This is a genomic window from Alphaproteobacteria bacterium (genome assembly GCA_039980135.1).
Lineage (GTDB): Bacteria > Pseudomonadota > Alphaproteobacteria > UBA6615 > UBA6615 > UBA8079.
Window position 1 is genome coordinate 56,845 of sequence record JBDXCV010000003.1, and the last position, 114,920, is coordinate 171,764.

112 protein-coding genes and 2 tRNA genes (2 of these 114 only partly in view) are annotated in these 114,920 nt (G+C 63.9%); 49 read left to right on the forward strand and 65 right to left on the reverse strand.

All coding sequences use genetic code 11. The annotated features are described in order from the left end of the window. The 11 genes from ABJ363_02170 to ABJ363_02220 form a co-directional block, all read right to left on the reverse strand. Positions 1-414 carry the 5' portion of an ABC transporter permease subunit gene (locus ABJ363_02170; GenBank protein MEP4377779.1) on the reverse strand. Its footprint begins 1,218 nt before the window's first position, so 414 of the gene's 1,632 nt are visible here — the first part of the coding sequence; the start codon lies at positions 412-414; the stop codon falls past the left edge of the window. Between the two features lie 83 nt (positions 415-497). Continuing rightward, positions 498-1,283 carry a class I SAM-dependent methyltransferase gene (locus ABJ363_02175; protein ID MEP4377780.1) on the reverse strand — a complete coding sequence of 262 codons (786 nt, stop codon included), beginning with the start codon at positions 1,281-1,283 and terminating at the stop codon, positions 498-500. A gap of 70 nt (positions 1,284-1,353) precedes the next feature. Continuing rightward, entirely contained in the window at positions 1,354-2,544 is a 1,191-nt protein-coding gene (locus tag ABJ363_02180; protein MEP4377781.1) for an ABC transporter substrate-binding protein, read from the reverse strand. A gap of 21 nt (positions 2,545-2,565) precedes the next feature. Next, the gene (locus tag ABJ363_02185; GenBank protein ID MEP4377782.1) at positions 2,566-3,648 is read right to left on the reverse strand and encodes a phosphotransferase; all 1,083 of its coding nucleotides are present in this window, start codon (positions 3,646-3,648) and stop codon (positions 2,566-2,568) included. Next, positions 3,645-4,685 (reverse strand): radical SAM/SPASM domain-containing protein, encoded by a 1,041-nt coding sequence (locus tag ABJ363_02190; GenBank protein MEP4377783.1) that lies wholly within the window; start codon positions 4,683-4,685, stop codon positions 3,645-3,647. The genes ABJ363_02185 and ABJ363_02190 overlap by 4 nt, the downstream gene beginning before the upstream one ends. 91 nt (positions 4,686-4,776) lie before the next feature. Next, on the reverse strand, positions 4,777-5,385 hold the full coding sequence (locus ABJ363_02195; GenBank protein ID MEP4377784.1) for a TIGR04282 family arsenosugar biosynthesis glycosyltransferase: 609 nt from the start codon (positions 5,383-5,385) through the stop codon (positions 4,777-4,779). After that, a complete protein-coding gene (locus ABJ363_02200) occupies positions 5,382-6,062 on the reverse strand; it encodes a TIGR04283 family arsenosugar biosynthesis glycosyltransferase (GenBank protein MEP4377785.1) in 681 nt (226 codons plus the stop codon). The genes ABJ363_02195 and ABJ363_02200 overlap by 4 nt, the downstream gene beginning before the upstream one ends. Further along, entirely contained in the window at positions 6,052-7,218 is a 1,167-nt protein-coding gene (locus ABJ363_02205; protein MEP4377786.1) for an MFS transporter, read from the reverse strand. The genes ABJ363_02200 and ABJ363_02205 overlap by 11 nt, the downstream gene beginning before the upstream one ends. A 23-nt stretch (positions 7,219-7,241) precedes the next feature. Next, the gene (locus ABJ363_02210; GenBank protein MEP4377787.1) at positions 7,242-8,609 is read right to left on the reverse strand and encodes an amidohydrolase family protein; all 1,368 of its coding nucleotides are present in this window, start codon (positions 8,607-8,609) and stop codon (positions 7,242-7,244) included. A gap of 150 nt (positions 8,610-8,759) precedes the next feature. Further along, on the reverse strand, positions 8,760-9,152 hold the full coding sequence (locus ABJ363_02215) for a VOC family protein (GenBank protein MEP4377788.1): 393 nt from the start codon (positions 9,150-9,152) through the stop codon (positions 8,760-8,762). A gap of 58 nt (positions 9,153-9,210) precedes the next feature. After that, on the reverse strand, positions 9,211-9,735 hold the full coding sequence (locus ABJ363_02220) for a cupin domain-containing protein (GenBank protein ID MEP4377789.1): 525 nt from the start codon (positions 9,733-9,735) through the stop codon (positions 9,211-9,213). 165 nt (positions 9,736-9,900) lie between these two features. On the opposite strand from ABJ363_02220, the gene ABJ363_02225 reads away from it, so the two are divergent. The 4 genes from ABJ363_02225 to ABJ363_02240 all read left to right on the forward strand — a co-directional run bounded on the left by ABJ363_02225 (position 9,901) and on the right by ABJ363_02240 (position 13,787). Beyond that, positions 9,901-10,608: a YciI family protein gene (locus tag ABJ363_02225; protein MEP4377790.1), complete on the forward strand. Its 708-nt coding sequence runs from the start codon at positions 9,901-9,903 to the stop codon at positions 10,606-10,608. A 244-nt stretch (positions 10,609-10,852) separates the two neighbouring features. Next, a complete protein-coding gene (locus ABJ363_02230) occupies positions 10,853-12,295 on the forward strand; it encodes a radical SAM protein (protein MEP4377791.1) in 1,443 nt (480 codons plus the stop codon). Continuing rightward, entirely contained in the window at positions 12,270-13,028 is a 759-nt protein-coding gene (locus tag ABJ363_02235; protein ID MEP4377792.1) for a DUF547 domain-containing protein, read from the forward strand. The genes ABJ363_02230 and ABJ363_02235 overlap by 26 nt, the downstream gene beginning before the upstream one ends. 93 nt (positions 13,029-13,121) lie before the next feature. Then, on the forward strand, positions 13,122-13,787 hold the full coding sequence (locus tag ABJ363_02240) for a response regulator transcription factor (protein ID MEP4377793.1): 666 nt from the start codon (positions 13,122-13,124) through the stop codon (positions 13,785-13,787). Between the two features lie 22 nt (positions 13,788-13,809). Here the strand turns inward: ABJ363_02240 and ABJ363_02245 are convergent, their stop codons facing one another. After that, the gene (locus ABJ363_02245) at positions 13,810-17,367 is read right to left on the reverse strand and encodes a PAS domain-containing hybrid sensor histidine kinase/response regulator (GenBank protein ID MEP4377794.1); all 3,558 of its coding nucleotides are present in this window, start codon (positions 17,365-17,367) and stop codon (positions 13,810-13,812) included. Between the two features lie 290 nt (positions 17,368-17,657). Beyond that, complete coding sequence (locus tag ABJ363_02250) at positions 17,658-18,455, reverse strand: cyclase family protein (GenBank protein ID MEP4377795.1); 798 nt, start codon at positions 18,453-18,455, stop codon at positions 17,658-17,660. Positions 18,456-18,619: 164 nt separating this feature from the next. On the opposite strand from ABJ363_02250, the gene ABJ363_02255 reads away from it, so the two are divergent. Both ABJ363_02255 and ABJ363_02260 read left to right on the forward strand, forming a co-directional pair. Further along, positions 18,620-19,672, forward strand: a complete 1,053-nt coding sequence (locus tag ABJ363_02255) for an acyltransferase (GenBank protein MEP4377796.1) — start codon at positions 18,620-18,622, stop codon at positions 19,670-19,672. Then, positions 19,669-20,865, forward strand: coding sequence for a hypothetical protein (locus ABJ363_02260; protein ID MEP4377797.1), 1,197 nt, complete (start codon positions 19,669-19,671; stop codon positions 20,863-20,865). The genes ABJ363_02255 and ABJ363_02260 overlap by 4 nt, the downstream gene beginning before the upstream one ends. Positions 20,866-20,982: 117 nt before the next feature. On the opposite strand, the gene ABJ363_02265 is transcribed toward ABJ363_02260, so the two are convergent. The 7 genes from ABJ363_02265 to ABJ363_02295 form a co-directional block, all read right to left on the reverse strand. Then, complete coding sequence (locus ABJ363_02265) at positions 20,983-21,357, reverse strand: VOC family protein (GenBank protein ID MEP4377798.1); 375 nt, start codon at positions 21,355-21,357, stop codon at positions 20,983-20,985. A gap of 126 nt (positions 21,358-21,483) precedes the next feature. After that, entirely contained in the window at positions 21,484-21,873 is a 390-nt protein-coding gene (locus ABJ363_02270) for a Rid family hydrolase (protein ID MEP4377799.1), read from the reverse strand. A gap of 86 nt (positions 21,874-21,959) precedes the next feature. Next, positions 21,960-22,358 (reverse strand): lipocalin-like domain-containing protein, encoded by a 399-nt coding sequence (locus tag ABJ363_02275; protein ID MEP4377800.1) that lies wholly within the window; start codon positions 22,356-22,358, stop codon positions 21,960-21,962. Positions 22,359-22,562: 204 nt separating this feature from the next. Continuing rightward, positions 22,563-23,225, reverse strand: a complete 663-nt coding sequence (locus tag ABJ363_02280) for a 3-oxoacid CoA-transferase subunit B (GenBank protein ID MEP4377801.1) — start codon at positions 23,223-23,225, stop codon at positions 22,563-22,565. Then, positions 23,225-23,878: a 3-oxoacid CoA-transferase subunit A gene (locus ABJ363_02285; protein MEP4377802.1), complete on the reverse strand. Its 654-nt coding sequence runs from the start codon at positions 23,876-23,878 to the stop codon at positions 23,225-23,227. Before ABJ363_02285 ends, ABJ363_02280 begins: the two co-directional genes overlap by 1 nt. A gap of 257 nt (positions 23,879-24,135) precedes the next feature. Further along, positions 24,136-24,211 (reverse strand) — tRNA-Ala (locus ABJ363_02290). A gap of 91 nt (positions 24,212-24,302) precedes the next feature. Beyond that, a complete protein-coding gene (locus ABJ363_02295; GenBank protein MEP4377803.1) occupies positions 24,303-24,662 on the reverse strand; it encodes a TIGR02300 family protein in 360 nt (119 codons plus the stop codon). Positions 24,663-24,852: 190 nt separating this feature from the next. Here ABJ363_02295 and aroA point away from each other — a divergent pair, with 190 nt between their 5' ends. From aroA to ABJ363_02370, 15 genes are all read left to right on the forward strand, one after another. Continuing rightward, complete coding sequence (gene aroA, locus ABJ363_02300; protein ID MEP4377804.1) at positions 24,853-26,235, forward strand: 3-phosphoshikimate 1-carboxyvinyltransferase; 1,383 nt, start codon at positions 24,853-24,855, stop codon at positions 26,233-26,235. Further along, complete coding sequence (cmk, locus tag ABJ363_02305) at positions 26,232-26,864, forward strand: (d)CMP kinase (protein ID MEP4377805.1); 633 nt, start codon at positions 26,232-26,234, stop codon at positions 26,862-26,864. The genes aroA and cmk overlap by 4 nt, the downstream gene beginning before the upstream one ends. Positions 26,865-26,996: 132 nt before the next feature. Beyond that, positions 26,997-28,856, forward strand: coding sequence for a 30S ribosomal protein S1 (gene rpsA, locus ABJ363_02310; GenBank protein MEP4377806.1), 1,860 nt, complete (start codon positions 26,997-26,999; stop codon positions 28,854-28,856). A gap of 24 nt (positions 28,857-28,880) precedes the next feature. Next, positions 28,881-29,792 carry a signal peptide peptidase SppA gene (gene sppA / locus ABJ363_02315; GenBank protein ID MEP4377807.1) on the forward strand — a complete coding sequence of 304 codons (912 nt, stop codon included), beginning with the start codon at positions 28,881-28,883 and terminating at the stop codon, positions 29,790-29,792. Positions 29,793-29,865: 73 nt separating this feature from the next. Continuing rightward, complete coding sequence (gene ihfB, locus ABJ363_02320; protein ID MEP4377808.1) at positions 29,866-30,147, forward strand: integration host factor subunit beta; 282 nt, start codon at positions 29,866-29,868, stop codon at positions 30,145-30,147. A 164-nt stretch (positions 30,148-30,311) separates the two neighbouring features. Then, positions 30,312-30,632 carry a lipopolysaccharide assembly protein LapA domain-containing protein gene (locus ABJ363_02325; protein MEP4377809.1) on the forward strand — a complete coding sequence of 107 codons (321 nt, stop codon included), beginning with the start codon at positions 30,312-30,314 and terminating at the stop codon, positions 30,630-30,632. A gap of 7 nt (positions 30,633-30,639) precedes the next feature. Continuing rightward, on the forward strand, positions 30,640-31,602 hold the full coding sequence (locus ABJ363_02330; protein ID MEP4377810.1) for an ornithine cyclodeaminase family protein: 963 nt from the start codon (positions 30,640-30,642) through the stop codon (positions 31,600-31,602). Next, positions 31,599-32,798, forward strand: a complete 1,200-nt coding sequence (locus ABJ363_02335) for an AGE family epimerase/isomerase (protein ID MEP4377811.1) — start codon at positions 31,599-31,601, stop codon at positions 32,796-32,798. The genes ABJ363_02330 and ABJ363_02335 overlap by 4 nt, the downstream gene beginning before the upstream one ends. Positions 32,799-32,811: 13 nt before the next feature. After that, positions 32,812-33,537 carry an orotidine-5'-phosphate decarboxylase gene (gene pyrF / locus ABJ363_02340; protein ID MEP4377812.1) on the forward strand — a complete coding sequence of 242 codons (726 nt, stop codon included), beginning with the start codon at positions 32,812-32,814 and terminating at the stop codon, positions 33,535-33,537. Beyond that, on the forward strand, positions 33,534-34,181 hold the full coding sequence (locus tag ABJ363_02345) for a phosphoribosylanthranilate isomerase (protein ID MEP4377813.1): 648 nt from the start codon (positions 33,534-33,536) through the stop codon (positions 34,179-34,181). The genes pyrF and ABJ363_02345 overlap by 4 nt, the downstream gene beginning before the upstream one ends. A 46-nt stretch (positions 34,182-34,227) precedes the next feature. After that, a complete protein-coding gene (trpB, locus tag ABJ363_02350; GenBank protein MEP4377814.1) occupies positions 34,228-35,442 on the forward strand; it encodes a tryptophan synthase subunit beta in 1,215 nt (404 codons plus the stop codon). After that, complete coding sequence (gene trpA, locus ABJ363_02355; GenBank protein MEP4377815.1) at positions 35,439-36,302, forward strand: tryptophan synthase subunit alpha; 864 nt, start codon at positions 35,439-35,441, stop codon at positions 36,300-36,302. Before trpB ends, trpA begins: the two co-directional genes overlap by 4 nt. 19 nt (positions 36,303-36,321) lie before the next feature. Next, complete coding sequence (gene accD, locus ABJ363_02360) at positions 36,322-37,278, forward strand: acetyl-CoA carboxylase, carboxyltransferase subunit beta (protein MEP4377816.1); 957 nt, start codon at positions 36,322-36,324, stop codon at positions 37,276-37,278. Then, positions 37,271-38,596: a folylpolyglutamate synthase/dihydrofolate synthase family protein gene (locus ABJ363_02365; GenBank protein ID MEP4377817.1), complete on the forward strand. Its 1,326-nt coding sequence runs from the start codon at positions 37,271-37,273 to the stop codon at positions 38,594-38,596. The genes accD and ABJ363_02365 overlap by 8 nt, the downstream gene beginning before the upstream one ends. A 95-nt stretch (positions 38,597-38,691) precedes the next feature. Then, positions 38,692-39,768: a 2OG-Fe(II) oxygenase gene (locus ABJ363_02370; protein ID MEP4377818.1), complete on the forward strand. Its 1,077-nt coding sequence runs from the start codon at positions 38,692-38,694 to the stop codon at positions 39,766-39,768. Between the two features lie 81 nt (positions 39,769-39,849). On the opposite strand, the gene trxA is transcribed toward ABJ363_02370, so the two are convergent. The 6 genes from trxA to ahcY all read right to left on the reverse strand — a co-directional run bounded on the left by trxA (position 39,850) and on the right by ahcY (position 51,314). Then, entirely contained in the window at positions 39,850-40,170 is a 321-nt protein-coding gene (trxA, locus tag ABJ363_02375; protein ID MEP4377819.1) for a thioredoxin TrxA, read from the reverse strand. A 113-nt stretch (positions 40,171-40,283) separates the two neighbouring features. Further along, the gene (addA, locus tag ABJ363_02380; protein ID MEP4377820.1) at positions 40,284-43,775 is read right to left on the reverse strand and encodes a double-strand break repair helicase AddA; all 3,492 of its coding nucleotides are present in this window, start codon (positions 43,773-43,775) and stop codon (positions 40,284-40,286) included. Continuing rightward, positions 43,772-46,876 carry a double-strand break repair protein AddB gene (addB, locus tag ABJ363_02385; GenBank protein ID MEP4377821.1) on the reverse strand — a complete coding sequence of 1,035 codons (3,105 nt, stop codon included), beginning with the start codon at positions 46,874-46,876 and terminating at the stop codon, positions 43,772-43,774. Before addB ends, addA begins: the two co-directional genes overlap by 4 nt. Beyond that, entirely contained in the window at positions 46,873-47,382 is a 510-nt protein-coding gene (gene tsaE / locus ABJ363_02390) for a tRNA (adenosine(37)-N6)-threonylcarbamoyltransferase complex ATPase subunit type 1 TsaE (protein MEP4377822.1), read from the reverse strand. The genes addB and tsaE overlap by 4 nt, the downstream gene beginning before the upstream one ends. Further along, complete coding sequence (locus tag ABJ363_02395) at positions 47,379-49,733, reverse strand: ATP-binding protein (protein MEP4377823.1); 2,355 nt, start codon at positions 49,731-49,733, stop codon at positions 47,379-47,381. The genes tsaE and ABJ363_02395 overlap by 4 nt, the downstream gene beginning before the upstream one ends. A gap of 153 nt (positions 49,734-49,886) precedes the next feature. Next, on the reverse strand, positions 49,887-51,314 hold the full coding sequence (ahcY, locus tag ABJ363_02400; GenBank protein ID MEP4377824.1) for an adenosylhomocysteinase: 1,428 nt from the start codon (positions 51,312-51,314) through the stop codon (positions 49,887-49,889). A 336-nt stretch (positions 51,315-51,650) separates the two neighbouring features. Here ahcY and ABJ363_02405 point away from each other — a divergent pair, with 336 nt between their 5' ends. Continuing rightward, positions 51,651-52,787 carry a porin gene (locus ABJ363_02405; GenBank protein MEP4377825.1) on the forward strand — a complete coding sequence of 379 codons (1,137 nt, stop codon included), beginning with the start codon at positions 51,651-51,653 and terminating at the stop codon, positions 52,785-52,787. 392 nt (positions 52,788-53,179) lie between these two features. After that, positions 53,180-54,316, forward strand: a complete 1,137-nt coding sequence (locus ABJ363_02410; protein ID MEP4377826.1) for a porin — start codon at positions 53,180-53,182, stop codon at positions 54,314-54,316. Between the two features lie 55 nt (positions 54,317-54,371). Here the strand turns inward: ABJ363_02410 and ABJ363_02415 are convergent, their stop codons facing one another. Genes ABJ363_02415 through ABJ363_02430 form a run of 4 tightly spaced genes read right to left on the reverse strand, consistent with a single transcriptional unit; the run spans position 54,372 to position 56,495 of the window. Beyond that, positions 54,372-54,650, reverse strand: a complete 279-nt coding sequence (locus ABJ363_02415; GenBank protein MEP4377827.1) for an HPr family phosphocarrier protein — start codon at positions 54,648-54,650, stop codon at positions 54,372-54,374. A 5-nt stretch (positions 54,651-54,655) separates the two neighbouring features. Next, on the reverse strand, positions 54,656-55,075 hold the full coding sequence (locus tag ABJ363_02420; protein ID MEP4377828.1) for a PTS sugar transporter subunit IIA: 420 nt from the start codon (positions 55,073-55,075) through the stop codon (positions 54,656-54,658). After that, positions 55,072-56,016 carry an RNase adapter RapZ gene (gene rapZ, locus ABJ363_02425; GenBank protein MEP4377829.1) on the reverse strand — a complete coding sequence of 315 codons (945 nt, stop codon included), beginning with the start codon at positions 56,014-56,016 and terminating at the stop codon, positions 55,072-55,074. Before rapZ ends, ABJ363_02420 begins: the two co-directional genes overlap by 4 nt. A gap of 14 nt (positions 56,017-56,030) precedes the next feature. Continuing rightward, positions 56,031-56,495, reverse strand: coding sequence for an HPr kinase/phosphatase C-terminal domain-containing protein (locus ABJ363_02430; protein MEP4377830.1), 465 nt, complete (start codon positions 56,493-56,495; stop codon positions 56,031-56,033). Positions 56,496-56,692: 197 nt separating this feature from the next. On the opposite strand from ABJ363_02430, the gene ABJ363_02435 reads away from it, so the two are divergent. The 4 genes from ABJ363_02435 (at position 56,693) to ABJ363_02450 (ending at position 60,097) form a co-directional block, all read left to right on the forward strand. Further along, the gene (locus ABJ363_02435; GenBank protein ID MEP4377831.1) at positions 56,693-57,814 is read left to right on the forward strand and encodes a Gfo/Idh/MocA family oxidoreductase; all 1,122 of its coding nucleotides are present in this window, start codon (positions 56,693-56,695) and stop codon (positions 57,812-57,814) included. 42 nt (positions 57,815-57,856) lie between these two features. Continuing rightward, the gene (locus ABJ363_02440) at positions 57,857-58,252 is read left to right on the forward strand and encodes a YciI family protein (protein MEP4377832.1); all 396 of its coding nucleotides are present in this window, start codon (positions 57,857-57,859) and stop codon (positions 58,250-58,252) included. A gap of 132 nt (positions 58,253-58,384) precedes the next feature. Beyond that, on the forward strand, positions 58,385-59,176 hold the full coding sequence (locus ABJ363_02445; protein ID MEP4377833.1) for a GntR family transcriptional regulator: 792 nt from the start codon (positions 58,385-58,387) through the stop codon (positions 59,174-59,176). Positions 59,177-59,209: 33 nt separating this feature from the next. Further along, complete coding sequence (locus ABJ363_02450) at positions 59,210-60,097, forward strand: NAD(P)-dependent oxidoreductase (protein MEP4377834.1); 888 nt, start codon at positions 59,210-59,212, stop codon at positions 60,095-60,097. 22 nt (positions 60,098-60,119) lie between these two features. Here the strand turns inward: ABJ363_02450 and ABJ363_02455 are convergent, their stop codons facing one another. The 10 genes from ABJ363_02455 to ABJ363_02500 form a co-directional block, all read right to left on the reverse strand. After that, the gene (locus ABJ363_02455; GenBank protein MEP4377835.1) at positions 60,120-61,043 is read right to left on the reverse strand and encodes a TRAP transporter substrate-binding protein; all 924 of its coding nucleotides are present in this window, start codon (positions 61,041-61,043) and stop codon (positions 60,120-60,122) included. A gap of 5 nt (positions 61,044-61,048) precedes the next feature. Beyond that, positions 61,049-61,807, reverse strand: coding sequence for a hypothetical protein (locus ABJ363_02460; GenBank protein MEP4377836.1), 759 nt, complete (start codon positions 61,805-61,807; stop codon positions 61,049-61,051). A 14-nt stretch (positions 61,808-61,821) separates the two neighbouring features. After that, positions 61,822-62,643 (reverse strand): MBL fold metallo-hydrolase, encoded by an 822-nt coding sequence (locus tag ABJ363_02465; GenBank protein ID MEP4377837.1) that lies wholly within the window; start codon positions 62,641-62,643, stop codon positions 61,822-61,824. 11 nt (positions 62,644-62,654) lie between these two features. Beyond that, entirely contained in the window at positions 62,655-63,527 is an 873-nt protein-coding gene (locus ABJ363_02470) for a hypothetical protein (protein ID MEP4377838.1), read from the reverse strand. 169 nt (positions 63,528-63,696) lie between these two features. Next, positions 63,697-64,656 carry a tripartite tricarboxylate transporter substrate binding protein gene (locus tag ABJ363_02475; protein MEP4377839.1) on the reverse strand — a complete coding sequence of 320 codons (960 nt, stop codon included), beginning with the start codon at positions 64,654-64,656 and terminating at the stop codon, positions 63,697-63,699. 154 nt (positions 64,657-64,810) lie between these two features. Beyond that, on the reverse strand, positions 64,811-66,346 hold the full coding sequence (locus ABJ363_02480; protein MEP4377840.1) for a tripartite tricarboxylate transporter permease: 1,536 nt from the start codon (positions 66,344-66,346) through the stop codon (positions 64,811-64,813). A 44-nt stretch (positions 66,347-66,390) separates the two neighbouring features. Further along, complete coding sequence (locus ABJ363_02485; protein MEP4377841.1) at positions 66,391-66,915, reverse strand: tripartite tricarboxylate transporter TctB family protein; 525 nt, start codon at positions 66,913-66,915, stop codon at positions 66,391-66,393. Positions 66,916-67,028: 113 nt separating this feature from the next. Continuing rightward, a complete protein-coding gene (locus tag ABJ363_02490) occupies positions 67,029-68,087 on the reverse strand; it encodes a Gfo/Idh/MocA family oxidoreductase (protein MEP4377842.1) in 1,059 nt (352 codons plus the stop codon). A gap of 151 nt (positions 68,088-68,238) precedes the next feature. Continuing rightward, entirely contained in the window at positions 68,239-69,990 is a 1,752-nt protein-coding gene (locus ABJ363_02495; protein MEP4377843.1) for a stimulus-sensing domain-containing protein, read from the reverse strand. A gap of 103 nt (positions 69,991-70,093) precedes the next feature. Beyond that, positions 70,094-70,789 carry a response regulator transcription factor gene (locus tag ABJ363_02500; GenBank protein MEP4377844.1) on the reverse strand — a complete coding sequence of 232 codons (696 nt, stop codon included), beginning with the start codon at positions 70,787-70,789 and terminating at the stop codon, positions 70,094-70,096. Between the two features lie 239 nt (positions 70,790-71,028). On the opposite strand from ABJ363_02500, the gene ABJ363_02505 reads away from it, so the two are divergent. The 4 genes from ABJ363_02505 (at position 71,029) to ABJ363_02520 (ending at position 73,689) form a co-directional block, all read left to right on the forward strand. Continuing rightward, positions 71,029-71,652, forward strand: coding sequence for an SCO family protein (locus ABJ363_02505; protein ID MEP4377845.1), 624 nt, complete (start codon positions 71,029-71,031; stop codon positions 71,650-71,652). A 24-nt stretch (positions 71,653-71,676) separates the two neighbouring features. Continuing rightward, positions 71,677-72,246, forward strand: a complete 570-nt coding sequence (locus tag ABJ363_02510) for a copper chaperone PCu(A)C (GenBank protein MEP4377846.1) — start codon at positions 71,677-71,679, stop codon at positions 72,244-72,246. Positions 72,247-72,296: 50 nt separating this feature from the next. Continuing rightward, positions 72,297-73,019 carry a DUF2470 domain-containing protein gene (locus ABJ363_02515; protein ID MEP4377847.1) on the forward strand — a complete coding sequence of 241 codons (723 nt, stop codon included), beginning with the start codon at positions 72,297-72,299 and terminating at the stop codon, positions 73,017-73,019. A gap of 124 nt (positions 73,020-73,143) precedes the next feature. After that, on the forward strand, positions 73,144-73,689 hold the full coding sequence (locus tag ABJ363_02520; protein ID MEP4377848.1) for a hypothetical protein: 546 nt from the start codon (positions 73,144-73,146) through the stop codon (positions 73,687-73,689). A gap of 6 nt (positions 73,690-73,695) precedes the next feature. Here the strand turns inward: ABJ363_02520 and ABJ363_02525 are convergent, their stop codons facing one another. Further along, positions 73,696-74,223 carry a cold shock domain-containing protein gene (locus tag ABJ363_02525; protein MEP4377849.1) on the reverse strand — a complete coding sequence of 176 codons (528 nt, stop codon included), beginning with the start codon at positions 74,221-74,223 and terminating at the stop codon, positions 73,696-73,698. 408 nt (positions 74,224-74,631) lie between these two features. On the opposite strand from ABJ363_02525, the gene ABJ363_02530 reads away from it, so the two are divergent. Next, entirely contained in the window at positions 74,632-76,341 is a 1,710-nt protein-coding gene (locus tag ABJ363_02530) for a PAS domain-containing sensor histidine kinase (GenBank protein MEP4377850.1), read from the forward strand. 42 nt (positions 76,342-76,383) lie between these two features. Here the strand turns inward: ABJ363_02530 and ABJ363_02535 are convergent, their stop codons facing one another. The 3 genes from ABJ363_02535 to ABJ363_02545 form a co-directional block, all read right to left on the reverse strand. Next, a complete protein-coding gene (locus ABJ363_02535; protein ID MEP4377851.1) occupies positions 76,384-76,923 on the reverse strand; it encodes a hypothetical protein in 540 nt (179 codons plus the stop codon). Between the two features lie 228 nt (positions 76,924-77,151). Then, a complete protein-coding gene (locus ABJ363_02540; GenBank protein ID MEP4377852.1) occupies positions 77,152-77,841 on the reverse strand; it encodes a carboxymuconolactone decarboxylase family protein in 690 nt (229 codons plus the stop codon). Positions 77,842-77,964: 123 nt separating this feature from the next. Then, a complete protein-coding gene (locus ABJ363_02545; protein ID MEP4377853.1) occupies positions 77,965-78,831 on the reverse strand; it encodes an MBL fold metallo-hydrolase in 867 nt (288 codons plus the stop codon). A gap of 236 nt (positions 78,832-79,067) precedes the next feature. Here ABJ363_02545 and ABJ363_02550 point away from each other — a divergent pair, with 236 nt between their 5' ends. From ABJ363_02550 to ABJ363_02575, 6 genes are read left to right on the forward strand one after another with little or no spacing between them, the layout of a single operon-like run. After that, on the forward strand, positions 79,068-79,364 hold the full coding sequence (locus ABJ363_02550) for a hypothetical protein (protein ID MEP4377854.1): 297 nt from the start codon (positions 79,068-79,070) through the stop codon (positions 79,362-79,364). A gap of 24 nt (positions 79,365-79,388) precedes the next feature. Further along, positions 79,389-80,096 (forward strand): SDR family oxidoreductase, encoded by a 708-nt coding sequence (locus ABJ363_02555; GenBank protein ID MEP4377855.1) that lies wholly within the window; start codon positions 79,389-79,391, stop codon positions 80,094-80,096. Further along, the gene (locus ABJ363_02560) at positions 80,093-80,746 is read left to right on the forward strand and encodes an MBL fold metallo-hydrolase (GenBank protein MEP4377856.1); all 654 of its coding nucleotides are present in this window, start codon (positions 80,093-80,095) and stop codon (positions 80,744-80,746) included. Before ABJ363_02555 ends, ABJ363_02560 begins: the two co-directional genes overlap by 4 nt. Beyond that, on the forward strand, positions 80,743-81,759 hold the full coding sequence (locus ABJ363_02565) for a ketoacyl-ACP synthase III (protein ID MEP4377857.1): 1,017 nt from the start codon (positions 80,743-80,745) through the stop codon (positions 81,757-81,759). Before ABJ363_02560 ends, ABJ363_02565 begins: the two co-directional genes overlap by 4 nt. Before the next feature lie 10 nt (positions 81,760-81,769). Then, positions 81,770-83,143, forward strand: a complete 1,374-nt coding sequence (locus tag ABJ363_02570) for a long-chain fatty acid--CoA ligase (GenBank protein MEP4377858.1) — start codon at positions 81,770-81,772, stop codon at positions 83,141-83,143. A gap of 60 nt (positions 83,144-83,203) precedes the next feature. After that, positions 83,204-84,325 carry a hypothetical protein gene (locus ABJ363_02575; GenBank protein MEP4377859.1) on the forward strand — a complete coding sequence of 374 codons (1,122 nt, stop codon included), beginning with the start codon at positions 83,204-83,206 and terminating at the stop codon, positions 84,323-84,325. A 19-nt stretch (positions 84,326-84,344) separates the two neighbouring features. Here the strand turns inward: ABJ363_02575 and ABJ363_02580 are convergent, their stop codons facing one another. From ABJ363_02580 to ABJ363_02600, 5 genes are all read right to left on the reverse strand, one after another. Then, on the reverse strand, positions 84,345-84,647 hold the full coding sequence (locus ABJ363_02580; GenBank protein MEP4377860.1) for a type II toxin-antitoxin system RelE/ParE family toxin: 303 nt from the start codon (positions 84,645-84,647) through the stop codon (positions 84,345-84,347). Further along, complete coding sequence (locus tag ABJ363_02585) at positions 84,628-84,885, reverse strand: type II toxin-antitoxin system ParD family antitoxin (GenBank protein MEP4377861.1); 258 nt, start codon at positions 84,883-84,885, stop codon at positions 84,628-84,630. The genes ABJ363_02580 and ABJ363_02585 overlap by 20 nt, the downstream gene beginning before the upstream one ends. Before the next feature lie 101 nt (positions 84,886-84,986). Next, on the reverse strand, positions 84,987-87,920 hold the full coding sequence (gene polA / locus ABJ363_02590) for a DNA polymerase I (protein ID MEP4377862.1): 2,934 nt from the start codon (positions 87,918-87,920) through the stop codon (positions 84,987-84,989). 89 nt (positions 87,921-88,009) lie between these two features. Further along, on the reverse strand, positions 88,010-88,453 hold the full coding sequence (locus ABJ363_02595) for a hypothetical protein (protein MEP4377863.1): 444 nt from the start codon (positions 88,451-88,453) through the stop codon (positions 88,010-88,012). An 85-nt stretch (positions 88,454-88,538) separates the two neighbouring features. Continuing rightward, positions 88,539-89,171 (reverse strand): glutathione S-transferase family protein, encoded by a 633-nt coding sequence (locus ABJ363_02600; protein MEP4377864.1) that lies wholly within the window; start codon positions 89,169-89,171, stop codon positions 88,539-88,541. A gap of 93 nt (positions 89,172-89,264) precedes the next feature. Between ABJ363_02600 and ABJ363_02605 the strand changes: the two genes are divergently transcribed. Beyond that, positions 89,265-89,702 (forward strand): VOC family protein, encoded by a 438-nt coding sequence (locus ABJ363_02605; protein MEP4377865.1) that lies wholly within the window; start codon positions 89,265-89,267, stop codon positions 89,700-89,702. Positions 89,703-89,720: 18 nt separating this feature from the next. On the opposite strand, the gene ABJ363_02610 is transcribed toward ABJ363_02605, so the two are convergent. Then, positions 89,721-90,233, reverse strand: coding sequence for a GNAT family N-acetyltransferase (locus tag ABJ363_02610; protein MEP4377866.1), 513 nt, complete (start codon positions 90,231-90,233; stop codon positions 89,721-89,723). A 44-nt stretch (positions 90,234-90,277) separates the two neighbouring features. Then, positions 90,278-90,457, reverse strand: a complete 180-nt coding sequence (locus ABJ363_02615) for a zinc-finger domain-containing protein (GenBank protein MEP4377867.1) — start codon at positions 90,455-90,457, stop codon at positions 90,278-90,280. Between the two features lie 150 nt (positions 90,458-90,607). On the opposite strand from ABJ363_02615, the gene ABJ363_02620 reads away from it, so the two are divergent. Together ABJ363_02620 and ABJ363_02625 are read left to right on the forward strand one after the other, a co-directional pair. Further along, positions 90,608-91,603 carry an ABC transporter ATP-binding protein gene (locus tag ABJ363_02620; GenBank protein ID MEP4377868.1) on the forward strand — a complete coding sequence of 332 codons (996 nt, stop codon included), beginning with the start codon at positions 90,608-90,610 and terminating at the stop codon, positions 91,601-91,603. Positions 91,604-91,695: 92 nt separating this feature from the next. Further along, a complete protein-coding gene (locus ABJ363_02625; protein MEP4377869.1) occupies positions 91,696-92,598 on the forward strand; it encodes an alpha/beta fold hydrolase in 903 nt (300 codons plus the stop codon). On the opposite strand, the gene msrB is transcribed toward ABJ363_02625, so the two are convergent. Next, positions 92,595-93,014 carry a peptide-methionine (R)-S-oxide reductase MsrB gene (msrB, locus tag ABJ363_02630; protein ID MEP4377870.1) on the reverse strand — a complete coding sequence of 140 codons (420 nt, stop codon included), beginning with the start codon at positions 93,012-93,014 and terminating at the stop codon, positions 92,595-92,597. The two genes, ABJ363_02625 and msrB, sit on opposite strands and share 4 nt — an antisense overlap. Positions 93,015-93,155: 141 nt before the next feature. On the opposite strand from msrB, the gene ABJ363_02635 reads away from it, so the two are divergent. The 4 genes from ABJ363_02635 to ABJ363_02650 all read left to right on the forward strand — a co-directional run bounded on the left by ABJ363_02635 (position 93,156) and on the right by ABJ363_02650 (position 95,497). Continuing rightward, positions 93,156-93,232: transfer RNA gene (locus ABJ363_02635), tRNA-Arg, on the forward strand. A 197-nt stretch (positions 93,233-93,429) separates the two neighbouring features. Then, entirely contained in the window at positions 93,430-93,822 is a 393-nt protein-coding gene (locus ABJ363_02640) for a hypothetical protein (GenBank protein ID MEP4377871.1), read from the forward strand. Positions 93,823-94,148: 326 nt separating this feature from the next. After that, positions 94,149-94,643 carry a polymer-forming cytoskeletal protein gene (locus ABJ363_02645; GenBank protein ID MEP4377872.1) on the forward strand — a complete coding sequence of 165 codons (495 nt, stop codon included), beginning with the start codon at positions 94,149-94,151 and terminating at the stop codon, positions 94,641-94,643. Positions 94,644-94,939: 296 nt separating this feature from the next. After that, a complete protein-coding gene (locus tag ABJ363_02650) occupies positions 94,940-95,497 on the forward strand; it encodes a DJ-1/PfpI family protein (GenBank protein MEP4377873.1) in 558 nt (185 codons plus the stop codon). 89 nt (positions 95,498-95,586) lie between these two features. Here ABJ363_02650 and ABJ363_02655 read toward each other — a convergent pair whose 3' ends face one another. Beyond that, positions 95,587-96,666: a methyltransferase domain-containing protein gene (locus ABJ363_02655; protein ID MEP4377874.1), complete on the reverse strand. Its 1,080-nt coding sequence runs from the start codon at positions 96,664-96,666 to the stop codon at positions 95,587-95,589. Positions 96,667-97,038: 372 nt separating this feature from the next. On the opposite strand from ABJ363_02655, the gene ABJ363_02660 reads away from it, so the two are divergent. Next, complete coding sequence (locus ABJ363_02660) at positions 97,039-97,500, forward strand: MmcB family DNA repair protein (protein ID MEP4377875.1); 462 nt, start codon at positions 97,039-97,041, stop codon at positions 97,498-97,500. A 21-nt stretch (positions 97,501-97,521) separates the two neighbouring features. Here ABJ363_02660 and rfaE1 read toward each other — a convergent pair whose 3' ends face one another. The 6 genes from rfaE1 to ABJ363_02690 form a co-directional block, all read right to left on the reverse strand. Next, positions 97,522-98,982, reverse strand: a complete 1,461-nt coding sequence (rfaE1, locus tag ABJ363_02665) for a D-glycero-beta-D-manno-heptose-7-phosphate kinase (protein ID MEP4377876.1) — start codon at positions 98,980-98,982, stop codon at positions 97,522-97,524. A gap of 59 nt (positions 98,983-99,041) precedes the next feature. Then, positions 99,042-99,776 (reverse strand): FkbM family methyltransferase, encoded by a 735-nt coding sequence (locus tag ABJ363_02670; GenBank protein MEP4377877.1) that lies wholly within the window; start codon positions 99,774-99,776, stop codon positions 99,042-99,044. Continuing rightward, positions 99,773-101,044, reverse strand: a complete 1,272-nt coding sequence (locus tag ABJ363_02675) for a WcaI family glycosyltransferase (protein ID MEP4377878.1) — start codon at positions 101,042-101,044, stop codon at positions 99,773-99,775. The genes ABJ363_02670 and ABJ363_02675 overlap by 4 nt, the downstream gene beginning before the upstream one ends. Before the next feature lie 34 nt (positions 101,045-101,078). Then, positions 101,079-101,972: a glycosyltransferase family 2 protein gene (locus ABJ363_02680; protein ID MEP4377879.1), complete on the reverse strand. Its 894-nt coding sequence runs from the start codon at positions 101,970-101,972 to the stop codon at positions 101,079-101,081. Then, complete coding sequence (locus ABJ363_02685) at positions 101,956-103,116, reverse strand: glycosyltransferase (protein ID MEP4377880.1); 1,161 nt, start codon at positions 103,114-103,116, stop codon at positions 101,956-101,958. Before ABJ363_02685 ends, ABJ363_02680 begins: the two co-directional genes overlap by 17 nt. An 81-nt stretch (positions 103,117-103,197) precedes the next feature. Beyond that, entirely contained in the window at positions 103,198-103,998 is an 801-nt protein-coding gene (locus ABJ363_02690; GenBank protein ID MEP4377881.1) for a ChbG/HpnK family deacetylase, read from the reverse strand. A 209-nt stretch (positions 103,999-104,207) separates the two neighbouring features. Here ABJ363_02690 and asnB point away from each other — a divergent pair, with 209 nt between their 5' ends. Then, entirely contained in the window at positions 104,208-106,028 is a 1,821-nt protein-coding gene (gene asnB, locus ABJ363_02695; GenBank protein MEP4377882.1) for an asparagine synthase (glutamine-hydrolyzing), read from the forward strand. On the opposite strand, the gene ABJ363_02700 is transcribed toward asnB, so the two are convergent. Then, entirely contained in the window at positions 106,025-107,230 is a 1,206-nt protein-coding gene (locus ABJ363_02700; GenBank protein MEP4377883.1) for a glycosyltransferase family 4 protein, read from the reverse strand. The two genes, asnB and ABJ363_02700, sit on opposite strands and share 4 nt — an antisense overlap. Next, a complete protein-coding gene (locus tag ABJ363_02705; GenBank protein MEP4377884.1) occupies positions 107,220-108,515 on the reverse strand; it encodes a hypothetical protein in 1,296 nt (431 codons plus the stop codon). The genes ABJ363_02700 and ABJ363_02705 overlap by 11 nt, the downstream gene beginning before the upstream one ends. 170 nt (positions 108,516-108,685) lie before the next feature. Here ABJ363_02705 and ABJ363_02710 point away from each other — a divergent pair, with 170 nt between their 5' ends. Then, positions 108,686-109,270, forward strand: a complete 585-nt coding sequence (locus tag ABJ363_02710) for a methyltransferase domain-containing protein (protein ID MEP4377885.1) — start codon at positions 108,686-108,688, stop codon at positions 109,268-109,270. A 31-nt stretch (positions 109,271-109,301) separates the two neighbouring features. Here ABJ363_02710 and ABJ363_02715 read toward each other — a convergent pair whose 3' ends face one another. From ABJ363_02715 to ABJ363_02730, 4 genes are all read right to left on the reverse strand, one after another. Further along, positions 109,302-110,114: a glycosyltransferase family 2 protein gene (locus tag ABJ363_02715; GenBank protein MEP4377886.1), complete on the reverse strand. Its 813-nt coding sequence runs from the start codon at positions 110,112-110,114 to the stop codon at positions 109,302-109,304. Next, positions 110,111-111,637, reverse strand: coding sequence for a hypothetical protein (locus ABJ363_02720; protein MEP4377887.1), 1,527 nt, complete (start codon positions 111,635-111,637; stop codon positions 110,111-110,113). The genes ABJ363_02715 and ABJ363_02720 overlap by 4 nt, the downstream gene beginning before the upstream one ends. 68 nt (positions 111,638-111,705) lie before the next feature. Further along, entirely contained in the window at positions 111,706-112,974 is a 1,269-nt protein-coding gene (locus ABJ363_02725) for a glycosyltransferase family 4 protein (protein ID MEP4377888.1), read from the reverse strand. Between the two features lie 8 nt (positions 112,975-112,982). After that, positions 112,983-114,347: a hypothetical protein gene (locus ABJ363_02730; protein MEP4377889.1), complete on the reverse strand. Its 1,365-nt coding sequence runs from the start codon at positions 114,345-114,347 to the stop codon at positions 112,983-112,985. A 168-nt stretch (positions 114,348-114,515) separates the two neighbouring features. On the opposite strand from ABJ363_02730, the gene ABJ363_02735 reads away from it, so the two are divergent. Then, positions 114,516-114,920, forward strand: the 5' portion of a protein-coding gene (locus ABJ363_02735) for an FkbM family methyltransferase (protein MEP4377890.1). 318 nt of this gene lie beyond the right edge of the window; 405 of the gene's 723 nt are visible here — the first part of the coding sequence; its start codon is at positions 114,516-114,518; the stop codon falls past the right edge of the window.

Consider the following 114,920-nt stretch of genomic DNA (forward strand, 5'->3'; position numbering starts at 1 on the left):
CACGACAAGCCCGGCGATCAGCGCCAGCCCGTCCGGGTCCTGCACAATGATCAAATCCGGCGGGCGGTCATAGCCTGTCAGCCAGGGCGACGTCAGGCGGAAGATCCAGCCCGATGGGGCCAGCAGAAACGCCAGCCCGAACGCCACCGTCACATGGGGCACGGACAAAAGCGGCGACAGCAGCTTCTGGACCCGTGCGAACGACTTTGTGCCGTGCCAGCCGGCGACGAACAGGATCACCACGGTGAACGAGACGACCGTCACCGCCATCCCGGTCACGAAGGACAGCCGGATCGATTCCGAAACGCCCGGAGATGCAAACAGCGCCTGCCAGGGCTCGAGGCTGAACGTCGCGCGGCCCAATGCCGGGAGGTACCCGAAGGCAGGCAGAACCGTTCCAATCAGTCCGGCCAAGACCGGCCCCAGCAGCAACAACAGGGTCGCCGCCGGAACCCAGCGGAGGGGCGACGCGAAAAATGACACCCGCCCCCGCAAGCTCAACCCATCTCTGCGGACGGCGTCCGCTCGAAAATCAGCATCTGCTGCTCTGCATCCTGCAGCCAGGGACCGACATCCCGCACCCGCCAGGGCAGGTGACGAACGACATACTCCATATCCTCGAAACTGTAGTGAAACGGATCATGATGGGAGTAGGTAACCCGTTCGCAATGCGGATCGGAGAATGGGATTTCCGGGTCGGCGGGCGCTTCGAAATATGTCGCCAGGAACTTGCCACCGGGCTGCATGCGCGGTGCAAGCCGGGACAGGCAACGGCGCACCATATTCAGATTGATATGGGTGAACACGGAGAAGGCCATCGCGTAGTCGAACTGCTGGTCTATCCGTGCGAGATCAAAGTCCTCAATCTGAACAAGCTGGGACCGCGGCCGGCGTACATCGAGGCCGGCAGGCACCAGTTCGCGCTCCCAGCCCGCATCCAGCAAATGCCGGCTTGTATCGACACCCCAATAGTTCCCGGGTTCGAGATACGGGATGAGATGCAATCCGCCACGCAGCGTGCCGCAACCGATATCGAGGAGGTGGTGATCCGGCAACAGCCCGTGGCTCCGCAAACATTCAAGCTGCGCAGCGCCGACATGCTCCCATCCGCCACCGACAATCCGGCGATGATCGCCGGCTAGGATCGCGGCTTGGACAAACGCCTCGGTGCCATAGACGTTATCGACGCCCAGCGCGGCGCGCAGTGAATCCCGTTCATCGATCAAACGCCGGATCGGCGGCAGTTTCCTGACCAAAGTCTTGAAGATGAAATTCCCTGGCACGTTGCCGGCTCCGAAGATGACCGCCTGAGCGTCGTCAACAATCTAGCGTTCAAATTCCATTGGTGTGCAACTATCGGCCACTCGCATAGCGTTTGGCCCACTCGGCCTCGAGCGCCGCGACCCAGGAAGGGTGCGGCTCCAGCTGGGTGATGCCGAGCTCTCCCGGCGACAGGGTGGCGACACCCAGCTTAAGTTCCTGGAACGTCACCCTGGAATCCTCGGGCAGGCGCCCAACATCGAGCACCGTGAAGCTGCCCCAGACTTCCGGATTCTGTTTGTGGGCCTGGGCTTCCGGCGACATCAGGAAGTTCGCCAGCACCATCGCGCCTTCCTTTGCATTCGCGTTGAAGGGGATGGCGACGAAGTTGGTATTGCCGATGGTGCCGTTGTCGAGCACGAAGGTGCGGATCGTGTCGGGCAACTTGCCCTGGGCGATCAGGCCCGACGCCTCGGCGGGTTCGAACGACAGGGCAATCGACACCTCACCATCATCGAGGAGGCGCAGGAGCGCCGGACCGTTCTGCGGATACACCTCGCCGCGCCGCCACATCAGCGGATGCAGCGCATCGAGATAGGCCCACAGCGGCGCGGTGTGTTCCTGAAAATCCGCCGCCGACGCCTGGAGCACCGCCGGACTGACGACGAGTTCGATCAACGCCTGCTTGAGGAACGTGGTGCCGAGGAAATTCGGCGGCTGGGGATAGGTAAACCGGCCGGGGTTGGCTTTGGCCCATTCCAGAAGCCCCTGAACCGATCCCGGCGGGGTCTCCACACGTTCGGTGTCATGCATGAAGACGAACTGGGCCATGCCCCAGGGGGCTTCCAGATGATCGACAGGCACGGTGAAATCCACCGTCGTGGTCTTCTTGTTCTCCGTATCCACATAGCGGTAATTCGGCGCGTCGGCCGTCCACGGGCCGAACAGCAGATTGTTCCGCTTCATCGCCGCAAAATTCTCGCCGTTGATCCAGATAAGATCGACCGACCCGCCGTCACTGCGGCCTGCCGCCTTCTCCGCCACAACACGGGCCACCGCATCTGCCGTATCCGCCAACTTTACATGCTGCACGGTCACCCCGTAGCGCGCCTGCACCTGGTCGCCCGCCCAGGCGATGTAGGCATTGATGCGCTCATCGCCGCCCCAGGCGTTCCAGAACACAAGCTGCCCGCGCGCCTTGTCGACGACATTGTCCCAGCTCTGGGCCATCGCCCCCGTGGATATCGATAGGAGCACCGCAAGCGCGGCAATCAGGGTTCGCATTTCCGTTCCTCTTTCGGTTGTTCAGCTGGTAGCGGCGGCGGGTGCCGGGCTCAGAATCGACAGGTCCCAATCGGCGCGGACGCGGGTAATGGTTTCCGGGTCGAGATAGTCGGCCACCCGGCCGGCAACATGGGCGACGAGCGCCTCGGCGCTCAGCTCCGCGGACCAGTTTTCGGTCGATGTCTTGCTCGCGGCGCCCATCTCTGCGGCCTGCCGGGATTCGACCCGCCACTTGGCGCACCATGTCACGGACCAGAGCCACATCATGCGCCGTAGCGGCTGCAGCCAGGGTTCGGTCGCGGCGGCCAGGTCTTCGGGCACGGCGTCGAGCCAGGCCGCATGAAAAGCACCCACCTGATCGCGGTCCAGCACCGCATGACTGTCCACGTCCCAGGTGGTCGATGTGTAGAGGGTCGCGTGCGCGAGGTCGAAGGCCGCAGCTCCGTAGCGCGCCTTTTCCAGATCCACCAGCATTGCGCGACCATCCGGCGTCATCAGGTAATTTCCCGGATGGGCATCGAACGCAATGAGAGTCCGGGGTGGCCGCGCGTCACGGGCCAGGGTCGCGCCCGCCGCCTGAAGCTCCTCGCGAATCTGGGATTCGGCGTCGGGGTGCAGATCCGCCGTCGCGATATAGGCCGCCTGGGTCATGATCTCCATGAAGGTGTCGGCCATCGGGTCGACCGGGTCCTTAAGTGGCGCGCGTTGCTCGGGCAGTGGCAACGGCAGCGCGTGGATCGCCGCCAGGCATTCCGCCATCGCCGCCAGATCACCCGGCAGGGACAGCGGACGGCCGTTAACCAGATCGACGATCAACGCACCCATTGTCAGCTTGTCATCCGGCGATAGTTTGTCGTGCAGATGGGGTGCGTGCCCGCTGGCCGACGCGCGCACAAAACACGCGGCCTGATAGTCGAGATTTTCCGCCGCCGCGAGGCCCAGCTGGCTCTGCTTGGGCACCCGCGCAAGCATTCCCGAATCACCGATACATACATGGTCATGGGCGAGGCCCGTATCGGGCAACGGATGCAAGTCCGCGACCGGCGCGCCGAGACGCGCGGCCAGCGCGGCGCAGACAGCGCCCACCCGCGTGTCCGCACTCATGCGGCCGTACGTCCGTGCAGGCGTTCCTGCCGCAGACCCTCGATGATCGGCCCCAGCACCTGTTCGTGGAACCGGTCGCAGCCGATGCAAAGGTTGCGGTAGGTCTCACCCGACGGGGTTTTGGTTTCGCTGTTCCGCCGGAAGGTCTCCTCGTCCCAACCGAACGCCGCGCCCATCCGTTCGGGCGCGCCGTCGTTCAGCGCCTCGAACGCCGGATGCCCGGCCAGGCTGTCGAGGATGTCGGAGAGCTTCTCCTCGGTCAGGTTGCCCAGCGGTGCCTTGGTCTTCAGACAGCAGGGATAGACATTGCCATTGGGCTCGATCGAAACCTCCGAGCCCAGCTTGCCGTGGTTCATGAAATTGAGCCCGCCCGACCAGCGGTTGCAGAAATTGTCGTCGAGGGTCGCGCTGGAAAGCTCATTGTCCCAGGCCCGCCCGCGCGGCCAGATCGGGCCTATCCATTCTTCCGGGTTGGCCCCCATGAAAGAAAAGACCGGTGTCTCGGTGCCCCTGGCGTCAGTACCGTCATGGCGGCGCCCGGTCGGCGCCAGTCCCGCGGCCTCGAACATATCGGTCAGCTGTTCGATCAGGGGCAGGCGTTTCTCGCCCTCATGGCCGACGTGGAAATCGTCCATGCCGGTGATCGAGATTTGCCAGAGGCCGCGTGCCAGGAGTTCGTCGAGAATCTTTTCGGTCACCAGGTCGCCGGTCGTCTGGACCACGATCCGCACCCCGCCTGCATCGGCGTATTTCGCGCGCAGCATATCCATCACCGGATACAGCACCGGCTCGCGGATCGGATCGAGCAGCACCTCACCGCCGGACAGGATCACCCGCCCGGGCTTCTCCGGACCGCCGTCACTTTCGCGATAGGTCATGCGGTCGGGCAAATTGGCCACGACCTTCGCATGGCTCGTCACCGCCTCATTGACCACCGCGTCGCGTTCGTCGCGCACATATGGCCGGAAACGCGTGTCGTAGCAATGCGCGCAGCGCCGGTGGCATAGCCACGAAATGACGTAGTAGATCGATTCCATATTTCCCCGCTTGGCGACGCGATTGTAGCGGTCACCATGTCGGAAGGAACAGGTTCCGTGTCACGTCACGGTTTGTTGACAGGTGCTCTATTCATGAACGCCGGCGTTTACGCAATGCGGCCCAGGCTGCACCGTCATCGACATCATCGAGTTTGCCCAGCATCGTCACACGGGCGCGCTGCGGCAAACCAGCAAGCGTATCCGCCAACGCATGCTCGGTGCTCCAGCGCACGCCGCGGAACAATCCCTTTGGCACGTTCGGACGCCGCCGCGAACCGACCAGCCAGTAGCCGCCATCGACGGCGGGACCAAACACGAAATCATGGCTGCCGAGTGCGGCGAACCCGTCGGCGATGTGGCCCGCCGTAATGTCGGGAATATCCGTCCCCACGATGATCACCGGGCCCGGCGGGAGTTCCCGCATCGGCCGGGCCATGCGCGCGCCCAGATCTCCGCTGCCCTGGGGGATAAGCCGCACGCCCGGAACGGCCGGCCACTGCTCGGGCCGCGTCGCGGCCGTATCGGGTGTCACGGCCAGCCAGGTGCGCCAGCGGGGATCGCCGCCGAGCCGGCGCGTCACGTCATGCAGGGTCTGTCGATAAAAGGCGAGCGCGGGGCCGTCCCCGATATCGGCGGCGAGGCGCCGTTTGACTGCGCCGCGCCGGGGGGCGCGGGCGAATATGACGAGATGGGGCTTCATCGGTAGATCCTTGCAATCATCCGTGCCGGTACACCCATGAGATACAGAAACAGGCAGATTAAATTTCGCGACGGGCGCCGCCAGTAACCGCCATAGCGATACCGCACGGCAGACGTCATAGCGACGGTTTCAAGCCCCACCAATCTGCTTCGGCCCAGCCGCCGCGCGAGGTACACATCCTCCATCAGGGGCTGGTCCGGGTAGCCCCCGAACGCCGTGTATAGATCGCGTGCGATCGCCAGTCCCTGGTCCCCGTAGGGCAGACCCAGCACCCGGCAGCGCCACGCCGCCATGCGCTCGACCCGGCGCGCACCGGGCGCATCGTCATTCAGCACAAGCCGGAAATACGCAGCTCGGTCACGATGGTTGGCCATGAAACCCGCCAGTTCATCTGCCCAGCCCGCGTCGAGAACCGTGTCGGCATGAACGAACAACAGCCAGTCACCCCGCACGGCCTCGACCCCTGCCGCCAGTTGTGTGCCCCGACCCTTCGCAGCGGCCATGACCCGCGCGCCAAGTCCTTCAGCGACCGCGACCGTGTCATCGTCGGAACCCCCGTCCACGACAACGACATCAAGATCGAAGACGTCCTGTGTGAGCGCCTCAAGCGTGCGCGCGAGCCCGGCCCCGGCGTTCAGGGTCGGGATGACGACACCGAGCGTCGGTCTACCCGGCATGGGCCTCTCGTCGCTGCATGAATCGCAACATCCCGAGGACGAATATGGCGAGGAATACCATCGCGCTGCCGAAGAACATGGCGGACGCCGGGTTGCCGGTTTGATCGACGATCCAGCCTGCAAGAGCCGGACCGACGAACAGGCCCGCATGGTTCCAGGTGTGATAGAGGCCCGTCCCGGTGTTGCGATGTTCGGCCCGCACCGTCTCGACGGTCAGCGCCATCACATTGCCCGTCGGGATGCCGATGAAGATCGCGGCAAGAACGAACAGGAACAGCGGTGCTTCGACAAAGGGTATCAGGAGGATCACCACCGCGCTCATGGCAAAACACGTCACCATAACCAGGTTCGGGCGGGCGATTCTTTCCGACAGCCAGCCCCCCAGCGGGATCGAGAACATGTAAACGAAAGTGGCGTTGGCGATCAGCAAGCCGGCTGCCGTGACATCGAGGCCGCGCATCACCAGCATGGCCGGCCCGAAGGACAGCACCATCAGATAGCCGGCGTTGTAGAAGACCCAGATGATCCCGGCGAGGGAGACCTTCGCCGCCTCCACCTTCGTGATGGCGAGACGTTGCATCGGTGCCGGGGCAATTCGCGCGCCCGGTCGATACAGCATGGCGACCAACAGCATGCCGACAAAGGAACCGATACCCGCCGTCAGGAACACCGCCTGCCAGCCCCAGGCCTCGGCCATGGCGCCTTGTGTGTAAAGGCCGGCAGCAATGCCGACGGGCCAGCTGTTCATCAGAATCGCCATGGCGGTGACGACTTCCTTGCCCTCGAACAGATCACCCACGATCTTGACCATCAGAACGGTGATCACCACGCCGCCCGTGCCGGCGATGATCCGACCGACACTGATGACGGCAAAGTCATCGCCGAGCCACATCACGAAGCCGCCCAATCCCATCAACCCGAGGCCGAACAGACAACCCCGGCGTTCGCCGATGCGCTGACCCAGAAAACCTGCCGGGAGCGCCGTGACAACGCCGAGCAGGCTGAAGAACCCGATCAACGTGCCGATCCTGGTGAAGTCGATGCCCAGGTCCGCGACCAGCAGCGGTGAGACCGACGCCACGGACACGAAGTGAAAGCCGAGTGCGGAACGCGCCACGAACAATGCGCCGAGGACGACCCATCTGTTGGCGGTCATGATGCCGCGACCCTTATCGCACCCTACTCCGCGGCCTTGAACACCCCGGCGGCATCCAGGATACGGCGGCCGGATTCGGTCAGCTTGCCGAGGGTCTCGCGCAGCGCGGCCTCGGGATAGACCAGCTTGCCGTCACGTTTCTTCGTCTCGCCGTTGACGAGGACCGTGTCCACGTTGAACGGCGTCGCCATGAACACCAGCGTCTGGACCGGGTCATGCACCGGGCAGGTGTTGAGATCGTCGCCACGGGTCAGGATCACATCGGCCTGCTTGCCCGGCGTGAGGGAGCCGATTTTGTCGTCCATGCCCAGCGCGCGGGCGTTGCCGATGGTCGCCCATTCGAGCGCCACGCGGGTCTTGAGATGCTCGGGCATGGTCTTGGTCGGCCGCGGCCGCGCATCGGTGTACATGCCGCGTTCAAGTTGCAATGAGAAGCGCACCACGGAAAACATATCGCCGGAGATGTTCGATTCCAGATCGATGCCGAAGGACGGCGTCCCGCCCAGCTCCAGTACGCGCCCGGTAACCGGATTGCCATGTCCGAAGTTACACTCGCATTCGGGCGCGACCGTGATCGAGCCGCCCCGGTCGATGATCAGCTTGATTTCGTCGTCGGTGAAGTTGGTCGCATGGACGAAATCCGCCTCGGGGCCGAGCAGACCGAGTTCATCCAGTCGGACAATGGCGTTCTCGGCAAACAGGGGAATGCCCAGCGCGCCCGTATGGTTCGACCAGCGCAGCCCCATATCCTTGGCCAGCCGCACATCATGCTCGATGCAATCCCAGACCGAGAAGCCCGGCCCCTGGATGCACATGGCCATGGTGATCAACGCGTCGTCCGAGGCAAGGCGTCCCTTGCGCAACCGCTCGACCCGTTCGCGCGAATGGGGGACCTCGGAAAACGGCGGCTCGCCCGGCTTCGGCGCCAGCTTGGTCTGGCCATGGCCATAGACGGCGCGGATGCCCGCCTCTTCCAGGCTGTCGATCGCCGCATCGCTGTGGTCGGTCGTCGCGTTACAATGGTGCCAGTCGAACAGGGTGGTGGTGCCACAGTTGAGCTGGTTCAGCGCCCCGCAGAGATTGGCCAGCCGGATGTCGTCGGGGGTGAAATGCGCCACCGCCGTCGCGTGCATCAGCTGGGAATATTCGAACATCGTCCAGTCGGCGACCACCCCGCGCACGCCGGTCTGCCAGGTGTGCTCGTGCATGTTGATCATGCCCGGGCTGACGATCATGTTCGACGCGTCGATCACCTGCGCGTCGCCGCCATCGATACTCCGGTCCACCTCGACGATCTTGTCATCCTCGATCAGGACATCGCCGCCGCGAATATCCCCGATCGCATCGTCCATCGACACGACCCAGCCGCCCTTTATCAATGTGCGCGCCATGATGTTCTCTCCCCGGAGCCGGATTTGTTACCAGGCGGAAGACTAGCGCGCCGGGCTCATGCAGGGAAACGCCAGGATCATTCGCACCGTTCGTTGGGCGAACCGGTTTCAGCCCGGCCGCGCGCATCGTACGCAGCACCGGCGCGAGGACTACTCCTCCGTCTTCCAGCCGCCCTCATTGACGTCGAAGATCACCCCGTCCGGGTCGCGGTACTTGATCTCGTAGAACGCGCCTGCGTCCTTCGCCTCGCCCATCAGCCAGTTGCCGCCGGCCGCCTCGATCTCGCCCTGCACGGCCTCCACGTCATCGACGATGAAGCCGAAATGATGCACACCAAACTTGTCCGGGTCGCCGCCCGCGGCCTCTTCGGTCTTGTAGCGCAGCAGTGCGAGATTGACCGTGCCGTCGGTGAGATACACCGCCGTGGCACCGGCATGATCGTTCTCGCCGACGCGGGTCATGCCCAGCGCGGATTCATAAAACGCCGCGGCCTTCTGCGGGTCGGGCACGGACAGGGCAAAATGCCTGAGTTTTGCGGTCATGTTCCGACTTTCCTTGTTAGCATTATGGCCGGATCAAGCCCGGGCATCACGAAGTTTACTACGTACGAGGCTTTGCGCCGACCAGCACGAAGGCGATCGCCGCATTCTTGCCCGAACGGTTCGACCAGGCGTGATTGGTGCCGCGCTGGACCAGCACGTCACCGGCCTTGAGCAGGGTCTCGCCCTCCTCCATGACCGCCCACATCTCGCCCTCGATCACGATGGCGAAGTCGGTCGTCTGGGTCTCATGCATGCCCGCGGTCTCGGCGTCATCGTCATGGGCCGCCCCGCTGCCCATCTCGTCGAAGGCCGCGCCGACATCGGCGCCCTTCCAGACTTCATCGGGCGGGAAATCGACCACCCGGAAGATCGTGCCGTTCGGGTCATGGGGCTCGATGGAGTTCTCGCGGATCGCGGTGTCCGTATCACCGGTGTTGTCGGCAGGCGCGGTCGTCTCCCAGTATTCGTGGAGGAACAGGCCCGGCAGCGGCTCGATCGTCTGGGGGGCGGCCCCGTCCTTCCAGATGATGGATTTTCCGGCGGCGTTGTGGCCGGTGACCACGCGGCGGAATGTGCGTGCCATGATGATGTCCTCCTCCGATTACGTTGGCGAATAGCTTAGCCGGGAACGCCAACGGGCGGAACCATTCCACCAGCGCACACCTGACCGCCGGCAAGGAGGGTTGCACCCGGACGCCCGGGCGGCGACGATACGCCCAACAACATTCATTCAGGGGGAACCAACACCATGTCCGATCCCAACAATCCGTCCGGCGCGCTGCCCGGCGACCCGCGTTACGGCCTGTCCGAAGCCGAACTCGACGAATATTACCGGACCAAGAGCCCGAGCTGGATCTGCAAGGGCTACTTCAAGGCCGATGGCGGCCTCGCTCTCCGTGAATCGGCGATGGACGCCCACCAGGCCTATCTCCGGGCCCACCAGAACCAGATTCGTTTTTCCGGCCCGCTGCTGGCCGACGACGGCAAGACACCGGCCGGCGCGATGGCGCTGATCGATGCGCCCGACAAGGCGGCGGCTCAGGCATGGATGGACAATGAGGGCTACACACAGGCGGGTGCCTTCGGCGAAATCACGATCACCCGCTGGTCGTCGTCGATGGAACTGCGCTGGAACGACTATCCGCGCACCGAAGGCTGGGAACAGTTCGTGATCACCGCCATCGATGGCCCCGACGCCGACGACAAACGCGCCGCCGTCGCCGAGGCCCATCACAAGTTTCAGGCCTCGGTGATGGATCGCTATGTGGCCCGCGGCCCCATGTTCAACGATGACGGCAGCCAGATGATCGGCTCGATGATGATCATGGAATATCCCGACCGCGCGGCCTGCGAAGAATTCTGGAAAGGCGAGCCACTGAACTATGGCGGCGTTTTCGGGGATGTGACCATCGAGCGCTGGCGCTACGGAATTACCTTGCCGGGGCCGTCTGCCTGAGGACACTGCGTGTGGGCAGGTTTGAAGCCCGCGCCTCCGTCCCAGTTCGTCATGCCCGGACTTGATCCGGGCATCTCGGCACATTCGGAGACAAGATACGCGGGTCAAGCCCGCGCATGACGGATGTTTGGCAGTTCCGCCGCCATCACACGATAAGTTGAGTCCCCGCCGTCGCGGGCGGTCGCTACATAGGCCCATTCAAAGACCCGCTACAGGGCTTGTGAACGGGCGAGCGATCAACGCGATGAGTTTCCTCGGGACAACTTCCACGCACCGACGACCGGTCGGAGTCGCGCGCCTCTGGCGGCTCGTGCGCACACCTGTCTCCCCCGAGACACGCGCCAGCCTGGATGCCGCCTGGACGCGGCTCGACCCGCGCTTCCGGACCGCGAACCAGATGTATGGCCGCCATGAAGAAGGCTGCGGCGCGACCATCGGCGTGATGCCGAAATGCGACTTCGCGTGCCGTGGCTGTTACCTGGGTGCCGACGCCAACCGCACGCCGGCCCTGTCCGTTGAGGACGTGAAGGCGCAGCTCGATCTGCTGCGCGCCGAGCTCGGCCCCTGGGGCAATGTGCAGCTGACCGATGGCGAGGTCGCCCTGCGTCCGGTCGAAGAGGTGATCGAGATCCTGCGCCACGCCCGCAACATCGAGCTGATTCCCATGCTGATGAGCCATGGCGACGGGTTCCTGCGCGACCCGGACCTGCTCAAGCATCTGATGATCGAGGGCGGGCTGGAAGAGCTGAGCCTGCACATCGATACCACCCAGCGCGGACGCCGCGACCGGGATTTCCGCCACGCCACCCGCGAGGCCGAGTTGATGGCCCTGCGCAAGGAATTCGCGGCGATGATCCGCCGGGTCCGTCGCGAGACCGGGCGCACGTTGCGGGTCGCGAGTACCGTGACCGTCACCCGAGACAATCTGCCCGAGGTCGGCGATATCGTGCGCTTCGCCCAGGCCAACGCGGACGTGTTCCGCATGGTCGCGCTCCTGCCCGTCGCCCAGGTGGGCCGCACGGAAGACGGAATCGGCCGCATCACCGCCGACGCCCTGTGGGCCGAGATCGCGCGCGGGCTTTCGATCGAAGAGACCAACCGCAGCCAGATCACGGCGAACCAGTGGTTCATGGCGCACCCCGATTGCAGCCGTTTCGTGATCGGCATGACCGCCGCCCTGGGCAGCGGCGACGGCGGCCAACGTTTCGTGCCATTGAGCCCCGAGAGCAGTGCGCGCGACCGGTATTTTCTGGACCGGTTGTTCGCAAACTTCGCCGGCGCCACATTTCGCGCCGACCGGCCGGCGGAGGCCGCCGCACGATTGTTTGGCATGTTCATCCGCGCGCCGCGTTTTTTCCTGTGGGACATGCCCGTGACGGCCTGGGGCTGGGCCCGGCGATTCGACCCGGAACGGCCGATACGCTTTGCGCTGCGCGTCCTGACCGGCCGGATTCGGCTGCATCGCTTTTCCGTCGTCGCCCACCATTTCATGAGCGCCGACGAACTCGACACACCCAACGGACGCGCGCGCATCGACCAATGTGCGTTCCAGGTACCGATCGACGGGGAACTGCGGTCCATGTGCGAGGTCAACGGTGCGGGCCTGCGCGATCAATTCTATGCCGGCCTGGCCCGGAAACACGCCACCCGACCGTCCGACGATGATGCCCTCGATCCCGCCGCCTGACACCTGGCGCTGGCTGCTGCGCCTGTTCGGCCCGCCCCGGATCACGATGCGCGAATTCTATGGCGATCGTTCCGGCAAAGACACGTTCGATCACGGCGCGCTGGACGATCTTCTCCGGCGCTGCGTGGATGACGGGGGGTTCGTCGACTATGCGGGCCTTGCCCGCTACGCGGGCCTGCTCGACGGCTACCTGTCGCGCATTGCCATTGTCGATTTTGACAGCCTTTCGCGCGACGAAAAACTCGCGCTCCTGATCAACACCTACAACGCCGCCACGTTGCGTCTGATTCTCGACCACATGCCGATCGCCTCGATCCAGGACATTCCGGCCAAGGCGCGCTGGAAGGCCCGGCGCTGGACCGTGGGCGGGCGGACTCTGAGTCTGGCCGACATCGAGAACCAGGAACTCCGCGCAAGGTTCGACGAACCACGCATTCACTTCGCGATCAACTGCGCCAGCGTCGGCTGCCCCAGGTTGCGCAACGGCGCGTTCACCGGCGCGGCAATCGATGCCGAGCTCGCCGCGCACACGCGCATTATCCATGCCGACGCACGCTGGTTGCACAGAACGCCCGACGGATTCCACCTGACCAGAATCTATCGCTGGTACGAAGGAGATTTCATTCAATCCGCCGGTACCGCGGAGAAATACGCCGCCCGGTTCGCACCCGAGATCAGAAAAATACCCTGCCGGGGCTGGCTCCCCTATGACTGGTCGCTCAACGCCGCGTGATCGTCCACCAACGCGCGCTGGACGCCATCCGCCCGCCAAGACTAAGGTAGCCGAAAGCGTATCCGGACAACGTTCCGGAATGGGGGAGCCCCAATGTCAGATTGTGTGATCGTCATAGCGGACGACCATCCGCTGGTGCGTGATGCACTCAAGCAAACCATCGCGCAGGATATGTCCGATGCCCGTTTCCATGAGGCCGCGAGCCTGGCGGAAGCGGCGGAGACGATCCGCCGCGAGGGCGCGCCCGATCTTCTTTTGCTCGACCTGCACATGCCGGGAATGCGTGGATTCACCGGACTTGTCTATCTGCGTTCCGAGTTTCCGGAAGTGCCCATCGCGATGATTTCGGCCAGCACGGATCCGCGCATCATGCGCCAGGCGGTTGATTATGGCGCCGCCGGCTTCATTCCCAAATCCGCGCCCATGGACGCGATCCGCGGCGCGGTACGCGATATCATCGCCGGCAACAGCTGGTTGCCGTCGGGGATAAACGACCTGCCCGACACGTCGGATGAGGACGCGCAACTCGCCACCCGCCTCGCGGCGCTCACGCCCCAACAGCTGCGCGTGCTGGGAATGCTGTCGGACGGCAAGCTGAACAAGCAGATCGCATTCGACCTCGAAATTTCGGAAGCGACGGTCAAGTCGCATGTCTCGGCCATCCTCCAGAAGCTGGACGTCAATAGCCGCACCCAGGCCGTCATTCTTGCCGGTCGCCTCAATGTCGAAGACCCCGCCCGCGACGTACCCGCCGGCTAAGACATTCGCGCCAATCGGAAAATCAGGAGGCCTGACGGCGTACGGTAGCGCGCTGCGCCAGCATACGCGTCATCAGGGCCCGCAGCGCCGCCGGCTTGACCGGCTTGCCCAGCACCACCTGCCCACGGCGCCCGGCTTCCTCGCGCAGCTCTTCCGACGGGTCGGCGGTGATGATGATCGCGGGGATCACGCGCTCGAACACGCCGCAGACCTCGGTGATCACGTCGGGACCCTTTTCCTCCTCAGCGAGGTGATAGTCCGCCACGATCAGGTCGGGCGCGTCGCCACCCAGGACATGTCGCCATTCGCTGCCCGCCGCGGCGGTGCGTACATCGCAGTCCCAGCCGCCCAGCAACGCCGCCATCCCATCGCGTACATCGGCATTGTCGTCGATACACAACACCACGGCACCCGCCAGTTCTCCGGCACGGACCACCGGGCGCGACGCCGCGGCATCGGCGTCCGTCGATGCCGTGCCGCGCGGCACCGTCACCGAAAAGACCGAGCCGTTGTCGCGCCTGCTGCGCAGCTCGATCGTGTGACCCAGAATGCGCGCGATCCGCTCAACGATGGCAAGCCCCAGCCCCAGGCCCTTATCGTCGGTCTCGCCATGAGGCAGACGCTGGAACTCCTGGAACACCGCGTCGCGCATGTCCTCGGGGATCCCCGGCCCGGTGTCCCAGACCTCCAGCTTCACCCGCTCGCCTGCGCTCCGGCAGCCAATCAGCACGCGCCCGCCCGTCGGGGTGTAGCGGATCGCATTGGACAGGAGGTTCTGCAGGATGCGCCGCAACTGGCGCCGGTCGCTCCGCACTATCCGCTTCGACGCAACGACCCGCAGATTGATGTCCCGCTCCTCGGCGAAGGGGGCGAACTCTGTCCCCAGTGCCCGAAGCAGTTCATCGACGTTGAAATCCTCGATCAGCGGCGCCACACCACCCGCATCGAGCTTGGAAATATCCAGCAGGCCGGAGAGCAAATCCTCGACCGAACGCAGGGACGTATCGACGCGCGCCACCAGCTCGGCATTCTCATGCTCGATCGGCTTTTCAGCCAGTGACGACAGGAACAGACGGGCGGCATTCAGCGGCTGCAGCAGGTCATGGCTGGCCGCCGCCAGAAACCGCGTTTTGCCGAGGTTGGCCTGCTGCGCGGCATCCGAGGCGCGGCGCAATTGCTCGTTCAGATCCATCAGGTCGCGGGTGCGTTCGTCGACGCGTTGCTCCAGGTCACGCTTGGCGTCTTCCAGTTCGGCCGCGGCCTGCACGCGATCGGTCAGGTCCATCAGGCTCACCGCAACGCCGCCGGCCGGCATCGGGCTGGTGCGCACTTCGAGAACGGTCCCGTCGTGGAGACGGCGCTCGTAGGTCGCGGGCTCGCGCTGGTGGTACTGCGCCAGCAAATCGTTGACGATCGTCTCGACCTCACCGGGCCCATACTCGCCCTGTTCCGCGGAGTATCGAATGATGGCCTCGACCGGCACGCCGACCCGGCCGTATTTTTCCGGCAAGCCGAGATAATCCCGGAACCGTTCATTGAGCCATGCGAGACGCAGATCCTCATCGAACACGGCGATGCCCTGGCGCATATTCTCCATGGTCATCTGTAGCAATTCGCGATTGTACTGGATGGCGGCCGACGCATCGTCGAGCAACGACATGGCGCTTTCCATGTCGATATCCTCGCGCTCGAGCGACAACGCGATCACCAGTCGCGCAGACGACGCGCCGATCGCGCTGGCGAGCAACCGCTCGGAGAATCGCAACACGCCCGCATCGACCGGATCGTCGAGCGACAGTGCCGGCTGACGTTCGGCGAGATACTGGGTAAAGGCTCGCCCCGACACGGCCGTCCCGAGATAGCGGCCGGTGATGTCTTCCAGGTCGCGATTCGTCAACGCCCCCTTATACGCCCGCGGCCGGGCGGTGCGTTCCGCCCCCATGACCTCGACAAACGCACGCGCCTGACCACGCTCGACCACACTCGGTCGGCTGGCCAGAGAAAGAATGACGAAAAGCGCGATGTTGGCCGCCAGGCTCCAGAACACGCCGTGGGACAGCGGGTCCCCGAACTCGCCGCCGAACAATGCCTGCGGTCGCAACGCGGCAACACCTGCCGGGCCGGCCGTGAGCAGCGTTTCAGGGAACCATGAACTGCCCGCGAATGTCGGCAACAGCAGCGTGTAGACCCACACCGCGCTGCCCGCAAGAATGCCCGCAAGCGCGCCGACGCGGGTCGCCCGGGCCCAGAAAATACCGCCGAAGATCGCGGGTGCAAACTGCGCCACGCCGGCGAAGGATATCAGCCCGATCGACGCCAGCGCCTGCCCGTCACCCGCCACCCGGTAATAGGCAAAGGCCAGGAGAAGGATGGCGGTCATCGCAATCCGGCGAACATTCAGCAGGGTCGCGCCCACATCGACATCGCTGCGCGCGCCCCCATGCCAGTAGCGCAGGTAGAGCGGCGTGAAGACGTCGTTCGAGATCATCGTCGCCAGCGCCACGGTGGCCACGATGACCATGCCCGTGGCCGCCGACAGACCGCCGATGAACACGAGCAGGGTGAGGATTTCCTGCTGCGCGAGCATCGGGAGGGCCAGGACAAAGGTGTCGGCATCGACCCCGCCGCTGCCGCCGCCTTCAAACAGAAGCAGCCCGGCCATTGCGATCGGAATGACGAAGATGTTGATCAAGACGAGATAGGCCGGGAACATCCAGGCGGCCTTCCTGAGCTCGCTCTCGTCCGCATTCTCGACCACCGCCACATGGAACTGGCGGGGCAGGCAGATGATCGCCATCAACGACAGGAGCGTGATCGTGACCCATTTGGATCCGTTGATGTCGACGGTGAACCGTGCGGCGATGCTGTCCACCGCCCCCGCGCGCGCGGCCAGATCGCCGAACCCGTCGAACATCCAGTAGGTGACGAAGATTCCGACGGCGAGGAACGCCACCAGCTTGACGATCGATTCAAACGCGATGGCCAGCATCATCCCCTGATGATGCCCGGTCGCGTCAATATTACGAGTGCCGAACATGATCGAGAACACGGCCATCAGCAGCGCCACCACGAGCGCCGTGTCGGCCCACCAGGCGGTGCCCGCCACCCCGGCCGGCATGATGATGTCGGGATAGCTGACCAGCACATTGAAACTGGTCGAGACCGCCTTCAGCTGCAACGCGATATAGGGAAGAATCCCGACCACGACGATCACGGTCACGACTGCCGCGAGCAGCTGGCTCTTGCCGAACCGGGCGGCGATGAAGTCGGCGATCGTGGTGATGTTCTCAGCCTTGCCGATCCGCACGATCTTGCGCAGCACGAAGTAACCCGCCGTGAACAGCAGGATCGGGCCGAGATAGACCGGGATGAAGTCATAGCCGGAACTCGAGGCCAGCCCGACGCTGCCGTAGAAGGTCCAGGATGTGCAGTAGACCGCGAGCGAAAGTGCATAGATCACGGGCTTGGCGCGGATGCGCGAGCCGTGGCGCTGCGCCGTACGGTCGCCCCAGGACGCGATCGCGAAAAGCACGCCGATATACATCAGCGACGCAACAAGGATGGTCCATTTGGTCAGCATTGGCTCGCCGTACCCGCGCAATCCAGCCGGTCGTCACGACCGGCCCGGGCGCGAAACCTAGCACAAAAGGCCGGATATGAAGCCCAAGCCAAACACGGATAGAGGAATATGCAGACAAAAAAAGTGCAGGGACGAGCCCTGCACTAAATAACCCCATGACGGGGTCGGGGGAACGGAGGAACTTGTTGGCGTTGCAGCATGAACTGCGCAACCGCCTCCGAACCCTTACTCAACCCGCCCGGCGCCCCGGGGTCTATTAGACATTCGTTGCAGGCCGCCCGCCGACAACCTCAATCCAGGAATGCCACCACACGGGCCGGCGCCGCGCTGGTGCCGACCAGCCGGATCGGGAAGAAGGCGACCATGTAACCGGTGGGGGGCAGGGCCGCGAGGTTGTCGAGCTGCTGCACGATGAACGCCTCGCGCTCACGCACCGCGAAATGCCCGTCCCAAATCTCGGACTTGTCGCCGGTCTCCTCGAACGCCTTCTTCATCACCGGGAACGGCCGGTCCCAGCCCATCGCATCCGTGCCGAGCACCCGCGCGCCCTCGCCGGTCAAGAACACCGTGCCGTCGCGGGTCATGCCCGGATAGGTCCAGAACTCCGGGTCCTTCATGCCGTAGCGTTCCTGGCCGGTACGCAGCATTACCGCGTCGCCCTCCTCGATCGGCCGCCCGACGGCGTCGATCGCCGCCTGCAGATCATCGATGGAGAATGCCGTGTTCGGTTTCGCATAGGGCCGCATGTCCAGCACCATGCCCGGGCAGAACAGCTCCTGCACATCGATCTCGTGAATCTTGCGGGCGGGCTTGCCCTCGATGGTGTTGCCGCTGTGATAGGGCGCGTCCACATGGGTCGAACAATGGGTGTTCATGTCGTTGAGCATTTCCTCGCCCCAGCCCTCACCGTCGGGCAGATGCTCGACCCCACAGCCGAAGAATCCGATCATCCGTTCGCGGCCCAGGTCCTCGGGGCGGTGATAGGTGATCTTGGGTCCGAAAATACTTGCCAGTCCCTGTATTTCCTCGGGCACGAGCTCGCGATTTTTGGTGTCGATGGGCCGGGTGAGATCGATGAGTCGGGGCATGTTCGGGTTCTCCTGCGTTGGCCCACAGGTTAGCCAAAGTCCGCACCGGTGTCGCGGCGCGACCGTCATAACGAACAACAAAGGCCTAGGATGAGACCCGGCAAAGATTTCTGGGCAATCATAACGCTGTGCTACACCCGGCTTTCCAACGAAGGTACCGCGACGTGACAGCCGCCACACAACGGCACGACAACAATTTCGACCTGCTGCGGATGCTGTTCGCCTATGCGGTTGTGTTCACCCATGTGCGCGAACTATCCGGCGGCACGTCCGAATTTTTCCTGTTCAGTTCATCCGGTTGGGGTGTTGACGGGTTCTTTCTGATCAGCGGGTTTCTGGTGTTCCGCAGCTGGCAGAACCAACCGCATTTCGGGGCCTATGGCCTGAAGCGCCTGTTCCGAATCTATCCCGCCTACATCACGGTCATCGCCGTACAATGCGCCATTCTCGTCGCCCTGCAATGGGATGACATTCGGATACCGGAAGTCCTGCGCTATCTCGCGGCAAATGCCCTGTTTCTCAATTTTCTGGCCCCGACGGTCGGCGATATCTTCGCCGAGCTGCCGTTTAATGCGGCCAATGGCGCCCTCTGGACACTGAAAATCGAGGTCGCCTTCTATGTTCTGATGCCGGCCGCCGTCATCGTCGCGCGGCGGTTCCTGCCCATTATTCTGCTCATCGCCATCATCGTCTCCTTTGCCTACTACGTAACTCTGCTCGATTTGGAACAGACACGTCTGGCCAATCAATTGCCGGGGAAAACCCGGTTGTTCGCGCTCGGCATGCTTCTCGCAATCTATGGGCACCGGATCCCGATCTGGGCCTACGCCATTGCTGCCGTGGCGGCCCTGGGCGCGTTGCAATTGGGGACTACCGGCTTTCTGTCCATCGATATCGCGATCCGCGATCTGCTGTTGGCGGCGGGCATCATGGCCGTCGCCTTCGCGACCCCACACCCGCCGTTGCCCACCGACATTTCCTTCGCGGTGTATCTGGTCCACTTCCCGTTGATTCAGCTCGCACTCGTCGCTGGCCTCGCAAGCACGATACCCGCCTGGGCGTTCCTGCTGGCAGTGCTCGCTGCGGCAACATTGTTGGCGCTGGCTCTGGCCTTGCTGGTCGAACGACCGATGCTTGCAATCGGGACCGCATGGGCCAGAGCCGCCGGACAGGCAGGCGCAACGCTGATCCATGACCGCACTTTCCGCGCACCATGATTAAGCCTGTGCATCTTCGAACCGGGCTCGCGGCCGGTGCAATCCTTCTGGGCATGGTCATACCAGGCGCAAAGGCCCAGACACCAACCCCGACGGAAGCCTCACCAAACCCGTTTGTGTCGGCGGGCGCGGCGGTCGCGCCGGATGCGGACGGGCGCTACGATTTGGGTGCCCTAGGCTATCGCCCGACGCGCGTCGCAGCCCGAAAGGCCGCGGACAGTTTTCGAGTTTTGTTCATCGGTGACTCCTATATCTACGGCATCACCACAGATGATCACACGGTTCCGTCTCTGCTCGAAAATAGGCTGAACACCGCCATCGCGGATCGCGACATCGAGATCATCAATCTGGGGGTCCCCTCCGTTGGGTTTCCCGAATACATCGCCATCTACAAATTCTGGTCCGGACGCCTCGAGCATGACGCCGTGATCTTCAACATTCACGCCGGCACCGACTGGATCGACCTTCGACACTCAGTTCCGTACCAGCAGCTGGGAGACGCACTGGTCGATGCGCCCGATCTGTTGGTTGCGCCCGGCGTGATCGCTGCACAGAACCCGGGCCCACCGGCGAAGTTACATGGCGAATCTGATTTCGCGCCCGCGATTCCGGCCGACGACCGTTACGAAAGCCAGGTCCAGTTCAACGACACGGCATTTCTCACCATCATGCTGGCTTGGGGCAAGAGCTACATGGCCGCACGGCTGGACGATCTCAAACGCGGATATGAATGGGCCAGGAGGCTGGTCAGGTTCGCAGACGGGCTCGCGCGGTCGGGCACCGAAACCCTGCTGGTCATCGCCCCCTCGCCCCTCGCGGCATCGTCCGAGTGGCGCCAGCGTGTGGCAACCGCCTCATCCATCGAACCCACCGGTATCGATCCCGCACTGCCGGGCGCGCTGTTGCAGCGCATGGCGACACGAGATGGACTGTCCGTGCCGCTCCTCGACCTGACCGGCTGCCTGGCCCGACAGGACAGACCCGACGCACCGATTTTCTATGGCACTAACGGCCATTGGGGCGTCGACGGGAACGCAGCGGCGGCCGAAATCCTGTCGGCCGCCGTGCGGCAACGCTGGTTTGGCAAGGCCGTAACTGCCGTACCCGGTGCATGCAATGCCAACGAACTAACGCCGCGCGAGATCAGCATCCATGACAGCTATCTGGACCAGCTCGACCAGGAATCACGATAGCAACGCACCGCGTCACAATCGACACACGTCAGGGAAATTTCCCGGTCCATGGAAAAAGCCCGTCCGCCCGCAAAGCAGGGGAACGGGCTTCCATGAAATTTTCTGGTGCAAACGCGCCTAGCGATGCAGCCCGCAGATCTTGTTGCCCGAGGGATCTAGCAGGTAGGCGAGATAGACCTGACCGGCCGCCCCCTCGCGCCAGCCCGGCGGGTCCTCGACACTCGTGCCGCCGTTGGCCAGGCCGGCGGCGTGCCACGCATCCGCCTGCTCCGGGTTCTCGCATTTGAAACCGATGGTGCCACCATTCGCACCCGTCGCCGGTTTCCCGTCGATCGGCACCGAAATGGCGAATACGCCCGTGTCGGTGCGATAGAACAACCGCCCCTTGGGGTCCATCGTGCCTTCCGGCACACCCAAGGTGCCGAGCACCGCGTCATAGAATTTCTTCGCCACGGCGAGGTCATCCCCGCCGATCATGATATGTGAAAACATTGCTTCCTCCTCCGCTCACGCGCGTGAGCCATCAAGTGTCGTTGCCGGATGAAGCTAAAGCTTATTGCGCCGGCCGCCTAGCATGCGATGGAGGCCGGTCTCATATCGACCGTGACGCCGACGCGCCTAGCGTCGAACCGCCGTCGCCTCGATCTCGACCCGGCCATTCGGGATCGCCAGAAACGTGACGCCGACGGTCGAACGCGCCGGATAGGGCGCGGCCACGTAGCTCGAATAGACATCGTTCATGGCGCGCAGGTCGCCCAGATCAGTGAGGAAAATCGTCACCTTGACGATGTCGCCATGATCCAGCCCCTCAGAGGCCAGAAGGTGCCCGATATTTTCCATGATCACCCGGGTCTGTGCCGCCGCGTCCATGTCCGCCGGGATGCCGTCCACGTCCGGGTCGTAGGCCATCTGGCCGCTCAGGATGACCTGGTCCCCCACCGCCACACCGCCGGTGAGGGCCGCGCGGTCGGGTTTCTTCACGTCGGGTGATGAGACTGTTTTGCGCACTGAATTTCTCCCTGATGTCCGTGCCCGGTATCGCAACCAAGCCGGTTTTTCCCCTACCAGGTGGTTGTCCTTTTTCCGTCAGCCAATCAAACGTCTGAAATTTTCTCCCACCACAAGGTGCGTCGCTCCACCGGCTGGTCGCCGTATGCCTGCAGGGGCGGCTGCAGGATCATGAGCCCGTCCTCGAATGTCACATCGCGGATTTGCTCGGTCCCCATGCGTGCGGGATCGGAGCAGGAGTCCACCCTGGTGATGAGCGTTTTGCCGTCGAAGGTGAATGGACCCGCGTAGCAGGAGTAGTCGCGCGTCTCGCCGTCAGGTATTTCCGGCCGCGCATCCGTGATCATGGCGGACATGCGCCCGTCCGCGGTGAGAACCGCACGCCCGATGACGTTGTCACCGCCGAAAGGCGGCGCGATCTGTTCGCCATTGGCGTCAACCGCCGCGACACGAACGAGCATCCAGGTTCCGATGTGTTTGGTCACTTTCAAGATTCCCGTGTTGCCACCTCGAATACGTCGAGGCGCCCTCACGGTAGGCCGTTTCGTTTCACCGGATCAATATGGCCGGGGTTCGCGTTCAACGGGAATAAGTACATTTCGGACAGCCGCAGCAATGTTCGCAATTATCCGGTTGCGGTCCGCCCGGGGGACGCGTCATTCAACGCGCCGTCATTCGGCGCATGTCGCCTAGACCGCGGCCAGCCCGACCATTTCGGGCACCATCTCCGGGATGATAAGTTCCGCCTGCGTGGCGCCGACAACCTCATCGATGCTCACGCCCGGCGCCCGTTCCTTAAGTATCAGCCCGTCGTTGCTCGGCTCAATGACCGCCAGTTCTGTCACGATCAGACTGACCGGGCGCAGCGCGGTCAATGGCAGTTCACTCTCCTGAACGATTTTTGGCGCACCTTTCGCGGTGTGGACCATGGCCACGATGACCCGCTGTGCACCGGTCACCAGGTCCATCGCACCGCCCATGCCGGGGACCAACTTACCAGGCACCATCCAGTTGGCGAGCCGCCCCTGACCGTCAACCTGCAGCCCGCCCAAGACGGTCATGTCGAGATGACCGCCGCGGATCAGGCCGAAGGAGAATGTGCTGTCGATCGACGCCGCGCCGGGCACCGCGGTCACGAAGCTGCCGCCGGCATCGGTCAGGTTGGGGTCCTCCATCCCTTCCGGCGGCCGAGCGCCCATACCGACGACGCCGTTTTCCGATTGAAAGAACACCGACATTTCGGCGGGCAAGTAGTTGGCGACCAGACACGGCAGGCCGATCCCCAGATTTACCAGGGTTCCGGGGCGAACTTCCCTGGCGACCCGGCGGGCGATAAGTTCCTTGGCGTCCATCATGCGGCCCTTTCGAGGAGGTGGTCGACCAGCACACCCGGCGTCTTGACCGCATCCGGCGTGATCATGCCGACCGGGACGATTTCCTGGGCCTCGACAATCACGGTGTCCGCCGCCATCGCCATGACCGGGTTTAGATTTTGCGCCGTCAGCGAGTAGGACAGATTACCCACATAGTCGGCGCTTTTCGCATGAATGAGCGCGAAGTCGGCGCGCAACGGCTTTTCCAGGAGAAACGTTTCCCCGTCGATATCAACGGTTTGTTTATCGTCCTCGACCGGGGTGCCCAGGCCGGTTTTTGTCAACACGCCGCCCAGTCCGAACCCGCCGGCACGAATGCATTCGACCAATGTGCCCTGCGGCACCAGCTCGACCTCGATCTCGCGATCGATCATCTGCCGTTGCGTTTCCGGATTGAGGCCGATGTGGGACGTGATGACTTTCGCCACCTTGCGGGCGCTGATCAGCTTGCCGACGCCACGGTCGGGCCACGATGTGTCATTGCTGATGATTGTAAGCCCGGTTCGATCCGACTCGACCAGGGCGTCGATCAGCCGGAGCGGCGCACCGACCCCCATGAAGCCGCCGATCATCAGGCACGCGCCGTCGGGAACCATACCGATGAATTCGGTCAATCCAATGGCCTGTTTCATGTTGTCCCCGTCCCCGATCACCATTGAATCATCTTGTGCACAGGGCCAATTGCCGTGCAACCGTCGGGACACCGTGATGCCGGACGCCTACGACGTGCAATCGGAAGATGAGGTGCTTCGGCTTGAATGCTGAAATTGCCAACCAGCGACGTGCATTCTGCGATCAGTCAAATGGCAATATCTGGCAATGCCGAAAAAGCAATCGGCGGGTCGGTTTCCCAACCCGCCGATAAAGCGTTGGCTTCAAAAGCCTAATTTGGTGGAGCCGGACGGAATCGAACCGACGACCTCTACAATGCCATTGTAGCGCTCTCCCAACTGAGCTACGGCCCCCTCAAATACTGGTGCGTCCGGCCTTTCGACCGGGCGGCGGGAAGATACTGGACCCGCCGATCAACGCAAGTGGTTTCTCGGATCGACGCGCCTAATCGTCGTCGCTGTCCTTCTTGACCACGACCACGGGCTCGTCGTCATCATCATCATCGTCGAGATCGGGCGCGAGCGCATCATCGTCATCATCGTCGTCATCGACTTCCACGTCGCTGATCAGCGCCGCCACCTCATCATCATCGTCGTCCGACTTCGCCGCCGGCTTGGCCGCATCGTCGTTCGCCGGAGCCGGCGCATCCGGCTCGGCCGGGCGATTGCGCCGCGGGCGGAAGATCGCTTCCGGATCGAAGACCGTCTCGCAACTCGGGCAGACGATCGGAGAATTCTGCATGTCATAGAAGCGCGCGCCGCATGACAAGCATGCCCGCTTAACGCCCCATTCGGGTTTTGCCACTGGGTACCCTCCGGTGTGTGTCGGAGGCGCCGTGTGCCACGAACGACACGGCCTGTCAAAAGCAAATCCGCAACACATCGTCACTTTGTCGCAACACCGGGCCGCCAGACATGTGTCCGATCCACACCAGCTTCGTGGCCGGACAACGAAACTTGTGCTAATCGGTCGCCGCCCGGACAAGAACGAAGCCATGATCGACAACACCCCATCCACTTCCCCATCCCCCGCCGCGCCCGCCGCACCAAGACCCGCAACCGCGCGCCGTGGCGCGGCCCTCGCGGGCCGGGTGCGCGTGCCGGGCGACAAGTCGATCTCCCACCGCACGCTGATGCTCGGGGCGCTCGCCGTTGGGACGACCCGCGCGGAAGGCCTGCTCGAGGGCGAGGATGTGCTGGCCACGGCGGCGGCGCTGCGCCGCATGGGTGTCGGCATCACGCGCAACGATGATGGCGTTTGGCAGATTGACGGCGTCGGCGTCGGCGGCCTGCATCCGCCCGACGACGTGCTGGACCTGGGCAACTCCGGCACCGCGGCCCGGCTGCTTTGCGGTCTGCTGGCCGGCCATGATTTCACCGCCATCCTGACCGGCGACGATTCCCTGCGCGCCCGGCCCATGGGCAGGGTCATCGCGCCGCTCACCGAGATGGGGGTGCAGACGGCATCGCGCGACGGCGGCCGGATGCCCCTGTCGATCACGGGCACCAACGATCTCCTGCCCATCGAGTATGTGTTGCCTGTGCCGTCTGCCCAGGTGAAGTCGGCCGTCCTCCTGGCGGGGCTTCATGCACCGGGGAAGACGAGCGTTGTCGAAGCCGTGGCGACCCGGGACCACACCGAGCGGATGCTCGCCCATATGGGTGCCGAGCTGGAGATCACCGAGACCGATGCGGGCCGCCGGATCACGATCACCGGCCAGCCCGAGCTCAACCCGGCAGAGATCGGCGTCCCGGCCGACCCCAGTTCGGCCGCCTTCCCTGCCGTCGCCGCCGCGATCGTGCCGGGCTCGGATGTCTATCTGCCGGCGGTCGGCATGAACCCGGCGCGCATCGGCCTGTTCGACACGCTGGCGGAGATGGGGGCGGATATTTCCCGCGAGAACCCACGTGACGCCGGGGGCGAGCCCGTCGCCGATCTGCATGTTCGCGCGGGATCATTGAAAAGCGTCATCGTGCCGGGATCACGTGCGCCGTCAATGATCGACGAATACCCGGTACTGGCCGCGGCTGCCGCCTGCGCGGCAGGCACCACCGTGTTCGAGGGTGTCGGCGAGTTGCGGGTCAAGGAAAGCGACCGCCTGGCCGCGGTCGAGGCCGGCCTCGCCGCGTGCGGCGTGGCCGTCTGGTCGGAAGAAGACCGGCTCGTGATCCAGGGATGCGACGGCCCGCCACCCGGCGGCGGCGAGATTGCCGCCAACCTCGACCACCGGATCGCGATGAGCTTCCTCGTGCTCGGCCTGGCCACGGAAAACCCCGTCACGATCGACGATGTCCGCACCGTCGAGACCAGCTTCCCCGGTTTTATCGAGACCATGCGCGGCCTCGGCGCGGACATCGCGGAAGACAGCGCCACATGATCATCGCCATCGACGGCCCGGCCGCCGCCGGCAAGGGCACGCTGGCAAAGCGGCTCGCGGCGCATTTCGATTTCGCCTTCCTCGATACCGGCCGCCTTTACCGCGCCGTCGGCTATCTGGTTTTGGATGCGGGCGGCGACCCGTCAAACCGGGCCGATGCCGTACGCGCGGCGAAAGCGCTCGACCCGGCAAAGCTGGAATCGGTCGATCTGCACACGGAAACCGTCGCCGATGCGGCCTCCCAGGTCGCGGCGATTCCCGATGTGCGCAAGGTGCTGCTCGACTTTCAGCGGGACTTCGCCCGGACCCCCCCCGGCGGCAAGGCCGGGGCGGTTCTGGACGGGCGCGACATCGGTTCCGTTGTCTGCCCGAACGCCGATGTGAAACTCTTCGTCACGGCCCGCCCCGAAATCCGGGCGGAAAGGCGGCATAAAGAGTTGCAGGAAAAGGGCTTAGAGAGTACATATCCCGCCGTCCTGGCCGAGATAGAAGCGCGTGACGAGCGCGATCGCACTCGAGAGGTCTCCCCATTGCTGGCGGGAGACGCACGCGAGATCGATACCTCAGATAAATCGCCCGATGCCGTCTTCGAAGAGACGCGGGCCTATATCGAGGATCTGTCGACTTAACCTCGGCCGGGTTGTTTGCGTATCCAGCACCGTTTCCATGTCCGGACTGGCCGGACAGACGGGTGGGTATGAAAGACCGCCGGAACCAACCGGTTGGCATGAAAAGTATGAACCGAAAGGACGTATCGTCCCATGACCGATACCGCAGCGGCGCCTGAGAGCGCCGCCATGAGCGAGGATTTTGCCGCTCTTCTCGAAGAAAGCTTCGAAAACAATTCAAACCTCGAACGCACGGTTGTCAAAGGCACCGTTGTCTCGGTCGAGAGCGATTTTGCGCTCATCGATGTCGGCCTCAAATCCGAAGGCCGGGTGCCGCTCAAGGAATTCGCCCCGCCCGGCGCCCCCGCCGAACTCGATGTCGGCGACAAGGTCGAGGTCTATGTAGAACGCTACGAAGACGTCAACGGCGAAGTTGTCCTGTCGCGCGAGAAGGCACGCCGGGAAGAGGCCTGGGAAAAGCTCGAGGAAGCGTTCGAGCAGACCGAACGGGTCACCGGCACGATCTTCGGGCGCGTCAAGGGCGGCTTTACGGTCGATCTGTCGGGCGCCGTCGCGTTCCTGCCGGGCAGCCAGGTGGACATCCGCCCCGTGCGCGACGTCTCGCCGCTGATGGGCACCCCGCAACCCTTCATGATCCTCAAGATGGACCGGGCCCGCGGCAACATCGTCGTCTCGCGTCGCGCCGTTCTCGAAGAGACCCGCGCCGCCGAACGTACCGAGCTGGTCGCGAACCTCAAGGAAGGCCAGGTCCTCCAGGGCGTCGTCAAGAACATCACCGATTACGGCGCGTTCGTCGATCTCGGCGGTGTCGACGGCCTGCTCCATGTTACCGACATTTCGTGGCGCCGGATCAATCATCCGTCCGAAGCGCTGCAGGTCGGCCAGACCGTTCAGGTCCAGGTCGTCCGGTTCAACCCGGAAACCCAGCGTATCTCCCTCGGCATGAAGCAGCTCGAGGCGGATCCGTGGGATGATGTGGAACTGAAGTATCCGGTCAGCGCCCGTTTCACCGGCCGCGTGACCAACATCACCGACTATGGCGCCTTCGTCGAGCTGGAGCCGGGCATCGAAGGCCTGGTCCACGTCTCGGAGATGAGCTGGACGAAGAAGAACGTCCATCCGGGCAAGATCGTTTCGACGAGCCAGGAAGTCGACGTCATGGTCCTCGACGTGGACCCGCAGAAACGCCGCATTTCGCTCGGTCTCAAGCAGACCCAGGAAAATCCGTGGGACGAGTTCGCGGTCAAGTTCCCGGGCGGTACGGAGATCGACGGCGAAGTTCGCAACATCACCGAGTTCGGTCTGTTCGTCGGCCTGCCGGGCGACATCGACGGCATGGTCCATCTTTCGGACATCTCGTGGGAGAAGACCGGCGAGGAAGCGCTCGAGGACTTTACCAAGGGCGATATGGTCAAGGTCAAGATCCTCGAGGTCGACACCGACAAGGAACGCATCTCACTGGGCATCAAGCAGCTGTCCAGCGATCCGTTCGCCGAATCGCTCGGCAACATCCGCAAGGGTGAAGTCGTGACCGCCACCGTCTCGGAAGTGAATGACGGCGGCATCGAGGTCACCACCTCGGGCGGCCTGGTGGCGTTCATCCGACGCTCCGATCTCTCGCGTGACCGCTCCGAGCAGCGGCCGGACCGCTTCGCGGTCGGCGAAAAGGTCGATGCCAAGGTGACCAACATCGACGCGTCGAGCCGACGTATCTCGATGTCGATCAAGGCCAACGAGATCGCCGAAGAAAAGACGGCGATGGCGCAGTTCGGCTCGTCCGACAGCGGCGCCTCGCTGGGTGACATTCTCGGGGCGGCCATCCGCGAAAAGCAGCAGGAAACCCAGGAAATGATCGGCGACACGCCGGCGCCTGAAGCTGCGGCACCCGCGGAAGAGGAAGCGGCCGACGCGGCTGCGGCACCGGAAGCTGCGGCCGAAGAGGCCGAAGCGACCGAGGCCACGGAAGAAGAGGAAGGCGCGGCGAAGTCGTAAGGCTTCCGCGCCTGACTGGCCGCCATGTCCTACGATCCGGACGCCCTGCTTGACCGCCGCCGGCTGAAGCGCCGGCTGCGTGTCTGGCAGGCCGTCACCCTGCTGGTCGTTATCGTCGCCACCCTGGCCTATCTCCAGGCCGAAGGCGCGCTGGTGCGCGGCGAGCGGATCGTGCGCATCCATGTCGAAGGGGTGATCGTCCGCGACGGCGCCCGCAGCCGGGCGCTGGCCCGGCTGGCCGAGAGTGACGACGTGCGCGGCTTGATCGTGCATATCGACAGCCCCGGTGGCAGCGTCGTCGGCGGTGAAGATTTGTACAACGACCTGCGCGCCGTCGCGCAAGCCAAGCCGGTCGCCGCCGTGATGGGGACCGTGGCGACCTCGGCCGCGTATATGACGGCCATCGCCTCCGACCGCGTCTTCGCCCGCGAAGGCACGATCACCGGTTCGATCGGGGTGATTCTTCAAACCGCCAATGTGAGCGAACTGCTCGGGCGGATCGGCGTTGAGCCCATCACCATCAAATCGAGCGAGCTGAAAGGCGTGCCGTCACCCGTCGAACCGCTGACCCCGGAAGGCCGCGCTGCCACGCAACAGGTCGTGCTCGATCTTTATGATTTCTTCGTCGATCTGGTGATCGCACGCCGCCCGATCGATGCGGAAGACGTGCGCCTACTGGCCGATGGCCGGGTGTTCTCCGGACGCCAGGCCGTCGATAACAATCTGATCGATGCGATCGGCGGCGAGGCGGCGGCAATCGGCTGGATGGTCCGCGAACGCGATCTTCCCGACGGACTGCCGGTGGAAACCGTGCGGACCGGTAGAGACGAAGACGGTTTCCTGGAGAAAATCTCCGGGCTTGCAGGAAAATCGTTGTTTTCCAATGCATTAACACTTGACGGTCTGGTTTCGCTTTGGCAACCTTCGGCCCGCTGACGTGAATTGAACGGCGGCTGAGCCTTCGGGGGAAGGCGAATATTCGGGACTGGCGATTCCCGGGGGGAACAGAATGACCAAGTCGGAATTGATACAGCGCCTGGCCGAGCGCAACCCGCACCTGCTGCAACGCGACGCGGAACGTATCGTGGCAACAATTCTCGAAGAGATCACCGCCGCACTCGCGCGCGGCGATCGGGTGGAATTACGCGGTTTCGGTGCGTTTTCCGTCAAGCAACGGGCCGCCAGAACCGGCCGGAATCCGCGTACCGGTGCGGCCGTGGACGTGGACGCCAAGGTCGTTCCCTATTTCAAGACCGGCAAGGAATTGCGCGAACGCCTCAACGGCGAGTAACCGGCGCGAAAGATGTTGGCCGGAAACGCGGCCTTCAACATTCATTCACATGACGAATGGGGTAAAGTCGGCCATATCGATTGGCACGGGTTCTCGTCATGCCCGGTCAACGCCAATGTTTCAAACAACCGGCTCGAACTCATGACCGACCATAGGGATACATTGTGAACCGCTTGCGCTGGCTGATAACCATTCCGGTCGCGATCATCGTGGTCGTCCTCGCCGTCAACAATCGGGGCGACGCCAGTCTCAATCTCTGGCCTCTCGATCTGATCATCACATGGCCGCTGTTCGCGTTCGTGTTCATCGGGGCCGGGGCGGGATTCGTCCTCGGCGCAGCGCTGATGTGGATCACCTCTGCCCCAACCCGCAGACGTGCGCGCGAACGGGCGAGCAGAATTCGCGAACTCGAACGCGCGGCAGCCGATAGCGAGCGCGCGAGCGTGCCCGCGCCCGTCGGCCAGCTGCCGGCGCAGACGGACTAGTCCGGACTTGCAGACCATCGACCCGGCAACCGTCGACGCGTTGCTTGATGCCCCGAGTCTGGTGGCGGCGCTGCATGCGGCATTCCGGGACGGGGCCGTCACGCCGGTCCGCCATCACCACAACATTCCCATGGGCACCCGCGACGACGCGACCCTGCTGCTCATGCCGGCATGGGACAACGAGGCACCCCCGCGTCACATCGGGGTCAAGACCGTCACCGTCCACCCGGACAATCCGACCCGGAGCCCGGCGGCCCCGCAACCCTCCGTACAGGGCGCCTATCTTCTGCTGGACGGGCAAACCGGCGCCCCGCGCGCGCTCATCGACGGCCCCGCCCTGACCGCGCGACGCACCGCCGCGGCATCCGCGCTGGCCTCACGATTTCTGTCGCGACCGGATTCGCACCGCCTCGTCATGATCGGGACGGGTCGACTCGCGCCGGACCTGATCCTGGCCCATTGCGCCGAGCGCCCGATCGACCAGGTCCTCGTTTGGGGACGCGACACGGACAAGGCGGCGGGTCTCGCGCGCCGGATGTCCGGTCATGGTTTCGCGGTCGCCGCCTGCGACGATCTGGAGGGTGCAATCACCAACGCCGATATCGTGAGCTGTGCGACCACCTCACGAACGCCGGTGTTCCGGGGCGAATGGCTGTCTCCCGGCACCCATGTCGATCTGGTCGGCGGCTTTCGCCCCGACATGCGCGAGGCCGACGACACCGCGATCATGCGGGCGCGGATTTTTGTCGATACCCGCGCGGGTGCGATGGCCGAGGCCGGGGATATCACGCAACCCCTGGCCGCCGAGATGATCGCGGCGGATGACATCCTCGCGGAGTTCTCCGAATTGTGCCGGGACGAACATGTCGGGAGGGCGTCGGTCGGCGAGATCACGCTGTTCAAATCCGTCGGAACAGCGCTCGAGGACCTCGCGGCTGCGGAACTTCTAATCGACCGGCTGGCGCCATGAGCATCGACGCGGCCCATATCCATGAATGGCTTAGCCGACAGGCCCTGCCGCTCTGGTCCCATGCCGGATTCGATGACGCGGCCGGCGGCTTCGTCGAGTGCCTGACCCTCGACGGCAAACCCCTCATCGATCAGGCCAAACGAATGCGCGTCCAGGCCCGGCAGATCTATGTGTACAGCCACGCCCACCTGCTCGGCTGGACCCCGCCTGCCGGCGGCCCGAGCGCGATCGATGTGGCCCGCGGCGGCTTCGAATTCCTCACCCGCCACTACTGGCGCAGAGACGGCGGTGGCTTCATCTTCTCCGCCGCCTGTGACGGCAGCCCGGCCGATACCCGGATCGAGGCCTATGAGCAGGCCTTCGCGCTATTCGCATTCGCCTGGTACCACCGCGCAAGCGCCGATTCCGAAGCGTTGGCCTGGGCCACACGCACCCTCGACTATCTCGACGAAAGCCTTGCCGACCCCATCCATGGCGGATATTTCGAGAACCCGGCGCACGACCTACCGCGCCGCCAGAACCCCCACATGCATCTGCTGGAAGCGTTGCTGGCACTACACGGGGCCACCGCCGACACGGCCTATCTCGACCGTGCGCGTCTTATCATCGAGCTGTTCCGGACCCGTTTCGTCGACCCGGCGACCGGCACCCTGGGCGAATTCTTCGAGACCGACTGGTCGCCCGCGCCCGGCACGGCGGGCCAGATCACCGAACCCGGACATCATTTCGAATGGGTTTGGCTACTGCGGCGCTACTCCGAAGCAAGCGGCGAGAGTACGCGCACAGAGGCAGACGCGCTGTACGCGTTCGCCATGGCCCATGGCTGCGACCATGCGCCGGGGGCCGCCCAGGGCCTGGCGTTTGATTCGGTCCTGCGCAGCGGCACGGATGCGCGGCTCGGTCACGGCACGCCGCTCGACGACAACAAGCGCCTGTGGGTCCAGACCGAGGCCATCAAGGCGCAGCTGGCGCGGCTCGAGGACGGCGCCGATCCCGACGCCGCGGCGCATCTCGAAATGCTGCTGGCGCGACTGTTCGGGCTATATCTCGCGATCGGACACGGCAACTGGCAGGACCATCTGGACGCCGGCGGCGGCGCAATCGCCGAAACCGCACCCGCATCGAGCTTCTACCACCTGTTTCTGTGCCTCACCGAGGTGTTGCGTGTGCGTGACCGGCGAACGGACCTCTGCTAGAAGCTGCGCTGTCATGACAAATCTTCCGCAATTGCCGGCAAATCCCGTGTTCGCGTCCCTCGACACAACCGATCTGGAACAGGCCGTCGCATGGGCCGAGATGCTGCGCGGGCATGTCGGCGGGGTGAAGGCGGGGCTCGAGTTCTTCTCGGCCAACGGGGCCGAAGGGGTGCGGCGGATCATCGATCTGGGCCAGCCTTTCTTTCTCGACCTCAAATTCCACGACATTCCCAATACGGTGGCCGGAGCGGTGCGCGCCGTCGCCGGTCTTGGGGCCGCGATCGTCAACGTCCATGCCGCGGGCGGCCCCGCGATGCTGGCGGCCGCGCGCGAGGCGGCCGAGCAGGCCGGCGGCGCGCAACGGCCGCTGGTGATCGCCGTCACCGTGCTGACAAGCCTCGATGATTCGGACCTGGTGGCGGTTGGCCAGTCCGTTCCGGCCCGCGATCAGGTTGTGCGCCTGGCACAGCTCGCCCAGTCCGAGGGGCTTGACGGGGTGGTGTGTTCCCCGGCCGAGATCACCGCCATTCGCGCCGCCTGCGGGCCCGCATTCAAGTTGATCGTGCCGGGCATTCGCCCCACCTGGGCCGCGACCGGCGACCAGAAGCGGTTCACCACGCCCGCCCAGGCGCGCGACGACGGCGCCGACGTGCTGGTCATCGGCCGCCCGATCACCCGTGCCGACGATCCCGCCGCCGCGGCCGCACGGATCGCCGGCGAGCTGGGGCTGGCGGAATGAGCGTGACCGCCAAGATTTGCGGCATCAATGACGAGACTGCAATGCGCACGGCCATCGAGGCCGGCGCCCGGTTTGTCGGACTGGTCTTCTATCCGCCGAGCCCGCGCGCGCTCGATCCCGACACGGCCGCAACGCTGGCGGCACTCGTTCCCGACGGGGTGACCCGGGTCGGGCTGTTCGTCGACCCCGACGACACTCTGCTCGAAAAGGTACTGGCCAGAGTGCCCCTCGACCTGGTTCAGCTGCATGGGGACGAAAGCCCCGAGCGCTGCCGCGAAATACGCCAGGGCACAGGCCTGCCTGTCATGAAGGTGATCAAAGTCGCGAATGCCGCCGACATCGAGAGCGCCCACGCCTATACCGGCGCGGTCGACTGGCTGATGTTCGACGCCAAGGCGCCGAAGGAAATGACAAATGCCCTGCCCGGCGGCAACGCGCTGGCCTTCGACTGGACCCTGTTGTCGGCCCATCAATGGCCCGTGCCCTGGATGCTCGCGGGCGGGCTCAGCGCCGACAACATAACCGAGGCCGTGCGTGCGTCGGGCGCCGCCATCGTCGATGTCTCTTCGGGCGTGGAGGTCGCCCCGGGCCGCAAGGACCCGGACCGGATCAGGACGTTTCTCGAGGAGGTGGGAAGCCTGTGACGGGTTTCCTGTTGAGCATGCCAACAACGATGTATAAGCAGCCACGATGAGCGCGGAACCCAACAGCTACCAGAACGGCCCCGACGAACACGGGCATTTCGGCATCTTCGGCGGCCGGTTCGTTGCCGAAACGCTGATGCCGCTGATTCTCGAGGTCGAGCAGGCCTATGCGGCCGCCAAGGCCGATCCGGGCTTTCAGGCCGAGCTGGACGAGTATCTGGCCCACTATGTGGGCCGGCCGAGCCCGCTGTATTTCGCCGAGCGTATCACCGAGCATTTCGGCGGCGCGAAGATCTATTTCAAGCGCGACGAGCTGAACCACACAGGCGCCCACAAGATCAACAATTGCATGGGCCAGATCCTGCTCGCCCGGCGCATGGGCAAGAAGCGGATCATCGCCGAGACCGGTGCGGGCCAGCATGGGGTTGCGACGGCGACCGTCTGCGCGCGCTTCGGCCTGGAGTGCGTGGTCTATATGGGCGCCACCGACATCGAGCGCCAGGCGCCGAATGTGTTCCGCATGAAGCTGCTGGGCGCCGAGGTCATTCCGGTCACCAGCGGCACCGCGACCCTCAAGGACGCGATGAACGACGCGCTGCGCGACTGGGTGGCGAATGTCGATGATACCTATTATCTGATCGGCACGGTCGCCGGCCCACACCCCTATCCGGCGATGGTGCGGGATTTCCAGAAAATCATCGGTGAAGAGACCAGGGCACAGATGCAGGCCGCGGAAGGCCGTCTGCCGGATTCCCTCGTTGCCTGCATCGGCGGCGGCTCGAATGCGATGGGCCTGTTCTACCCTTTCCTCGACGACACGGATGTCCGCATCATCGGCGTCGAGGCGGCCGGCCACGGCATCGAGACCGGCGAACATGCCGCGTCATTGACCGGCGGACGCCCGGGTGTGCTGCACGGCAACCGGACCTTCCTGCTGCAGGACGACGACGGCCAGATTCTCGACGCCCACTCGATCTCCGCCGGGCTCGATTATCCCGGCATCGGACCGGAACATGCCTGGCTGCATGAACTGGGCCGGGTCGAATATGTCTCCGTCACCGACCAGGAGGCCCTCGACGCCTTCCAGCTATGTTCGCGCCTGGAAGGCATCATTCCCGCACTCGAGCCGTCCCATGCGCTGGCCCATGTGGGCAAGATCGCCGCCGATCTGCCCGCCGACCACCTGATGGTCATGAACATGTGCGGGCGCGGCGACAAGGACGTGTTCACCATCGCCGACGCACTCGGAGTCGAGCTGTGAACCGGGGCGAGACCAGCGGCCGCATCGAGGCGCGGTTCGAGAAGCTCGCGGGCGAAGGCCGCGCGGCGTTTGTTCCGTTCATCATGGCCGCAGACCCCGACCTCGAGACCAGCTTCGATATCCTCCAGGGGCTGCCCGCAGCGGGGGCGGACCTGATCGAGCTGGGTGTGATGTATTCCGACCCCATGGCCGACGGGCCGGCGATCCAGGCGGCGGGCCTGCGCGCCAAGGCCGGCGGCGCACGCCTCGACCGGACATTGGACATGGTCCGGCGCTTCCGCACCGGGGACGCCGGCGACAACGACACCCCGATCATCCTGATGGGCTACTACAACCCCATATATATCTACGGCGTCGACAGATTCCTCGCCGACGCGCGTGAGGCCGGTGTCGACGGGCTGATCGTGGTCGACCTGCCGCCCGAGGAAGATGTCGAGCTGTGTCTCCCGGCGCTGGCCACGGGCATGCATTTCATCCGCCTTGCGACCCCCACAACCAACGACGCGCGGCTGCCCGCCGTGATCGCGAACACCTCGGGCTTCGTCTACTACGTCGCGATTGCCGGTATCACGGGCACGAAATCGGCCGATGCGGCGGAGATTCAGGCCTCGGTCGAGCGCTTGAAGCGCCATACGGATCTGCCGGTCGCCGTGGGGTTTGGCATCAAAACCCCGGATCAGGCCGCCGCGGTCGCGGCGATTGCCGACGCCGCCGTTGTCGGATCGGCCATCGTACAAATGGTCGCGGACAATCTGGATTCAAACGGCAAGGCAAAACCGGAACTGGTGACCAACGTGCTCGAACTCACCCGATCCCTTGCGGAGGGTGTGCGCGGCGCAGCCCGCAAGGCGGCGCAATGACCACGCAAGCGGGGGTCCGATGAGCTGGTTGAACGAATTCGTCCGCCCGAAGATTCGCGCGCTTGTCGGAAAGAAGGACGTCCCGGACAATCTCTGGCACAAATGCCCATCCTGCGAGCAGATGCTGTTCCACCGCGAACTCAGCGACAATCTGCATGTCTGCCATGCCTGCGGACATCATCTCCGTCTCGCCGCCAAGACCCGCATGAGCTTCCTGTTCGACGACGGGGAATTCACCCGGGTCGAATTCCAGGCCGTTACACCCGACCCGCTGAAGTTCCGGGACAGCCGCCGCTACGCCGACCGCCTGAAGGATGCGCAGAACAAGTCCGGCGAGAAAGAGGCGATCGTCATCGGCCATGGCACGATCGGCGGCCAACGCGCCGTCATCGCCGCCTTTGATTTCGGCTTCATGGGCGGTTCCATGGGCCAGGCCGTCGGCGAAGGTTTGCTGACGGCCGCGCGTGAAGCCATCGCCCAGGACGCGGCATTGATCGCCATCCCCGCATCGGGCGGCGCGCGGATGCAGGAAGGCATGCTCAGCCTGATCCAGATGCCGCGTACCGTGCTGGCGGTCGAACAGGTGCGCGAGGCCGGCCTGCCCTACATCGTCATCCTCACGGACCCGACCACGGGCGGCGTATCCGCATCCTTCGCGATGCTCGGAGACATCCAGATCGCCGAGCCCGGTGCCACCATCGGCTTCGCCGGCAAGCGCGTCATCAAGGACACAATCCGCGAAGAACTGCCCGAAGGCTTCCAGACGGCGGAATCCCTGCGCGAGCACGGGATGGTCGACATGGTCGTGCCGCGCGGCGAAATGCAGGCCACGATTGCACAGGTTCTGAACCTGCTGCGCGAGGGCCGCGGCGCTGCGGACGGTGACGCGTCGGGCGGCGAGCCGGCTCCCATCGCCCTGACCGCCCCGGCGCCCGGCGACAAACCTGCTGCCGCCAGTCCGGCAGATGGTGACTAGCGCCACCGACGCCGCCGAGAGCGACGCGCGCGCGATTGCCGCAATCCTCGCGCGCTTCGTCAAATACCATCCCGACCGCATCGACCTGTCCCTCGACCGGATGCACCGGCTGCTGTCGGATTTGGGCAACCCCCACGACAATCTGCCGCCAGCCATCCATATCGCCGGCACCAACGGCAAGGGCTCGACAACCGCGTTCCTCGACGCCGCCCTGACGGCCGCCGGCCTGCGAGTCAGCGCCTACACCTCGCCGCAACTCGTGCGCTACGCCGAACGCTACCGGATCGCCGGAGAGATCATCTCCGATGCGGATTTGAGGGCGCTGTTCGAGGAAATCGACGAGCGCAACGCCGGTCGGCCCATCACCGAATTCGAGATCACCACCGCCGCGGCCTTCCTCGCCATGGCACGCAAACAAGCCGATATTATCCTTCTCGAAACCGGGCTGGGCGGGCGCTTCGACGCCACGAACGTGGTCTCGCAACCCGCCGCGACCATCATTACCCCGGTCGGCTATGACCATATGGAGTTCCTCGGCGACACCCTGGCCGCGATCGCGGGCGAGAAGGCCGCCATCCAGAAACCCGATGTGCCTTCCATTGTGGCCCCCCAGGCCCCCGAGGCCGCGGCGGTCATTCATGCGTTCGCGGAGGCCGTCGGAGCGCCGCTGTATCGCGCCGGTCTTGAATGGCAACTGCAGGCCATGGCGGATGGCGGTGGACGCTACATCCGCGGTGAGAAACAGTGGCACCTGCCCCGGCCCGGCCTGCCGGGACGCCACCAACTCGACAATGCCGCGCTTGCCGCCGCCTGCCTCGATGTATGCGGGTTCCCCGGCATCGACCAGGGCGCCATAAAGACGGGCATCGCCCGGGCGCGCTGGCCGGGCCGGATGCAGCGGCTCACCTCGGGTCCGCTCGTCAGATCGATGCCGACAGGCAGCGAGATCTGGCTCGACGCGGCACACAACCCGATGGGCGCCGCTGCCCTGGCAGACGCTCTGGACGAACTCCAGGCGCATGACCCACGCCCGCAGCATCTGGTTTTCGCCATGCTGGAAGACAAGGATGTCGTCGAATTCCTGGCGCCTTTCACCCCACGCATCGTCGGCGCCACCGCTGTCCCCATCGACGATGATCCTCGCGCCATGTCGGTGCGTGAACTGGTCGCCGCAGCGGAAAGCGCGGGTGTGATCGTGCAGTCCGCCCCGAGCGTCGCGGATGCCTTGTCCCGGATCCCCCGCAGCCCCACACCGGCGCGCGTCCTCGTCACGGGGTCTCATCTCCTGGTCGGTGCGGCATTGCGCGCGAACAGCTGATACCGGGTGGACCGGATGTTGGACCGGATGCGGGGCCGGCAGTATTGTGACAGACGGATCACGAACGCGGATCTACCGTCAGGAGCGCCAGGCGCATGACCACACCGATGCTTGAAGACATGCTCGAACGGGGCGACCGCGCGCCGAATTTCTTCCTGCCCGATCAGCGCGACATCGTCATCAACCTGAACGACAAGGCGCGCGGCGGGCCGCTTTTCGTCCTGCTTTACCCGACGCAGAAAGATCCCGGCGCGCTGGGTGAACTGCAGGCGATGTTCAAGGCCGCGCCCGCCATGCTGGAGGCCGGTGCACATCTGTTCGCGATCAGCGCCGATCCGATGCCGCTGGTGCAGAAGATCGCGGGGGAAATCAATCCGGGGTTTTTCCTGTTGTCCGACGCCGACAAGAAGGTCGCGACCCGTTTCGGGGCCCGTGGAAAACTGGTCGGGTTTGTCTTCGGCCCCGACCAGAAATGCCGCACCGTCCTGCGGCCCGGCGACACGCCGATCGCCGAACGGGCGGCGGCCGAGATCGCCGCCATGGATGCCCCGGTCCCGACCCCGGCGCAACTGCACCCGCCAATCCTGGTTATCCCCGAAGTGTTCTCGCCATCCTTTTGCCAATGGCTGATCGAACAGTTCGAGACGCGGGGCAATGAGCCTTCCGGCACATTGCGCATGGAAGAGGGCAAGATGGTCCACATCACCGACGGTGAGACCAAGCGGCGGCGCGATCATCACGTGGTCGACAAGGATCTGCTCGAGGCAATCGGCAGCCGGATCGAGCGCCGTGTGCTTCCGGAGATTAGGAATGCCTTCCATAGCGACATTCGGTTCGTCGAGGAGTTCAAGATCGTTCGCTACGATGCCGATGTCGGCGGGTTTTTCCGGCCCCATCGCGACAACACCACGCTCGGCACCGCCCATCGCCGCTTCGCGATGACCCTCAACCTCAACACCGAGGATCATGAGGGCGGCGAACTGCGGTTCCCGGAATATGGTCAGGCCAGCTATCGACCGGCAACCGGCGAAGCGGCGATCTTCTCGTGCAACCTGCTGCACGAGGCAACCGACGTGACCAGCGGCCAGCGCTACACCCTGCTGTCTTTCATGTATGACGAGAGCGGTCGTCAGTTCCTGGAACGCTACCGCGACAAGGGACAGGCCAGCTAGATTCCGGCGACGGTTCCGCCCGCGCGGCCAAAGAAAAACCCCGCCAACGGGGCGGGGTTTTTGATCTCGTATCCGAGGCCTCTAGAGAACGGACTCGACCCAGTCGTAAATCTGGCTTTTCGGCAGGCTGCCGACCTTCATCGAGGCCACCTGGCCGTCCTTGAAGAGCAGCAATGTCGGAATGCCGCGGACACCGTATTTCGACGGGGTCATCGGATTGTCGTCGATGTTCAACTTCGCAACGACGACATCGCCATCCTTGTCGTTGGCGAGCTCTTCCAGAGTCGGGCCGATCTGCTTGCAGGGGCCGCACCATTCAGCCCAGAAATCAACCAGAACAGGCTTGTCCGACTGCAGAACGTCGGCTTCGAAGGAATCGTCCGTGATTTGTTTGGAGGGCATGCTCAATCCTTTTTCAGCAGTCCGGGCGCGCCCGCGCCTCGGTATGACTTTGGTTGGCCATGAAACTAGGTTCACTTGGTTGCGTCGTCAAGAATTCGGACTTCACCGAACGATCACACAGGCGTGCGGCCGGCCGGTGCGTACGGATCGAGCAGCGCGTTCGGCAACGCCATCAGACGCGGCGCATCGGTCCAGAGCAGGAAGGCGTCGACTGCGCGATCAGGCCAGGTTTGCCGGATAACATGCCGGTAAGCCGCCATCTGGCGCAGATAAATCGGGGCCACATCCGATGCATTCGCGGGCGGCGGGCGATTCGACTTGTAGTCGACGATCGCGACCCGGTCGTCGGAAATCACGAGCCGATCGATTTGCCCGGAAATCACAAAAATTGTGCCGTCCGGTGCGGTCGCGGTTCCCGTGATCGACAGCTCGGCCAGGCTTTCCGGACCAAACAAATGGGCAAACTCGGCCGATTCCAGAACAGCCATCACCTCGGTCACAAGCGCGGCCTGGGCGGCGGGCTCAAGCGCCAGCCCGGGTCGCGCGAGATAGCGCTGCGCCGAATCACGCCGCATATCCGGCGCCAGCGCAGGCAACCATTGCAGCAATCGGTGCAGGATATTCCCTCGCGCGAAACGCGCACCGTCATCCTCTGGCCCGACGGGCGCGCGCACCGGCGGGTCTTCACCCGGATCGGACGGGGCCAGCGGCCGCGGCGGTGTCGGTTCGGGCGGTGCGGGCTGGCCCATCCAGATTGGCGGTACGGCGGTCGGTCTGTCAGCGCCCGTCCGGGCCTGTTTGACCTCGCCGCGCTGCGGTGCCGACAGGCGCAGAACCGGTGTCTCCTCGGTCGCGATGGATGCCAAAACAGGTTCTTCGACCGCCCGCGCCACGGGTGCCAGCGCCGGGCGCACAAGATCATACCAGGAACCCTCGGCGGGCGCGTTCCAGCCGCAGATATAAAGGCGTTCCTCGGCGCGGGTCATGGCCACATACAGAAGCCGGCGATATTCCTCATCGCGTCGTGCGCGCACCCGCTCACGCAACGCCTGAGCCTTTGCATCGGCATCATCGGCCCGCGGCAGCCAGAGGAAATACGGCCCCTTTTCGTCCTCATCCCACAATATATTCGGCAGCATGCGCGGCAGGCGCGTCGTGTCGGGCAGGAAAACAATCGGCGCTTCCAGGCCTTTGGCACCGTGTACGGTCATCACGCGCACCGCACCACTGGTCTGGTCGAGATCGCGTTTGACCTCTGCCTGCCCCGCCGCGACCCAATGCAAAAACCCCTGAAGGGTGGGCGCATGGCTGCGCTCATAGGCCAGGGCGAGAGAAAGAAACTCATCGATCGGATCCGCCGCATCGGCCCCCAGGCGCGCAAACAGCCGCGCGCGGCCGCCGCGCGCCAGCGCACCGGCATACAGTTCGTAGGGGCGCTCGAAATCGACCCGCCCCAGCAGATCGGAGAGCAGGTCATGCGCCTCACCAAACAGGGCGTGGGCGTCTCGGTTCTGCACCAGCGTCCGCCAGAGACTGACCTCGCCCCGGTCATGGGCAAGCTTGAACAGGAGATCCTCGTCGAAACCGATCAGCGGGCTCTTGAGCAGGGTCGCGAGGGTCAAATCATCCTCGGGCAGCAACAGGAACGCGCCCAGCGCAAGCAGATCCATCACCGCGATCTGCTCACTGAGGACCATGCGGTCGACCCCGGCAACCGGCACGTTACGGGCCTTGAACGCCCGCACGAGAGCCTCGACGAAGTCGCCGCGCTGGCGCACGAGAACCATGATATCGCCGGCCGCGATCGGGCGTCCCTGGCTCTCGAGTATCTCGCCGGAGGCCAACCAGTCGGCCGTGCATGTCGCGATCAGATCGGCCAGTTGCTCCATCGCGCCGGCACGGGTGACCGGATCGACGGGTGGCTTCCAGGGTTCGGGGTCGTCCAGCTTGTCGACCACGAGCGGCGGCCAGAGCTCGACCCGACCCGCCGCCATGCTGCGCAACGGAGTGTGCTGTACGGGCGTGTCGGGATCGACCACGCCGGCCCCGGCTCGCGGTTCCGCGAAGACCCGGTCGACCGCCTCAAGCACCGGCCGCGCCGAACGGAACGAAAAGTCGAGCGCGACATTGTTCCATGCCCGTCGCGCATCCCCGGCGCGGGTCTCGAGAAACCTGCGGACTGCGTCGAAGCGGCTTGGGTCGGCGCCCTGGAAACCGTAGATCGACTGCTTCGCATCCCCGACTGCAAAAACGCTGCGCGCGGGCAGGCCGGCGGCTTCGGCGGCTTCTTCGCCGGCCCCCATGCCCGCAAAGAATTCTTCGACCAGAGCCAGCACGACATCCCACTGCTCGGGATTGGTGTCCTGCGCCTCGTCGATCAGCACATGATCGATACCGCCATCCAGCTTGAACAGGACCCAGGCCGCCGCACCGTCACCGCGCAGCAGGGCGCGGGTGCGCGCGATCAGGTCGTCATAGTCCAGCCGGCCGCTTGATGCCTTGCGCGCCTCGTATCGCGAGACGAGCTCCGCGGCGAGCCGGACCAGCGCGCTGTTCGCCTGATAGAGATCGGCCTTCCGCAGCATCTCGTGGACCGCCAGCAGCCGTTCGCCTTCGGCCCGCACGACCGCCTCGACGTCGGGATTCTTCTGCTTGACCGGCTTGGTCGCAAGGCGCGCGCGCAGCTCTCCTTCTTTCGTCAGATAGGCCAACGCATAGGCATCGAATCCCTCGACGCGCGCCGCGGTGACGCCGGCCAGCCAGTCACCCATCAGCTGCGCGCGTTCCTTGTCTGTTTTCGAACCCCCGGCGAGCGCGCCTGCCGCATGGCGCAGCGCGGCACCGTCAAACGAACCTTCCGCGCATGCACCGGCAAGCACCTCGACCGGATCGGTATCGGGTGTCACATCGAGAATCTCGGCAATCCGTGCGCACACACCGTCGAGGCCGCCGAATGTCTGCAACATCTCGGCAAAGGGCGCCCGGGCGCGGGAAATCTCGTTGAGAAGATCGGGAAACCTTGTTTCATGCACACGGCCGGCCACGTTCGCGACGGCCAGACCCAGGTCGCCGTCATCCATATGCGCGCTGGCCAGCAGTGCCGCCTTGGCATCCTCCAGCAACTCGCCCGCGTCGCGTTCCTCCATCACCTGGAAATGGGGCACCACGCCTGCCTCCAGCGGGAACCGCCGCAACACCGACTGACAGAAGGCGTGGATCGTCATGATCTTCATGCCGCCCGGGGCTTCGAGCACCTGCGCGAACAATTGCCGCGCGCGGCGGGCCGCGTCGTCCGGCGGCGGCGCCCCCAGCAAATCTGCCAGCCGCGCCGCGAGCATGTCGTCGTCGAGGACCGCCCAGTCTCCCAGCTCGGCATTTATTCGCCGCGCCATTTCCGCCGCCGCGGCCTTGGTAAAGGTCAGGCAGAGCACCCGTTGCGGCGCCACGCCCGCCAGCAACAGCCGTAACACCCGGTCACGCAGGACCCGGGTCTTGCCCGCGCCGGCCGACGCGGACACCCATGCGCTGACTTCGGCATTCGCGCCATCGCGCTGCCGCGCGCTGACCCGTTCGAGCAATTCGGGGTCGAAATCCGTGAGGCTCATTCGTCCGCCTCCCCGCTCGCCCATTCCTTGACCCGCGCCAGATGCTCATAGTCAGAATAGGCCGGCGCGCGATCGGGGCGCGGGCGCGCCTCATACACGGTTTCCGGGTCGTCAAACCGGGTGACAAGCGCCTTGACCCCGTCCAGGGCCTCGGCGGCGGTTTGCGCAGGGTCATCGGCCGCATCACGCACCTGACCCGGCTCACGCCCGCCCGACAGGCGCCAGAAGGCCAGCTCCTCGACCGGTTTGGCCGGAATGCCCGGAAAGCCGCCCTGGGACACCATTGCCGCCTCCAGCGGCAGCTGCGGCGCAAATCCGGCCTGCACCTCGCGTTTGGTCGGCGGCGCGCCGGTCTTGAAGTCGATAACGGCGATCCCACCACCGACCAGTTCGTCGATCCGGTCGGCACGCGCCGTCAGGCGAAACCGACCGCCGGGGGCGTCAAACTCAATCGCGCCGCTGACTTCCATATGGGTCGCCTCCAGACGGGCCCGGCGCCCGGCCTCAACCGTCAATACCCAATCGGCAATACGCAGGAATCGCGGCCACCAAAAGGTCCAGACCGCGGGCACGCTGCGATAGGGCGCGAGTGCGGCCTCACCATGTGCGTGCAGCCGGTCACCCGCGTCTGCCGGTAGCGGGCCCGGCGGCAAGTCCGCCAGGAATACATCCAGAATATCGTGGATCAGCGAGCCATAGATCGCCGCATCGGCATTCTGGTCGAGGGGTGGCAGGGCGCGCAGTTTGAGAATCTCACGGGCATAGATCCCATACGGGTCACGCATCCAGGTCTCGATCTGGGTGACCGACAATCTTCGCGGGCGAGCCGCGACGGGCGGCGACGGCCGCGGGCGCACCGCCAGCGACACCGCGTCCGCATCCTGTCGCTCACCGGGACCATCCAGCGCGTGCCACCAATCGCGATAGGCCTGCGCGCGGGTCTCGGCGTCGGGGTCGGTCCGGAGGTCCAGCGCGCGCGTCGCGACATCGAGCCGGGTCAGCCAGCGCGACGGCATGCTCGGGGCGCCGTCCACCCGCGCCGACCGGGTGAGGACGACGTCTCCCGCGCAAAATGCCTGAGCGAAATCATGCGCACTCAATCCAATCCGGCGCTCGGGAGACGGCAGCCCGAAATCGGCACGCATCGTCCGCCCCATCCACGGGTCCACGGACGGGTCCGGCGGCCAGCTCCCTTCGTTCAGACTGCCCAGAACGGTCACGTCGAAATGCTGTAACCGCGCCTCCAACGGCCCGAGAATGGCCAGGCGCGGATGCGCCCCGAATCGGGGCCGCACCATGCGTCCGGCCAGCAGCGAATCGAACAGGGCCGGATAGCGCCCCGGGGGTATCGGTCCGAGACCGTCGCCGGCCTCCAACAATTCAGAAACAAAAGTCGCGAGCGCCTCCCCGGCATCACCGCTCCATAGCCGGGCGGCCCCGGTCATCTCGTCGCTCGCGGCCAGCGCCTCGCAGAACGCGATATGCGCGCGCACATAGTCCGGCAGCATCACCGCCGGCGCGCGCTGTAGCGCCGCAACCGGCGCCCCGATGTGGGCAATCCTGTCGATCAACGCGAGAACGCCGTCATAGTCTTGCGGATCGGCGTTATCGCGCGCGGCGAGTCCTTCCGCCGCGCGGTCGAGCGCATGCGACTGACGCGTTTGCGCAGCCGACCGCAGGCCATCGAATCCGCTCGCCGGGCGCGGGCCGCGCAAGACCAGACGCTCCAGCTCCCGGGCCATTGCCCGAAATTCCGCCGGTGATCGTCCGAAAGCTGCCAGGGGATGTTTCAGCAACGACAGGAGCGGCACAGGCGCCAGGTCCTCATGCAGCGCCCGAACTGCCAGCCGAAGGAAGATACCGGGAGGTGTTTCCGCCAGCGGTGTGCCGGCGCTGTCATCGATATCGACGCTCCAACGGCCCAAGATCGACGCCACCCGGCGCGCGAGTCCCCGATCGGGCGTGATCAACGCAGCGGTACGGCCCTCGGTCTCCAGCGCCTCGCGCAAGACAAGCGCAATGATGCCGGCCTCCTCATGCGGTTCCTGTGCTTCAATCTGTACGACACCCTGCAATGCTTCGGGTGCGATGCTCCCGCGCTCCTCACGCCAGGCCCGGGTCGTAGCTGCCGGACGCAAGGCTTCGCCGACCAGGCGTTCGCGCGCCGGGCCCGACCCGCGTGCCGGCGCCGTGGCGGGCCATTCCGCGACATCCATCCGGTCCGCCTCCAACCGCTGCAGCAATTGCCGCAATCCGAACTGGGGATGGCCGGAATCCAAGCTGGCCCAACTGTCCGCGTCGAGCATTCGATCGAGACCCGGCAGCACGACATATCCCGACGGCAGCCCTGCCACCGTCGCAAGCAGGTCCGCCGTCGCGGGAATGCTGCCCGTACTCCCGGCGGCGATAATCGGGTCACGCGGCGGATTACGACGCCACGCCGCACCCCGTGCATGCAACAGGCGGTTGCGGCGTTCCGCCGGGTCAATCGCGCCCTCCCCAGCCAGCACCGCCGGCCATGTCTCGGTGAGAATTTTCAGGAAGCCGAGCGTCTCCTGCCAATGGGCGGCATAGGCATCGGGAACCAGGTTTTCGAGCGCATCGAAATCGAGCCGCTCTGTTTGCACCTGATCCAGCAATCGACCAAGCTCGCCGGCCAGCTCGATCGCGTGATCGACCGACAGTTCCTGGGATTGGCCGAGCGGCCGCGCCTGCAGCAGCCGCGCCAACAATATCCGCCTTCGCAGTTCCGGCACCGCGGGCGGCACCTCGGCATCGACCTCAAGCAGGGCCGCCGGCTCCCCGGTCAGCAGCATCTCGTCTTCGTCGATATCGCCGATCGGAATCAATCGCGGCAACACCAGAGGGGCGCCATCGGTCAGGCGCAAAAAAGCATCCTGCATCGCACGGCAGGCCCGCCGGGTCGGCAACAGGATCGTCGTTCGTGCCAGCGCCAGAGGATCGTCATCGGCAACCGACGCGGACAGGATTCTGGATGTCAGCTCCGCGAGAAACGGCCGGTGCGCTGCGATCGAATAGAGCCCCGGCGCCGGCAACGCGCCAGACCCGGCCGTGGTCGCCTCGCGCGCGGGCCCGGTCATGGGTGCAGGTCGTGCAGCCGTTCCGCCCACGCCCGCGGCCCCGAAAGCCGTGCGACCCGCGTTTGCCCGGATGCCGCGTAGTCGAGCTGGACATCCAGCCGCGTTGCCGGCAGATCGGCACCCAGCCGTTCCGCCCATTCGAGCAGGACGATTCCCTCTGCCCGCGCGTCGTCGAAGCCGAGCTCAACGACCTCATCGGGATGGCCGATGCGATAGAGATCGAAATGCCAGACGGGAACCGGGTCGGTCTCATAGTGCTGCACGAGCGTGAAGGTCGGGCTCGGCACCGGACCGCCATAACCCAGCCCACCGATCAATCCACGCGCCAGCGTGGTCTTGCCCGCACCGAGATCGCCCGCCAGCGCGAGCAGGTCGCCACGGCGCAGGTGTGGCGCCAGCGCCGCCCCCAGCGCCACGGTGGACGCCGCATCAGGCAGATCGAAGCGCCGGGCATATCCGTCCGCGCCCGCCCGGTTCGGCTCGAGCGCCGACCCCTGGGCGTTCATACCGCCTCTTCCGCGGTATCAGGAGCCGTCGACCGACGTGGCAGACGGCAAACGATGGCGGTGCCCTCATCGGGCGCCGATTCGATCGCGACATCACCGCCGTGCAGTTCGACGAAACTCTTCACCAGGCTCAACCCGAGCCCGGCACCCACGCCCGATTGCCGCCCACGCGGCCGGTTGCCGCGCTCGAATTTTTCCAGCACCCGTTCGCGCTCATCGACGTGAATCCCGACCCCGGTATCCGAGACCCGAAACTCGATATCCTCGTCGAGGCTTATCGACGACAGGGTGATCACACCGCGATCTGGCGTAAACTTGATGGCGTTGCTGACCAGATTGAACAGCACCTGCTTCAGGCGCCGTTCGTCGGCATACATCGATCCGATATCCGTAGCACAATCGAGAACCAGTTTCTGCTCCTTGCCCCGTGCGCGCTCGCGATTCAGCGCAAACACGCCGGCAATCATCGTGTGAATATCGAACTGGACCCTGTCGAGCGTCATATACCCGGCCTCGATCGTCGCCAGATCGAGGATGTCGTTGATCAATTCGAGCAAGGCCTCGCTGGCCTCGAGAATGCCACCGATATACTCGCTTTGCCGCTCATTCAGCGGACCGAACATGTCGCCATTCAGCACTTCGGCAAATCCGATGATCGTGTTCAGAGGCGTGCGCAGCTCGTAGGAGACATTCGCCACGAACTCCGACTTCAACCGGTCGGCCTCCTCAAGCGCCTCGTTGCGTTCGCGCAACGCCCGTTCGACCCGGTTCGAATCCGAGACGTCAAAATAGGTCATCAGCATCATGCCGTCGGGCAACGGCACGCCGGTATACTGGATGACCGTGCCGTTGGCGCGCTCATGGGTTCCGGAAACCGGCTCGCGCGACATCAGCCGACCGATGATTTCCTTCCGGCGCTCATCCCAGGCGGCCTCATCATCGACCGCGTAGAAGTGCCGCGCCTTGTCGACCAGGTCGGATATCTGCGGTTCTCCCGCAAGGTCGGCCTCGCTGAACTGCCAGATGCGGCTGTAGGCCGAATTGCAGAGTTTGAGGCGCCCATCGGGGCCGACCAGCGCGACACCCTCATAGAGGTTATCCAGGGTCCGGCGCTGGACTTCGATGAGCGTGTTGTACTGCGCCTCCATCGTCAGGCGATCCGTCACATCCTCATAGGTGAACATCAGGCCACCCAGCGGATGCGGCGAGACGCGCTTGAACAAGGTCTTGCCATCCGGCAGATGGACCAGAGTCTCGGTCGGCGCGATGAGGGATGTGAACAGTGCGACCTGCTCCTGCTTGTAGGCGCGGAAATCGACCTCTTCGGACACAAGCCGGCGGTCGCGCAGCGTCTCGAGCTCGTCACCGAGCGTCGGTTCGCTATCGAGCCACCCGGGATCGGCGTCCCACAGGCGGGCATAGGCGCTGTTGTAGAATTTCAATCGCGTGTCCGAGCCATAGATCGCCACCGCAACGGCGAGGTTCTCGAGCACGTCGCTCTGGGCCGCGACATGACTCGACAGCTCCTCCTGCACCTCTTCCAACTGGGTAAAATCGACCGCGTAGCCGATCACACCCATTTCGCCGGCGGACACCTCGTTGAACTCCAGCAGCCGGCGCGCGCCGTCGATCACCACATGCCGGCTTTCCGACTGCGGGGTCCCGGTCGACTGCGCGCGGGCGGCGATCTGTGCCTCGACATTGGTTTCCAGATCCTCAAGCTCTGACGGTCGCGTCTCGCCGTCATCGGAATCCGGACTGATGGCCTCCACATAGGCGCGGTTGACCTGGGCCAGCGACAGGTCGCGGCTTCGTCGCCAGACCATGATCGGCAACGCATCCAGCATGGCCCGATAGCCGTCTCTCTCGACCTGGGCTGCCGTCAGCTGGATGGCGGTATCGGACTGGATGGCCGTCTCGTTGGTCACGTCGGCAACCCACAACACGTCGAGCGGCACGTCGCGCGCGCGACGCCCGTCGATCCGCAATGCCTGACCCGCATCAATTGTCAGCATCGTCAGGGAGAAGCCCTCGCCGCGCGTCTGGAGTCCCTCGACCAGCCGCGTGATCCGCTGGCGGTCGGCCTCGCCAAACTTTGCCAGAAACGCATCGAAGCCCGCGCGGCCGTCATCGAGCATCGCGGCCAGGCCGTCGGAAATGACGGGGTCGCCCCCGTCGAGCCAGGTCACGAAACCGCCGGGAACGGTGGCGAGCGTCGCGCCGAGGCGGGAGCGCGATGCCTCGGCATCACGCATTCTGCGGCCACCCGAGTACCGGCCGAGCGCATAGCCGACGACAGCGGAAGCACCCGCGATCGCGGCAATCACCAGAATCAGTACATGTATCGACACGCGCTGCAATCTCGCACAGTCATACCGGCCGGCCATGTGACCGGCGCGGCGCCCCGAATCGGGCGGAACGATCGGAGTCTAGTGACTTGTCTGCCCGGAATGAACCGCTTCCTTGCCAACCCGGTTCCTTTCCGCCGATGCAGCGGCCGCCGGTTAGTAGCGATAGGCCTCGGGCTTGTAGGGGCCGGAAACCGGAATACCGAGATACTCGGACTGCTTGTCCGTCAGCGCTGTCAGGTTTGCCCCGACCTTGGCCAGATGCAGAGTGGCGACCTTCTCGTCGAGATGCTTCGGCAGCACATATACGTCCTTGCCGTACTTCCCGTCGCTGTTGTTGTTCCACAGCTCGATCTGCGCCAGCACCTGGTTGGTGAAGGACATGCTCATCACGAAACTCGGATGGCCCGTGGCATTGCCGAGATTCACGAGACGCCCTTCCGACAGAAGTATCATTTTCTTGCCGTCGGGGAACTCGATCTCATCGACCTGAGGTTTGATATTCTGCCATTTGAAATTACGCAGCCCGCCGACCTGGATCTCCGAATCGAAGTGGCCGATGTTGCACACGATCGCCCGGTCCTTCATCGCCCGCATATGGTCGACGGTGATGACATCCACATTGCCCGTCGCGGTGCAGAAGATGTCGCCGACAGCCGCACCCTCTTCCATCGTGACGACTTCGTAGCCTTCCATCGCTGCCTGCAGGGCGCAGATGGGGTCAATTTCCGTCACCAATACGCGGCAGCCGGCGTTGCGCAAGGATTCGGCAGAACCCTTGCCCACTTCGCCATACCCGGCAACCACGGCGACCTTGCCCGACATCATCACATCGGTACCGCGGCGGATACCGTCCACCAGGCTCTCGCGACAGCCATACAGATTGTCGAACTTCGACTTGGTCACGGAATCATTGACGTTGATCGCGGGGAACAGGAGCGTGCCCGCTTTCGCCATGTCATAGAGGCGGTGAACCCCGGTGGTCGTTTCTTCCGTCACGCCCTTGAGGCTCTCCGCGACCTTCGAGTACCACCCCGGCTGTTCGGCGAGGCGCTGCTTGATCGAGGCATAAGCCGCCTCTTCTTCCTCATTCTCCGGATTGTCGAGTACCGAAGGATCGGTCTCCGCCTGTTTGCCCAGATGGATCAGCAACGTCGCATCACCACCATCGTCCAGGATCATGTTGGGGACTCCGCCATCAGCCCAGTCGAAGATCCGGTGGGCATAGTCCCAATATTCCTCGAGCGTCTCACCCTTGGTCGCGAAGACGGGCGTCCCGGTCGCGGCAATCGCGGCGGCGGCATGGTCTTGCGTCGAATAGATGTTGCAGGACGCCCAGCGAACATCGGCGCCCAGCGCCTGCAGGGTCTCGATGAGTACGGCCGTCTGGATGGTCATGTGCAGCGAGCCGGCGATGCGGGCGCCCGCGAGCGGCTTGGACTTGCCATATTCATCGCGCAGCGCCATCAGGCCCGGCATTTCGACTTCGGCGAGATCGAGCTCTTTTCGGCCCCAGTCGGCCAGCGAAATATCAGCGACGATGTAATCGCCGTCGCCGGCGGGTGATTCGACAGCGGAAGACATGCATTCTCTCCAGTTGAATTCGTTCGACGGGTACGCCCGTCTGCGAGCGCGCATATAGCAGAGCAACCGGGTGCGCCACAACCGACGGTCGGGCAACACCATCCCCGTCTGTGAGGCCGCCCACCATGCCCGGTCGCCAAACTTTTGCCTGAATGCTACGCATCGGCAGTAAGCCGCCTACCGATAAATTCATCGACGTGATGAAATCTTCTTGTAGGCCTCATGAAACCCGCCTGTAACCGTTGGCCGCTACAACCGCTTCCGACAAAACAAACAGGCTGCAAACGCGATGCGGTATCACAACCACGCCTGCACCGCTTTGGAGGTAATTGAGCGATGTTTAAGAAAGTTCTTCTTGGGGGCAGCGCGCTCGCAAGCGTTGCAGTTCTGGCCCTGCCTACGCATGCAGGTCAGGTCGGATCCAAGGATGCGATGAGTGTCACCCTCGGAGGCGAGTTCCGATTCAACATCGGCTTCATCGATCAGGATGTCTCCGCGATGCGCGGTCGTGGCTACCAATTCCTCGTTGACGATTCCGAGATCAAGATCAAGGCCAGCAATACCGCAGACAATGGCATCAAATATGGCGTTGGCGTCGAGCTGAATGCCGGCGCCGGCGACACATCGGCTGCGGATGAGGCCTATGCCTATCTCGACAGCGACAGCTGGGGCCGCGTCGAAATGGGCGACCAGGACGATGTGACCGATCGCATGCACATCGCCGCGCACAACATTCTGGTCGGACGGGCCGGCGCGGACGGCGATCCCGCTGACTTCATCGGCTTCGGCACCGGCAGCGGCATCTCGGCACCGGGTGTCGATTCGACCAGCGATGACACCAAGATCAGCTACTTCTCGCCGCGTTTCTTCAGCTTCCGGGTCGGCGCGTCGCTGACCCCCGATTCGGGCGCAACCTCCGGTGGCGCCGCAACAGCGGATTCCGACGCCGACGGTAATTTCGAGAACGTCCTCGGCCTTGCCGCAAACTATTCGGGCAATTTCGACGACGTCGCCATCGAAGTCGGCATTATCGGCGAGTTCGGCGACAGCGAAACCGCAGGCGGCGCCGCGACCGAGGGTGAAATCGAGACCATCGGTGTGGGTGCGACTGTCGAGTTCGCCGGATTTGGCATCGGTGCCGAGTATGTGGACTTCGCCGAAAAGGGCGTCGCGGAGGCGACCCGCACCGCCGGCGGCGACGCGGGCAGCTACTACCAGCTCGGTGTGGCGTACAAGACCGGCCCCTGGGGCGTCAGCCTCGGCTGGTTCGACAGCTCGGTGTCCAACCCAACGGGCAGCGGCGGCGACACGGACATCAACATTCTCTCCTTCGATGCCTCTTACGACGTGGCACCCGGCTGGGAACTGATGGCGTCTCTCCACTTGGCCGAAGGTGACAATATCAACGCGACGGCGATTGAAGTGGACAACGACGGCACCGCTTTCGTGATCAGCAACCAGTTCGATTTCTAGCCCAACACAATATTTGGATTCCCTTGATCCAACCTCCCGCGCGGCACTCCTGTTGGGTACCGTGTTTGGTTTGGGATGGCTTGCATAAATATTGGGCACAGTTGCTTAAACATCATGCAAGTCGTTCTTATAATTGATGTATTTCTGCAACATCGCCGAAAAATAGCGCTGACAAACGCTGTTCGAGATTGCAGTCCGGACACATCCGAATAGGATGGCCGCACTTCCACTGCAGATAATCAATAAGCAAAATCCCAGCGACGTGGAGGACGCAACGCAGAGAAATTGGACCCGGCGCGGTCCGGCAGATACATAACTTGTATCTGAGAACTGTGATGTTATAACGTTCACGCGCATGAGGCGCGGGCCACCACATGTTGGAGATTATTTTCATGAACAAGAAATCACTTTGGCTGAGCACGAGTGCGCTCGTCGGCGCAGCCATGATCGCGACCCCGTCCATGGCGGGCCAGGTCGGATCGAAGGACGCCCTCAGCGTGACGCTGGGCGGTGAATTCCGCTTCCAGGTCGGTTTCGTCGACCAGGATGTCTCGGCCACCGCCGGTCGCGGCTACCAGTTCAAGGTCGACGAGTCCGAGATCAACATCGGTGCCGCCGCCACGGCCGACAACGGCCTGAAGTACGGCGTCAACATCGAGCTGAATGCCGGTGCCGGCGACGCGTCCGCCGCCGATGAGGCCTGGGCGTTCGTCGACAGTGACAATTGGGGCCGGGTCGAAATGGGTGACCAGGACGACGCCACCGATCGCATCTTTGTCGAGAGTGATGACGTACTCGTCGGCCGGGCCGGTCCCGACGGCGACGTGGCCGACTTTATCGCCTTCGGCACCGGCGGCGGCGTCGCCGCCACCGGCAACACCTCCACGGGCGATGCCACGAAGCTGACCTATTTCACGCCGCGCTTCGCGGGCTTCCAGCTCGGTGGGTCGCTGACCCCGGATTCGGGTGAGACCTCGGGCGGCCCGGCCACAGCCGACGCCGACAATGATGGCGACTTCGAGAACGTGTTCGGCATCGGCGCCAACTATGAAGGCAAGTTTGACGACGTGTCCTTCGTCGTCAGCCTGACCGGTGAGTTCGGCGACAGCGAAACCGCTGCCGGTGCGGACACCGAGGGTGAGCTGGAGACGATCGCCGTCGGTGCGACCGTCAACTTCGCTGGTTTCGGTCTTGGCGCGGGTTATGTTGACTTCGCCGAAGCGGGCCAGACTGCGGCAGCCATGGCGGGTGGTGCGGATTCCGGTTCGTATTACACGATCGGCGGCTCGTACACGACGGGCCCGTGGGGTGTGAGCCTGAACTGGTTCGAAAGCACCAAGAGCAACACCACCGGCATCAGTGACACCGACATCCAGATCGTTTCGCTGGACGTCGCCTACGCCGTGGCGCCGGGCTGGGAGATCAACGTCTCGGCCAATACCGTTTCGGCCGACAACATCAACGCAACGGCCGTCGCGGTGAACAATGACGGTTCCGTCCTGATCATCTCGAACCAGTTTGATTTCTAGTCTCTGAAAGACAGGATTTCAGGAGAACGGCGCCTCGTCATCGGGGCGCCGTTTTCTATTCCTCCCCGAACCCGTCCGAGACCAGCGCCACCAGCGCATCGAGTGCCGCGCGCGCATCGACCCCCGATGCGCCGATCGTGATCCGCGAGCCCGGCGCCGCGGCCAGCATCATCAACCCCATGATCGACGTGCCGGGCACCTTCGAACCGTCTTTCTCAACGAAAATATCGGCGTTGAAGGTCTCCGCCAGTCGCACAAATTGCGCGGCCGCACGCGCATGCAGCCCGCGGGCGTTGGTGATCTCGACCACCTCTGAAAGCGGGTCCGCCGCCATGCTTTCTACGCCGGCTTCGTGCTCAGCAGCGCCGACGCGACGCTGATGTATTTTCGGCCTGCCGTTTGTGCCGCCTCGACAAGCGCCGGAAATTCCAGATCATCGCGTGCCTGCGCCAGCTTGATCAGCATGGGCAGGTTGAGCCCGGCAATTACTTCGACAGGCCCGCCGTCAATCTTGGAATCCATCACCGAAATCGCCAGATTTGACGGCGTCCCGCCAAACATGTCCGTCAGGATCACGACCCCCATACCCCGTGCGACCCGCGTGGCAGCATCGACAATATCTTTCCTGCGTTGTTCCATGTCGTCATCGGCGTCGATGCAGACCGCCTCAATCTGTTCCTGCGGTCCGACGACATGTTCGAGGGCAGCAGCGAATTCTGCGGCCAGCCGGCCATGGGTCACGAGCACTAATCCGATCATCTGGGGTCCTGGTCCGCGTTGAGGTCAAAAGACAATTCCCGGTGGCGCAGTTCGACATGGGTCATGCGTTCGGCAATCCAGTCGCGCAGGCGTTCGGCCACATAGACCGAACGGTGGCGTCCCCCGGTGCATCCGATCGCAATCGTCAGGTAGCTCTTGCCCTCTTCGTTGAAACGCGGAAGCAGGAGCGCCAGCAGGTCCGTCAGACGCGTAAAAAACCCGTCGAAATCCGGATCCGCCGCGACATGGGCACCGACCCCGTCATCCCGTCCGGTCAGCGGGCGGAGCGCCGGTTCATAGTGCGGATTACGCAGGAAACGAACATCGATGACCATATCGGCGTCCCGCGGCACACCGTTACGGTACGAAAAGGACGTGACCAGCACATTCGCCTCGCCCGTCGCCGCACCCATCATGCGGTCACGCAACAATCGCGCGAACTCGTGAATATTCGAGTGACTGGTGTCGATAATAAAATCTGCCGCCTCGCGTAGCGGCGCCAACAGCCGCCGCTCGGCGGCGATGCCGTCGGCGAGTGGCCGGTCGCTGGCCATGGGATGCACCCGGCGGGTTTCGGTGTAGCGCCGCTCGATCACATCATTGGCGCTGTCGAGGAAAAGCATCTCGACCGGGATATCAACCGCCGCCCGCAGGGCCGCGATTTCCTGCGCAAACCTGTCTGCGTTGAAGTCCCGTGTGCGCACATCGATCCCGATCGCCAGGCCACGGCCGGCGGCGGGGCCCTGACGCACCAGGGTCGCCATCAAGCGGACGGGTAAATTATCGACGGCCTCGCAATCCATGTCCTCGAGTGCCTTGAGCGCGGTTGTCCGTCCCGCACCCGACAGACCCGTGACCACCAGCACCCGGCCCGCCAATGACAAGGGCGCGACGGCGCTCTCATCCGCGTCATGTTTCTCGCTCTGGTTCGGTCCGGACATGTCGGCTCAACAGCTCAGTTTCGCGCGCCGACTATACCGTGACGCACGGCCACAACGCCAAGCCGAAGCTTGGCGGGTGTCGACACTTCGAACGGCGCCACGGCGAGCAATTGCAGCTCGACACCCGCGAGACATGTGAATCGCGGTTCGGGATGGCGCGCCACCAGCTCGGGCGCCACGAGATCACAGACCAGCATGACCGGGACCGTATCCAGATATGGCAAGTCCACTATGCCCACACCGCGCACTTCGATCTTGCCCGCAAGCGACCGCGGCGCATTTGCCATCACCACGCCGTCGACGCTGCGCAGTTCCGTCTGGTCATCGGCCACCAATCGTGCCCCGCCGTCGATCAGGCGAAGTGCGAGGTCCGATTTGCCGGCACCGGACGAGCCGCGCAACAGCAAACCCGCCCAGCCACCGCCGGCATCGGGCAGCGCCACACAGGTCGCGTGAACACGAATATTACATTCCGTCATGGTTCCTGCCCCGGCTCCGCTGCGCACCATGCGCAATCCGTTCTAGCGCGCCCTTGCACAGGTCTCCACAAGCGCGTGTGAGTTTTGCCCCGGCGGAACAGCCGGGCGCCGCCACACATGCTATATCAACAACGCAGCAGGGCCGGTGACCGGTCGGACAACCATGTTTGGAAATGCGCGCAGCGGAGAGAATCGAAATGAGCGACGAGAAGAAAACTATCGGCCTGGCAGTCATCGGCTGCGGCACGATCGGCCGCATTCGTGCGGAGTTTGCACGCGACTATCCGGGCATCGGCTGGCTCGGTCTTTGCGACATCAAGGACGATCTGCGCGCCAAGCTCGCCGCCGACACGAATGCCGACTTCCACACCGCCAGTTTCGAGGAACTGATCAAGCGACCCGAAGTCGACGCTGTGATCATCGCGACGGACGAGAATCATCACATGGCCCCGACCATCATGTCGGCGGAAGCGGGCCACGCGCTGTTCATCGAGAAACCGCTGGCGACGGACGCGCGTGAATCTCTCGCTGTCCTCCAATCGATCGAAGCCAACGGCGTCGATGCCGTGGTCGGCTATACCCAGCGGTTCCGCCGCCGGTTCCTGACGGTCAAGGAGCGGCTCGTCACCGGCCAGATCGGCGAAGTCACCGGCGTCGTGACCCGCGCAATCATGAACCGCATGGTCCCCATCGCCACGGTGGCCCGCACGAACCAGCGCGAGAACCTGACGCCGATGGTCGTGTCGGGCACCCATGCGCTCGACATGTGCATGTGGCTGATGGAGGGCAAGACCCCGGTCTCGCTCTATGCCCAGTCCAACGACAAGGCGATGGCGCAATACGGCACCAAGGATTCCACCTTCGGCATCTTCACTATGGATGACGGCACCATGTTCTCGATGAACATCTCCTGGGCGGCACCTGTCATCTGGCCGGGCGCCGTCTACGGGCTGGAGATTGGCATCATCGGCGACAAGGGCGTGATCGATATCGAGGATACCCACCGCGACTTGATCATCGCCTCCGAGATCCCCCAGGGTGCGGGCTACGCGCCGGACGGGTTCACCCCGGAATTCCAGCGCCATGTGGATTTCATGACCAGCTACCCGCCGGGAGACATCTATAACGGCCAGCTCTGGGGTCCGATGCGCGAGGAGACCTTCTCCTGGTATCAGCGCCTGTGCGCCGGCCTCGATACGCCCCACGCCACGGCCCAGGACGGCCACCGCAACCTCATGCTGACCATGGCCATGGACAAGTCCTCGAAGCTCGGCGAACGAATCGACCTGCCGCTCGAAATCGACGACTATTACGACTGACGCGCGCCGGGCGCGCACGGTCATGCAACGAGGGGATAAACCATGTCGGATACGCTAACCTGGGAGCATATGCTCGAGCGGACAAGCGCGGGCCCGATGCTCGGCAAACCGCTTTTCGTCGTATTCACCTACCCGGCCGACGGCATGGGGCCGATCCAGGAAAACATCAAGGAGCATCTCGCCTATCAGCGGATGCTCGAGGATACCGGCGTGATGTTCGCCGCCGGCCCGATGGGCGATCGCGGCGGCGAGACATGGTCGGGCTCCGGCATGGTCGTGATCCGCGCGGAGAACTTCGCCGAGGCCGAGAAAATCGCGGCCACCGATCCGATGCATGCCGCCGGCGCGCGCAATTTCCATGTGCAACCCTGGATCGTCAATGAAGGCACGATCACGGTAAAAGTCGGCTTCGCCTCGGGTTCGCGCGAGATCGACTAAACGCCTTGGCAACCGGGCTCTCGATTGACGCCCACACAACCGACAACGTATTAAAAAGGGCTGGCGTCACGCGTTTCCCCCAACAGGGAGCCCCCGTTTCCGCGCGACCACAGCGGGGAGGCGGAACGGCACATGGCAAAGAAGGCCAAGTCCGAAATCAAGGCAAAGCCGGCTACAGCCAAGCCGGGCAAAACCAGGGCGCCACGTCTAAAACGGGCGCCGGGCAAACCGCTCTACGCCCAGGTCGAGGAGGTCATCCGCCGCCGGCTGATCGACAATTACTGGAAACCTGGCGATGTGCTGCCGAGCGAGTTCGATCTCGCGCGCGAATTGTCCGTGAGCCAGGGCACGGTCCGCAAGGCGCTCAACGACATGGTGGCCGAGAATCTTCTCGAACGCCGCCAGGGTCGCGGGACCTTCGTCTCCGAATATACCGAGCGGCGCGCCCTGTTCTTGTATTTCAACTTGATCGGCCCCGACGGAGAACGGGCCATGCCGGTAAGCCGCGTTCTCGCCTGCGAGCAACGCCCGGCGACCGAGCATGAGCGCGATCGTCTGCTGCTCAGTCCGGGCGCGAATGTGATCGCGCTCCATCGGGTGCGCTCGCTGGACAACGATCCCGCGATCGTCGAGCGCCTCACGCTGCCCCAGGAGCTTTTCCCGGGCCTGGGCGGTGACGCGAAGCTGCCGGAGAATCTCTATCGCTTTTTCCAGGGCGAGTATGGTGTCACGGTTGCCAAGGCCGATGAATCCGTGCGTGCCGTGGCGGCCGACCCGCTGGAGGCCCAGCTTCTGGGGGTGATGCCCGACGCGCCCCTCCTCGAGATTGACCGGGTCGCCGTGACCATCGACGGACGCCCGATCGAATGGCGGGTCAGCCGCTGCAACACCACCAACTACAGTTACGTCGCCGAACGGGGCTGACCGGCCCCGGCACAAACCAATCGGAGAAAAATCATGACCACACCGGAAATCGGTGTCATCGGGCTCGGCAATATGGGCCGGGGAATCGCCGACAATTTCGCCAAGGCCGGTCACGCGACCGCCGTTTGGGACGTCAGCGCGGACGCGCGCGCCCCGTTCGAGGCGCGTTCGGACATAATTGTCATGTCGCCGGGCGAGATGGCCGCAGCAGGCGCCATGATGGTCTATGTGGTCCCCGCCACGCCGGAAATCGAGAGTTCCTTCGAAGGCCCCGACGGGGTGCTTGCCATGACCGGCGAAGGCACCATCATTTTCGACCTGACCACGTCCTTTCCCGAAGACACCGAGCGGATCGCAGCCCGCGCGGCCGAACACGGCATCACCTATCTGGATGCGGCGATGAGCGGCGGGGCCACGGGTGCGGATGCCGGCGCGCTGACCCTGATGGTCGGCGGCGACGAAGCCACGTTCGAGGCCTGCCGTCCGAAGCTCGACGCGATCGCCGACAATCTTTTCTATCTGGGGGATGTGGGTTCGGGTCATGCCATGAAACTGATCCACAACATGGTGGTCCATGCGGTCTTCCTGACCACCTGCGAGGCCGGCCGCATGGCGGAGCGCGCCGGACTCAAGCTCGCGGACATGATCGACGTGTTCAATGTTTCGAACGCGCGCAGCTACGCGACGGAGGCACGCTTCCCGAAGCATATCCTGTCGGAGAAGTGGGACGCGCGCTCGCGGGTATACAATCTGAACAAGGATCTGGGGATGGCCGTGCGCTTGGCCGAGAGTCTCGGCATGGACGCGCGCTACGCGAAGGAGACCAGCGCGTTCCTCAACAAGGCCATCGACCGCGGCATGGCGGAAGATGATTACAGCCTGCTATATCCGGTCTTCGACGAGATCCGCGAGACAGAATAACGGCCAGGCCGATCAGCCGCCGCTATCCCTGCGGCAGATACTCGAACAGATCGTCGCGGAAACGCCGCATCGTGCGCTCGGTGACCGGGCGCACCGCTTCGACGAAGGCCGCGCGCTCGTCTTCGGACAAGTCGATAAGCTCGTTACCGGCGTCGGCCAGCTTGACCGCGATCTCCTCGTCGTCGCCCGCCGCGAAACCGCGCTGGGCCGGCGTCGCCGCCGCCAATGCCGCCTCGACCGCCGCCCTGACGTCATCGGGCCAGCCATCCCAGGTCGCCTTGTGGGCGAGCACCACGCACGGACCGAAGAAATGCCCCGACCGTGTGATCCAGCGATGCTGCTCGTGGATCGCGAAATTGAAGGTGTTGGTCAGCGGGTTCTCCTGCGCATCGACCGTGCCGTCCGCACACGCGCCCGGCAGGTCGGCCACATCGAGGGGCACCGGTTCGAAGCCCATGGCCGCGAAACTCTCCTGCTGCAATTCGCTGAACAGCGTGCGGATCTTGAGACCCTCGCAGTCTTCGGGCGTGTGGATCGGCCGGATGCCGTTCGAGAAATGCCGGAAGCCGTTGTCCCACCAGGCGACGATGCGGAAGTCCGCCGCCTCGGCCATCTTGTCCATGATCAGCCGGCCCAGGGGGCCATCGAGCATTGCATAGGCCTGCACCCGGTCGCGGATCAGGAAGGGCAGATCGAACAGCGCGATCTCCGGCACCTTGTCGGCCAGATAGCTCGACGAGAAATAACAGAGCGTGGTCTCGCCGGTCGCCACCATGTCGAGCAGGTCGGCCGCCTTGCGGCCCTGCTCGGTCACGTTGAGGACATGCTCGAATGCGACCCGGTCGCCGAGCGACGCGGACAGGCTTTCGGCAAACACCCCGACCGCCCGGTTGTGCACCGAGCGTGGCCCCTGATAGCCGGAAAAACAGATCTCGAACTCAGCCATGGTGCCTATTCCGCCGCTTCTTCAACCGGTGGCCAAATACGCTCACCCACAGTTGGCGATCCGGGCGTGTGCATCGTGTAGCGGATGACACGGCCGGTCCATTCATTCTCGTCGAGTGCGAGGGCTTCATGGGGCTCCTCGAAATTCTCGAGTCGGGCCTGGAGCGAGGTGAATTCATACATCACCGAGTATTTGGCCCAGCCGGCGAGCGAGACCATCACCCGCGCGGCGATGCAGCCCGGCATCCGCGCCATGGCGGGCAGGCGATACTGCGCGTACCACTGGCCGACATCAAACTCATCGGCGAGTGTCTTCGTGCGGAAGCTGCCCATCTGGATCGCCGGCCCCGGGGTCGTGCCCGCCGGGCGCAGTCCCATTTCCGGGCCGTCGATGCGCGCGAAAGTCGAGAATATGCACGGGCGTATACCCTGGCGCAGATCGAGCATCTTGCGCGCCTCACCGGTTAACGCATTCTGGTCGTCGATTACGCTCGTCGGGGCGAGAAGCGTCCAGGGTTCCGCCGCACCGGCCAGCATTAGGAACTGAGTGCCGGTACCGACACCCTCTATGCCTTCTGATTTGGGGAAATTGTCGCGGACCTTTTGCATGTCGGCGCCGCCGCCCTGGTTTTCATAATGGGCGACCCAATTCAGGCCGGGTTTCGCCTGCAATGCGGGAAGATAGTCGCTGTGGAGCCAGTCGAGATATTCGTCGCGGCCATCGTCCGGCAGGTCATACCAGGTTGCCCAAATTCCACGGTCCATCAGTTCAAACTCCTTCAGGTAACTTCAGGTTGATCGACATTGCTTATGTGACGGACGCTCAGTTCCGGGTCACCCTCGGCGATCAGCCCATCGCGCACTTTCGGCATGGTCAGGGCAAGATCGGTGACAGGCAACCCATGGGTCGGGGCGATGGTCTCGACACCCAGTTCGTCCAGCAATGCCTCGAGTTGATCGACATAGATGCGCATGTCGGTGGTGGTCGTCCAGTAAAGCGCGCGCTCGGCAAATACGGCAAGCACATCTTCGAGATCGAGCGACGTCGCCTCCTCGGCGACCAGGCCGCAATGACCATCCTGATGATAATGGCTGTAGGCGAGGCCATCGCCGGGAAACAGGCAATTCGCGCCCGTGTCGAAACCCCAGAGCGTGGTTCGCAGGTCTCTGATGACGGGCTCGACGGCGACGAGCTTCCGGCCGCCGAGGTCGATCTCGTCGCCAACTTCCATCGACACCAGCCGGTCGGCATGCTGTGGAAACGCCAGGTGATAGTCCGCCACATCGCCATGCACGGTGATGTCGGGCCAGTTCTGAAACACCCGGCCGAGTCCACCCGAATGGGGGGTCTCCTGGTGGGTGACGAAAAGATATTTGAGCGGCGGGCGATCGGCCGTCAGAAGCTCGATCATCTGGCGCTCGATGGCAGGAAAGTCCTTCGGATGCCCCGTTTCGATCAACATCGAGGCGTCGTCGCCACACAGCAGGAAGGCGGCGTTGTATGAGTGATAGGATTTTCCCTTGTGAAACTGCTCGAGGCAGTCCCCCAACCAGAACACGCCCCTCGCAATCTCGCGCGGCAACGGGTTTTCAATGTCCATGACGGGTCTGCCTATCTCACAAGACCGCGCGGCACATAGGCCGGCGCGACCCTGGTACGGTCGAGCTGATCGAGAACATCGTCAAGCACCTGGAACTGCCGATCAACATGCCGGCGTCCACGCAGAATCGTGCCGTACCCCGGCGCGATATTCTCTATCTCGAAGCGGTCATACACATCCGCCACGGCCTTGCGGATGGGCGTCAGGTTGCCGCCCTCGATCCACCAATAGCGCGTGTTCAGAAGGAACGATCGCACGAACGAATAATTCGTAACATCATCCGTGTCATTGTCGCCGAGCAACCAGGGGCCATCCTCACGGTCACGCCACAAATGACTGAACATGTCCGACGAGAAGAGGGTCTTCGATGCCGCATCGTAGATCCACCGGGTGCTGATCAAGCGGATCGGCGCATTCAGAACATCAACCTTCCGACCGGGACTCAGCGCAACCTGCGAATGGTCACCGCGCTCGATGATCGTGGTCTTGAGGATCGGATTGCGTTCCTCACCCCGCAGGGTTTCGAACTCGATCCATTCTTCGATATCCGGAACGTTGGAGAAACACTCGACAACATTGAAACGCCTGGCGATGGCCATCGCATTGGACACCGACATGAATTCGTTGATGCGCAGGGGAAACAGGGAGAGCGGCGCATCCGGCTCGACCAGACTGCCGAGTTGTTCGAGAATCTCCGTCTCATGCGCGGTATAGCCTGTGTCGAGCAACATCGACCGGCCATCCGCCTTCAGGAGATAGCAGTTGGAGACCGAGTAGCCGCGTGCGGAATCCGGATAGGCGCTGATGCGCCCGTTCAGTTCGAACGCGTTTTGCAACGCATAGACGCTGCCGGGACTAAGCTCCGTAATACCGCTGAATGCCATGGCCTGTAGTCTTGTCGAATCTCTCGTGATCACCGGCCACGACAGATGCACATGTGACCATGTGGTTCATACCAAATCCAGCGCGCGCACCCAAACGGGGTTGAACAACGAAAAAGGCGGCGGCCCGAAAGAGACCGCCGCCCATCGTCCGGAAATCCGGAAAGCCTAATCAGCCGCTGGTCATGCTTTCGACGAGCGCCTTGTAGTCCTTGCTCTGTTCAACGCGGACCTTCTCATAATCGTCACCCGACATGAGATTGGAATCCTCGCCCAGGCGCGAAATCAGGCGCTGGTAGGTCTTGTCTTCCTGCAGGGCGACAAAGGCCTCACGGAGCTTGGCGAGCCGGTCGGCAGGGATGCCGCGCGGCGCCATGACGATCCGGTGCATCTCACCGATCTCACCCGGGTAGCCGAGCGAGGCGAATGTCGGCGGGCTGCCGAGCGTCGGTTCGTCGAGCACACAGCCCAGCGTGCGAACCTTGTCGCCCTGTCCGAGGATCGTCGAGGGGAACTGGAAGGTCACGTCCGCATCACCCGCCAGCAATGCACGCAGCGAAGGACCGCCACCGCGATACGGCGTCATGTTGACCTGCACCTTGGCCCAGTTGAACAGCTGCGCGGCCGGCACCATGGTCGCGCCCCACTGACCCGAATGGGAGAGCTCGACCTTGCCCGGATTCTGCTTGCCAAACTCGAACAGCGACTGCAGCGACTTAAACTGGGAATCGGACCGCACGATGGCGCACATCCGAGCCGAGTTGGTCCGCGCGACGGTCACGAAATCCTCGGTCGTCTTGTACGGCAGCTCTTTCACATGCTGTTGCAGCTGGTCATAGAAGTTGTGGGTGAACAGCAAGGTGTACCCATCGGCCGGCGCACTCGCCGCCGCGGCCGTGCCCGTCTGCCCGCTCGCACCCGGCACGAGCTTCACGATGACGGCCTGGCCGAGATACTGCGGCAGGATCGACGTGAGCACACGCGCATTCAGATCATGCGAACCACCAGCGCCAAGCGGCAGGATCATCGTGATCGGCTTGTTCGGAAAATTGTCTTGCGCCAAGGCACTGCTGACACCCACACCGAGCATCAGGGCACCCAGGGCCACTGATTTCATAAATGTTCTACGCATATGATCCTCCCTTGGGACTGCGTGGTTTGTTGGAACCGGGTCCGATGTTCTATCGGTATTGGCAAGATTCACCCGGGGAAATACTCTTGTATAAGACTATCGACAAGACAGCATTGCGCGCAGGACATGTCAAGGAACCGCCGGCGCCAATCAGTTATTCCGGGGGCGCCAATGCACTCGCCTCGCGCTGCAACTTGCTCGACCGCCGCCACAGATACCAGGCGATCACCGGTGTCAGGATAATAATCACCAACGTGATCGGCCGTTCGAACGCGATGTAACCGAACAGATCGCCGCGTGACAGGCTAAGGGTTTGCCCCACCGCACGTTCGATCTCCGGCCCCAGGATAAAGGCCATTGCCAGCGGCGCGACATCGAAACGGAACTTGCGCAAGACATAGCCGATCACGCCGAAAGCCCCGAGAATATAGAGGTCCGTCGGGTTGTTGCGGACCGCGAACACACCGGCGAAGGCAAACATGATGGTCAACGGCATCAGGATCGATTTCGGGATGCGCACCACCCGCGCGAAGGCCGGAATCGTCAAATAGCCGACGATCACAAACAGGACATTTGCCAGCAGCATCGCCAGCAGTATGGCGAACACCTGCGGGCCCTGCTCGACCATCAACTCCGGCCCCGGACGCATGCCGACGGCGACGAAGGCACCCAGTAAAATTGCCGTGATGTTGTCGCCGGGAATGCCGAAGGTGAGCATGGGCACCAGGGTCGGCCCGTTGACCGCATTGTTCGCCGCCTCTGCCGCCGCGACCCCGTCCAGCTCGCCCTTGCCGTAACGCTCGGGATGTTTGGACGCGTTCTTCGCGGCCGCGTAACCAACAAACGCGGCGACCACCTGTCCGACACCGGGGATCATGCCGATGCTCGTGCCAATGACGGTCGAACGCGCGATCGTGCGCCCGCTGGCCTTGAATTCGGACCATTTCAACCGCTCGCCTTCGAGCGCCTTGGCGCCGGCCTTGATATAGGTGGCGGCGCGTTTCTCGATGGACAGCAACAGCTCGGAAAGCGCGAACAGGCCAATCAGCATCGGCAGCAAGCCAATCCCCGAGCGCAGCTCGAAGATCCCGAAGTCGAACCGGGCCAGCGCGCCGATCGGATCCTGCCCGATCATCGCGACAAACAGGCCGATGCCCATCACCAGAAGGCCCTTCACGAAGGCACCGGAACCCGTCGCGGAGATGACAATCAGGCTGAGGAACAACACCGCGGCCAGTTCGGGCGGGCCGATGGCCAGCGCGATCAACGCGATGGGCACAATCGCGAAAATGGTCACGAGATCGCTCGTGAAATCACCGGCCACAGACGAGAACAGCGCCATCTCGAGCGCCTTGCGGCCCTTGCCCTGTCGGGTCAGAGCCGGCCCGTCGAATGTCGTCGCGACTGCCGCACCGGTGCCGGGCATCGAGACCAGGATCGCCGGTACGCTGCCGCCGTATATGCCGCCCTTATAGATGCCCAGCAGGAACGGAATACCGAAGATCGGTGGCAAGAAAAACACGATGGGCAGCAGGATCGCCATCGCGGTCAGGGTTGTCAGGCCCGGAAGCGCCCCGACGAACATGCCCAGCAGCAGGCCGCCAATCATGTAGAGAACCGTCAGCAGGAACGTGTCGGGATTGAACAGAATTCCCGCGCCCTGAACCAGTGAACCAAATAACTCTTCCATAACGGATTAGCCTTTTATCGACCGGCCGTGGGTGCACGACATCGTTAGAACCATAGAAAATCTGGGAAGAACGGATCCTGCGGCAGGACCACCTTCAACCAGACCCGCAAGACATTGAAGAACAGCAGCGGCACCCCCGCGCTTACCAGGAGACCGAGCCAGATATTTCGGTTTCCGTAGAAGGTCGAGAGAACCAACAGCAAAATGAATGACGAGATCACAAAACCGAGCCACGGCATGAGCAGGGCCATGACGATGAACCCGCCGATTGTGAACAACACACTCATGACCGCTTCGCCATCGAGCGCGGCCATGTGGTTGTCTTCAACGAGGGTCCGCGCCCGCCAGATCAGCCACACGCCCACGATCAGGAAAAACACGGCGACCATGCGGGGGAAGAAATCGGGATCGAGGCCGGAGGGTTTTTGCCCGAACAACAGGCGCGGCCGCTCGACCTGATCCGGCGTGATGATGAACAACACCACGCCAAAAACGATTGCGAACACGCCGAACGCGGTGTTGAAATTCATCCAGCCGCGCGGTGCCGGCTGATCATTTACATCCGTCATCCCGTTCTCCGTTCACCCGGCACAAGGCCGGCGTCAGTTCGCGAAGGGCGTCGGCTAACGATCAACCGCAACTGCCGAAGCGCATTTTGCTCCGGCACCTTCGTGCAGGCGACTTATTCGGCGGCCAGTGGATTCGACGTGTCGTTGCGCGGCAGTGAAACCGGCTCGCCCCGCTCGGCCGAGAGATCGGCGGCGGTGTAGACATCCATCACCTCGCGCGCCTCGGAAGGTGTCACCATCACCGGGCGGTCATAGACAATCGCCTCAATGAAGTAGTCCGTCTCCGCCTTCATCGGGCCGGCGAAAACATGATCGACGGGCTCACCGGGCATGGTCGACATCGGATACTGGATGCCGTCCTTGACCGTGTTGAACTGTACTTCCTTGTGGGTGTCGTCGATGGTCAGCGCGCCATCCGTGCCGACGACCTCAATCCAGCACTGGGAATAGTTCTTGTAGCCCAGCGGCAGGATCCAGCCGGCACCGACCGTGATGGTGGTGCCGTCGTCCATGGTCACCATGATCCATTGATGGTCGGGCGTGTCGCTGTTCTTGCTGAACAGCTTGCCGGACTGCTGCGAGTACACCCGGACGGGTTTGCGCGGACGCAGGCACCAGAGCAGGAAATCAAGATCATGGGTCGCCTCCATGGCGGCCGGTGACATCTTCGTGCGTCCGGTGATCTTGTCACCCAGCTCGCGGGTCACGTTGCGGCTGACCAGACAGGTCACCGGCTCGCCGATCGATCCGTCTTTCAGCGCCTTGTGAACATAGGCGAATTTCGGCTTGAAGCGCTGGGAGTAACCAACCGACAGCTTCAGGTTCTTCTTCTCGGCCAGGCTGATGACCTCATCGGCCTCTTCCATGGTCGAGGATATGGGCTTCTCGACGAAGACATGCTTTCCGGCCAGGAGCGAATCCCGGATCATCGGATAGTGGGTTGTTTCCGGCGTCGCCGAGATGAAGATGGCATCCACCGAATCCTTCGCCAGGATCTGATGATAATCATCGGTCGTCGATGTCGGATTGGTCTCACCCGCAACGACCGCGAGCCGTTCGCCGTCAATCTCGGCCAAGTGTAGTTCGTTCACATGGGGGTTGATCGCGCATGCATTTGCACGAATACCACCGCACCAGCCCGGGCCGATTACGCCCACATTAATCTGTTTCATGTTTCATCCCTGATACGCAGTGACCGGGGCACCGAGAACATAATTTGGGACCCAGTCTTATATAAGACAACGGCACAGTAGCCGCGCGACCGAAAATACACAAGTTGGCAAACAAGATGATAGGGCGAATTTCGCGCGGACCGTCCGGTCTCTAGGCGGCGGCAGGAAACTCGACCACGAACCGGGCACCGGTGACCGGCCCGTCCGGGCGCCGGAGATTCTCGGCCCAGACCCGTCCGCCGGCCGCCTCTACGATCTGGCGTGAGATCGACAGGCCCAGGCCCGAATGGGTGCCGAATTTCTGGCTTTCCCCATCGGGACCCTCGGTCGGCCGGTCGGAATAGAACCTCTTGAAGATCGATTCCAGGTTCGCCTCGGGAATACCGGGTCCCTGGTCATCGACCGTCACCGTGATCAGGTCTCCGCCACGCCGCACGCGCCGGTCCGCCGCGACGATGATCTTGCCGTCCCGCGGGCTGAAGGATTGTGCGTTGGCAATGATGTTGCGGAATACCTGGCCGAGCCGGTCCTCAAACGCGCAGACCGACAGATCCACCCCCGGCTCGAGATCGAGCACGATATCGGCGCTCGATGTTGCCGTCTGGATATCGACGAGCGCCTCCAGCGCCACACGCAAATCGATGATCGTCGGCGGGTCGCGGCTCAGTTCGGCATCCAGCCGCGAGGCATCCGAAATATCGCTGATTAGCCGGTCGAGGCGCGCGACATCGTCGAGGATGATCGACATCAACTTTTTCTGCTGCTCAGGGTCCTCGACGCGCGCGACGGTCTCGACGGCGCTGCGCAATGATGTCAGGGGGTTCTTGATCTCATGGGCGACATCGGCAGCGAATCGCTCGATCGCATCCATGCGTTGCCAAAGCGCCTCGGTCATGGCCCGCAGGTCGCGGCCCAGGTCTCCGATCTCGTCACGCCGGCTGGCAAAGTCCGGCATGGCCACGTCCCGGCCCGACCCGCTGCGTACCCGCTGCGCCGCCAGGGCCAGCCGGCGCAACGGTCGGGCAATGGTCGCCGCCAGATACACCGACAGCAGGATCGTGACGGCGAATGCAACGCCGAAGACCTGCAGAATATCGATGCGGATCGCGCGCATCGCGCGTTCGATCTCCTCGCTGCCGCGCGACAGCATCAGCGCGCCGACGACCTGACGGTACCGCTGGATCGGAACCGATACCGAAATCACCATGCCGCCCGCCTGGTGCCGGCGTACGGCCGCACCTTGAATTCCGGCCAACGCCACGGTCACCTCGCGATAGTCATTCGCCCGTTGTGGCACCCGCTCCTGATAGACCGGCAGCTCGCCCTGTCCGGGCAACCAGTCCAGGAGTGCCTCGAACCGGTCTTCGGCCCATAACCATGGGGCGAACCCCTCGGGCGGCGGCAGGGTTTGTACGCGCACCGGGCCGCGCGCGCTGCGCATCGACTGGGTATCGGTGATCATGACACCGTTGCTGACGAACAACCGGGCGCGGTTTTGCGTTGGCTCGGTCAGGCGACGAAGCATGAGGCTCGCGCGCACCGGGTCGATCTGCTGTCCCACACCGGGTGCCACGAGCACGGCACCGGCACCGATCGCGCCGGCAAAGACCTCGCCCTGCACCCGCAGGGCCTCGATCTCGGCGTCGATCAGGCTCTCCTGATACTGGTCGAGGAAAAAGAACCCCCCGACGGGCACGGCAAGCACCAGAAGATTGATGGCCAGAATTCGCCGGGTCAGCGAGGTCGAGGGCCGGCGGCGGCGCAGCCATGCCCAGAGGATCCGGACCCTGCCGATCCGTCGCGTACCGTCTTCCGGCTGCCGCCCGCCGGCCGAATCAGCCACGTCATCGGCGCGGCGTCTGGCCCGGAACAGCCGGTTTCCGAAGCGGGCATCAAGCGTCATTCTTTTCCCCGGGTCCCTCGCAGACCCCATTCCTGCATTCGCGGCGGGCGATCACCCGCGGGCGTCGCCGGACTGCCGCCCCCTACGGTCGGCCGCTCCCGGATTATGCGTCCTTGTAGCGGTACCCGATTCCATACAATGTCTCGATCTGGCCAAACACATTGTCAACTTGCCGGAACTTCTTGCGCAGCCGCTTGATGTGACTGTCGATCGTGCGGTCATCAACATAGATGTTCTCGCCATACGCGGCGTCCATCAGCTGATCCCGGCTTTTCACATGACCGGGCCGCTGCGCGAGTGCCTCGAGAATCAGAAACTCGGTAACCGTCAGGGTCACCTCCTGATCGCGCCAGGAACATAAATGGCGGTTGGGATCCATCACCAGGTCGCCGCGCTCGATCACCGCATCATCGCCTTCGGCAGGGTTTTCACCGACTTCCGAGCGGCGCAGGATCGCGCGGATACGTTCGATCAGGAGCCGCTGCGAAAAGGGCTTGGTGATGTAGTCGTCCGCACCCATCCGGAGCCCCAGGACCTCGTCGATCTCGTCGTCTTTGGATGTCAGAAAGATGACCGGCATCCGTGACGATTTGCGCAGCTTGCCGAGCAGTTCCATGCCGTCCATCCGGGGCATCTTGATATCCAGCACCGCCAGATCGACCGGCGTCTGGGTCAACCCGTTGAGCGCCTCGTCGCCGTCGGCGTAGGTGTTGACGCTGTATCCTTCGGCCTCGAGGGCCATCGAAACCGATGTCAGGATGTTGCGGTCGTCATCGACCAGCGCGATTGTCTGAGTCATGTCCGGAATCCCCTTTCGTGTGATCGAAACACGCCGGCGGCGGATATCGCCGTCGTTGGGACACGATCGGGGGGCATTATGGCGCATTTGCGGCTTGATTGGGGCGTCATTCGCACGTGTCTGGACCCGATTCCCCGTCCGGTCACCCGCCGGATAACGGAACCGGCAACGATAAAGTGAGCGGTATGCGACCCGGCGACGCATTGCAAGGTCAGTCACACTCGTCCTAAACCGGCCCCATGAACCGCAAGCTTCCCATCCTCGTCGTCACCTTCGTGGTAGTCGTCTTCGCGTTCGGCGCCTGGCTCAACCTGCGGGTCGACGAGCCTCCCGAAAGCGCGGCCGTCGGCGGGATGGTCGTCAATGTCAGCATCGGTGGTCCGTTTGACCTGACCGATCATACCGGTGCGCGGATGAGCGACGACGCCCTTCGGGGCAAGTACGCGCTCATCTATTTTGGCTATACCTTCTGCCCCGACGTCTGTCCGACCGAACTCGGCGAAATCGCGGTCGCGCTGGACACGCTTGGAGAGGCCGGCGAACAGGTTACGCCTGTGATGATCACCATCGACCCGGAACGCGATACGCCGGAAATATTGGCCGAGTATGTGCCTTTGTTTCATGAGCGACTGGTCGGCCTGACGGGCACCGAAGCGGAGATCAAGGACGTCGCGGAAAAGTATCGCGTTTTCTACCGGCGCTTCGAGGATCCGAATTTTACTTTCTACCTGATGGACCACACCTCCTTTGTCTATTTCGTCGATCCGGAGGGTGCTGTTGCTTCAATGTTCCGCTACGGCACGCCACCCGAAGACATGGCGAAAGCCATTCGCCAGCACATGCGCGCCCGCACCGACAGCTAACCCCAACTTCCACCGGACCCCAGAATGATCACCCGAATCATCCCCGTACTTCTTTCGGTTCTGTTTATCGCTGGCCCGGCAGGGGCCCATGAGGAAAAGTCCGAGCACCTGACCATCTCACATCCATGGTCACGCGCCACCGCGCCCAGCCAGAAAGTCGGTGCGGTCTTCATGACCATCAAGACCAAAGGAAACAACACCGACCGGTTGATCGGCGCCCGGTCGCCGGATGCCGAGACGGTCCAGATTCACAACCACACGATGGTCGACGGCGTCATGCGAATGCGCCCTGTGGATGGGGTTACGATCCCCGCCGAGGGTGAAGCGGTGCTCGAACCGGGTGGCTTCCACATCATGCTGATCGGCCTGAAGGCGCCATTGTTCGAGGAAACCGTAATCCCGCTGACGCTTGAATTCGAGAATGCGGGCAAGGTGGAGATCGAGGCCGTGATCGAGGCCGCGGGGGCACGACAACCTTCGGCTGCAACCAAACCGATGCCGTCAACGAATCACGGCGCCGGACATGGCACCCACGGTAAGCCCGCTACGGAAATGCCTGCGGGACACGGCGGACACGGCGGCCAAAACCGGTAACGGTCATTCCCACTTGCGACATGATGGCGTTTCGTTAGTCTCCGCGCGCCATGAGCATCGATGATCGAGACAAGCCCAGCGGACCATTGGTCCGGCGCCTGATCCGCACCAGCCGGTCAGGTGTCCTTGCAACCGTTGACGCGGAAACCGCCGGGACCCCCTATGCCAGCCTGGTCCTGACATCCTGCACGTTGGACGCCAGTCCCCTTCTGCTGCTCTCGGATCTCGCGCGCCACACGCGGAACATTGTCGCCGATCAGCGGGTATCGCTGATCATCGGCAAACTCGGTCTCGATGCGCTGAGCCAGACCCGTGCAACGCTGATCGGGTCTGTCGAAGGCAGCGATGACTCAGACCTGAAAGCGCGGTTCCTGCGCCATCATGCCGGCGCGCGCAGCCAGATGGCATTTGACGACTTCAGGCTCTACAGAATGCGTCTGGAAAGTGTCCATTTCATTGCCGGTTTCGGGCGCATCGAGACCCTCGACGCCGGGGATGTCGTCCTCCGGGCACCTGCTGCCGACGCGCTCGCCGCGGCCGAGACAGAGATCATCGAACACATGAACAACGACCATGCCGACGCCGTACACGCCTATGCGAGCATACTGGCCGACCGGCATGGCATGGGCTGGACGATGACGGGCATCGACCCCGAGGGGATCGACCTTGCACGCAACGACACGGAATCACGGGTCGATTTCGAATCGACTGTCGATGGCCCGGAAACCGCGCGCGATGAACTGGTCCGGCTGGCCAAGCTGACCCGCACCTAGATCCGCGACCGAAGTCCGAACAAACACCCGACCTGCACCACCCTGGCGGTCAACGCGGTGATCGTCGTCAGAGACCGACACTAGCAATCATTTGTTGATAATGATTATCATTCGCATTATTATCATGACGCATCCCCGCCCTCCTGCCACACCCTCGACGAACGACCTGCCGATGAACATGCCCGCCGCATACCCGTCCCGCCCGCCAACGGCCAACGATCTGAACTACATGGAGCGGCTGGTACTACATGCGCTGCGCCAATGGGTGCAGAACCGCGCACGATGGAGCGAAGTTGTCCTCGAATTCAATCGGGTTTGCGGGCCGCGCACGGCAACCCGGCTATGCGAGGCGTTGGACAATCTGTTTTGTGACATTGGAATTGAGGCGCGGCGCCATTTACGTCTCTATCCGCCGGTCGGCTGCCATGTCAGCCAGGACGAGCTCTGCATCCTGAACCTGCTTGCCGCACACCAGGCGGGCGACGATTCGCATGCGGAGGCCTTGCTGCGATGGCTGGTGCCGGACACTGCGGCCGACCGGATCGGACTGATCGCACGAAAGATTGCACGAATCCTTTTCGAGACCGGATACAGCCTGAAACATCGTATGCATGCGGAGCACAACCGGCAGACAGATGGGGCCGGCGGCTTGATCCGCATCCTGCATTAGACTGATCTAGCCTTCAGGGTCCTCGGCGGTATCGCCTGCACCGTCGAGCAATTCAACGCTCTGCGCGAGCGGACCCTTGTCGCCCATCTTGGTGGTAACCCGCACGCGCGAATCCGCTTCAAGCATCCGCAGGCCCGACTGGGCCACCACACGGCCGGAGACGAACACATCCTGGCCGTCACCATCCGGCACGACAAAGCCGTAGCCCTTGTTGGCGTCGAAGAACTTCACGACCCCCTCCGTGACAGGCGCGTTCGCATCGACGGTCTCGGTGGCTTCGCCGGACCCGGCCGTAACACTATGAATGACTGAAACCATGGGTCCGCGCGGTCCTTGCTCGATCTCGCATTCGAGTTCGGCACCATCCTGCAGGTCCTTCTGACCGGCGGCCTCGAGGACAGAGACATGAATGAAAGCGTCGCCGGTTCCATTCTCCGGCTGAACGAAACCGAACCCCTTGATGGGGTTAAACCACTTAACGGTCGCGGAAACCCGCTGACCCCCGTTGTCCCCCGATGTTCCTGTATCGGCCATCGCTGACGGATCCTGACGCACTCGGCGCCGGGGCAAGCTGAACAACACTGGTACGCACTCTAATCCACGTCGATCACGCCTCGGCACGCGTTAACAGCGAAATAAAAAACAAAAAATCACCTGATTACAGGCAAACCATAGCACGAGAATCACGGCCCGAAGCCAGCGCGAAATGGCAGCCCCGATGCTGCACTGCGATATCCGGGCGTTGAAACACACATCTCGTGTTTTGTTGAAGCCACGCAACAATACTTAGTGCATTTTATTCAAAAAGACACAGAACCCTTTGATTCATAATGTTTTATGAATTGACCTTATCCGTTAATCGTTTATAAACCTGTTTCATGAAAACTGATTAACGTAGCGTTCACCATGTTCCCGCGAAGTGCTGAGATAGACTAATTACTCATGACAGAGATAGTTCGGCATTCATCCGCCGGTGAGATTGGGCGCATTTACGCACGCCGCAAACCCTCGCCCGACCTTCCCGAAACGCCGGACCCGTTGCTGTCGGACAGCGCGACTGAAGCCGACGGTCCGTCAACGCCGGCGATGCCCGCGGGCATTCCCCACCCGAATTTGCTCGAACATCTCGGTCCAGCCTACGTCGCGAATCCGGACGGGACGATCACCTGGCACAATGACGCGTTCCTCTATTTCGCCCGCGCCGCATGGAACATCGCCAACGAGACGGACCAGGTGACGGCCGCACCCGGGCCCCTTTCCAACATCTTCGATACGCTCATCTCGACCGGGCATTTCGAGCCGGCGCGCACGCGCGCGGAAATCGGCGGCGTCGCCCGCACCTTCCGCGGGCGCCATTTCCTGGGTGAAATCGACGGCGCCGTCATCATCCACGGGTATTTCGAAGATATCACCCGATGGATCACATCCGAGCAACGTCTCGTGGCGCTCGACGACAAGTTGACCGATGTCATTCGGTCAACATCCGACTGGGTCTGGGAGACCGATACCGACCTGCGCCTGACGGAGGTTTCGGCACGGATTGCGGCCATCACCGGCGCCCCGCCGGAGGCCCATCTGGGCAAGCATGTGCTCGCACTCGGCAGCCTGCCGGACCCGGTTCCCGGCGTTCCGGACCTGAAACTGCTGATGCAGGACAGGCGCCCGTTCCGCAACCGCCTCTTCATCATGCGCGACGAAACCAACCAATCGCGCCGCATTCACCTGAGCGGGACGCCGTTCTTCGATACCGGCAATGGACATTTCCTCGGTTATCGCGGCACGGGGACAGACGTGACCCGCGCCCTTGAGGCCGAACGCGAAGCCATCACGGCCCGGCAAAAACTCGAGCAGGCGCTTTCCGCACTTGAACTACGTAACGAACAATTGCGCGACACACTGGTGCGGGCGCAGTCCGCCTCGGACGCCAAGACCGACTTCCTGGCGCTGACCAGCCATGAATTGCGCACGCCCCTGAACGCCATCATCGGTTTCACGGAGCTATGCCGTCGCCAGATCACGGAAACGGCCGGCGAGCGAATCCCGGGATACCTGGAAAACATCCTCTCGGCATCGGGACATCTGGTGCAGATCATCGACAACCTGCTCGACACCGTGCGGATCGAAAACGAAACGACAGACATGAACCTGGTCGAGGTCGATGTCGCCGGACTCGTTCGCGATACTGTCTCCATGATCGAGGTGCGGGCCAGGGATTCAAAGATCGATCTCGTCGCCCCGCCGGTCACGGAAGATCTTTCGATTATCGCCGACAAGACGGCGGCCCGACAGATTCTGATCAATCTGCTGACCAATGCGCTTAAATTCACGCCCGAGGGCGGCAGCGTCGGCGTCGATATCGTTCACGGCAAGGAAGACTTGCTCTATCTCACGATCTGGGACACCGGGATCGGCATCCCGATCGACCAACAGCAGGCGGTGTTCGATCGCTTCCACCGGGTTCGGTCGGACGCTCTCACGACCACCACCGAAGGGGTCGGAATCGGTCTTCATGTCGCCCGCAATCTCGCTCAGCTCATGGGCGGCGACATCACGCTGGAAAGCGAACTGGGCCGCGGGTCGCGGTTCACATTGGCGCTTCGGCTATGGGAAGCCGCGTTCGACGACCTGCAGGCGGCGACACCCGCCGCCTAGGCCGGCGCGACCACGCCCCGCCAGAAATCACCTGTTTCGAATTCAGTCCTCGTCCGGCACTTGGTGCGGGCGGGCGAGACCAACCTTGTCCGCGCCTTCGGGGGTTATCAAGCCGTCCCGCACCCAGCCATTTTGTTCCATTTCACGCCACTCGTGGGACGGCACGGACACGAAACCGCGCACGTGGCGCGGGCTGACAACCACGGGATCGTCCAGCGTGATCGAACCTTCGGCTTCCGCACCCTGTGCCATCCAGGTGAGCGCCAGCGCCTGAACGCGCGAGACATTTCCGGACAAACCGCCGGCGGCATGCGCACACATCAGCGGAACTGACGACACCCAGAACTGATCACGGGAAACGCTTTCCGCCAGTTCGAGATCGGCACGCGCGCGGGCCTCATCGTCGAACGCCCGGATTGTTTCGACATCGCCTTCGGCGGATTTGCGGCACAACACCCACAAGTTCTCGGCAGGCGCGGTCGCGGCGCCGGCAGCCGGAGGCTCCGGCAGCTGCTCCGTCGGGCCATCCTTACCCGTCGCCGACCCCGATCCCTCGAAATCGGCGAATTCGTCACTCGACATGATCGCCATGCGCGTTGCGAACCAAGTGCTTGGTGTGAAATTCCCCAGACAATCTTGTTTCCGGCATGCCTTCCAGCTTGCCCGGATACAATACTCGCCTCCCCATACTTGCGCTTATGCTAATGCAGCCTGCGGCACGAGTCAGCAACCGGCGAGGAAACTACCCACATTTTATCCACACAGCTTGTCCGGGCTTTATGCACCGTCTCCACCACCGAATATGGTGGATCAGGCGGCAGCGTCCTCGGCCTGTTTGTTCATGGATTCAAACTCGCTCGGCCAATGATCGGCCAGCCAGCGCAGGTAATCTCCCATTTTCGCCGGGTCGAGATGCAGGGAAGACTGGATCTTGTCGATCTCCGGCTGCTCCTCGATCAACACGTCAAGGGAATCATTGATCCGGTTGATCATGTTGAACATCGCGCAGAGCATTGTGACCTCGACGATCTCACCTTCGGTGAAGTTCGCCCGCAGCCGGTCATAAACTTCCGTGTTCTTCTGGGCGGTGTTGCGGGTCATGTTCTCGGCCCACAGGATCGCCGCCTTCTCGCGCTCGTTGAACAGATCCGACGTCAGATAGTCGTCCGACGACATGGCGATGATCTGGTCATGGGTGATCCCCGCTGCCTGCCCGAGAGACGTGTTGTGGGCGTAGCAATAATCGCAGCCATTGGTATGGCTGGTCTTGATCACCACCATCTCCTTGAGTTTTCCGGTGATCCGGGTTCCCGGCCATTCGCGCTGGGCGGCCGCGTTGATCGGCAGGAGGAGCATCGCCAGGAATGGCGCGTTGGAGATCGTCCTGTAGAAATGCGGCACCCGGCCCAGCAGAGCCGTGACGGCGCCATAGAATTCCTCGAACTCGCCATCGATGGCCTCGGGTTCGATCTTCTGAATGCGTCCTTGGGTACGCGACATGGGCTTGGTCTCCTCGATCATCATGTTGTGCGTTTGCCTGACTTTATCTCGCCCGGCTCAAACAGCAATAGGGGCGGGCCGTGCGACCCGCCCCCGATACCGAATATCGGTCCCGCGTCGTGGCTAACGACGCCAGTTCGCGGACCGGATACGATAGGCCCCGGCGATGTTCAGCGGCAGGTTTTGCTCATACTGTGCCCAGCCGGCATATTTCGACAGCTTGATCTCGGCCTGGGCCTGTTCGAGCGTCTTGCCGTCGGCAACGGCCTGACTCACGGCGGTCCACAGGTCTTCCATATACTCGCGGAACGCCGTGACATCGGCGGGCACACCCATCTTGCCATGGCCCGGCGCGAGCTTGTCGAAGTCCATCCCCTCGACCCGGCGAATGGACTCGATCCAGTCGGGCAGCCAGGCATCGGGCAGATCGCGGAAGGCGACGGCCTGAATCGGTATAAAGTCCACCGCGAACAGCACACGCTGGGCCGGGAAGTTCATCACGATCGAATTGTCGGAATGGTTGCGGCCGACATATTTGAGTTCGACGGTCTGTCCGCCGAGGTTGAGGACCAACTCGTCCGAAAAGGTCAGCTCGGGCACCGCCGTGGGGCGCTTGGCCGCGATGATGGTGTCGCGCGCGTTCACATGGGACACCACGATCGCCGTATCGTCCCATACCTCCCCGCCGGAGATGTGATCGGCATGGTCATGGGAATAGACGACGTAGCGGATTTCCTGGCCAAACCGCGTGCGGATCTCGTTCTCGAGCCAGGTCGCGGCGGCGGCGTTGATCGGGTCGGTTGCGACCACCCCGTCGTCGGTCACCAGGAACACGGACGTGTGGAAGTTGTTCTGGAAGCGGTAAAGGTTGGGTCCGATCTCGGTGATCGAACGTTTGGCCTCCTGCTGGGCGCCCGCCTGGGGTGCGAGCAGCCCGGTGAGCATCATGGTCGCGGCGGCGATCGCCGCAAAGCTGCGTAGTCTGATCATCTCTGGTTTCTCCACGAATTCGATGAACGAAAAGCGGCAAGCAGGCCGACAAACTCTAGGCTGCAAATGTGCATGCTCACCAGCGTGAAACCGGTACCGGTGTTTCACGATTTGGCGAGCGACGGACCTTGCGGCACCTGTCACAAGGCAAGCTGTTCGTTGCGAACGCAGGGGCTTCGGTGATATCAGCAACGGGACCACGCTGACGCGGGGATACCCGCGCAAAAGGAGTTTCCATGAGCCAGAGCCTGGACATCATTTACGCCGCCATCGAAGAGCTGAACGCACAGATCGCCGACGAGGGCCCCGGTGCCCAGTTGATCGCGAAGGCCGAGGACACGCGCCTGTTCGGCGCCGATGACGGCATGGACTCGCTGCAGCTGGTGAACCTGATCGTCGCCATCGAGAACCACATCCAGGACGCGACCGGGCAATCGGTGGTGCTGGTGGATGAATCCACCATGGGCCTCGACAACAACCCGTTCGAGACGGTGGGCAGTCTGGCCGCCCATCTCGACGGCGTGCTCGCCTAGAACAGACATCCTGAACAAGGGCCTATGAGCGATCCGCGCACCATCCTGATTACCGGCGCCAGCCGCAGCATCGGTCGGGCGCTCGCCGCCCACTACGCCGAAGCCGGACACAGGGTTTTCGGCTGCGCGCGCGGCGACAGCGACTTCGCCCACGCCAACTACACCCATTTCACAGCCGACATCACCGACGAGACAGCCGTTCGCGAGATCTTCAAGGCCATCGTCGATGCGGGCGCGACAGTCGACCTCCTGATCAACAACGCCGGCATCACCCAGGCCAAACCTGCCCTGCTGACCGGCAGCGTGGAGGCCGCCGGTATCCTCGAGACCAACCTGGTCGGCGCGTTCACCGTGCTGCGCGAGGCGATCAAGCACATGATGCGCGCCAAGCACGGCCGGATCGTCAATTTCTCATCAATCAACGTGCCGCTCGGCAGCGTCGGCGGGGCGCTTTACAATGCGTCCAAGGCCGGGCTCGAAAATCTCGGCCACACGCTGGCGCGCGAGATCGGCAAGGCCGACATCACCATCAATACGGTCGGGCTGTCGCTGGTGGCGGGCTCGGGCATGGCCGAGGGGCTGTCGGAGAAGGGCATGGCCGACAAGCAGGCTGAGCTGATCAGGCCTGGCCTGATCGGCATCGACGAGATCGCCCATGTGGTCGACTTCTTCGCATCGGACGCCGCCGGGAACATCACCAACCAGATCGTCTATTTCGGCGGGGTCCGGTGAGCGGTACGCCAACAGAACCCAACGAACAGGTTGCGGTCGAGCAGTTTACGAACGGCATCTACCGCGAGAACGCCTACATCGTCGGCGGCAACGAAGACGCGTTGATCATCGACCCGGGCAGCGATGCCGACGCGATCGCCGCCATCGTCGACATGCATATCTGGACGCCCGTGGCGATCATCGCCACCCATGCGCATTTCGACCATGTGGGCGCGGTCGCCGAGCTGATCGCGGCATACAACATCCCGTTCTATCTGCACCGGGCCGACGAGGCGCTGCTCAAGCGGATGAACCTCTACAAGATGGTGATCGATCCCGGTGAGGCCCTGAAAGTGCCCGAGATCACCCACGACCTGGCCGAGACCCAAAGCCCGCTCAGGATCGCGAAATTCGAAATCGAGGTGCTGCCCTCGCCGGGCCACACACCGGGCGGGGTGTGCTTCCGGATCAACAATGAACTCTTCACCGGCGACACGGTGCTGCCGGCCGGGGTCGGGCGGATCGACCTGCCCGGCGGCGACGGTCCCGCACTGGAAAAATCCGTGGCGATGCTCCACACCCTGCCCCGCGACCTGACGGCCCATCCGGGCCATGGCGCGTCCATGGCGCTGGGCGACCTGCTCGACAATCTGCAGGAGGTGGCGTCATGAATGTCGCCATCGGCGATATCGGCGTCGCCCTGCCCGAGACCATCGTCAGCAATGACGATCTGCGCGCGGCCTATCCCGACTGGGACTTCGACCGGCTGGAGGCGCGCACGGGTGTGATGTCGCGGCACATCGCGGCCCCCGACGAGACGGCGCTGGACCTGGCGTTCGCCGCCTGCGAACGCCTCAAGGAAACCGGCGCGCTGGATGACAACAGCGGCATCGACGGACTGCTGTTCTGTACCGAGACCCCGGACTACCCGATCCCGTCCAACGCCTGCCTGCTGCACGGCAAGCTGGGCCTGCCCCAGAATGTGATGGGGCTGGATATCAACATGGGCTGCTCGGGCTACCTCTACGCACTGCAGGTGGCCCAGAGCCTGATCAAGAGCGGGGCGGCCAGCCGGATTTTGCTCGCCACCGCCGACACGTATTCCAGGCTGATCAACCCCGGAGACCGCTCGACGCGGGTGCTGTTCGGCGATGGGGCGGCGGTCTCGGTGATTGCATCTTCGGACGATGACCAGTCAGGCATCATTGATCTGAACCTCGGCTCCGAGGGCAAGTTCTATGACCGCTTCATGGTGCCCGCCGGCGGCACACGCTGGCCGCTGGACGAGTCCAGCCATGTCGAGACGGAAGACAAATCCGGAAACATCCGCACACCCGCCGACATCACCATGGAGGGATTCCAGGTGCTGTCCTTCTTCAACAGCGTGATTCCCAAGCATGTACGCGGACTTCTCGAGGCGAACGATCACACGCTCGACGATGTGGATCTGTTCGTGTTCCACCAGGCGAGCCAGGTGGCGCTGGATTCCATCGCCAAGGCGCTGAAGATCCCCGACGGGAAGCTCGTCAACAAGCTGGCGACCACCGGCAACCTGGTCTCGGCCTCGGTCCCCGTGGCGCTGGCGATGGCCCGCGACGACGGCACGGCGAAACCCGGCCAGCTCGCCATCCTGTGCGGCTTCGGTGTCGGCCTGTCCTGGGGCTCCGCCCTGGTGCGGCTTTAGGATCGGGCCCATGAGCGAGAGCGATATCGGGTTCTTCATCGAGCGCTTCCGGGAAAATCCGGACGGCCCGGCGATCGCCTGGCGCGACGACGTCTACACCTATGGCTGGCTCGCGGATGACATCGCCGCGCGCCGCGTCGCGCTGGAGGCCGAGGGCGTCGGCCCCGGCGACGTGGTGGTGCTGTGCAGCGAATATGCACCCGCCGCCGCCTCGCTCCTGCTGGCGCTGATTGACCTGAAGGCCATCGTCGTGCCGCTGCTGCCGCTCACCCGCGAACGCAATCCGGCGCTGATCGACATGGTCGACCCGTCGATGATCATCGACGTGAGCGATGGCACCGAGGTCGCGTTCACCGAGCGCGAATCCGGCGAGCCCCACGAGCTTTACAAGCAACTCATCGCCGCGAACGCGCCGGGGCTGGTGCTGTTCACGTCAGGCTCTACCGGCCTGCCGAAGGGCGTGGTGCATGATTTCGCCAAGCTACTCGAGAAATTCAAGACCCGGCGCGGCGCGCTGATCACCCTCAATCTGCTCATGTTCGATCACTGGGGCGGGCTCAACACCCTGCTGCACGCGCTGGCGAATGACTGCCTGGTGGTGCTGACCGAGCGCCAGAGCCCCGAATATGTCTGCGAGCTGATCGAGCGCCACCGGATCGAGCTGCTGCCGGGCACGCCGTCCTTCCTGAACATGCTGCTGATCAGCCGCGCCTATGAGGGCCGCGACCTGACGAGTCTTCGATTGATAAGCTACGGCGCCGAGCCGATGCCGGATTCGACGCTCAAGGACCTGCGCAAGATCTTCCCCAATGTGGAGGCGCGCCAGACCTACGGCCTGATCGAGCTGGGGGTGTTGCGCGCCAAGTCCCGCTCGAGCGACAGTTTGTGGGTGAAGATCGGCGGCGACGGCTACGACGTGCGCGTGGTCGACGACATGCTGGAGATCAAGGCGGACTCGGCCATGCTCGGCTACCTCAACGCGCCGAGCCCGTTCACTCAAGACGGCTATTTTATGACCGGCGACCGGGTCGAGGTGGACGGCGATTACTTCCGCATCCTGGGCCGCGATTCCGAGCTTATCAACGTGGGTGGACAGAAGGTCTATCCGGCCGAGGTCGAGACGGTGCTGCTGGAGTCCCCCGACGTGGAAGACGCGGTGGTGTTCAAGGAAAAGAACCCGATCATGGGCCAGATCGTCTGCGCCAACATTCACCGGACGGACTCAGAAGATACGCCGGCGGAAGTGCGCGCGCGGATCAAGAAGTTCTGCACCGAGCGGCTCGACGACTTCAAGGTGCCGGTGAAAATCAGCTTCACGACCGAGCCCCTGCACTCCGACCGCTTGAAACGCCTGCACATCCAGCCCACATCCTCTAAAGACTGATATTGTCACAGGCCCCGGTGTGGACACGGTACGCTGAGCGCAAAACTTTCGATTGAACTGTTGACCCTGGGCGATCTGCGCGCCGGAAACGATGCGCGGTTCACCGCCCCCGAAATCGACCCCGACGGGCTCGCCGCCCTGCCGCCCCACAAGCGCGATGCCTTCCTCGCCAATCCGCTGGGCCGCGACGACGACCCGGCCCAGCTGATCGGAATCGCGGATGGCCCGGAGGGCAAAAAGGTTGTCGGCAAGGTCGATCTGTTCCCCGGCGAGATCACGGTTTGCGGCACGCCGACCCGGGTGATCTGGGGTTCGGCGCTGGGGGTGCCCGAGAAACACCGGGCGACGGGCATCGGCCTGCTGCTGGCCATGAAGATGCAGACGGTTGGCCCGTGGATGGGCGCGTTCGGCGTCTCCCAGGTCGCGCTGCCGCTCTATACCAATCTGCGCTGGGCCAATCTGTCCCTGCCCCGCTATGTGCTGATCCGCCGGAGCCGGCGTTTCCTCGCGGCCTATCTCCGCTCCGAAATCCTGGCCGCGCTCCTCGCGCCTCTCGCCGACCTGCTGTTCGCAGCGCAGCGGGCCTGGCTGCGCGCGGCCGAACCGGTGCACCGGCGCTACGAGCTGGTGCCTGCCGCGGAAATGCCGGCACACCTCGCCGACCGCTTCATCACGCCGGACGGTGCGGCGCCCCATCGCTCCCCCGCCTGGATCAACTGGCTGCTGTCGAGCGAGTTCAACGATGTGCCGAGCCGCCGGACGAACCTCTGGCTGGTGCGCCACCGGAGCACCGGGGAAATCTCCGGCTATATCCTGACCAAGCAGCGCCATTTCGACGACGTGACCCAGCGCCATGTGAAGGATGTGACCATTGCCTCGGTGCAGGACTGGATGAGCTTCGACCAGGCAGACCTGCCCGACCATCAACTGCTGGCGCTGACGATCACCGCCGCGACCCATCCCCGCAATCCGTCAAAGCCGTGCCGGAAAGCCGACGCAGTCGAGATCTGCACCGCCGTCCCGACCTGTCAGCGCCTGCTGCGGCGCTGGGGCCTGCTGCGGCTGGGGCATCTGAACTTCCTGTGCAAGCCGGCGCGGAATTCGGAACTGGCTGACGACAAATGGAAAGACCCGGCGAACTGGCGGCTCAAGCCCTCAGAGGGCGACAATTTCTGGACTTAGAAGATACAGTGACATCGGCCTACAACTGGCGTGACGCGAGAATGCGGTCATGCAGAACACGGACGACCTCAATGCCGTAATCCGTCGCCCGGTAGTAAATGACATGACGAATGACCGGATACCGCCTGTAGCCCTGCCGAATGGCATCACAGGCGCTGCCCGCGTTCGGGTTCCGGGCCAGGAACGCGAAGGCTTCGATCAGGTCGTCGATATAGCTTTCCGTCTGCTGTGCACCCCACTGGGGCAGCGAGTAGAGCCAAACCGCCTCCATATCTTCCCGGGCTTTTGGGGAAAGGCGATACTCAGCCTTTTCGTGCGCCATGCTTTTTCAGCATTTCCCGTTTGAACCGGTCACCGTCGAACGGGAGCGGCTTGCCGCTCCGCTCACCTTCGACAAGCGCGGCACGGATTGCCTCGATATCGGCCTGGCTGGCCTGATCCCGGCGGATCAGATCGCGGATATACTCACTGTCGTTGGTGTACTCACCCGCCGCAATCTGCCCCTTGATCCAGCTGTCCTGCTGGTCGGTTACGGTGATGGTCTTGCGTGTGGTGCCCATGGACGGACCTCAACAGATAGAGGGAATCATCATACTATTGGTGTAGTTTAGCACATGTTGAATCCTGGCCAACCGACTCGCCATCAATCTCCCGCACAGACCTAATGCGCCTCGTCCCACGTGTCGCCGATGCCGGCGTCGGCGACCAGCGGCACGGAGAGATTGACGGCAGGGGCGGCGGCGCCTTCCATCACGTCGCGCATGGTCGCGATCAGTTCGTCGACCTCGCCGTCCGGCGCCTCGAACAACAATTCATCGTGCACCTGCAGGAGCATGGTCGATGAGAGCTTGTTGCGCGCCAGCGCGTCGGGCACGCGGATCATCGCGCGCTTGATGATGTCGGCGGCGGCGCCCTGGATCGGCGCGTTGATGGCCTGGCGCTCGGCGAAGCCGCGCACGGCCTGGTTCTTGTCCTTGATGCCGGTCAGGTAGATGCGCCGGCCGAAGATGGTCTCGACGAAGCCCGCCTCGTGGGCGAACGCCTTCGTGTCGTCCATATATTGCTTGATGGCCGGATAGCGCTCGAAATAGGCCTTGATGTAGGCCCCCGCCTCACCGCGCTCGATGCCGAGATTTCTTGCCAGCCCGAAGGCGGAGATGCCGTAGATGATGCCGAAGTTGATGGCCTTGGCGTTGCGCCGGACCATCGGGTCCATCCCCTCGATGGGCACGTCGAAGACCTGGCTCGCGGTCATCGCGTGGATGTCCTGCCCGTCCTGGAAGGCTTCGATCAGCGCCTCCTCGCCCGCCACATGGGCAACGACGCGCAGCTCGATCTGGGAGTAATCCAGGCTGACGAGCTTGTTGCCCTTGTCGGCGATGAAGGCGGCGCGGATCTTGCGGCCCTCTTCGGTGCGCACCGGGATGTTCTGCAGGTTCGGGTCATTCGACGACAGCCGCCCGGTCTGGGCGATGGCCATGCCGTAAGAGGTGTGGACGCGGCCCGTCTCGGGGTGGATCTGCTCCACCAGCGCATCGGCATAGGTGGATTTGAGCTTCTGCACCTGACGCCAGTCCAGAATGATCTGGGGCAGCTCATGGCCCTGGGCCGCCAGATCGTCGAGCACGTCGGCCGAGGTGGTGTAGGCGCCGGTCTTGCCCTTCTTGCCGCCCTCGATGCCGAGCTTGTCGAACAGGATCTCGCCGAGCTGCTTGGGCGAGCCGACATTGAACTCCTCCCCCGCGACCTTGTGGGCCTTCTTCTCGAAGCTCGCCATGCGCTTGGCGAAATCCTTCGACAGGTCCATCAGCGTTTCGGCGTCGGCCTTGATGCCCGCGCGCTCCATGTTGACGATCACCGGCACGAGGGGCCGCTCGATCGTCTCGTAGACCGTGGTCATACGCTCACCGGGCAGGCGCGGCTTGAAGCGGGAATGGAGCCGCCCGGTGACGTCGGCGTCTTCGGCGGCGTAATCGAGCGCCTTGTCGAGGGGCACCTCGGCGAAGGTGATCTTGTTCTTGCCCTTGCCGACGACCTCTTCGAACTTGATGTTCGTGCGTTCGAGATGGCGGAAGGTCAGATCGTCGAGCCCGTGCTTGTTGCGCCCGGCGTCGAGCACATAGGAGAGCAGCATCGTGTCGTCGATGGCGACGGGGGCGAGCGGCTTTTCCTTCGGCAGATGTTTTTCCACCGCGCGGGCGAGCACCAGCAGGTCGTATTTGGCGTTGTGGGCGATCTTGAGCACCGACGGGTCCTCGATCAAATCCTTCAGGGGCTTGAGCGCCCTGGCCAGGTCGATCTGTTTCAGCGCGCCGTTCGATTTGCCGTTTGATTTTCCGTCGGCCTTGCCGTTCGACTTTTCGCTGTCGGCCACAGGCTCGCCGAGCAGATCGAGCTCCTCGAATTCGGCCTCGGGTTCCACATGGCCGACGGGCACATAGCAGGCCCGGCCCGGCGCATAGGAGAGGGAGAAGCCCACGAGCTCGGCCCGCATGGCGTTGAGCGAGGTGGTCTCGGTGTCGAAGGCGACCACGCCGGCATCGCGCGCGCCGTCGATCCAGGCCTTGAGGGACTTCTCGTCCTGCACCAGCGCATACTCGTCGTCGCTGGGCGCCTCGGCGGCGAGTGCGGCTTGCGTTTCGGCCGCATCGATCAGCCCGCTGGCGACGAACCGGCTCTCGACGCGCTGGGTGAGCGTGCGGAACTCCATCGCCTGGAGGAATTCGACAACCGTGGCCGGGTCGGGATCCTTGAGCGCGAAGTCCTCGATCTCGTGGTCGGTCTCGACATCGTCCTTCAGGCGCACCAAATCGCGGCTGACCCGCGCCAGGTCGGCGAACTCGATCAAATTCTCGCGGCGCTTGTTCTGTTTGATCTCTTCCGCGCGATCCAGAAGCGTGTCGAGATCGCCATATTCGTTGATCAGCAATGCGGCGGTCTTGACGCCGATGCCCGGCACGCCGGGGACGTTGTCGGTGGAATCACCGGCCAGCGACTGCACATCCACCACCTTGTCCGGCGCGACGCCGAACTTGTCCATCACCTCATCCTCGCCGATGACGATGTCCTTCATCGGGTCGAGCATGAGCACCCGGTCGCGCACCAGCTGCATCAGGTCCTTGTCCGACGAGACCACGACCGTCTCGATGCCCTGGGCCTCGGCCTCGCGCGCATAGGTGGCGATCAGATCGTCGGCCTCATAGCCCTCGAGCTGGATCGCCGGCAGGCCGAAGGCCTCGGTCGCCTCGCGGATCAGCGCGAACTGGGGCCGCAGCTCTTCGGGCGGGTCGTCCCGGTTGGCCTTGTATTCGGGGTAGATGTCGTTGCGGAAATTCTTGCGTGCGGCATCGAAGATGACGGCCATATAGTCGAGCGCGCCGTCGTCATGGGCCCGGTCGATCAGTTTCAGCAGCATGTTGACGTAGCCGTTCACCGCGTTGGTGTGGACGCCGTCAGAGCGCTTGAAGGCGTCGAGCGGGCTCGAATGATAGGCGCGGAAGATGAAGCCCGAGCCGTCGATCAGATAGAGGCGGGCGGGGACGTCATCCGCCAACGAATCGATGCCGGTGCCTGCAGATGATTTCTTTTCAGCCATGCACCCGTTCTAGCGCAAATCTATGCGCCCAGACAGGCCGTGATGCCGGGCGGCCTGTGTAAAAAACAGATGTGCGTAGGCGGTGGTTTCTAGATCGCCTTGATGAGCAGCACGAGCTGTTCGCGCAGGCTCTCCATCAGCCCCGGGCTGACCGCCTCGACCGGGTCGACGCCGGTGGTGAGCGAGAAACCCAACACACCCATGGCAACCGGACCCGCGATCAGCACCAGCAGCACGATCGCCACCGCGAGATTGCCGACCGTGGCCAGCGGATAGTTCTTCCGGTCTTTCCTGCGGCGACGAAGCGTACGCCGCTCCCGGCCGATCAGCAGCACCACATAGCGGCGCAGCAGCGGGATGGAAAAACGCAGATCGACCGAATGGGCGCCACGTTCGCGGGCGCCGAACTGCATCTTGATCACGCGCAGCTGCTCGTCGGTGAAACTGCGCGCAAGCGCGGGCGACATGTCCCGGAAGAAATCCTCCAGAAACGGGTCCTTGTTGGCCGGATCGCCGCGAAATTTGTGCACCACGCCCATAGCCCCGCCAGACTGGCAGACACCGGTTAAGAAACCGCAAAGGCGGCTGCCTTATGGGCGGGGATTATGCCGCGTATGTCTATTCCGCGGGCGGCCAGTCGGGTGCCGGCATCAGCTCGATCTGGGTGCCGAAGCCGGGCAGCGCCTGAAACCTCTCCTGCCAGGCGGTGAGAGAGGGGAAATCCGCCGCGTCATAGCCGGCATCCACCAGGAAGCTCGACACCGGGTAGCAGGCGATATCGGCGATCGTCGGTCGGTCGCCCGCCAGCCATTCGGTGCCGGCCAGATGGGGCTCGATGATGCCGAGACCCCGGTCGGCGGTCTTCTTGAAATAGTCGAACACCGGCCCGGGACCCGCGCCGAACAGAAGCTCGAAGCGCAGCCGGGCGAGGCCGTAGCCGAAGAAATCCACCGCGAAACCGACCCAGTCGCCGATCCGCGCCTCATGGTCCCAGCCGTCCGGGCCGAACTTCCCGGTCTGCTCGATGAGATAACGCAGCGTGTCGTGGCTCTGGCGCAGGATCAGGTCGCCATGGCGCAGCGCCGGCACCTTGCCCAGTGGATTGATCTTGAGAAACTTGGCATCGAGATTTCCGCCGGTCATCAGGTCGACCACCTCGAAGTCATAATCGGTGCCGGTCAGCGACAGCATCAGCGCGGTCTTGTAGGCGTTGCCCGAGCGCGGGTGCCCATAGAGTGTGTAGTCGGCCATGCGTCTGATCCCCCTGCAGTTGCGCCTGCAGTATAGGCCAGACCGGGGTCGCGGCGCTTGTTACGATCACGGCCACCGCAAAAGGACAAAATCATGGAACAGCGCCTGAGCCTGATCACCCTCGGGGTCGCCGACCTCGAACGCTCGCGGACCTTCTATGCGGACGGGCTGGGCTGGACCCCCTCGGCATTGGGCAGTGGCGAGGTCGTGTTCTTCCAGGCCGCCGGCGTGGTGTTCGGCCTGTACGGCCACGACGCCCTGGCGGCCGATGCGGGTCTGGACAGCGCAGCGGGCTCCGGCTTCCGGGGGAGCGCCCTCGCCTACAACACCCGCTCCCGCAACGAGGTGGACGACGTGCTCGCGCTGGCCGAACGCGCCGGCGCGCGGATCACAAAGCCTGCCGAGGAAGCCTTCTGGGGTGGGTATTCGGGCTATTTCGCCGACCCGGACGGACATCTGTGGGAGGTGGCGTGGAACCCCGGGATGGAGATCGATGCCGCCGGGCATGTACGCCTGCCGCCGGACCCCTAGTTTACCGCCAACGAACCGTCAGGGCCGGGGACGACGCCAGTGGAAACGCTCGCGCGCCGTGCGCTCATGGGTGAATCCCAGCTTCTGCAGGGTGCGGATCGACGCGATGTTGTCCTCGCCGCAATCGGCGATCACGGCGGTCGTGGCGCTGTCGTGGAACGCCCAGGCAACGAGTGCGGTACAACCCTCGACCGTGAGGCCACGGCGGCGATGGGCGGGCACGATCTGGTAGCCCAGCTCGACCTCGCCAGCCGCGTTGGGTGGGCCGGTGAACGAGGCCGCACCGACAATCATGCGTTCAACCGTGTAGCGAAAAAGCCATAGCCCCCAGCCTGCCGGGTCCGGCGGCGCCGTGCGGCCGAGCGCGGGGTTGGCCGCATCGTCGAGGCGCTGGGCAAAAGCCGGCAGCTTGGCCGCCAGGTCCGGATCGGGAAAATCGCGGTGAATGGCACCGCCGGCCAGTTCGGCCGCCATCTTGCGATCCACCAGCAGCGCGCGGGCCAGGTCGCGCCCGACAGGTACGAGCGCCATGCGCCCGGTCACGAGCGGTGCGGGAAGAGACGGGTCGGGTGTGATCAATGCCCAGCGGACACGGGCGCGTCGGCGGACAACACGAACTGACGGCCGCAATAGGGGCAGTCGATCTTGTTTTTTGCACCGATATTCAGGAATACGCGCGGATGGCCGAGCGCACCGCCGCCGCCATCACAGGCAATCTCGCGGCTGTCGACCTCGATGGTTTCAGGCGGCTGCATGGTCGGCGAACTCCCAGACATGGCTTCACATCATCCATTCATATCGTCCGCGCCCGGTTGTGCCGCGCGCGTGGACGCCATACATAGGCGAAGCGCCTGATCGCGACAACATCTTCTGCTGACCCCCACCGCCCGGTCCGAAACGCCCGCATGACCCCTTACGACACGCCAGCCCAAGCCGACGCCGCCACAGCCCCGAACGCCCTGCCGGAACTGGCGATCTCGGCAATGGGCGTGGACAAGACCTACCGGGCCGACGCCGGGGCGCGAGTGCATGCCCTCAAATCGGTCGATCTGGAGGTGCCCCGCGGCGGCATCTTCGGCCTGCTGGGGCCGAACGGCGCGGGCAAGTCCACCTTCATCAACATCCTCGCCGGCCTCGTGATCAAGACCGCCGGGACGGCGAAGGTCTGGGGCATCGACATCGACCGGGAACCACGCCAGGCACGCGCGGCAATCGGCGTGGTGCCCCAGGAACTCAATTTGGACGCCTTCTTCAGCCCGCGCGAGATGCTCGAGGTACAGGCCGGTTTCTACGGTGTGCCACCGGCCGAGCGGCGGACATCGGAAATCCTCGAGCGGGTCGGGCTGGCCGACAAGTCGGAGGCCTATTCCCGCTCCCTGTCGGGCGGCATGCGCCGGCGGCTTCTGGTTGCCAAGGCGCTGGTGCACAACCCGCCAGTGCTTGTCCTCGACGAACCCACGGCCGGCGTCGATATCGAACTGCGCAAGTCGCTCTGGGCCTTCGTGCGCGAGCTCAACGAGAACGGCACCACCGTCGTGCTGACCACCCATTATCTCGAAGAAGCCGAGGAACTTTGCGACCGGATCGCCATCATCAACGAGGGCCGGGTGATCGCCTGCGACGAGACCCGTGCGCTGGTCGGGCGGCTCGACAATAAGGAATTGCGCATCACGCTGACCGCCGAGCTCCCGGCATTGCCCGACAGTTTGCAGCGATTCAACGTCGAACGCGCCGACGCCCGCACACTCACTTTTCGCTATCGCACACGCGAGACCGAAGTCCGCGAAATTCTCGACGCCGTGTCCGCGGCGGGCCTCGTGGTCGCAGACCTGTCGACCGAGGAGCCCGATCTCGAGGACGTGTTCCTGGCCCTTACCCGGGGCGACACGACCTCCGCATGAGGTTCCGCTTCGCCCTTCCACTACTCCTTACCGCAATGCTGGCGGCCTGTACGCCCCGCACCCTGGGCCCCGGGCCCTTCGCCGAGACGCCGATGCCACCCTCACTGACCGACACCCACTTCATCACCCCGGATGGAATCCGTCTGCCGCTTCGCCGCTGGCTGCCCGACACCACACCGCACGCCGTGATCGTGACCCTGCACGGGTTCAACGACTATTCGAACGCCTTCGCCGAGATCGGCCCACGTCTTGCCGAACACGGCATCGCGACGATCGCCTTTGACCAGCGCGGCTTCGGTGCGTCCGATCAGGCGGGCGCCTGGGCCGGTGGCGACCGCCTGCGCGCGGACGCCCGCGCCGCGATCGAGGCGGCCCATGCCGCCTATCCCGGTGCACGCGTGTATGGGATGGGCGAGAGCATGGGCGGGGCCGTCCTGATGTCGGCCTGGACCGAGGCGGCGTTCAACGCGGACGGGCTGATACTCGTGGCGCCGGCCGTATGGGGCCGGGTGACGATGCCGTTTTATCAGTCCATGAGCCTGTGGCTGTTCGCCCACACCGTGCCGTGGTTGCCGCTGAGCGGCCAGGGCATCAAGCGCACCCCGTCGGACAATGTCGAAATGCTGCGCGCGCTGGGCCGCGACCCGCTGGTAATCAAGGACACACGCATCGATGCGATCTGGGGGATCGTCAACTTGATGGACGAGGCGCTCGATGCGGCGGGCAGTTTCGATGCTCCGGCGTTGCTTCTATATGGTGCCAATGACGACATCGTACCGCCCGAGGCCTCCCGCCAGATGCTTGCCGACCTACCCGACGATCCCGCCCATCCGCGCCGGATCGCCGTCTATGCAGACGGCTATCACATGCTCTTGCGCGACCTGCAGGGCGATGTCGTGGTGCGTGATATCCTGGCCTGGATCGAAGATCCGGCACGCGATCTGCCGTCGGGCGCGGACAAGGGTGATCCGCGCGAGAAACTTTCGAATCCCTAGACCTCGTTCTCGTCTGACTTCAGATCGAGTGACGCGGAGTTCATGCAGTAGCGCAGGCCCGTCGGGGGCGGTCCATCGGGAAATACATGGCCGAGATGGGCGTCGCATCTGGCACAGACCACTTCATTGCGCACCATGCCGTGGGCCCGGTCGACCTTGGTCTCGACCGCGTCAGCGCTAACCGGCTGCCAGAAACTGGGCCAGCCGGTGCCGGAATCGAATTTCTCACCGGCGTTGAACAGCGGCGTGTCGCAGCACACGCAATGAAACGTACCGGGCGCCTTTGAATCATGATACTTGCCGGTAAAGGGTGGCTCGGTCCCCGCCTGACGGGCAATTTGATACTGCTCGGGCGTCAGTTCCTGCCGCCACTCCTCGTCTGTTTTCGCAATTTTGGAGTCGCCGTCGCTACTCATTGTCGATTCTCCCGCCTTTTGAGGCACTGAATTTAACTATTTGCGACAATATGGGGTGCAAATCACGCCCGGGCAATGTGTTGTAACTATGCAGCTTCTCTTGACCTTCGCGCCTATTGGCGCAATTGTCCCGCCCGTGACGCGCCCGTAGCTCAGCTGGATAGAGTGTCGGCTTCCGAAGCCGAAAGTCGCAGGTTCGAATCCTGCCGGGCGCGCCATACTTGGCACGTTACTTGCGTCTTTCTGGAACGAATTAGTATTTTTTAGTTCCGGAACCGTTACGATCAAGCGTTAACCATTTTGCATACAACCATTCCGGTATTATCATATGCACTGGTTATCGACTCTTCGGAGCAAGGTCGATCGGATAGTTCCGCGACGTCGAAGGAATGACAACAACCTGCGAGCGAAGCCCATGCACAGTCTGTCTAGAAATATTCACGCCATCGTACTCACCCTCGCATTCGCCGTTGCGATCGCCGGGTTCTCCGCCTCCGGCGCCGTTGCGCAGGCCACGAAGCTGATTTTCGAGGAGCGCTCGGCCGACAGCAAGGTCGCGAAGGAATTCGAGACCAACGGCCGGATTGAAATTTCCTGGCGCGCGACCGGCGGCGCATTTCAGCTCACGGTCCTGGATCCGACCAACGACACCAAGTTGGTCGCCAGCGCACCGCAGGCGCGTGATGGCGATGACTCGCCGCCGATGGTCGGCAAACTGCCGTTCTCGCGCCCGGGCAAGATGAAGTTCCAGGTCGAGGCGTCCGGCCCCTGGCACATCCGCGTGATCGAGTTCAACGCAGCCCAGTAGGGCCGCGTTCGGTCCGGCTTCGCCAATCCGCCGCCCGGCGCGGCGGTTGGCAACAGCCGACATTTTCAACGATCGTCCCGTGTATCCGGGAATGATGCGCACGAGCCGCTCCCAAGCGGCTCGTTTCGTATGGCCACGATGTTGCCCCATCTCGACCATGAGATTGTGGATATTGCGGGCGATAAACCTCATCGATCGGTTGTCAATCCTCGCAATTCGAGAATTGTCCTGCCGCCACCCGCACAAGATGAGCTAAAGTGTTCCGGAAAACGCAGCCTCACGACTCCCCCTCGACCCAGCGGCCCCGGCCGCCCGAGACCCCGACCATGAACGACGCCGTCAGCACCAGTGAAAAACCCGCCCGCAGCCTGGACGAGATCCCGCCGGTTCCCACCCCGGGAAGCGCGCCATCCCGTGCCGCCGAGCCGCGGCCCACGCCGCGCAGTGTCGGCGCCCGCATGACGGTCGGCCCGGGTATCAACCTGAAGGGCGAGATTTCAGACTGCGACACGCTCGTTGTCGAAGGCAGCATCGATGCAACCCTGGTCGGCGAGATTCTGGAAGTGTCGGAGGGGGGCACCTTCTCCGGCACCGCGACCGTCGCCGAGGCGGAAATCAACGGCCGGTTCGAGGGTGAATTGACGGTCACCGGTGTCCTGCAGATCCGCAGCGGCGGCCATGTGACCGGCACCGTCAAATACGGGCGTATCGAAGTCGAATCCGGCGGCGAAATCACGGGCTCGATTACCCGCGAGGATAATAACCCGCGCCCGAGCGGATCCCCGGTCTCCGCGCCGCGCCGCGACGGCCCGTCTACCTGAAATTTGCCAATCCCGGCCCGGCGGGGGTCGAATTCGGGGCGCAAACCGAAAAATTGTGCGGCGAAAACGCACAATCGACCCCCGATCGATTGACTCTCGCGAGTCTGATTCCTACATTCCCGCCATCTTCGAAAAACCGCCCCGGTCGGCGTGCAGAACGTCAGGCCGATTCGGAACGAGCATATCCCACAGGATTGCGCGCGCATCTCGCCGCCGCAAACTGATGGTCATTCTTACACTGCGTCGCTGACGGTCCTCCCGGCCCAGCGCACGCCACGCATATATGGAGTGTGTAAATGGCAGACGAAAAACTTCCGATTGCAATTCTCGCCGCCGCCGGCTTCGCCGAGCTGACGTTCACCGACACCCAGAAGACGCTGATCGCCAAGGGTCGCGCGATGAAGGTGATCTCCCCCGATGGCGGGCTGGTTCAGGGTTGGCATGCCGACGCCTGGGGCCATCATTTTATGGCCGATGAGTCCATCGGCGATTCGCTGGCCGCCGATTACTCCGGCCTGATCCTGCCCGACGGCCGCAACAGCGCCCTGACCCTGTCGGAGAACCCCCACACCAAGCGCCTGATTGCCGCATTCCTCGATGCCGAGCAGCCGGTTCTGGTCATCGGCGAGGCCATCAGCCTGCTGATCACCGCAGACGCCGCGGCCGGCCGTCGCCTTGCGGGTGATGCGGAACTCGGCGAAGAGTTGAGCCGCGCGGGTGCCCACTGGGTCCCCGACGAGGATGTCGTGACCGAAGGCAGCCTGATCACGGCCACATCGGCCGCCACGGGCCCCGCCCTGATCGACAGTTTCCTCGAGCTGATCACCGACAACTCGGTGCCCCAGGCCGCCTAGGCCGCCATCGGCACGGACAGCAGTATCAATCCTGCGAACGCCCGGCTCCGGCCGGGCGTTTTGCTTTGCCATACGCACGGCCGGGGCCGCTACGGCACGCGTTCGAAACTGACCAACAGACTTCGGACCGGCGCACCATATTCCTCGCGCAGGACGATCGGGCCGGATACCACATTCGAGAACCCGGCGTCGTCGGCAATGCTTTCCAGATAGCCAAGTGCATGGGCGTAACGCCCCGAATGTTCAAGCTTCCAGCTCTCGGTGGCACCGCGCGCATCCTCGAATGTCGCGATGAAGATTCCGCCGGGCACCAACACACGGAAGCACTCGCGAAACAGCGGCGCCAGCTCCCCCACATAGACGAAAACATCCGCCGCAAGGATCGCATCGGCGCTTGCGTCGGGCCGGGACTGCAGGGCCGGAAGCAACTCGTCCTCGATCAGCTTTTCATAGACACCCCGGACTTCGGCCTTGCGCAGCATTTCGCTCGAAAGGTCGACGCCGATAAGAGGGCCGACGAGCCCCTGAACCGCCAGCCCGGCGAGCCCGGTACCGCAGCCGAGATCAATCGTCGGGCCCACGCCGCCGGGACGCATCACACGCAATGCGCCGGCCACCTGCTGCGGGCCGTTATATTTGAGGTTCTCGGTAAGATGCTGATCGAATTCCTCCGCGTACCAATCGAAGAAATCGGTCACATAATCGCTCGGTGCCTGTACCGGTGCCGTCCCCGCGCCGAGCGCCGCGATCATGTAGGCCGGCCCGTTCCGGGTCGGCTCGATTTCCAGGCAACGCCGATAGTGGGCCAATGCACGATCATTCGAACCCTCACGGCCTTCGATGTCGCCCAGAAGCCAATGCGCGGTCAGACAATTTGCGTCGAGCGCCAGCGCGCGCTCGAACATGACCCGGCCACGCTTGACGTCGCCATGAAACAGCAATGACGCGCCGATGTCTGCCGTATGGTCCGCCTCGATGGCGTTGCCGGTCCTGTCGGCCGCATCGGCGTCCACGGCCCGTCCGAGTTCACGCAATGCGCCGGCGTAGAGGCGCCACGCCGCAACATGTTTGGGTTCGTTGTCGAGAATGTCTTTGAGCAGGGACGCCGCCGCCGCGAAATCGCCATCGCGGTGCAGATGCTGGGCCTGAAAGAATTCGTCCGACGTCATTCAGCAATCATGCCGAAGACAAGGCTGGTTAGCAGCCTTTTCCCTTGCCCTGGCCCTGGCCCGGCGGCGGACATGGCGATGGCAGAACCTTGGCATTCGCACTGCGATCAAGGTGGACAATAGTCGGTGCGGCATATGCAACGCCGGCTGCCAAACCGAGGCGCGTAAGCGCCTTGCGGCGACTCATGGCGCCGGATGTGCGGTCTTCGCTGGTCGAATGTTCTACCATATTCATACTCCCATGCCGGCTCGGACTGACGGCACCTGATATCCCGGTCCACCCCCGACCGATTATGCATCATATATTGGGTCGGGCGGGTTTCGCAACAAGATGTAGAATTATATATTCAGTGTTAACAACGCGTTACAGAGATGTCTGAACCATCCGATACCAGCCGCGACGATATTGCCGCCGCCGCGCTCACGACCGAAACCACGCGCGGGGTCGGTCGGTATCTGGTCAGTCTCGGCTACGCCGTCCTGACCGAGTTTACGCTGGCGAACAACCGCCGTGCAGATGTGGTCGGGATCGCCGACGACGGACGGTTTGTGATCGTCGAGGTGAAAGTCAGCGTGGCAGACCTGCGCAGCGACACCAAATGGCCGGAATATGAGGATTTCTGCGATCAGCTCTATTTCGCGGTTCCCCCGGCATTCCCGAACGAACTGGTACCCGAAAGCACCGGCCTGATCATCGCCGATTCCTGGGGCGCGGAGGCCATTCGCGAAGCACCCGACACCGGCCTGCATGCGAGCCGCAGGAAGGCGCTGACGTTGCGATTCGCGCGCGCGGCGGCAAAGCGCCATCAGCGGCTGGTCGATCCGAGGATTTGAGGCTGCGGCCCGGTCGGGTCCTTAGCCGGCGATACGGGAAATCGTATCGGTCGTGGAAAACCCGTCGACCAGATCGGCCAGCACGACCCGGCCGCCATATGATGCGACCAGATCGCCACCCACCACCTCGTCAACGCTGTAGTCGGCCCCCTTGATGAGAACATCCGGCCGGACCGCGTCGATCAGCGCCAGCGGCGTGTCTTCGGCAAACAGGACCACCCCATCGACGCCCGCCAGCGACGCGATGACCCGTGCCCGCGCGCCCTCAGGCTGCACCGGCCGTGCCTCGCCCTTGAGGCGCTGCACCGACGCATCGTCGTTCAATGCCACGATCAGCCTGTCGCATGCCGCGCTCGCCTGTTCGATCAGGGAAATATGCCCCGGGTGCACGATGTCGAAACAGCCATTGGTAAAGCCCACCGAAAGGCCTCTCGCGCGCCATTGGGCAATACGTTCCTGCAGGGCCGCGCTGTCCATGATCTTCGCCGCCAGGCCCGGCGCGCCGCCCAACCCGTCGGCCAGTTCATCGACCCGTACAACCGCCGTTCCGACCTTCGCGACCACCAGTCCCGCAGCCACATTGGCGAGCTGGGCGGCATCGACGACGGGCATACCCGCGGCCAGCCCGGCGGCCACGGTCGCCACCACGGTGTCGCCCGCACCCGAAACGTCGAAGACCTCACGTGCCAGTGCCGGAAGATGCACCTCGTCCGATCCGCTCACGACGGTCATCCCGTCGGCGCCCCGCGTGGCAATCACCGCCCGAATTCCGCAGGATTCAATCAGGTGGCGCGCTGCCGCCGCGACCTCGGTATCGCTATCGACCGGCATCCGCGACGCTGCCGCCAATTCGCGACGGTTCGGCGTGATAACCCCGGCACCGCAATAGCGGGAGAAATCCGCACCCTTGGGATCGACCACGACCGGCACATCCGCGTCATGTGCAGCGGCCATGGCGGTCGCGATCATCGCCTCGGTCAGTACGCCCTTGCCATAGTCCGACAGGATCAGCGCGCCGCATTTCCCGTCAGAAACTGCCGCCGTCAGACCCGTGGAGAGCTCGGCCAGCAGCGTGTCGGAGAGCGCGGTGAGGTCTTCCTCATCGGTGCGCAGCAATTGCTGACCGCCGGCAATGAAGCGCGTCTTGACGGTCGTCGGACGGCCGCCATCCGCAGTCAACGACAGTTCCACCGCACGCTCGAAGGACAGCACCTCTGCCGCTTCCCGACCCGCCGGATCATCGCCGACGACGCCGAACAAGCGGGTCCCGACCCCGAGCGCCGACAGGTTTCGCGCCACGTTGCCCGCGCCGCCCACGGTCACCGCTTCGCGGACGATCCGCAGGATAGGAATCGGCGCCTCGGGCGAAATTCGTTCCACGTCGCCGTAAACGAACCGATCGAGCATCACGTCGCCGACGCACACGACTTGCGTGGCGGCGAGCCGGTCCAACCAGTCAATCAATCGCGGCTTGTTGTTCATCGGATCCCTCTTAGCAGGTGCGGGCGTGTGTCGTCATCCGACCGCGGTAATGCCTCCGCCTACGCATTTCTGTGAAACAGGAAGTCCGCCTGTATCGGCGCGCCGGCCGGCCCGATGCTGATATTGTAGCGGCCCGCCTCGGAGAATCCGGCCGCAACCATGTACGCGATCACATCGTCGGCGAGGGCCTGGCCCTCGTAGAGCGCCTCGAACGACGCCTCGACATAGACATGTTCGAATGCCGCCAGCAGATCGCCCGTCCCGCGCAGGACCTCGAGCTCGAACCCCTGCACGTCGATCTTCAGGAGTGCGGGCGCACGCAGATCGGCCGCCGCAACGAATTCAGCAAGCGGCCCCGCCGCGACGTCGGTGACCCCGACCTCTTGGGTGCCCGGAAACAATTCCGATTGACGTGCCGAGATCGGCAACAGGGAGGAACTGTCCGCCGACGCGCTGACATGCATGGTCGCGGTGCCCGCCTCGGGCGATATCGCGGCCTCGAACAGGGTCACATTCCCATCCGCCGCAAAGACCCGCCGGTAGCGCGACGCCGCGTCCGGCAGCGGCTCGAACGCATAAATGCGCGCGTGCGGGTGCAGCGCGCGCGCAAGCAGCGAGAACTGGCCGACATTCCCGCCGACATCGACGATCGTTTCCAGTCGCATGGGGGCGATCACACCGCGATGCTCGATCGCGGCGCCGACCCCCGACCGCAGCCCATGGCGAAAAACAGGATTGGGCAGAAGGCGCAGCAACTTCACAAACTGCCGGGCACGGCGGGAGAGCATGTTCATGATGTTTTCCCGCCCTTGTGCGCGGCCACCCTCAACTCCAGAGCTTCCTCGAAACGCCGGAGCACGGCATCGCGCTCCCACTCCGATTCCGCCGCGGCGCGTGCCGCCTTGCCGAGGCGCAGACGCGTGTCGCGGTCGCGTACCAGGTCCATGACCGCGGCCCCCATCGCCGGGCCATCGGCCGGCGCCACCACCGTCCCGCAGGACGCGACCATCCGGGCAATCTGGGTGCCGGGATCGGCCGACGCCACGACCGGGCGACCGCTGGACAGCATGCCGCCCAGTTTTGAGGGCATCACGAGATCCGCCGCCTCCGCCTTCTGGGGCAGCAGATGGATATCGGCCATCGCCAGCAGGGCCGGCAACTTTTCCTCGGGCTGGAGCGGCAGCAGCTTGAGCAACCGGTCATCGAGGCCATGGGTCTGCATGGCGCTCTCGATCATGTCGCGCCCGGCACCCGCCCCGGCGACCACGAACTGTACCGGGGGATCATCATCGCGCCGCGCGGCCACAACCGCCTGCACCGCGCTGGCGATCTGGTCGATGCCCTGCTTCTCGCCGATATTGCCGCTGTACAACGCGACGACAGCACCCGGTTCGATGCCAATCTCGGCGCGGAACGACGCCCCGTCCGCATCCGGGTGAATGCGCCGGGTGTCCACCCAGTTGGGAAATTCGACGATCCGGTCGGCCGCAACACCCTTGCCCGACAGCCGGTCCGCCATACGCGGGGAGATCGTCGAGACCGTATTGAACCGGCGCAGCAGCCAGCGCTCGCTCGCCCGGGCCGGTGCCGCCAGGAACTTTGGCAGGAAATGCAGATCGAAGGCCGCGTCGAATTCGAAATCCTGGATATGCAACCAGGACAAGGCGCGCCCGAACAACGCCGCAGCAAGCCCGGCCGGCGCGACAAACGCCGTTGGCTGGATCACGAGGACCACATCGGGGCGCCAGAACAAACCCGACAGTTTCGCCGGCGCGGCACTCGTCAGGGCGAAGCTCACCAGATGCAGAACCCGGCGCAGGCCGGTCGCCTTGGAGGGGACATAGAGCGGGCATCGGGTGACCCGCACGCCGTTTACATTCTCTGTGCGCCACCACCATCTCGCGTAACCGACCGAGACCTTCCACGCCGGATAATAGGGCGGCGCGGCGACCGCGCGCACCGTGTGGCCACGCGCCGCGAGCCAGCCCGCCATATCACCGGTAAACCGGCCGATACCGGTCAGTTCCGGCGCAAAGTTCAGGCCATAAATAAGGATCTTCACGACGCCGCTTTCATTGGGACCGTCTGCGATGCCGTCATCGCTTCAGCAGGTCTTTGTATTTCTCGGACATGGGTGAGTCCGGGTCGTTCAGTTCCTTGAGTTTCAGGGTGACCTGATACTCGTAAAACATCTTGAGCAGACAGTAACGCAGGCCGCGGCGCCCATCGAGGATGCCGCGCTTGCCGATATACAGATACAGGAACTGCCAGATCGGCCGGGCGGGCAGGTAACGGTAGGCAAACTGCTTCAGCGCGCGCCGGCGTTCGGGCCCGCGCCGGGTCAGGCGGGCCGTGATCGAGCTTTCCTTCTCAGTCGCATTGAGCAATCGCCAGGCCTCGACGGCCTCCATGCTCGAATAATTATTGTGACGGTCGAACCAGCGCTCGATGCCCTTGTCGTCCATATGCACCAGATGGTTCTTGAGATAGCCGGCAGGGCCCTCGATCACCATATGCTCATGCACGATGCGCTCCTCGTAGCGGCCCTTGCCGCGCCGGATCAGCCGCAGATTGTAGTTGGGATAAATCGCCCGCATGGGCTTGCCCCAAAGCCAGTTCTCCCCCGCTACGTAATAGCCGTGGCGCGCGTCTGGATCGGCGATCGTCGCGCGGACTTCGTCGGCCAGCAACGGCGTACCGCGCTCATCGGCATCGACGAAGAACACCCAGTCATGGCGCAGGTCAAGATTGTCGAGCGCCCAGTTCTTGTGGGTCGCGAAATTGTCGAACACGCGCTCGACGACCGTCGCCCCCATGGCGCTGGCGATCTCCACGGTGCGGTCGGACGAATGGGAATCGAAGACGAAAATCTGGTCCGCCCAGGCCAGGCTGTCCAGACAGATCGCGATGTTTCGTTCCTCGTCCTTCGTCGGGACGATGACGGATACCGGCACCTTCCCGCGTGCGGCGGAATCAGACGATGGAGGCATAGGCATCCTCCAGGGCGTGGCCGATCTGCGGCCATTGGAAATGTTCGCCGACCAGCGCGCGGCCCCGCGCACCCTTGGCGCGCGCGCCGTCGATGTCCCGCAAGGCGGCAAGTATCGCATCGGCGAACGGCCCGGCCTCGGCCGGCGTCACCCAGCCCGCATCGGCATTCGCCACCTCATGCCACAGATTGACCTTGTCCGAGATCGCGACCGGCAGGCCGCAAGCCATCGCCTCGACCACCGCGATGCCGAAATTCTCGCTGTAGGACGGCAGCACGAACAGGTCGGAATCCGCGAGCAGCTCCAGCTTGTCGTCGCCGGTGACCATGCCCGTGAAGGTCGCGCGATCCGCGAAGCCGAACCCGTCGATCCAGCCTTGCGTCTTTTCCTGCATGCCGCGGTCGGGGCCTGCAATCACCAGATGGGCGTCCGGCATCTCGCGCGCAACATCGGCGAACGCGCGCGTCAGTACATCGAGGCCCTTCTTGAAATTGAGCCGCCCGAAGAACAGCACGATGGGCCGGTCGCCGATCTCGGGATGCCGCGCACGAAACCCGCCGCGCGGCGGCAGATTGTCGTACTCCTCCGTATCGAGACCGTGGGGCACGACGATTCCCCGCGCCCCAAACACATAGGGGGCGGCCAGGATCATCTCTTCCTCGGTGGTGAAATGCATGGCGGCCGCATGGCGCGTTACCCGATTCTGGAACCAGGTCTCGAGCAGCATCTTCCTGAAACGATGCCGGCGATACAGGAACGGATCGAGCGTACCGTGGGGCCGCATGAGGTAGGGCACCCCGGCCCGGCCGCAGGCCCGTTCGGTGAACTTGCAGTGGAGCATGTAGAGCGAGTGGAGATGCACCGCATCCATCTGCGGAATGGTTTCATCGAGCGCGCGCGCCATCGGGGCCGAGTTGCCGAGAAATCGGGGATACTCAATCGGGAAGTACCGGATGGTCACGCCATCGCGTTCGATCGGCCTGTCCACCGGCACGTCCAGCACGTCATCGAGGCCATTCATGTTGGTGGCGAAGATCGTCACCTCATGGCCGCGCCGCGCCACGGCCCGCGCCATCTCGAAACACGCCTTGGACGGCCCGCCATCGCGCGGCGCCAATGTCGCTATCACATGCAAAATCTTCATGCGGAATCCGCTTTATTGAGGTCCGCTTTACAGGCGCAGCCGCGTTGCATCAAGGCCACCCATCGCACGAGCGCGCGCATGTCAGCCCGGCGCCAGATCGCGCCACCCGATGAGACCGACCCCGGCCGCGCGCGCCGCGGCGGCAAAGGCGAACGCACCGCGGTCGTCGTTCACCCGCCAGGCGATGTCGAGGCCCGGATGAACCCCCACCTCGGCCACGCCGTCGAGGCCGCGCAACAACCCGAGCACGGGTTGCGCCCAGTCCACGTCACCGGCCGAGGCCGGCATGTAGAAATGTTCGGTCGTGACGAATTTGCGGGCGATCGCGCGCGCCCAGCCGCGGCCCAGCCAGTAGGTCGGGCTTTTCAGGGGCTTGCGCAGATAGACATTCTGCGCGGTGCGCACGCAGCGGATGCCGAAGCGGGGCAACACCTGGGCCAGCGCCCGGCGGAACGGCGCGAACTTGTGCAGATGGCCGTGGGAATCGACGTAGCAGAGATCGACACCCAGGTCGCGTACCCGGGCAATCTGGGCCTCCATCTCCCGCGCGATCTGATCCGCCGGCAGACGGTTGAGAAGGCCGCGCTTACGCATGGTGTTTGATTCCAGAAAACGGCCCCGGGCGTCGACCAGGCCGGGAATCTCGGACGGCGGCAGGACCGGGCGTTCCACGTCGTCGGTCGAGAAGCACAGATGCACGCCGAAACTATGCTCACGATGGGTGCTTGCCCAGTTCGCGGCGGCTTGCGTCTGGGGGACATTGGCCATGATCGAGGCGCTGGTCAGGGCGCCGGCCTCAAAGGCGGCGATGGTCCGTTCCACCGTGTGGGCGGAAATCCCGAAGTCGTCGGCGGCCAGTATGACACCCGTCAGTTTGCCCATCGTACCCGGCCGTTGAAGATGTGATTGCGGAGAATTCCGACTATGCGCATCGTGGACATGACCCTTACACGCTAGCGGCCCGCCGCGCGAACCGCCAAGCGATTTTCGTGAACCGGTGACTGCCGGAATGTTTCGCTTTCACGACCCGGATTCCCGGGCCGCATTGCGTCGGTGGCGCGACGCGTCGTACACCAGCATGTCAACACGGCATGCCGGGGCGCAGTATGTGCGGGATCAATCTCATATTCGGATATGGCGCGGGCGTGCCGCTGATCGACGAGACCGAACTCTACACGGTCCGCGAGGCGATGATTCCCCGAGGCCCGGACGAGGCGGGCATCTGGCGCGCACCCGACGGCAAGGTCGGGCTGGGCCATCGCCGGCTCTCCATCATCGACCTCTCGCCCACCGGGCACCAGCCGATGACATTGCCCGAACGGCCGGACGCGCCCGTCGTCATCTTCAACGGCGAAATCTACAATTACCGCGAACTGCGCGCGGAACTCGAACAGGCGGGCACGACCCTCTTCTCGAACTCCGACACGGAAATCCTGCTGCATCTGTATCTGCGCGACGGCGCGGCCATGGTCGAGCGGTTGCGCGGCATGTTCGCGTTCGCGATCTGGGACCCGGCCAAGCGCGGCATGTTGCTGGCGCGCGACCCCATGGGAATCAAGCCGTTATATTACGCGGATGACGGTCAGACCCTGCGCGCCGCGAGCCAGGTTCGCGCGCTGTGCGCCGGCGACCATGTGGACCGCTCGCCCGACCCGGCCGGCCATGCCGGTTTCTTCCTGTTCGGCTATGTCCCCGACCCGCATACGCTTTATCGCGGCATCCGCGCCCTGCCGGCCGGGACCACGCTCTGGTGCGACGCGGGCGGGTGCACCACGCCGCGCACCTATTTCAACGTCGGCGACGCGTTTCGCAGCGCGCCGCCCCGGACCATCGCCGACCGGAACGAGCGGCGCGAATACCTCCATGACGTGCTGGCCGACAGCGTGCGGGCCCACCTGGTGGCAGATGTGCCTGTCGGGGTGTTTCTGTCCGCCGGGCGCGACAGCACCACCCTGGCGGCACTGGCACGCGAAGTCGGCAGTGAAGATCTGCGCACGATAACCCTGGGCTTCTCGGAGTTCCGCGGCCGCGACGAAGACGAAACCGGGCTTGCCGAGACCGTGGCCCGCGACCTGGCAACCGACCATCACACCCGCTGGGTCGCACGCGAGGAGTTCGCCGCCGACCGGGCGAAGCTGTTCGCCGCCATGGACCAGCCCTCGATCGACGGGGTGAACACCTATTTCGTCGCCAAGGCCGCGGCGGCGGCCGGGCTCAAGGTCGCGTTGTCGGGGGTCGGCGGCGATGAGATGTTCGGCGGCTATCCGAGTTTTTCGGGCGCGCCCGCGCTGGTCCGCAAAGCCGGCTGGTCGCGGCGCATTCCCGGTCTCGGCAAGGGCTTCCGCATGGTCTCCGCACCGTTCGCCCGGCGCATGACCTCGCCCAAATATGCCGGCCTGCTCGAATACGGAACCAGCCTGGGCGATGCCTATCTCCTGCGCCGCGCATTGTTCGCCCCTTGGGAATTGCCGGGCGTGATGGACCCGGACATGGCCGCCGCCGGCTGGGCCGAACTGGCGCCGCGGATCAACCTTGGCCGCACAGCGGACGGGCACAAGAAGGACCGGGCCGCGATTTCGGCGCTGGAACTGTCCTGGTATATGCGGGGACAGTTGCTGCGCGACGCGGACTGGGCCGGCATGGCGCATTCACTCGAGATTCGCACGCCGCTGGTCGATGTCGAGTTGTTCGGCGCGCTCGCGCCACTGATTGTCGGCGACCACCCGCCGACCAAGTCGGACCTCGTGAACACGCCCCGCGCTCGCCTGCCGCGCGATGTGCGCGTTCGGCCCAAGACGGGCTTTGCCATTCCGGTGCGTGAATGGGTGCAGGACAAGGGCCGGATCGCCGACATGCCGGAGCGCGGCCTGCGCGGCTGGGCACGGATCGCCCACCGGGAATTGTCCGGCTAATCTTGCAGACGTAGCGCGCGGCGCAGCCCCGCCATATAGCCCGATATGTTCCAGCCCGCGATGCGCGCCTTCGCGCCCGCACGAAACGTCTGGCGCAGCGCGTCGTCGCCGGCGAGTTTTCGCAAGGCCGCCACCAGGGCGTCACGATTGTCATAGGGGAAGATCAGCCCGCAGGTATCGGCCACCAGGTCGCGGCCGCACGACACCCGGTCACTGACGATCAACGGACAGCCGAAATTCATTGCCTCGTTGACGATCAGGCCCCATGTCTCCTGGTAGGCGGACGGCAATACCAGCATGTCGGCGATGGCATAGCCTTCCGCAATCCGCGACTGATCCAGCCAGCCGGCAAAAACAATTTTTGCGCCGGGATGTTCGGCGGCCAACGCCTCGGCCGCGGCGCGCTGTTCGCCCTCCCCCACCATCAACAACGTCCATTCGTCACCCAGTCCGGCCTCGGCGAAGGCCTCGACCAGCATCAGGGGCTGCTTCTTGGGCATGAACTTGGCGCTGTAGAGGATGATCTTCTGGTCCGGGTCGATCCCGAACCCGGTTTTCAGCTCGGCTTCGCGGCCCGTCATACGCCCGGCCTCCGCGGCGAAGAACGCGTTGTCGACGATATGCGGGGCGTGCACGAGCTTACGGTCGGGCACGCCGAAGTTCCGGAAATAGTCCCGGTTGTCCTGGCCGATATAGAGCAGGACATTCGCCAGTATATAGAGCGGACGATAGAGCAGTTGGCGCAGCAACCGCACCCAGATCGGTCGCGCCCCGAGATTGTTCGAGATCGTCCGGATGATCAGTCGCTTGCCACCGAGCCGCGCGGCGAGCACACAGGCGACATGGCTGAACTGGTTGTGGCCATGGATATAGACCGCGTCATACGGGCCGGTCAGCACATGCCAGATGAGCCCCGGGTTGATGAATTTCCAGAACCCCTCCCCGTCGCGCTTCGGGCTGACATTGGGAAAGATGCGATGGGGGTAACCGGTGAACTTCTCGACCCCCCACTCGACCACGGTGCCGACCTCGGGGTCGAAGCCCGAAGCGGACCAGCCGCGCTGCATGAACAGGACGCTTACATCGATGTCGGGAGCCGCCGCCATCGCCCGATACAGGGGCAGGTGATAATGCACCGGAAACTGGGCGACGACCGCCAGCCGCAGCGGCGGTCGACCCGTACGGGCCTTGTCAGGCGCCATGGCCGGCCGCTCGCGCGTCAAGTGCCGGCGCCGCATCGATGATCAGATTCTGCCGGATGCCGGCGCGGGAGGAATCCACACTCACCTTGCGTCCCGTCCGGTCCCAGCGCGGATGCAGGTCGCATTTCATGTCGCCGTCACCCACCGACAGATCGGAAAAGTAACGGCCGATGTCGATCCGCCGATCACCATCCAGCTCGAACAGCATCAGGTTCTGCATGCCGTCGCCGTCGGGGTAGGTATCCGTCACCATCAGGTCCGGATCCTCGATGTGGAACATCGGATGCCCGTCCACCGGCAGCACATCCGCGCCGACGGCGCGCCGCTGGGCAGGCGCATCGACCGGGATCAGAAAATAATGTTCGTTGCCGACACTCCCCACGCCGCTGGGCAAACGATGGCGAAGCTTGCGAGCGATATTGATTGCCGGGCGCAGGAGCGGCGAGCCGAGCAAGCCGCTGCGTCTCGCGGCGGCCAGACCACTGGACATGAACCGCGACCAGGCGAGGATCGTGTCGTCGTCGCGCCAGTCGTAATGGGTCACCTTCTCTTCGGCCAGCAGGCGCAGATTGGTCCCGTCGGCGTTGGCCACCAGGAGCCGCGAATAGATCGCGCCATCGTTCAGGAAGTAGCGGTGCATGAAGGCAAACTGCGTCCCGCTCGGGTTGAACTGGGTGTGGGTCACCACCTGCGCCACATCGGCGGGCGTTCCCGCGCCCACCTGCGCGATCTCGGCGATCGGGATCAAAAGTTCGGCCACACCGGTTGTGAGGTCGACCCGCCAGATGCCGTCATCGGCGGGAGCCGGAGTATCGATCGAGGCCGGAAAATCCGCCGGCAAACCATAGGCGGGCCAGTGTTTGCGCAACCGGCCGTAGTTCGGGGCGACCGCCATACGGCCCGACGGGTGAATCGAACAAACCGCGTAGTCGATCATTCGCTCCGCGCCGTCTTCGGGATCGAAGACACAAGACCCGAGACCGCCATCCACCAGCTTGTTGTAGATCAGGCGGCCGTCGGCGAGCCATTGCGCCCGGGCACCCATCTGGAAGTTCCATGCGGTCGTGGTGCCGATCGGTTCCGGCGCGCCGGCGTCGGGTTTCCAAAGGCAGACCTCGGCGACTTCGCCGGCCGGCTGATGGCGGATTTCGGGGTCGACCCGCAGCACCGCCAACGTGTCATTCGCCGGATTCCAGGGTGTGACGTCATGGAAGCCGAAGAAATGCGCGCGGTCGTGCGGCGTTTCGGCAATCACGGGGCAATCGATCGAAATGCGTGATGACACGAACGGCGGCCCCCGGGAATGCGGCATGTCCCCGAACGGAGAAACACCATGTTTGCGGCGCGAAGGCCGGATTGGCTAAGGTGTCCTAGCTAGCAACACGCCAACATACGATCAAGGATAACCCGATTTACGTTCAATACGGATGCGGCTGGTCGGCGCCGGAAGGCTGGGTGAATTTCGACACCTCGCCCACCCTGAAATTCGAGCGGCTCCCGCTGCTCGGAAAGCTCTACACGCGCAATGATGACCGGTTCCCCGAAGCGGTGCGCGTCGGGGACGTCGTGCGCGGCCTGCCCGTGGCGGACCAGGCCTGCGACGGCGTGTATGCGAGCCATGTCCTGGAACATCTGAGCCGGACGGATTTCGACAAGGCGGTGGCCGAGACGTTTCGAATCCTCAAACCCGGCGGCATCGCCCGGGTGGTGGTGCCCGATCTCGCCGCCGAGGCCCGCAACTATCTCGAAGCGACAGGCGCGGAAGATGCCGCGGCCGCGGACAATTTCATGCGCTCGACTCATCTGGGAATCGAGACCCGCGCCCGGGGCCTCAAGGGCATTATCCATGAGACGCTAAGCAACGCCCGGCATTTCTGGATGTGGGACTATCCCGGCCTGGCCGGCGCATTCCGCGATCACGGCTTCATCGATATTCGCCGTGGCCAGTTCAACGACAGCGCCGACGAAATGTTCAAGGCTGTCGAGGACGAAGGGCGATTCGAGGATGCGGTCTGCGTCGAGGCCCGACGTCCAGCCTAGACGCCCGTCCTGAAAAGCCGTCCGTCTGGCGCTAGAACGTCTTGGGCTTCGGCACCCCGAACACCCTGTCCGTGATCTTCTGGACGACCCCGACCGGGTCCAGCAGCCAGCGCAGCACGCGCGCATAGGTGAAGCAGTAGCGGTCCGAAGGGCGCTGGTCCCGGCCCATCACCATCTTGAAGTAACGCCGATGATTGACCAGACTTTCGTCAGCCATGCGCTGGCTGCCCGAGATCGAATCCTCGTGGATGGTGAACAGTGACCAGTTGCGGTCGATGATCTTCACCCGCGCTCCCGCCAATCCCATGTCCAGCAGCAGCTCCGCATCCCAACTGGTGCGATTGTCGATATTGAACCCGTTCGTCAGCTTGTAGGCCGCCGCACGAAAAAAAGTCGATTGCTGCATGACGACGGCGGCGCCATGCGCGAATCGCCAGGCCGTGAACGGTGCCGACCGGAATCTCCGGATAACGTCGCCCGCCTTGTCGACGATGAATCCGTGACCGACGACGACATCGGCGTTCCGGTGCCGCTCGAACGCGGCCACGGCTTCCTTGATGGCGCCCGGCAGGAAGGCATCATCGGCGTTCATGTAGCAATAGATGTCACCGGTCGCCGCCGCGAAGCCATTGTTGAGCCCGTCGGGCGGTCCCTTGTCGGGTTGGTCGACAACCGTGGCGATCCGGTCACGATACCTTTCGATGATATCGCGGCTGCCGTCGGTCGATCCCGGATCAACGACGATATACTCGATGTCGTCATGATCCTGTTCGAGAACGGACAGGATCGCGCGCTCCAGGAACTCCGCCTGGTTGAACGACAGGGTGACGATCGAAACTTTCATCGTTGCGGTCTCCGACCGGGTCGCGCCGCTCTACCTCGAGGGCCGGGGCGAACTCCCGGCGGTAACGGGCGATGGCCTTGCATATTGCGGGGTTGTTGCGGGGCATTTTGCTGCGGGGGAAACCCGTCCGGGTGCTGCCCGTTCGGCTGTTGTCCGCCGGGCGCGCCATTCTGCCCGTTCTGTGGCATGCGGCGACCCCGATGCCGCACACCGCCGAGCATTTCGGTCGGCACCGACGAGCGCAACACCTCCCAGACGAACATCATCATGACCACGTTGAACGGGAGCGTCACACGCCGACTGGCCCCGAATGGAGAGAACAGAATATCCCACAGCACGAGAAAACCGACGAAGGTCACGATCGGACTCAACGGTTCGCGCACCATGTAGAGGTTGGACATGACCCGGAATATGAGGATCAGGAGCCACAGCCAGAAAATTGCCCCCATGATCCCGGCTTCGACCCAACCGCCCATCAGATGGCTATGGGTCGGGATCAGCCCCTCTTCGGACGCGAAATAGGTGATGTCATAGCCGTAGCGCTCGAGCTCGTAGATGCGCGCGACATATTCGCGGTTCTTGGCCCAGGATCCATGTCCGATGATCGGACTGTCCATTACGGCCTGACTGGACACGAAAATCTCCGAACGGCCGCCGAGCAGAACACCGAAAGAACCCGCGCTCTGGCGCGCATAGGTCTCCTGCGCCAATTCGCCAAGCATCCCGTTCGACGCGGCAAACTGATAGGTGTTGAGCATCGTCGTCGCGATCATGACGCCGCCGACGAAGAACATGACCGTCCGCATCGGAGAAAAGCCTGCCGGCGATGTCCTCTTTCGGCCGAGCAGTTGCTGCACGAAGACATACAATGCCGTCAGGATCGCAATACCCGCCATACTCCGCGAGCCGGCCACCATGCTGTAAATGCCGACGGCGAGAATGAGCAATGTCGGCAGGCTGAATACCCTGAAAATCGGCCGCCACTGGGTTATCAGCAGCACCAGCATGATCGTCGGAATGCCGAGCCCGAACTTCCAGGGCTGACGCGCGGCAAAGTCGGACGGGTTGAACAGGAATGAAAGATACCCGCCGACAATGATGCCCAGCGCGAACATGGTGATCCGCTTGCGGCTGCCGTAGACCAGCATGTAGATCGACGCGAAGTTCATCGTCATGAAGATGATTTTCGACCAGCCGCGGGAGAAATCCCGGAACGGCGTATCGCGGATCAGATCCGTCAATATCTGCGCCAGAAGCCACATGAACGCCATGATCAGGAATGTCCGCGGCAGCGGGTCCGCGAGCATGGAACCGCGGGTCAGCAGCAGGAACGGCAGCAACCCGATCAGCAGCAACTCGGGCGCAAAAATACGGCCGACCGCATTCACCTCGATCCAGATGACGGTCGGAATCAGGAACGCGGCGAACGCCAACACCGGCTTGTCGTCCGTCTCGGGTACATCCGGATTGTAGCTCGCGGAGGGCTTGAACTGGCCTTGCGGCGCATATCCCATGAACGTCATCGAGTGTGGCCCGGACGCTTCGGTGTGCGCGCTCTGTTTATCGATCGCATCGGCATCGCGCAGACACATTAGCCCCGGGACAAGCGTTCATACAGTTCAAACAAGCGTGTCCCGTACCCCGTCTGTCGAAAATCGCGCGCGACCAGCGCGGCGTTCTCCCGCCCGATCTGTGAAACCCGTGCACGATCGGTCGCCACCTCGCGCAACGCCGCCGACAGCGCATCCGGATTACCCGGCGGCACGAGCCGGCCATGTACGCCGTCTTCGACGATCGAACCCGCATTGGCTGTGGTCACGATATAGCAACCCGCCGCCATGGCCTCGAAGATGACCCGGGCCGAGCCCTCGGCCAGGGTCGGGAACACGAAGACATCCGCCGCGGCCATCCTTGCCGCCAGCTCCGCCGGCAACAGGTTGCCGTGATGGATCACCCGCGGATCGGTCTGGAAACGCTCGTAGGCCGCATTTCCGTCACGATCCACCGCACCACAGATGCCGAGTTCGAAATCCACACCTTTCAGCAACGCGAGCGCATCCGCCAGATCATCGGTTCCCTTGCGCCGGCGCACGCTGCCCGCGAACAAGAGTTTCAACGGCGCCGGCGGCGTCTCGGCAGCCGGTGGTCGGTTCGGCAGCCAGGAAAAGAAGCCGTCATCGATCCCCCGGTAGATGACATTGACCCGCTCCGGCGCCCAGCCCTGATGGATGAAGGTCTCCTTCACGAAATCGGAATTCGCCAGGACCTGATCGGCGAGGTTTAGGTCGTCGAGGATCGCCTGCCAGTTCACATCGATCGGACCCGCCTCGCCCGGCGGCGGCATCCGTCCGCCATTGCGCACCAGATACTCCAGCACCGACGGGTGGGCGATCGAATACTCGCAAAGGCAAAGCCACCCGCGCGAGCGTGCCAGCGCGACCGACGCACCCCCGAAACCGGCGCGGTAATGGTAGATGCCCGGGCCGGACGGGTCGGCCTCGCGGCGAATGACACCCGCCGCACCGCGGGCATACAGCGCGCGCGCGAACATGTGCAGGCGATCGCCCAACGGATCGCCGACCCCCGGCACGCGCCGCAAGCGGCTGGCAAGCTGGGAGAAGGGCTCTCCCGCCCACATCGCGCGGACCCGTGTGCCCGGAATCGAATCCTCCCGCCCGAGAAAACGCCCGATGGGCTTGAGCCGTGCCAGGCCAATTCCCGATAGCGCGCGTGTCAGGCCGGGGGTCGGATATGCGCCGGTAATGAACGCCGTCAGCGCGCCACGGCTGGCCGCTTCCGCCGCCGCAAGCCGCAGGCTAAATCGGCCGAACCCGTTGGATATGATCACATTCGGGGCCATGGATGCGGCTATGAACCCCGCCGCAGCAGGCGCAGCGCATCCGTCGGGGGCGTGAGCGCGGCGAAGACCAGGGACGAGAATCGCTGGTCGAGAAAGGCCATGGTCCGGCCCATCACCAGGAAAACGACCGCGACTTCCGAAATCGCCAGCACCGCCGCCGCGCCGATGATGCCGAGCCCGGGGGTCACCAGCGCCAGGACCGCCAGGCCGGACGCCGCTGCGATACCGTAGATCGTGGCGATCGCGCGGTTGTTGTTGGTCGCATACAGCGCCGTTGCAATACCGTTCCACATCATTGTCGAAAGGCCGGCGATCAACAGCAGGCCGAGCAACGTACGCGGCGCGGGAATGCGACCGACCGTCCAGAAATCGACAATCGCCGGGCCGAAGATCATCAATCCAACGAACGCGCCCATTGACAGCCAGGTCGCAAACTGGACCGCCCGGTTGTTGAGCCGACGCACAAGATCAATGTCATCCCTGCCGTAGGCGATCGCGATCTCCGGCCGCACGGTGGTGAAGGCGAGGTTGGCAAACAGGACAACCGCGCGGGCCAGCATGCGCAAGGTGGCAAACACCGCGACGGCGGACGGGCCGAGAATCGCGCCGAGAACAATAATAGGCCCCTGAATCGAAATCGCATTCGCGACCGTCACCCCGACAAAGCCGAGCGAAGGTGGCGCCAGCTGACGCCAGGTCTTCCGCGAGGCATGCGCGATGCCGTAGGAAAGCCACGGACTGTGCCGATGCGCGAAAATCGCAACAACGAGGAACCCGACCGCCTCGACCGACGCGACGACGACAGCGACCCCCAGCGGGCGCGCGCCTGCGATCAGCGTGGCGGCGATCAGCACCAGCGACACAAGCCGGATCAGGGCCGTGAGGTAGCTCTGCAGGCCATACTGGCCCGCGCTCATCAGACCGACGGCGGCGAGCCCGGTCTGGATATTGAACAGGATCTGGATCAACAGCAGCGCCAGCACGGCGGCGGCGTCATGGTCGGTCAGTGTGGTCAGGTTGAACCAGCTGGCCAGCGGGGCCAGAAACAGGCCGAGCATGAGAAGCCCGGCCACCGCGAGCGAAATCAGCGTGACGAACACCCAGCTTGTTTGAAAGGCCCGCAACGCGCCGGCCGTGTCGTCGCGCGAGACGCGCATCGTCACCTCGTAGGAGGTCGCGTTGGTAAAGCCCAGATTGCTGATCACGAGATAGGCGGGAAAGGCCGCGAGAATCAGCCACTCGCCGTAAAGGCTCTTGTCCCAGAAATGCAGGAACAGGGGCACACTACCGAACTGGAACGTCAGGTTCACGACCTGGGAAAAGGCCTGCCCACCGAGGCCACGACGCAAGCGCCCGCGAATTGTCTCATTCATGTCCTGCGCACGCCCAGCAATCCATTCTCCGGCGCAAGGGTAGAACGTTCGGCGCGCGGATTGAAGGGATTCGGCGAGCCTTGTTTAGGTTCTGATGGCAATCCAACGCCTTCTGATCTAAACAGAATCCCGGTCAGTCGGCTGTATCAACCACGTCCCGGAATCAAAATGAGCTCAAGTCAGGCGAATTCGCCAAAGCGCACGGGCATGTTCCCTTATATCGGGCGCGTGGAGGGGCACTCGTTTCTGCAGGGTTCGCTGAACGCCGAATCGGTGGTGGTCGATCTGGGCATCAATCAGGCCAACTTCGCCCGCAACATTCATGCGCTGACCGGTTGCCGGGTCCTCGGGGTCGAGGCGGTGCCCGATCTCGCCGCAAAGGCGCCAGTGCATGACTGGTTGCAGGTCGTGAATGTGGCCATCGCCGGCGCCGACGGCACGGTCACGATGCACCTCAATCAGACCGGGGACGCCACCCTGCGCCCCGACATGTCCGAAGACGACGTGACGACGGTTGAAGTTCGCGGCACGACGCTCGAAAGCTTCCTGTCCGCACATGAGGTCGGCACGGTC

Bases quoted from the DNA above. Each gene is read 5' to 3' on its own strand.
- ABJ363_02470 (MEP4377838.1), bottom strand. From the start codon at position 63,527: ATGGCATTCAGCGGTATTACGGAGCTTAGTCCCGGCAGCGTCTATGCG.
- ABJ363_02180 (MEP4377781.1), bottom strand. From the start codon at position 2,544: ATGCGAACCCTGATTGCCGCGCTTGCGGTGCTCCTATCGATATCCACG.
- ABJ363_02680 (MEP4377879.1), bottom strand. From the start codon at position 101,972: ATGCCTCCATCGTCTGATTCCGCCGCACGCGGGAAGGTGCCGGTATCC.
- polA (MEP4377862.1), bottom strand. From the start codon at position 87,920: ATGGCTGAAAAGAAATCATCTGCAGGCACCGGCATCGATTCGTTGGCG.
- ABJ363_02440 (MEP4377832.1), top strand. From the start codon at position 57,857: ATGTCGGATACGCTAACCTGGGAGCATATGCTCGAGCGGACAAGCGCG.
- ABJ363_02490 (MEP4377842.1), bottom strand. From the start codon at position 68,087: ATGAAACAGATTAATGTGGGCGTAATCGGCCCGGGCTGGTGCGGTGGT.
- ABJ363_02640 (MEP4377871.1), top strand. From the start codon at position 93,430: ATGCACAGTCTGTCTAGAAATATTCACGCCATCGTACTCACCCTCGCA.
- ABJ363_02265 (MEP4377798.1), bottom strand. From the start codon at position 21,357: ATGTTTTCACATATCATGATCGGCGGGGATGACCTCGCCGTGGCGAAG.
- rfaE1 (MEP4377876.1), bottom strand. From the start codon at position 98,982: ATGAACAACAAGCCGCGATTGATTGACTGGTTGGACCGGCTCGCCGCC.
- ABJ363_02370 (MEP4377818.1), top strand. From the start codon at position 38,692: ATGACCACACCGATGCTTGAAGACATGCTCGAACGGGGCGACCGCGCG.
- ABJ363_02530 (MEP4377850.1), top strand. From the start codon at position 74,632: ATGACAGAGATAGTTCGGCATTCATCCGCCGGTGAGATTGGGCGCATT.
- ABJ363_02565 (MEP4377857.1), top strand. From the start codon at position 80,743: ATGAATGTCGCCATCGGCGATATCGGCGTCGCCCTGCCCGAGACCATC.
- accD (MEP4377816.1), top strand. From the start codon at position 36,322: ATGAGCTGGTTGAACGAATTCGTCCGCCCGAAGATTCGCGCGCTTGTC.
- ABJ363_02200 (MEP4377785.1), bottom strand. From the start codon at position 6,062: ATGCCGGGTAGACCGACGCTCGGTGTCGTCATCCCGACCCTGAACGCC.
- ABJ363_02670 (MEP4377877.1), bottom strand. From the start codon at position 99,776: ATGAACATGCTCTCCCGCCGTGCCCGGCAGTTTGTGAAGTTGCTGCGC.
- ABJ363_02650 (MEP4377873.1), top strand. From the start codon at position 94,940: ATGGCAGACGAAAAACTTCCGATTGCAATTCTCGCCGCCGCCGGCTTC.
- ABJ363_02280 (MEP4377801.1), bottom strand. From the start codon at position 23,225: ATGGACGCCAAGGAACTTATCGCCCGCCGGGTCGCCAGGGAAGTTCGC.
- ABJ363_02555 (MEP4377855.1), top strand. From the start codon at position 79,389: ATGAGCGATCCGCGCACCATCCTGATTACCGGCGCCAGCCGCAGCATC.
- ABJ363_02220 (MEP4377789.1), bottom strand. From the start codon at position 9,735: ATGGCACGCACATTCCGCCGCGTGGTCACCGGCCACAACGCCGCCGGA.
- pyrF (MEP4377812.1), top strand. From the start codon at position 32,812: ATGACAAATCTTCCGCAATTGCCGGCAAATCCCGTGTTCGCGTCCCTC.
- ABJ363_02655 (MEP4377874.1), bottom strand. From the start codon at position 96,666: ATGACGTCGGACGAATTCTTTCAGGCCCAGCATCTGCACCGCGATGGC.
- ABJ363_02460 (MEP4377836.1), bottom strand. From the start codon at position 61,807: ATGGACCGTGGAATTTGGGCAACCTGGTATGACCTGCCGGACGATGGC.
- ABJ363_02690 (MEP4377881.1), bottom strand. From the start codon at position 103,998: ATGGGCAAACTGACGGGTGTCATACTGGCCGCCGACGACTTCGGGATT.
- ABJ363_02525 (MEP4377849.1), bottom strand. From the start codon at position 74,223: ATGGCCGATACAGGAACATCGGGGGACAACGGGGGTCAGCGGGTTTCC.
- ABJ363_02480 (MEP4377840.1), bottom strand. From the start codon at position 66,346: ATGGAAGAGTTATTTGGTTCACTGGTTCAGGGCGCGGGAATTCTGTTC.
- ABJ363_02730 (MEP4377889.1), bottom strand. From the start codon at position 114,347: ATGAATGAGACAATTCGCGGGCGCTTGCGTCGTGGCCTCGGTGGGCAG.
- addB (MEP4377821.1), bottom strand. From the start codon at position 46,876: ATGACCGGGCCCGCGCGCGAGGCGACCACGGCCGGGTCTGGCGCGTTG.
- ABJ363_02205 (MEP4377786.1), bottom strand. From the start codon at position 7,218: ATGACCGCCAACAGATGGGTCGTCCTCGGCGCATTGTTCGTGGCGCGT.
- ABJ363_02580 (MEP4377860.1), bottom strand. From the start codon at position 84,647: ATGGCGCACGAAAAGGCTGAGTATCGCCTTTCCCCAAAAGCCCGGGAA.
- ABJ363_02235 (MEP4377792.1), top strand. From the start codon at position 12,270: ATGATGCCCTCGATCCCGCCGCCTGACACCTGGCGCTGGCTGCTGCGC.
- ABJ363_02620 (MEP4377868.1), top strand. From the start codon at position 90,608: ATGACCCCTTACGACACGCCAGCCCAAGCCGACGCCGCCACAGCCCCG.
- msrB (MEP4377870.1), bottom strand. From the start codon at position 93,014: ATGAGTAGCGACGGCGACTCCAAAATTGCGAAAACAGACGAGGAGTGG.
- ABJ363_02435 (MEP4377831.1), top strand. From the start codon at position 56,693: ATGAGCGACGAGAAGAAAACTATCGGCCTGGCAGTCATCGGCTGCGGC.
- ABJ363_02405 (MEP4377825.1), top strand. From the start codon at position 51,651: ATGTTTAAGAAAGTTCTTCTTGGGGGCAGCGCGCTCGCAAGCGTTGCA.
- cmk (MEP4377805.1), top strand. From the start codon at position 26,232: ATGATCATCGCCATCGACGGCCCGGCCGCCGCCGGCAAGGGCACGCTG.
- ABJ363_02685 (MEP4377880.1), bottom strand. From the start codon at position 103,116: ATGAAGATTTTGCATGTGATAGCGACATTGGCGCCGCGCGATGGCGGG.
- ABJ363_02615 (MEP4377867.1), bottom strand. From the start codon at position 90,457: ATGCAGCCGCCTGAAACCATCGAGGTCGACAGCCGCGAGATTGCCTGT.
- ABJ363_02415 (MEP4377827.1), bottom strand. From the start codon at position 54,650: ATGGCGGCGGACCCGCTTTCAGAGGTGGTCGAGATCACCAACGCCCGC.
- asnB (MEP4377882.1), top strand. From the start codon at position 104,208: ATGCCGGGGCGCAGTATGTGCGGGATCAATCTCATATTCGGATATGGC.
- ABJ363_02465 (MEP4377837.1), bottom strand. From the start codon at position 62,643: ATGGACATTGAAAACCCGTTGCCGCGCGAGATTGCGAGGGGCGTGTTC.
- ABJ363_02570 (MEP4377858.1), top strand. From the start codon at position 81,770: ATGAGCGAGAGCGATATCGGGTTCTTCATCGAGCGCTTCCGGGAAAAT.
- ABJ363_02420 (MEP4377828.1), bottom strand. From the start codon at position 55,075: ATGATCGGATTAGTGCTCGTGACCCATGGCCGGCTGGCCGCAGAATTC.
- ABJ363_02720 (MEP4377887.1), bottom strand. From the start codon at position 111,637: ATGACGTTCATGGGATATGCGCCGCAAGGCCAGTTCAAGCCCTCCGCG.
- addA (MEP4377820.1), bottom strand. From the start codon at position 43,775: ATGAGCCTCACGGATTTCGACCCCGAATTGCTCGAACGGGTCAGCGCG.
- ABJ363_02510 (MEP4377846.1), top strand. From the start codon at position 71,677: ATGATCACCCGAATCATCCCCGTACTTCTTTCGGTTCTGTTTATCGCT.
- rpsA (MEP4377806.1), top strand. From the start codon at position 26,997: ATGACCGATACCGCAGCGGCGCCTGAGAGCGCCGCCATGAGCGAGGAT.
- ABJ363_02210 (MEP4377787.1), bottom strand. From the start codon at position 8,609: ATGGCGCGCACATTGATAAAGGGCGGCTGGGTCGTGTCGATGGACGAT.
- ABJ363_02195 (MEP4377784.1), bottom strand. From the start codon at position 5,385: ATGAAGCCCCATCTCGTCATATTCGCCCGCGCCCCCCGGCGCGGCGCA.
- ABJ363_02520 (MEP4377848.1), top strand. From the start codon at position 73,144: ATGACGCATCCCCGCCCTCCTGCCACACCCTCGACGAACGACCTGCCG.
- ABJ363_02285 (MEP4377802.1), bottom strand. From the start codon at position 23,878: ATGAAACAGGCCATTGGATTGACCGAATTCATCGGTATGGTTCCCGAC.
- ABJ363_02545 (MEP4377853.1), bottom strand. From the start codon at position 78,831: ATGATCAGACTACGCAGCTTTGCGGCGATCGCCGCCGCGACCATGATG.
- ABJ363_02190 (MEP4377783.1), bottom strand. From the start codon at position 4,685: ATGGAATCGATCTACTACGTCATTTCGTGGCTATGCCACCGGCGCTGC.
- ABJ363_02550 (MEP4377854.1), top strand. From the start codon at position 79,068: ATGAGCCAGAGCCTGGACATCATTTACGCCGCCATCGAAGAGCTGAAC.
- ABJ363_02260 (MEP4377797.1), top strand. From the start codon at position 19,669: ATGATTAAGCCTGTGCATCTTCGAACCGGGCTCGCGGCCGGTGCAATC.
- ABJ363_02600 (MEP4377864.1), bottom strand. From the start codon at position 89,171: ATGGCCGACTACACACTCTATGGGCACCCGCGCTCGGGCAACGCCTAC.
- ABJ363_02505 (MEP4377845.1), top strand. From the start codon at position 71,029: ATGAACCGCAAGCTTCCCATCCTCGTCGTCACCTTCGTGGTAGTCGTC.
- ABJ363_02725 (MEP4377888.1), bottom strand. From the start codon at position 112,974: ATGGCCCCGAATGTGATCATATCCAACGGGTTCGGCCGATTTAGCCTG.
- ABJ363_02660 (MEP4377875.1), top strand. From the start codon at position 97,039: ATGTCTGAACCATCCGATACCAGCCGCGACGATATTGCCGCCGCCGCG.
- ABJ363_02485 (MEP4377841.1), bottom strand. From the start codon at position 66,915: ATGACGGATGTAAATGATCAGCCGGCACCGCGCGGCTGGATGAATTTC.
- ABJ363_02335 (MEP4377811.1), top strand. From the start codon at position 31,599: ATGAGCATCGACGCGGCCCATATCCATGAATGGCTTAGCCGACAGGCC.
- ABJ363_02540 (MEP4377852.1), bottom strand. From the start codon at position 77,841: ATGTCGCGTACCCAAGGACGCATTCAGAAGATCGAACCCGAGGCCATC.
- rapZ (MEP4377829.1), bottom strand. From the start codon at position 56,016: ATGTCCGGACCGAACCAGAGCGAGAAACATGACGCGGATGAGAGCGCC.
- ABJ363_02455 (MEP4377835.1), bottom strand. From the start codon at position 61,043: ATGGCTGAGTTCGAGATCTGTTTTTCCGGCTATCAGGGGCCACGCTCG.
- ABJ363_02225 (MEP4377790.1), top strand. From the start codon at position 9,901: ATGTCCGATCCCAACAATCCGTCCGGCGCGCTGCCCGGCGACCCGCGT.
- ABJ363_02215 (MEP4377788.1), bottom strand. From the start codon at position 9,152: ATGACCGCAAAACTCAGGCATTTTGCCCTGTCCGTGCCCGACCCGCAG.
- ABJ363_02185 (MEP4377782.1), bottom strand. From the start codon at position 3,648: ATGAGTGCGGACACGCGGGTGGGCGCTGTCTGCGCCGCGCTGGCCGCG.
- ABJ363_02515 (MEP4377847.1), top strand. From the start codon at position 72,297: ATGAGCATCGATGATCGAGACAAGCCCAGCGGACCATTGGTCCGGCGC.
- ABJ363_02495 (MEP4377843.1), bottom strand. From the start codon at position 69,990: ATGACGCTTGATGCCCGCTTCGGAAACCGGCTGTTCCGGGCCAGACGC.
- ABJ363_02610 (MEP4377866.1), bottom strand. From the start codon at position 90,233: ATGGCGCTCGTACCTGTCGGGCGCGACCTGGCCCGCGCGCTGCTGGTG.
- ABJ363_02645 (MEP4377872.1), top strand. From the start codon at position 94,149: ATGAACGACGCCGTCAGCACCAGTGAAAAACCCGCCCGCAGCCTGGAC.
- ABJ363_02500 (MEP4377844.1), bottom strand. From the start codon at position 70,789: ATGACTCAGACAATCGCGCTGGTCGATGACGACCGCAACATCCTGACA.
- ABJ363_02250 (MEP4377795.1), bottom strand. From the start codon at position 18,455: ATGCCCCGACTCATCGATCTCACCCGGCCCATCGACACCAAAAATCGC.
- ihfB (MEP4377808.1), top strand. From the start codon at position 29,866: ATGACCAAGTCGGAATTGATACAGCGCCTGGCCGAGCGCAACCCGCAC.
- ABJ363_02715 (MEP4377886.1), bottom strand. From the start codon at position 110,114: ATGAAAGTTTCGATCGTCACCCTGTCGTTCAACCAGGCGGAGTTCCTG.
- ABJ363_02410 (MEP4377826.1), top strand. From the start codon at position 53,180: ATGAACAAGAAATCACTTTGGCTGAGCACGAGTGCGCTCGTCGGCGCA.
- ahcY (MEP4377824.1), bottom strand. From the start codon at position 51,314: ATGTCTTCCGCTGTCGAATCACCCGCCGGCGACGGCGATTACATCGTC.
- ABJ363_02430 (MEP4377830.1), bottom strand. From the start codon at position 56,495: ATGACGGAATGTAATATTCGTGTTCACGCGACCTGTGTGGCGCTGCCC.
- ABJ363_02445 (MEP4377833.1), top strand. From the start codon at position 58,385: ATGGCAAAGAAGGCCAAGTCCGAAATCAAGGCAAAGCCGGCTACAGCC.
- ABJ363_02605 (MEP4377865.1), top strand. From the start codon at position 89,265: ATGGAACAGCGCCTGAGCCTGATCACCCTCGGGGTCGCCGACCTCGAA.
- ABJ363_02450 (MEP4377834.1), top strand. From the start codon at position 59,210: ATGACCACACCGGAAATCGGTGTCATCGGGCTCGGCAATATGGGCCGG.
- aroA (MEP4377804.1), top strand. From the start codon at position 24,853: ATGATCGACAACACCCCATCCACTTCCCCATCCCCCGCCGCGCCCGCC.
- tsaE (MEP4377822.1), bottom strand. From the start codon at position 47,382: ATGAACGCCCAGGGGTCGGCGCTCGAGCCGAACCGGGCGGGCGCGGAC.
- ABJ363_02230 (MEP4377791.1), top strand. From the start codon at position 10,853: ATGAGTTTCCTCGGGACAACTTCCACGCACCGACGACCGGTCGGAGTC.
- trpB (MEP4377814.1), top strand. From the start codon at position 34,228: ATGAGCGCGGAACCCAACAGCTACCAGAACGGCCCCGACGAACACGGG.
- ABJ363_02475 (MEP4377839.1), bottom strand. From the start codon at position 64,656: ATGCGTAGAACATTTATGAAATCAGTGGCCCTGGGTGCCCTGATGCTC.
- ABJ363_02625 (MEP4377869.1), top strand. From the start codon at position 91,696: ATGCCACCCTCACTGACCGACACCCACTTCATCACCCCGGATGGAATC.
- ABJ363_02245 (MEP4377794.1), bottom strand. From the start codon at position 17,367: ATGCTGACCAAATGGACCATCCTTGTTGCGTCGCTGATGTATATCGGC.
- ABJ363_02585 (MEP4377861.1), bottom strand. From the start codon at position 84,885: ATGGGCACCACACGCAAGACCATCACCGTAACCGACCAGCAGGACAGC.
- ABJ363_02345 (MEP4377813.1), top strand. From the start codon at position 33,534: ATGAGCGTGACCGCCAAGATTTGCGGCATCAATGACGAGACTGCAATG.
- ABJ363_02240 (MEP4377793.1), top strand. From the start codon at position 13,122: ATGTCAGATTGTGTGATCGTCATAGCGGACGACCATCCGCTGGTGCGT.
- sppA (MEP4377807.1), top strand. From the start codon at position 28,881: ATGTCCTACGATCCGGACGCCCTGCTTGACCGCCGCCGGCTGAAGCGC.
- ABJ363_02535 (MEP4377851.1), bottom strand. From the start codon at position 76,923: ATGTCGAGTGACGAATTCGCCGATTTCGAGGGATCGGGGTCGGCGACG.
- ABJ363_02700 (MEP4377883.1), bottom strand. From the start codon at position 107,230: ATGGCGCCTGACAAGGCCCGTACGGGTCGACCGCCGCTGCGGCTGGCG.
- trxA (MEP4377819.1), bottom strand. From the start codon at position 40,170: ATGCCCTCCAAACAAATCACGGACGATTCCTTCGAAGCCGACGTTCTG.